The organism is Pseudomonas sp. PS01270 (assembly GCF_029959775.1).
Taxonomy (GTDB): domain Bacteria; phylum Pseudomonadota; class Gammaproteobacteria; order Pseudomonadales; family Pseudomonadaceae; genus Aquipseudomonas; species Aquipseudomonas atacamensis.
The window spans coordinates 57,071-171,971 of record NZ_JASCPT010000002.1 but is presented as its reverse complement, the minus strand read 5'-3'; the positions used below and the strand labels follow the sequence as shown (position 1 = coordinate 171,971).

Here is a 114,901-nt window from a genome sequence, read left to right as displayed (position 1 = left end):
CCACAGCCAGAACGCCTCCGCCGCCTGCTCGGCGAGCATGCCCAGACCATCCATCGCCAGCGCCGCGCCGTGCTCAGTGGCCCAGCGGCAAAACGCGGTCGGTTCCTTGCCGTACATCATGTCGTAGCACAGCGTCTGGCCTGGCTCGATCAGGCTTGGCGCAATCGGCGGCACGTCACCGGTCAGGCTGGCGGAGGTGGCGTTGATGATCACGTCCACCGGTTCGCGCAGCCAGTCGAAACCACTGGCCGACACCGGCCCGAGGTCGCAGAACAACTCGGCCAGCAGTTCAGCCTTGTCCACCGTGCGATTGGCGATGATCACCGAGGCCGGCTTCTCCGCCAGCAATGGCTCCAGCGCACCGCGCACCGCGCCGCCAGCGCCGAGCAAAAGGATGCGCTTACCGGTCAGGCTGAACCCGGCATTCACCGTCAGATCACGCACCAGGCCGGCGCCATCGGTGTTGTCGCCGAGCAGCGAACCATCTTCCAGTTTGCTCAAGGTGTTCACCGCACCGGCGCGCTGCGCGCGGGCGGTCAGGCTGTTGGCCAGACGGTAAGCGTCTTCCTTGAACGGCACCGTCACATTGGCGCCGCGCCCTTCGCGAAAGAACGCCTTGGCGCAGCCGGCAAAATCATCCAGCGGCGCCAGCAGCGTGCTGTAGTGGAGGCGCTGGCCGGTCTGTTCGGCGAACAACTGGTGAATCATCGGCGATTTGCTGTGGCCGATCGGATTACCGAAAACAACGTAACGATCCATCACCCGTCCTCAGGCCTCGGCCAGCCAGTCACGATCCTGCAGGAAATACTCGGTCAGAAGCGCTTCTGCGCTGCCCGGCTCGGCCTTCCAGTCATAGCCCCAACGCACTTGCGGTGGCAGCGACATCAGAATCGATTCGGTACGGCCACCCGACTGCAAGCCGAACAGCGTGCCACGGTCGTAAACCAGGTTGAATTCGACGTAGCGGCCACGACGGAATTCCTGGAATTCGCGCTGCTGAGCAGTGAAGGCGTCATTCTTGCGCCGCTGCACGATCGGCAGGTAGGCCTCGATATAAGCATCGCCGATGGCGCGCATGAAGGCGAAACTGGTGTCGAAATCCCACTCGTTCAGATCGTCGAAGAACAGACCGCCAATGCCACGTGGCTCATGACGATGCTTGATATGGAAATAGGTGTCGCACCAGGCCTTGTAACGCGGATAGACGTCCGCACCGAACGGCGCACAGGCTTGCTCGGCGACGCGGTGCCAATGAATGCAATCTTCCTCAACGCCGTAATACGGGGTCAGGTCGAAACCGCCGCCAAACCACCAGACCGGTTCTTCGCCTTCTTTTTCAGCAATGAAAAAACGCACGTTGGCGTGAGAGGTCGGCACATGCGGGTTGTGCGGGTGGATCACCAGCGACACGCCGAGCGCCTCGAAGCCACGCCCGGCCAGTTCCGGCCGATGGGCACTGGCCGAGGGCGGCAGGCCGCTGCCGAACACGTGGGAAAAGTTGACCCCGCCCTTTTCGATCAGCGTGCCGTTTTCCAGCACGCGGGTGCGCCCGCCACCGCCCGCCGGCCGGGTCCAGGCGTCTTCGACGAAGCATTTGCCGCCGTCTTCGGTTTCCAGTGCAGCGCAGATGCGGTCTTGCAGATCGAGCAGATAGGCCTTTACGGCGTCGGTGCGGGTCGTCATGGCTTCACCTTGAATCGGGCGGCGCCCCGGCAGGCGGGCGGCGCAAATGGGCGCGTAGCATACCATCGCAGGCCGGCGCGCCGCAGTTGACGAAGATCAAGCAGGGGAGTTGGATAGAGGGCTTAACATCGACCCAAGGAGAGCAGGCAGATGGCAAAGCGTATCCAGTTCCGCGCCCACGGCGGTCCAGAAGTGCTCGAATATGTTGACGACGAACCCGCTGCACCCGGGCCGAATCAGGTGCGCGTGGCCAATCAGGCGATCGGCCTGAACTTCATCGATACCTATTACCGCAGCGGCCTCTATGCGCCGCCCGCGTTGCCGTCCGGCCTGGGCTCAGAAGGCGCCGGCATCGTCGAAGCGGTGGGCAGCGACGTCACCCGTTTCAAGGTCGGCGATCGTGTGGCATACGGCAGCGGCCCGCTCGGCGCCTACAGCCAGCTGCATGTGCTGCCGCAGGACAATCTGGTGCACCTGCCCGATGAAATCAGTTTCGAAACTGCCGCCGGCGTCATGCTCAAGGGCCTGACCGTGCAATACCTGCTGCGCCAGACCTACCAACTGCAGGGCGGCGAAACCATTCTGTTCCACGCCGCAGCCGGTGGCGTCGGCTCGCTGGCCTGCCAATGGGCCAAAGCGCTGGGCGTGAAGCTGATCGGCACCGTCAGCTCGAAGGAGAAAGCCGAGCTGGCCAAAGCCAACGGCGCTTGGGCCACCATCGACTACAGCCATGAAAACGTTGCCGAGCGCGTGCTGGCGCTGACTGACGGCAAGAAAGTCCCGGTGGTGTATGACGGCGTCGGCAAGGACACTTGGCTCACATCCCTGGACAGCGTCGCACCTCGGGGCCTGGTCGTGAGTTTCGGCAATGCTTCGGGCGCAGTCGACGGCGTCAATCTGGGCATTCTTGCCGCGAAGGGCTCGTTGTACGTCACCCGGCCTACGCTGGCGACCTACGCCAACAACGCCGAGAACCTGCAGCGCATGGCCGACGAGCTGTTCGAGATGATCATCAGTGGCAAACTGAAGGTCGACATCAGCCAGCGCCATGCACTGGCTGATGCGGCGAAAGCACAAACTGAACTGTCGGCACGGCGCACGACCGGTTCCACGATTCTGCTGCCATAACGCTTCAAGTTGATACTCGGTGAACTCCTCCATGAGTTCGCCGAGCATCTTGCGGCTATATCAAGTACATCTTGCGGTGAAGTTTCTTCGCCGCTGGCCTACGACCGGCAAACTTCCTGCGCAATTTCTTCGATTCATATACGAGCCATTTCTCAGCCCATTCTTCAATCACTGGCGGATCAATACTGACGGTGATAGACATCACGATACTCCGGCTGATGCACGTTCATGTTCACAGGCTGATCCAGGGCCATGAGGATTTGTCGCCACTCGGCAGACATCAGCCAATAATCGCCCCGGGCGCGCTGCTCGATATGCATGGCGTGCGAAGCAATAGGTGTCAGGCCGAAACGCTGAAACAGTTGTCGCTGTGGCGATCTGCACAAGGCCGTCACCCCCTGATATCCGCGATCGATCGCCCATTCGGCGGCGGTGGCGAGCAGGCCATTGATCGACACCGGCCGGTGCTGCTGGGAATGGGTGATCAGACGGCTGAACTCGACGTGGCGCGCCAATGCCACAGTGGGAGACACATGATGCTGCGCCAGTGAAGCCCATTCGAAGGGCGCCGGGGTTGCCCGCAGCACCGCAATAAGCTGATCACGCTGATACAACAGAAAGTGGGTGCTGCGTGAGGTGATCGCCAGTCGGGTTTCCAGCGCCCGGGCTCTGGAGGTGAGCATGTAATGCTGCAATCGCAGGCGAAACTGTCGATTGATGAAGCGTTCAAATTCCCCGGCATCCGATCCTGCCTCAAGAATGGCTACACGATAGTCGGCCTGTTGATTCTTGAGTGTCTCCTGAAAGCCCTGCAGATAATCCTTGAGGTGTAAATCCGTAATATCCATTACTTCTCCGCAGCCATTAATATTTCGAAGTTGCTTCAAGCACATTGAAAGAATGGATGCTTTTGGAAATCTCGCCACTGCACGCGTTCTGATAATCACGTGGGAAAACTTACAGATATTTCAGACTCAAAGATTCGTCTGACGCATGCAAGAACAATGGCAACGGATAAGTTCTGAACGAATGCAGGAATAAACTGCGGGCATGCGCAGAACTCCTCGGCGACGCCGAGGAGTCCGCAAAAAAATAAAAAGAATGGCGTCAGTCAGGACGAACGACGTTACCGGTGGCGAGGTCGCGGATCACGCTGGGATTCTTGCGCCCGCCAAGGCTCCCGCCGAGCACCAGATCGACCTGCCCACGGAAATACTGCTCGATGCGCAAACGCGTGCGCGCCGGCGGTCGCCCCTGGGGGTTGGCCGATGTGGAAATCAATGGCCCGACCAGCGAGCACAGGTCGCGCACCTGCGGGTGATCGCTGACCCGCAGCGCCACGGTGTCATGCACGCCTGTGACCCATTCCGGCAACAGGTTCTGATGCGGCACCAGCCAGGTGTTCGGCCCCGGCCAGGTGCTGGCCATGCGGTCGATCCAGTCCTGCGGGAAGTCCTCGAAGAGGAAATCGAACTGGCGGATATTGTCGGCGACCAGGATCAGCCCTTTGCTCACCGAGCGATTCTTGATCGCCAGCAAACGGTCCACCGCGTCTTCGTTCCACGGGTCGCAACCCAGCCCCCAGACGGCTTCGGTTGGATAGGCAATCACCGCGCCGGCGCGAACTTCACGCGCGGCTTGTTGCACACGCCAACTGTTGACCATGAAAAAACTCTCCACAAACAGGTTTCGCGCAGTTTACCGATCTTCATCGTAAAACCTAGCTCGACCGCGCCAGCCAGCGACCGTTTTCGCATACCGCACGGCCTTCGATTTCCAGCTCGGTCAACGTTGCCAGCACTTTCGGCAACGCCCAGCCACAGCTCGCGGCCAGGGCCTCGCTGGTGTGCGGCGCCGCGTGCAACAGCGCCAGCAACGGGTGATCGGCCTGCGGCGCCGCCGTGGATAACAGTGGCTGCTGCCAGCCGCGCAGGGCTTCAAGGATGTGTTCGATAGTCTCCACCAACACCGCCCCGTCGCGAATCAACTGGTGACAACCGCGCGCGCCGGGGTGATGGATCGAGCCCGGAATGGCATAAACCTCGCGGCCCTGTTCGGCTGCCAGCCGCGCGGTGATCAACGAACCGCTGGCAACACTGGCCTCGACCACCAGTACGCCGAGGGACAACCCGCTGATGATGCGGTTGCGCCGGGGGAAGTTGCTCGGGCTCGGCCCGGCGTCCAGCGGAAACTCGGAAAGCACCGCGCTGCCCGAGGCAATCATCGCCTCGGCCAGGCGTTTATTGCGTTGTGGATAAAAATTTTCCAGCCCCGTGCCGAGCACACCCACGGTCAAGCCGCCAACATCCAGAGCAGCCTGGTGGGCAGCAGCATCGATGCCCAGCGCCAGACCACTGTTGATGACAAAACCGGCCCCGGCCAGACTGCGAGAAAACGCCGCCGCCGTATCCATGCCCGGGCGGGAAGCGCGGCGGCTGCCGACCATCGCCAGTTGCGGTTTTTCCAGAATCGACGGATCGCCGGCGACGAATAACAGCGGCGGCGGATCGGCAATTTGCGCCAGCAACGCTGGATAATCCGCTTGGTCCCACATCAATAAATGTTGGTCGGGGTGCTCTAGCCAGCGCATTGCGTGGCTGGCGCCGTCGCGCACCGTTGGACAACGCCGTGCTTCGGCGCAGGCCGCCGGCAACCCCAGTGAGCGCCAGGCACTGGCCGGCGCGCTGAGGGCTTTCGACGCCGAGCCGAAGGCTTCGAGCAATTTGGCAAAACGCTTGGGGCCGATATCCGGCATGCGGTGCAGGCGCAGACGCGCTTCCAGTTCCGCCGGGGAAATGGCCGTACTGACAGACAACATGAATGGATCATCCTTGATCGTTCTATGCTCCGAACCATTCGGAACAAGCTGTGGATAACTCTGTTGGTAACTTGTTAAGCAAGCTTACGGATTTCGCACCTTGTCGAGCACCGCCAGCGAGCGTGAAGCATTGAGGACCAGGCCGTAACTGAGTTTGTCGTAGGTGCGGAACACCATCAGCAGGCCGGCGCGTTCATCGGGAATTTTCAGCGGCTGGCCGGTGATCCGGTCGCGCACGGTTTCGCCGGTTTTCATCACCGCCAGAACATTGCCTTCGGCCAGACCGTCACGTTTGCCTTTGTTCAGGGTAACCACGTCCATTACACCGATCTGCGTTACGCCGCGTGGCACGTCAATGATCAGCCCGTCGATGGAACGCTTCGGCGCGCTGGGCATGAAAGTCGAATTGATCGAACGTTCTTCACCGCCGAACAAGCGGTCACCGAGGCGCACTTCCTGGGTGGTGCGTTGCAAGGCGAGGGTGGCGACGTCGCCTTCGGTGGCAATAATCTCGCCGCCGCCGATATCGTCGGCGTTGATGCCGAGAAACTCCTTGGTCTGCGGGTCGGTGTAGACCTTGCCCTGGCGGAAGATGCCGTACACCGGTTGCTCCGGATCGAAATGGCCACGGGCGAAGATGCGGTCACCGGTACCGCTGAGCACCCGTTCGGCATCGCCGGCGACGATGTACGGCGCCTTGTCGAAGTCTTCGGCCTTGTCGACGATACGGTTGCTCAGCAGAAAGCTGTTGATCGATTTCAGCGGAATGCTCGGAATCGCCTCGGCCACCGGGCTGGTGCGAATCCGTGGCGAGAGCTTGATGGTGCCGCGCGACTCGCCACGATGGACGGTCAGTTGCGGCTGGCCGTTGACGTAGCTGAGGGTCAGCGTGTCGCCGGGATAGATCAGGTTGGGGTTTTCGATCTGCGGGTTGGCCCGCCACAATTGTGGCCATTGCCAGGGCTCGCGCAGGTATTTGCCGGAAATGTCCCAGAGCGTGTCCCCGGAAACCACCGTGTATTGCTGTGGAAAACCATCCTTGAGTTGCACTTGCCCTTGCGCGGCGCCGGCCGAAGCCAGAAGCAGCAGGGCGAGTAGTGTTTTCCTCATGCAGTGAATCCCTTTATCATGTGCGTTCGCGTGAATCGTCAGAGCCCCCGTGGCTCGCTTCTGTATTTCAGAAGCTACGCTTCACAACGGTAGCCTGCATCTTCGGACCCGCCAGGCCATCGACCCGACTTTACTCAACGTGTGCAGCAATCGAAGCCTATGGCCATTTTAAACATCCTCGAATTTCCGGACCCGCGTCTGCGCACTATCGCCAAACCAGTGGCTGTAGTGGACGACGAAGTGCGTCAGTTGGTCGACGACATGTTTGAAACAATGTATGAAGCGCCGGGCATCGGCCTCGCCGCGACCCAGGTCAACGTGCACAAACGTATCGTCGTGATGGACCTGTCCGAAGACCGTACCGAGCCACGGGTGTTCATCAACCCCGAGTTCGAACCGCTGACCGACGAGATGGACCAGTACCAGGAAGGCTGCCTCTCGGTACCGGGCTTCTACGAAAACGTCGACCGCCCGCAGAAGGTCAAAATCAAAGCGCTGGACCGCGACGGCAAGCCCTATGAGCTGATCGCCGAAGGTCTGCTCGCGGTGTGCATCCAGCACGAATGCGACCACCTCAACGGCAAATTGTTCGTCGATTACCTGTCCACGCTCAAACGCGACCGGATCAAGAAGAAGCTGGAAAAGCTGCACCGCCAGAACGCTTGATGCCCCTCTTCAAAGGCTTGCTGCGGCAAGCCTTTTTCTTTTTATGAGACGCCCTTCATGACTGAGCCACTGCGCATTGTTTTTGCCGGTACCCCGGAATTCGCCGCCGAACACCTCAAGGCCCTGCTGAGCAGCCCATACGAGATCGTCGCGGTCTACACCCAGCCGGATCGCCCGGCCGGCCGTGGGCAAAAACTCATGCCGACCCCGGTCAAACAACTGGCCCTGGAAAATAATATCCAGGTGTTGCAGCCGCCGACCTTGCGCAATGCCGAGGCTCAGGCAGAGCTTGCCACGCTGAAGCCTGATCTGATGGTGGTGGTCGCCTACGGTTTGATCCTGCCGCAAGCGGTGCTGGATATTCCGCGTCTGGGTTGCATCAACAGCCATGCGTCGTTGCTGCCGCGCTGGCGCGGTGCGGCGCCGATCCAGCGCGCGGTCGAACACGGCGATGCCGAAAGCGGCGTGACCGTGATGCGCATGGAAGCCGGTCTCGACACCGGGCCGATGCTGCTCAAGGTCGTCACGCCGATCAGCGCGCAAGACACTGGCGGCACCCTGCATGATCGCCTCGCCGAGATGGGGCCGCCCGCTGTGGTGCAGGCGATTGCCGGTCTGGCTGCCGGCACCCTGCAAGGTGAGGTGCAGAACGACGAACTCGCAACCTACGCACACAAACTGAACAAAGACGAAGCACGCATCGACTGGAACCGTCCGGCGGTGGAGCTGGAACGTCTGGTCCGCGCCTTCAATCCATGGCCGATCACCCACAGCACGCTCAATGGCGAAGCATTGAAAGTGCTGGCCGCGACCGTGGCCGAAGGCACTGGCGCTCCGGGTGAAATCCTCAGCGCCAGCAAGGACGGCCTGATTGTCGCCTGCGGTGCACAAGCGCTGTGTCTGACCCGCCTGCAATTGCCCGGCGGCAAGGCGCTGAACTTCAGCGACCTGTTCAACAGCCGCCGCGAGAAATTCGCCGTTGGCAGCGTCCTCGGCGCAGCGGTGGACTCACAATGAATCCACGTCTGGCCGCCGCCAAGGCACTCGCTGCCGTACTCAGCGGCAAAGCCTCGCTGAACAGCTCCCTGCCGACGCAACTGGACAAGGTCGAGGATCGCGATCGCGGTTTCACTCAGGATCTGGCCTTCGGCACTGCACGCTGGCAGCCACGCCTGTCGGCACTGGCGGAAAAACTCCTGCAGAAACCATTCAAAACCGCCGACGCCGATGTCGAGGCGCTGCTGCTGGTTGGTCTGTATCAACTGCTCTACACCCGCGTGCCGGCGCACGCCGCCATCGGTGAAACCGTCGGGTGTGCCGACAAGCTGAAAAAGCCTTGGGCCAAAGGCCTGCTCAACGCCGTGCTGCGCAATGCCCAGCGCGAAAGCGAGACGATCTTCGCCGAACTTGAACGCGACCCGGTGGTGCGCACAGCTCACCCGCGCTGGCTGCAAAAATCCCTGAAGGCCTTCTGGCCCGAGCAGTGGGAAGCGATCTGCGCAGCGAATAACGCGCATCCGCCGATGATCCTGCGGGTCAACCGCCGTCATCACAGCCGTGATGCTTATCTCGCGCTGCTGGGCGACGCCGGGATCGCCGCGACGCCGTGCGTGTACAGCCGCGACGGCATCGTCCTTGAAACCGCCGCCGATGTGCGCAGCCTGCCGGGTTTCACCGAAGGCTGGATCAGCGTGCAGGACGAAGCCGCGCAACTGGCCGCCGACCTGCTTGATCTGGCGCCGGGGCAGCGGGTGCTCGACGCCTGCTGCGCCCCTGGCGGCAAGACCTGCCACATCCTTGAAGCCGAACCGGCGCTGGCCGGGGTGGTGGCGGTGGATCTGGAAGCCAAGCGTCTGGTGCGGGTGAAGGAAAACCTCGAGCGCCTCGGCCTCGACGCTGAACTGATCGCCGCCGACGGTCGCGAGATCGACAAATGGTGGGACGGCAAACCGTTCCAGCGCATCCTCCTCGACGCTCCATGCTCGGCCACCGGGGTGATCCGCCGTCATCCGGACATCAAGCTGACCCGCCAGCCCGACGACATCGTCGCCCTCGCGCAACTGCAAGGCGAACTGCTCGACGCCATGTGGAAAACCCTCGAGGTCGGCGGCATCCTGCTCTACGCCACGTGCTCGACGCTGCCGACCGAAAACACCGAAGTCATCGCTGCGTTTCTCGAGCGCACCCCCGGTGCCCGTGAACTGGACCTGGCCACAGCGGCTGGCATCAAACAGCCCCATGGTCGCCAGTTGCTGGCCCAAGAGGGCGGGCATGACGGGTTCTACTACGCCAAGCTGATCAAGATCGCCGCTGCGCGCGGCTAAACGGATTCATGGAGTGACTGGATGAAAATCATCATCCTCGGTGCGGGACAGGTCGGCGGTTCGCTGGCCGAACATTTGGCCAGCGAGGCCAACGACATCACTGTGGTCGACACCGATGGCGAGCGCCTGCGCGACCTCGGCGACCGCCTCGACATCCGCACCGTGCAGGGCCGGGGCTCGCTGCCCTCGGTGCTGCGTCAGGCCGGTGCCGACGACGCCGACATGCTGGTAGCGGTGACCAACAGCGACGAGACCAACATGGTCGCCTGCCAGGTCGCCCACACGCTGTTCCACACGCCGACCAAAATCGCCCGGGTGCGCGAAGCGTCGTACCTCAATCGCGAGGAACAGCTGTTCCAGAACGAAGCGATTCCGGTGGACGTGCTGATCAGCCCCGAGCAGGTCGTGACCAACTACATCAAGCGCCTGATCCAGCACCCCGGCGCCTTGCAGGTGATCGACTTCGCCGAAGGCGCGGCGCAACTGGTAGCGGTGCGCGCCTATTACGGCGGGCCGCTGGTCGGCCAGCAACTGCGCCAGTTGCGTGAGCACATGCCGAACGTCGAAACCCGCGTCGCGGCGATCTTCCGCCGTGACCGGCCGATCCTGCCCCAGGGCGACACAGTGATCGAAGCCGATGACGAGGTGTTCTTCATCGCTGCCCGTGAGGACATTCGCGCGGTGATGAGCGAAATGCGTCGCCTCGACGAAACCTACAAACGCATTGTCATCGCCGGGGGCGGGCAGATCGGCGAGCGCCTGGCCGAGGCCATCGAAAGCCGTTATCAGGTGAAGATCATCGAGATGAGCCCGGCGCGTTGCCGCTACCTCTCCGATACCCTCGACAGCACCGTGGTGTTGCAGGGCAGTGCCTCGGACCGCGATCTGCTGCTGGAAGAGAACATCGCCGACGCCGATATCTTCCTCGCACTGACCAACGATGACGAAGCCAACATCATGTCGTCGCTGCTGGCCAAACGGCTGGGGGCGAAGAAGGTCATGACGATCATCAACAACCCGGCCTACGTCGACCTGATCCAGGGCGGCGACATCGATATTGCCATCAGCCCGCAACTGGCGACCATCGGCACCTTGCTCGCCCACGTGCGCCGAGGCGATATCGTCAGCGTGCACTCACTACGGCGCGGCGCGGCGGAAGCGATCGAGGCGATTGCCCACGGTGATGCGAAATCGAGCAAGGTCATCGGCAAGCCGATCGAGAAGATCGGCCTGCCGCCCGGCACCACCATCGGCGCGGTGATCCGCAACGAGAAAGTGATCATCGCCCACGACGACACGGTGATCGAAGCGGGCGACCACGTGATTCTGTTCCTTGTGGATAAAAAGCATATTCGCGATGTGGAGAAGCTGTTCCATGTGGGGTTGAGCTTTTTCTGATCCCACCACTGATCGTTCCCACGCTCTGCGTGGGAACGCCTCAACGGACGCTCCGCGTTCGACTGTTGAAGGGACGCGGAGCGTCCCGGGCTGCATTCCCACGCGGAGCGTGGGAACGATCATGCGAGGTTGAATAAAATGCTCGAATCCCTGGAAAAAATGCTCGCCAAGGGTGTGGATAACGCGCTTCTGCGCTTCGGTCTGGGCAAGGGTTATCTGGACTTGGGTGAAAACGCCAAGGCTGCCGAGCATTTTCAGCGTTGTGTCGCTTTCGATCCGAAATACTCGGCAGCGTGGAAGCTGCTGGGCAAGGCGCAGCTGGCGCTAGGCGATCACGCCGCTGCGCGCCAGGCCTGGGAACAGGGCCTGGAAGCGGCCCGCGCCCACGGTGACAAACAGGCCGAGAAGGAGATGACGGTGTTCCTGAAGAAGCTCGAGCGGCAGGCGCCTTGAGCTACCGATAGCGCAAGGCGAGGCCTTCTGCACTGACCGTCATCCAAGCGAAGTTGCTCAGTACCAGCGCGCCTCGCCCGGCGGACGCTTCTTGAAGCGCTTCATGCTCCACATGTACTGGCTCGGATACGCCGCAACATAACGTTCCACTACCTTGCTCATCGCCGCGCAGGACTCTGCGGTATCGGTGCTGTACATGGCTTCGGGCGCGGCTTCGAGAATGACTTTGTAGCCCGAGCCGTCAGGCAGGCGCAGGGCATGCAGGAACACACCGACCGCTTTGCCGCCGGCCAGCATGTTCGGCACGAATTTGCTGGTCAGTGCCTGAGTGGCAAAGAACGGCACGAAAATCCCTGCGGATTCGGCCGGTTCCGGGTCGGCGGGGATGCCCACGGCACCACCCTTACGCACTTCCTTGATGACGCTGAGAATGCCTTCCTTGGTCGACGCCGCAACCTTGTTGCCCAACTGCACACGCTGTTTGCGCAGCAATTCATCCACTGCCTTGAGCTTCGGCGGACGGTAGAAAATGATCGGTTTGCACTGGCTGCAATAGAAGTGGTTGAGCACTTCCCAGTTGCCGAGGTGGCTGGTGATGCCGACCACGCCTTTGCCCGAGGCCAGCGCGTCTTTCAACACATCGAGGCCTTCGACTTCGCGGACCAGATCGATCGAGCGCTGCGCCGGCCAGATCCACGCGCAAGCGCTTTCGGTCAGCGACTTGCCGATGTCCTTCAGACTCTGCCCGACCAGGCGCTCACGTTCGGCCGCATCCATCTGTGGAAAACACTTGGCGAGGTTGATCCGCACCACGTCGCGGGAACGGTTGGGGGTTTTCCACATGATCCAGCCGATCGCCGAACCCACGGCCTGCACGGCTCGCCATGGCAGCAGGGCAAACAGCCGCAGAGCGCCTACCAGCAAGGCGCCTTTAAACTTTTCCACAGGTCACTCCTGATCTTTGTGCTGTGCGCGAGGCGGGCATTCTAACCGGCGTTGGCGAGCTGCGCGTAGCGGTCGCAATCCTGGGTGTGGTCCATGACCATGCCTGAGGCCTGCATCAGCGCGTAGCAAATGGTCGGACCGACGAAGGTGAACCCGGCTTTTTTCAGCGCTTTGCTCATTGCCAGCGCTTCGGGGGTGATCGCCGGGACTTCGCTGCGATCCTTGAAATGATTGATGATCGGTTGGTCGCCCACGAATGACCAGAGCAACGCCACCGGATCCTCCAGCGCCAGCCACGCCTGGGCATTGCGCCGGGCGGCGTTGAGTTTCAGGCGATTGCGGATGATGCCCGGGTCGAGCATGAGCTCGTCGATTTCGGCGTCACTCATCTGCGCCACGCGCTGCACGTCAAAGCCGAACAGCACCTCGCGATAGCGCTCACGTTTGCGCAACACAGTGATCCACGACAACCCGGCCTGGAACCCTTCGAGCAAAAGCAACTCGAACAAACCCTGCGCATCGCGCAGCGGCGTGCCCCACTCCTGGTCGTGATAAGCCATGTACAGCGGATCTTCGGTACACCAAAAGCAGCGTGGCATAAGGCTCCAGGGGGCGTGCGCAGCAACGAATCGGGTATACTCCCGCTCTTTAAATCGCAGCCCAAGAAACAGGTGAATTTCGTGAGCCAGCCTACGCCAGCCGTGCGTACCTTCCAAGACTTGATCCTCGCGCTCCAGCAATACTGGGCCGAGCAAGGTTGTGTGGTACTTCAGCCCTACGATATGGAAGTAGGCGCCGGCACTTTCCACACCGCGACCTTCCTGCGCGCCATCGGCCCGGAAACCTGGAACGCCGCGTACGTGCAGCCAAGCCGCCGTCCGACTGACGGCCGTTACGGCGAAAACCCGAACCGTCTGCAGCACTACTACCAGTTCCAGGTCGTGCTCAAGCCGAACCCGGACAATTTCCAGGAACTGTACCTGGGCTCGCTCAAGCATGTCGGCCTCGACCCGCTGGTGCACGACATCCGCTTCGTCGAAGACAACTGGGAATCGCCGACCCTCGGCGCCTGGGGTCTGGGCTGGGAAGTCTGGCTCAACGGCATGGAAGTCACCCAGTTCACCTACTTCCAGCAAGCGGGCGGCATCGAGTGCTACCCGGTGACCGGCGAGATCACCTACGGTCTCGAGCGGCTGGCGATGTATCTGCAAGGCGTCGATTCGGTCTACGACCTGGTCTGGGCTGACGGCCCGTTCGGCAAAGTCACCTACGGCGATGTGTTCCACCAGAACGAAGTGGAGCAGTCCACCTACAACTTCGAACACGCCAATGTCGACAAACTCTTCGAGCTGTTCGACTTCTATGAAAGCGAGGCCAAGCGCCTGATCGAACTCGACCAGCCGCTGCCGTTGCCGAGCTACGAAATGGTGCTGAAGGCGTCGCACACCTTCAACCTGCTGGATGCGCGCCGGGCGATCTCGGTGACTGCGCGTCAGCAATACATTCTGCGCGTGCGCACCCTGGCGCGTTCCGTTGCGCAAGCCTACCTGCTGGCACGCGCCAAGCTGGGCTTCCCGATGGCGACCCCGGACCTGCGTGACGAAGTACTGGCCAAGCTGGAGGCTGCACAATGAGTGCGCAAGATTTTCTGGTTGAACTGGGCACCGAAGAACTGCCACCCAAAGCCCTGAACACTTTGGCTGACGCGTTCCTCGCCGGTATCGACAAGGGCCTGCAAGCCGCCGGCCTGAGCTACGAAAGCAAAACCGTTTATGCCGCGCCACGTCGTCTGGCTGTGCTGATCACTGCGCTGGCCACTCAGCAGCCGGATCGCAGCATCAACCTCGATGGCCCGCCACGTCAGGCCGCGTTCGACGCTGACGGCAATCCGACTCAGGCCGCCCTCGGCTTCGCCAAGAAGTGCGGCGTCGAGCTGAGCGAAATCGACCAGAGCGGTCCGAAACTGCGCTACAGCCAGAACATCGCCGGCAAGCCGACTGCGAGCCTGCTGCCGACCATCGTCGAAGATTCGCTGAACGACCTGCCGATCCCGAAACGCATGCGTTGGGGTGCGCGCAAGGAAGAGTTCGTGCGTCCGACCCAGTGGCTGGTGATGCTGCTCGGTGATCAGGTCATCGATTGCACGATCCTCGCGCAGAAGGCTGGCCGTGAATCCCGTGGTCACCGTTTCCACCATCCGCAAGCCGTACGCATCGGTTCGCCGTCGAGCTACCTCGCCGACCTGCGTGCCGCTTACGTATTGGCCGATGCCAACGAGCGTCGCGAGATCATCAGCAAGCGCACCGAAGAGCTGGCCACCCGTCAGGAAGGCACGGCGATCGTGCCACCGGCGCTGCTTGACGAAGTGACCGCGCTGGTCGAATGGCCGGTGCCGCTGGTGTGCTCGTTCGAGGAACGCTTCCTCGACGTGCCGCAGGAAGCGCTGATCACCACCATGCAGGACAACCAGAAGTACTTCTGCCTGCTGGATGCCGACGGCAAGTTGCTGCCACGTTTCATTACCGTGGCCAACATCGAAAGCAAAGACCCGCAGCAGATCATCGCCGGTAACGAGAAAGTGGTTCGCCCACGCCTGACCGACGCCGAGTTCTTCTTCAAGCAAGACAAGAAGCAGAAGCTCGAAGACTTCAACCTGCGCCTGCAAAACGTGGTGTTCCAGGAAAAACTCGGCAGCGTCTACGACAAGGCCGAGCGCGTTTCCAAACTGGCCGCGTACATCGCCGCGCGCATCGGCGGCAACGCCTCGTGGGCTGCCCGAGCGGGCCTTCTGTCGAAGTGCGACCTGGCCACCGAAATGGTCGGCGAGTTCCCGGAGATGCAAGGTGTCGCCGGTTACTACTACGCCCTCAATGACGGCGAGCCACAGGACGTCGCGCTGGCGCTGAACGAGCAATACATGCCACGCGGTGCCGGGGCTGAATTGCCGGCGACTCTGACCGGTGCAGCCGTGGCGATCGCCGACAAGCTCGACACTCTGGTCGGCATCTTCGGTATCGGCATGCTGCCAACCGGCAGCAAAGACCCGTATGCCCTGCGCCGTGCGGCCTTGGGTGTGCTGCGTATCCTGATCGAAAAGAAACTCGATCTCGACCTGAACGACGCCGTGGCGTTCGCCGTGACTGCATTCGGCGGCAAGGTCAAGGCTGCCGGCCTCAACGAAGCCGTGCTGGAATTCATCTTCGACCGTCTGCGTGCGCGTTATGAAGATGAAGGCGTCGACGTCGCCACTTACCTGTCGGTACGTGCGCTCAAGCCAGGCTCGGCGCTGGACTTCGACCAGCGTGTGCAGGCGGTGCAGGCCTTCCGCAAACTGCCGCAAGCGGCAGCGCTGGCGGCGGTGAACAAGCGCGTATCGAACCTGTTGAGCAAAGTCGAAGGCTCGGTACCGACCGTGGTCGAAGCCAAGTATTTCGACAACGCCAACGAGTTCTCGCTGTATTCGGCAATCCAGCAAGCGGATCAAGCGGTGCAGCCAATGGCCGCGGCGCGTCAGTACAACGAATCGCTGGCACGCCTGGCGGCACTGCGCGAGCCGGTCGACGCGTTCTTCGACGCGGTGATGGTCAATGCCGACGATGCCAATGTGCGGGCCAACCGTTACGCGCTGCTGGCGCGCCTGCGTGGCCTGTTCCTCGGTGTTGCCGACATTTCGCTGCTGGGTTGAGGGATTGCTGTTGAAACTGCTGATTCTCGATCGTGACGGCGTGATCAATTACGACTCCGATGCCTACATCAAGTCGGTGGAGGAGTGGATTCCGCTGCCCGGCTCGATCGAAGCGATCGCGCAGTTGAGCAAGGCCGGCTGGACGGTGGCGGTGGCCACCAACCAGTCGGGCATTGCTCGCGGCTATTACGACCTCGCCACCCTCGAGGCCATGCACGCGCGCCTGCGCGAGCTGGTCGCGGCGCAGGGCGGCGAAGTCGGTCTGATCGTGTATTGCCCGCACGGCCCGGACGAAGGTTGCGATTGCCGCAAACCGAAACCGGGAATGCTGAAAGCCATTGCCGAGCATTACACGGTGCCGTTGACCAACGTCTGGTTCGTCGGCGACAGCCTTGGTGACCTGGAGGCCGCCAAAGCCGTCGATTCACAGCCAGTTTTGGTGAAGACCGGGAAAGGCGAAAAGACTCAGGGTAAAACCCTGCCGGTTGGCACCCTGATTTTTGACGATCTGGCGGCGATTGCCGCAGAACTTATCCACAACTAGAGTACTTCTGAATTTCCTGGCCAGGGATTGCTCGGGAGTGCGCTTGAACAGTCGGGGCATTGCCCCGTAACGGTAACCGTCGCCATGTCGATACTGCGGGCCTTCAGAATCTTTGTTTTCTATCTGCTGCTGGGCACAACAGCGTTGCTGTGGTGCAGCCTGAGCTTTTTCATCGCGCCGTTTCTGTCCTTCAAGGCGCGCTATCGTTTCATCAACGTGTACTGGTGCCGTTGCGCCCTGTGGCTGACCAAGGTGTTCCTTGGCATCCGCTACGAAATCAAAGGCGCGGAGAACGTGCCAGACCGGCCCTGCGTGATTCAATCGAACCACCAGAGCACATGGGAGACGTTCTTTCTCTCCGCTTATTTCTCGCCATTGAGCCAAGTGCTCAAGCGCGAATTGCTTTACGTGCCGTTCTTCGGCTGGGCCATGGCCATGCTGCGCCCGATCGCCATCGACCGCGACAACCCGAAGGCCGCGCTCAAACAAGTCGCGGCCAAAGGCGACGAGCTGCTCAAGGACAACGTCTGGGTGCTGATCTTTCCGGAAGGGACACGAGTCCCGTACGGAACCGTTGGGAAGTTCTCCCGCAGTGGCAGCGCGTTGGCGGTGAATGCGGCGCTTCCGGTGCTGCCGATTGCACACAATGCCGGCAAATTCTGGCCAAAAATCGGCTGGGGCAAACAGGCCGGAGTGATCACCGTGGTCATCGGCGAACCGATGTATGCCGAAGGCAGTGGGCCGCGCGCCATCGCTGATCTGAATGACCGTGTGCAGGCGTGGAACGAGAAAACCCAGCGCGATATGGGCTCGCTGCCACCGGCGCCACAGGCACCGGCCGCGAGTGATCAACTGGCTGTCTGAATTTTGTGGATAACCTGTGTACGCTTTTGCTTTAAAAGTCTGTGATCGTTTTCTAACTTATTGATTTTCATCGATATTTCTAAATCGATAAGTTGAACGAAATCCGTGCATAAGTTTTATTCGGATGTAAAAAAACCGGCCGTTATAGCCGGTTTTTTTGTGCCTCTTTTTCATTCAGAAATCAGCGGCAAATCGATGCGGAATGTGGTTCCCGCGTCGACCACGCTGCGACACTCGATTGTGCCGCCATGATGATCAATCACGGCTTTGACCATCGACAGACCCAGGCCTACGCCGTCGATGCCTTGGGCGGAGGAGAAACGCCGATACTGGCTGAACAGGTCAGGCAATTCATCGGCAGCAATCCCCTTGCCCTGATCGGACAATTCGCAGCGCAGCCACTGCCCATCACAGCTGACCGTCAGTTGCACCGTGCTGTCTGCCGGGCTGTACTTGATCGCGTTTTCCAGCAGGTTGAACAGGGCGCGCGTCAGTAATCCCTGATCGGCCAGAATCAGCCGCTCCTGACATTCCTCATCAACTTCGTTGAGAAGCTCGATGCGTTTCTGCTGAGCGATAGGCAGGGCCTGATCGAGGACGTCCAATACCAGCATCGCGAACAATGTCGGGCGGAACTGATAGGTCTCGGACTCAGCCCGCGCCAACAAGACAAAACCATCAGTCAGATCCAGCGCGCGGCGCACCTGACGCTCAATCTGCTCGAACAGCGGCGCATCAGCACCCGCTTGGTGACGATGCACATCCAGCAGGGCGAGGATCGCCGAATGCGGCGCCCGCAGGTCGTGGGAAAGAAAACGCAGCAGGACGCCGCGTTGCTCCTCGGCCGCACGCTCGGCACTCAAATCCGTCAGGCTGAGCAGCCAACCGATCGGCGTATCGCCGTCGACCGGCAGCAGCGCCGCTCTTTCCAGGCGCAGACTGCGTTCCTTGTGATCGCGAAATTCCAGCAGCGGCAGAGTGGCCAGCGGCGGTCGCGGCGCTGTGGATAATTCCGGATAGCCGAGCCGTGCGAGTTGCCCGAGTACGTCATCGCCCACCAGCGAATCTTCGAACAGTTCGCGCGCCTTGCGATTGCCCAGCAGGATCTTGCCCTGCGGATCACTGATCAGCGTCGCCACCGGCAGGTATTCCAGGCCGTCGGCGATGAACCGCCGGGTGTCGCGGGTGCGGCTCATGGCTTGTTCGAGCGCCATGATCTGGCCCTGCAAACGGTCGGCACCGGTGAAGCGGGTCCGGCGGCGTTCAGGGAAGACTTTCGGTTCGCTGTCCAGACGTGCCAGCTCCCAGCCGAAGTAGGTCAGCACCACGCTCAGGCGTCGCCAGTTCCAGATCAGGTAACCGAACAACATCCCCAGCGCTGCTGGCGTTGGCGACCACCAGTAGCGGACTTCGGCCAGGAGGGCGCTGGCTATCAGCGCACAGGCCATGCCGATCAAGGTGACCCACAGCGCCCAACGCGGCCGCCACAGCAATAATCCCAGCACACCGGCGACCATCGCCACGGACAACAGCGCGCCGGGCGCTGGCGACGGATTGTGCAGATTGATCTGGGCGCGATAAGACAACAAGGCAGTCAGCGGCAACAGCACTAGACTTATCCACAACCACTCGCGCACCAGCCGGCGGAACAGACGCTGGACCTGGCTCGGCTCACGACTTTCACGTCGGCGTTGAGTGTTATGCATGAGGCACAGGGCAGGGCAGTGGGAATGGTTTCATAGGTCTCAGGTCTGAGGCGTAGACCCGAAGAATCATAGCGGACGTCGACCAACGACGGGCTGCTTCTTTCATCGCAGCCGGGGAGTCGCTATTGTCGACATCCCAGCCCCAGCGACAAGGAACACCGCCGATGCGCGTTGCCATTCTGGACGACGAACCCGCCGAACTGCGCCGGGTCGAGCAAACCCTGGAGCAAATGGCCGAAGCTGGCGAACAGCCGTGGTCACTGCACAGCTTCGAGCGCGGCGAAGACTTGTTGCGCCAGTTGCGTCGGGAGACTTTTGACCTGCTGATCCTCGATTGGCAACTGCCGGACCTCACAGGCCTGGCACTGCTGCGCTGGACCCGCGAACACATGGAGGCGCCACCCGCTGCAATCATGCTCACCAGCCGCGACGGCGAGAGCGATATCGTTCAAGCCTTGAATGCCGGGGCCGACGATTATGTCAGCAAGCCGTTTCGCCCCAATGAGTTGAAGGCGAGGGTGGCAGCGGTATTGCGTCGGCATAGCCAACCGCGCAGCGCGGCGGGCGAAGTACAGACGTTCCACGATCTGACTTTCGACGATGCGGAACTGACCGTCACCCGTGAAGGCAAACCGATCCTCATGACCGAACGCGAATACCGCTTGGCGCGCTGCCTGTTCAGCAACCTGGGTCGACCATTGTCGCGGGATTATCTGTACGAGCGCTTCTGGCCGAACGAGGAGACAACTTCCTCGCGGCCGCTGGATACGCATATCTACCGATTGCGCAACAAGCTCGGGCTGACAGCGGATCGGGGTTGGCAGTTGCTGACAATTTATGGGTATGGGTATCGGTTGGAGAGTGTCGGCACTGGGAATGAGTGAGGCAAAAAAAACCCCGGCATTGGCCGGGGTTTTTCATGAGCGGGTAGCAATCAGGATCAGAAATCCAGGTTGGAAACCGCCAGTGCGTTGCTCTCGATGAAGTCTCGGCGAGGTTCGACCGCATCACCCATCAAGGTGTTGAAGATCTGGTCTGCACCGATGGCGTCTTCGATAGTGACCTTCAGCATGCGCCGCACGCTTGGGTCCATGGTGGTTTCCCACAGCTGATCCGGGTTCATTTCGCCCAGACCTTTGTAGCGCTGAATGGTGTGGCGCTTGGTGCTTTCGGCCATCAGCCAGTCGAGGGCTTCCTTGAACTCGGTAACGGCTTTCTTGCGTTCGCCACGCTGGATGTACGCGCCTTCGTCGAGCAGGGTGCTCAGTTGCGCGCCCAGGGTGACCACGGTTTTGTAGTCGTTGCTGCCGAAGAAGTCGCGGTTGAAGGTGACGTAGTTCGACAGGCCGTGGGAGATCAGTTCGACCTCTGGTAGCCAGACGCCACGTTCACGGTCTTCGCGCAGGCTGGCCTTGTAGACCAGGCCGGACTTCTCGTTGGTACGCAGGCGAACTTCGTACTGCGCCAGCCACTCTTGCATCGCTGCGTGGTCGCCAAGGGTTTCGAGGCTGACGGCCGGCAGGTAGATGAAGTGCTCGGTCAGTTCCTGCGGGTACAGGCGCGACAGACGCTTGAGCGTCTTCATCACCATGCGGAAGTCATTGACCAGACGTTCCAGCGCTTCACCGGAAATGCCCGGGGCTTCTTCGTTCAGGTGCAGGCTTGCATCTTCCAGGGCCGACTGCGTCATGTACTCTTCCATGGCGTCGTCGTCTTTGATGTATTGCTCTTGCTTGCCTTTCTTGACCTTGTACAGCGGTGGCTGGGCGATGTAGATGTAGCCACGCTCGATCAGCTCCGGCAGCTGACGGAAGAAGAAGGTCAGCAGCAGGGTGCGGATGTGCGAACCGTCGACGTCAGCATCGGTCATGATGATGATGTTGTGATAGCGCAACTTGTCGATGTTGTACTCTTCGCGACCGATGCCGCAGCCCAGCGCGGTGATCAGCGTGCCCACTTCCTGGGACGAGATCATCTTGTCGAAACGGGCTTTCTCGACGTTGAGGATCTTGCCCTTCAACGGCAGGATCGCCTGGGTCTTGCGGTTACGTCCCTGCTTGGCAGAACCGCCCGCGGAGTCACCCTCCACCAGGTACAGTTCGGACAGCGCCGGGTCTTTTTCCTGGCAGTCAGCGAGTTTGCCCGGCAGGCCGGCGATGTCCAGCGCACCTTTGCGGCGGGTCATCTCACGGGCCTTGCGCGCGGCTTCACGGGCGCGGGCGGCGTCGATCATTTTGCCGACCACCAACTTGGCTTCGTTCGGATTTTCCAGAAGGAAGTCGGAGAAGTATTTGCCCATCTCCTGCTCGACCGCAGTCTTCACTTCTGAAGACACCAGCTTGTCTTTGGTCTGCGAGCTGAATTTCGGATCCGGCACTTTCACCGAGATGATTGCGGTCAGGCCTTCACGGGCATCGTCACCGGTGGTGGCGACTTTGTGCTTCTTCGCCAGACCTTCCTGCTCGATGTAGTTGTTCAGGTTACGCGTCAGTGCCGAGCGGAAGCCCACCAGGTGGGTGCCGCCGTCGCGCTGCGGAATGTTGTTGGTGAAGCACAACAGGTTCTCGTTGAAGCTGTCGTTCCACTGCAGGGCGATTTCCACGCCGATCCCGTCTTCACGCTGGATGTTGAAGTGGAACACTTGGTTGACCGCAGTCTTGTTGGTGTTCAGGTATTCAACGAACGCACGCAGGCCGCCTTCGTACTTGAACAGCTCTTCCTTGCCGCTGCGCTCGTCCTTGAGGACGATGCCGACACCGGAGTTGAGGAAGGACAGTTCACGAATGCGCTTGGCGAGGATGTCCCAGCTGAAGTGAATGTTCTTGAAGGTTTCGCTGGAAGCCTTGAAGTGGATCTGGGTACCGGTGGTTTCGCTGTCGCCAACGATGGCCATCGGTGCCTGAGGCACACCGTGGACGTAGGTCTGTTCCCAGATCTTGCCACTGCGGCGAACGGTAAGGACCAGCTCTTCGGACAGTGCGTTCACTACCGACACACCTACACCGTGCAGACCGCCGGAAACCTTGTAGGAGTTGTCGTCGAACTTACCGCCAGCGTGGAGGACGGTCATGATGACCTCGGCGGCGGAAACGCCTTCCTCTTTATGCACGTCTACCGGGATGCCACGACCGTTGTCTTTAACGGTGATGGACTCGTCCGGGTGGATGATGATGCTGATGTCGTCGCAATGGCCGGCGAGGGCTTCGTCGATCGAGTTGTCGACCACCTCGAACACCATGTGGTGCAGACCGCTGCCATCGTCGGTGTCACCAATGTACATACCGGGACGTTTGCGTACGGCATCCAGGCCTTTCAGCACTTTAATGCTCGTTGAGTCGTACGTATTTTCTTCGCTCAATGCCTTCACTCCCGATGGTCGTGGGTCTGGGTGATACGGCCCTGTTCCACGTGGAACAAAGCGACTGGCGTTTCCGTCTGCCAGCCTTCCCTCAGTAATTCGTGATCTACACAGGTGATGAACACCTGGCAGCGTAAGTCTTCCAGCAAGCGGCACAGCGCGCGACGGTGGCTCTCGTCCAGCTCGGACGGCAAGTCATCCACCAGATAAATACACTGTCCGCGGCGGGCCTGGCTGACCAGGTGCCCTTGGGCAATCCGTAGTGCACAGACCACAAGCTTCTGCTGACCCCGGGACAGGATGTCCGCGGCATTGTGTGCGCCCAATCTGAGACGCAAATCAGCTCGTTGCGGTCCGGCCTGGGTGTGCCCAATCTGCTGGTCCCGTTGCACGGAACCGGCGAGTACGGCGCTCAATTCGCGGTCCTTGTCCCAGCCTCGGTAATAGCTGAGCGTCAAACCCTCGAGCTCAACCAGTTCGCTCAAGGTCTGTTCGAAGACCGGTTTCAAGGCTGTGATGTAAGCGCGGCGGTATTCATCGATTTCAGCGCTGGCCTGGCACAGTTCCCTGTCCCAAACCGCTTGCGAAACGGCGTCAAGTGTACCATGCCGCAGCCAGGAGTTTCTCTGGCGCAGCGCCTTCTGCAAACGCTGCCAAGTGGCCATGAAACGCGGTTCAACGTGGAACACACCCCAGTCGAGAAACTGCCGGCGAATCTTCGGCGCGCCTTCCAGCAGACGGAAGCTGTCGGGATTGATCAACTGCAACGGCAGGATCTCCGCCAGCTGCGCAGCGCTACGGGCGTTCTGGCCATCGATGCGAATCTGGAACTCGCCCTGACGGTCGCGAGAAATCCCCAGCGCACTGTGCCCGCCTTCAGCCAGCTCAACCTGACCAAATACAGTACAGGCGAGCTGTTCGTACTGAATGACCGGCAACAGCCGCGTGCTGCGAAACGAACGGGCAAGCCCCAGCAGATGAATGGCTTCCAGAACACTGGTTTTGCCGCTGCCGTTGGCGCCGTAAAGAATGTTGATGCGGGGGGAGGGGGAGAAGGTCACCGGGTGCAGATTGCGCACCGCGGTGACCGAAACACGACTTAACGACATTCAGGATCAGCTGATTACAGACGCATCGGCATGACAACGTAAGCCGAGTCGTCATTGTCGGACTCTTGCACCAGCGCACTGCTGTTGGAGTCGGACAGGATCAGGCGAACCTGCTCGGTGGTCATCACGCCCAGCACGTCGAGCAGATAGCTGACGTTGAAACCGATCTCCAGCGAGCCGCCGTTGTATTCAACGCCCACTTCTTCTTCCGCTTCTTCCTGCTCCGGGTTATTGGCCTGGATCTTCAACTGACCGCTGGCCAGTTGCAGACGGATACCGCGGTACTTCTCGTTGGAAAGAATCGCGGTACGGCTGAAGGCTTCACGCAATGCCTGACGATCGCCGAGTACCAGTTTGTCGCCACCTTTCGGCAGCACGCGCTCGTAATCCGGAAATTTACCGTCGACCAGTTTCGAGGTGAAAGTGAACTCGCCGGTGGTGGCGCGGATGTGATGCTGACCGAGGACGATGCTGACATTGCCGTCCGGCTCGGTGAGCAGACGCGCCAGTTCGAGAATACCTTTGCGCGGTACGATCACCTGATGACGATCCGGCTGACCGATATCGGCCTGCATCGAGCACATCGCCAAACGGTGACCGTCGGTGGCCACGGCGCGGATCACACCAGCGGAAACTTCCAGCAACATGCCGTTGAGGTAATAACGCACGTCCTGCTGGGCCATGGCGAAGCTGGTGCGTTCGATCAAGCGACGCAGTTTGCTCTGCTCCAGGCTGCAGGTCAGCGAGCCCGGGCCTTCTTCAACAGTCGGGAAATCGTTGGCCGGCAGGGTCGACAGGGTGAAGCGGCTGCGGCCGGCCTTCACCACCAGTTTCTGCTCGTCGACCTTGATATCGATCAGCGCGTCGTTGGGCAGGCTTTTGCAGATGTCCATCAGCTTGCGCGCCGGCACGGTGATGGAGCCCGTTTCGGCCGGCTCTTCGAGTTGCACACGACCGACCAGCTCGACTTCCAGGTCGGTACCGGTCAGCGACAGTTGCTGGCCTTCGACGACCAACAGCACGTTGGACAGTACCGGCAAGGTCTGTCGGCGCTCGACGACGCCTGCGACCAGTTGCAGGGGTTTCAACAGGGCTTCGCGTTGAATGGTGAAATGCATGGTCTAGTCCCTTGCCTTAATAAGCTGCGCTGGTGTTCATCAAGTGGTCAGTGTACGCAGCAGGTTCTTGTAGTCCTCGCGGATGTCCGCGTCGGATTCCTTAAGTTCGTTGATCTTGCGGCAGGCGTGCAACACGGTGGTGTGGTCGCGACCGCCAAACACATCGCCGATTTCCGGCAGGCTGTGGTTGGTCAGTTCCTTGGACAACGCCATGGCCACCTGACGCGGACGAGCCACCGAGCGCGAACGGCGCTTGGACAGCAAGTCGGAAATCTTGATCTTGTAATACTCGGCGACGGTGCGCTGAATGTTATCCACAGAGACCAGTTTGTCCTGCAACGCCAGCAAGTCTTTCAGAGATTCGCGGATCAGCTCGATGGTGATGTCGCGGCCCATGAAGTGCGAGTGGGCGATTACGCGTTTCAGCGCACCTTCCAGCTCACGGACGTTGGAGCGAATGCGCTGGGCAATGAAGAACGCGGCGTCATGCGGCAACTCGACTTTGGCCTGATCGGCCTTCTTCATCAGGATCGCCACGCGGGTTTCCAGTTCCGGCGGCTCGACCGCAACCGTCAGGCCCCAACCGAAGCGGGATTTGAGGCGTTCTTCAAGGCCTTCGATTTCTTTCGGGTAGCGGTCACTGGTGAGAATGACCTGCTGACCACCTTCAAGCAACGCGTTGAAGGTGTGGAAAAACTCTTCCTGGGAACGCTCCTTGCGAGCGAAGAACTGAATATCGTCGATCAGCAAGGCGTCCACCGAACGGTAGAAACGCTTGAATTCGTTGATGGCGTTCAGTTGCAACGCCTTGACCATGTCGGCCACGAAGCGCTCGGAATGCAGGTACACAACCTTGGCATTCGGATTCTTCTTTAATAGATGGTTGCCCACCGCGTGCATCAAGTGAGTTTTACCCAGACCGACGCCGCCATAAAGGAACAGCGGGTTGTAGCCGTGCTTGGGATTGTCCGCCACCTGCCAGGCCGCCGCACGGGCGAGCTGGTTGGATTTACCTTCGACGAAGTTTTCGAAGGTGAACGTGCGATTCAGGTAACTGGTGTGCTTGAGCGCACCTTCAACCTGCACGGTGCGCTGCTCCGCGCGAACCGGGGCCTGCTGCGAAGCGGCGCCGGCCATCGGGTCGAAGCTGTCGCGGGAAGGTTCTTCGCTGACTTCAGCGGCCTTCTGTGTGGAACGTTTGGCCGGAGCAGGGGCTGGCGTCGGTGCCGAATTGCTCGCTGGCACATTATTGGCCTGCGCCTGAGCAACCTGCGCGGCCGCCAATGGCGCATTGGGTGCGGCACGAGGTGCCGAGCTGCGTTTGCTGCCTATTAACAAGGACAGCGCCGGCGTCGAGCCATTGCCGTGCTCATCCAGCAATTCAAGGACGCGGCCCAGGTACTTTTCGTTGACCCAGTCCAGCACGAAACGATTCGGTGCGTAGACGCGCAACTCGTCGCCTTCGGCTTCGACCTGTAGTGGACGGATCCAGGTGTTGAATTGTTGGGCAGGCAGCTCTTCGCGCAAAAGCTCCACGCACTGCTGCCAAAGTTCCACTGACACGGATATCCCCTAAGTTGAAAGCCGGTGAGGCAAAAACAAGCGGCCATTGTAGCGGCGAGCGATTCACTTATCCACATGCAGGTAGGTTCGTCACCATCATTTATCAACGCGTTAACGCATTAAAAGGCGACCAACGGCATGTGAATAAGCCCTGTGGATAAACGCCTCTGAGGGCACTGGACAACTGGGGGCTAAACCCGGTGGATAACCAGCCTGTGGATAACAGGCCATTTCACGCACAGCTTATCCGATAGCGCAGCACAGGCTGAACACTGTTTTCCACTGTAGTTGTCATTCTCTGTACACCACACAAAATAAGGCCTGATAGCAGTTATCCACAGAAGATGGCGTGTCTAGCTTTTACAAGCTTTACAGAAAAGCTTTAAATAATTCCCTTCTTTATTTCTATATCTGGCTGACAGGCTTTCGAGCTTAAACCCTGCCCGGATCTATTTATAAGGAAACGCTGGTTGGAAATTGACCTGAAGGCTTGCTTTCTCTAGAATCCCCGGTCTCTTAAAACGGGGGCCATTCCGGCCCGTTGTGGACGAACCAGGTAACACGACATGAAACGTACTTTCCAACCAAGCACTATCAAACGCGCTCGTACCCACGGTTTCCGTGCTCGCATGGCTACCAAGAACGGCCGCGCAGTCCTGTCGCGTCGTCGCGCCAAAGGTCGTGCGCGTCTGGCAGTTTGATAATCCGGTACTGGAGGTGAGTCAGGACTTCAGTCGGGAAAAGCGTCTGCTTACCCCCCGGCATTTCAAGGCAGTCTTTGACTCCCCTACCGGCAAGGTTCCGGGGAAAAATCTCCTGCTCCTTGCACGCAACAACGATCTTGATCACCCCCGTCTCGGGCTGGTTATCGGGAAAAAGAGCGTAAAGCTCTCCGTTGAGCGCAATCGCCTCAAACGTCTGATGCGCGAATCGTTCCGTCTGCACCAGGATTCACTGGTCGGCTGGGACATCGTTATCGTCGCGCGCAAAGGTTTGGGTGATGTAGAAAACCCCGAATTGATTCAGCATTTCGGCAAACTCTGGAAGCGTCTGGCACGCAACAAGCCCGTTCCGGCAGTCAAAACCGAAACTGTAGGGGTAGACAGTACCGATGCGTAAACTGGCCCTCGTTCCGATCCAGTTTTATCGCTATGCCATTAGTCCTTTAATGGCCAGCCACTGTCGCTTCTACCCCAGTTGTTCCTGCTACGCGTATGAAGCCATTGAAAATCATGGCCTTCTGCGCGGTGGCTGGCTGACCTTTCGTCGTTTAGGTCGCTGTCATCCGTGGAATCCCGGTGGTTATGACCCGGTTCCACCTGTCCCTACCTCCCGTTCTTCTTCGATGGCCGAGTAATCATGGATATCAAACGCACGATCCTGATCGTCGCCCTGGCAATCGTGTCCTACGTCATGGTTCTTAAATGGAACCAGGATTATGGTCAGGCTGCCCTGCCGACTCAGAATGTTGCTTCCAGTACGACTACATCCGGTTTGCCGGACACCGCCACTGGCACAAATGCCGCCAGTGACGATATTCCGCGCGCCGCCAGCGATACCAGCGCACCTGCCGAAACGCCGGTCGCCGCCAGCAAGGATCTGATTCAGGTCAAGACCGATGTGCTCGATCTGGCGATCGATCCACAGGGTGGCGACGTTGCGCAACTGACTCTGCCTTTGTATCCACGTCGTCAGGATCGTCCTGACGTTCCGTTCCAGCTGTTCGATAACGGCGGCGAACGTGTATATCTGGCGCAAAGTGGTCTGATCGGTACTAACGGCCCGGATGCAAACCCGGCCGGTCGTCCGGTTTATTCCTCGGAGAAGAAGGTTTACCAACTGGCTGACGGTCAGGATCAACTCTTCGTTGACCTGAAATTCAGCAAGGACGGCGTCAACTACATCAAGCGTTTCACCATGAAACGTGGCCTGTACGACGTCGCTGTCTCCTACATTGTGGATAACCAGAGCGCTCAGCCCTGGAACGGCGCAATGTTTGCCCAGTTGAAGCGCGATGCCAGCGCTGATCCTTCGTCGACCACTGCTACTGGCACCGCGACTTACCTGGGCGCTGCCCTGTGGACAAGTTCCGAGCCGTACAAGAAAGTGTCGATGAAGGACATGGACAAGGCGCAGCTCAAGGAAACCGTCACCGGTGGTTGGGTAGCCTGGCTGCAGCACTACTTCGTGACTGCGTGGATTCCGGCCAAGGGCGAAAACAACATCGTCCAGACCCGTAAAGACAGCAAAGGCAACTACATCATCGGTTACACCGGTCCTACTCTGACCGCTGCTCCAGGTGCAAAAGTTGAAACCAGCGCTGTGCTGTACGCCGGTCCGAAAAGCCAGGCTGTGCTGAAAGAGTTGTCCCCAGGTCTGGAACTGACCGTCGACTACGGCATTCTGTGGTTCATTGCCCAGCCGATCTTCTGGCTGCTGCAACATATCCACGCCATTGTCGGTAACTGGGGCTGGTCGATCATCTTCCTGACCATGCTGATCAAAGGGATTTTCTTCCCGCTGTCGGCTGCCAGTTACAAATCGATGGCGCGCATGCGTGCCGTGGCTCCGAAACTGGCTGCGCTGAAAGAGCATCATGGCGATGACCGGCAGAAAATGTCGCAAGCCATGATGGAGCTGTACAAGAAAGAGAAGATCAATCCACTGGGCGGCTGCCTGCCGATCCTCGTGCAGATGCCGGTCTTCCTGTCGCTGTACTGGGTTCTGCTGGAAAGCGTGGAAATGCGCCAGGCGCCGTTCATGCTGTGGATCACTGACCTGTCGATCAAGGATCCGTTCTTCATTCTGCCGATCATCATGGGCGCAACCATGTTCATCCAGCAGCAGCTGAACCCGACGCCTCCGGATCCGATGCAGGCGAAGGTCATGAAAATGATGCCAATCATCTTCACCTTCTTCTTCCTGTGGTTCCCGGCGGGTCTGGTGCTGTACTGGGTTGTGAACAACTGCCTGTCGATTGCACAACAGTGGTACATCACGCGTAAGATCGAAGCGGCGACGAAAAAAGCCGAGGCGTAACTTGCACTGTGGATAACACCACTCAAAACGCCCCCTAGTGGGGCGTTTTGCTATCTGCCACTTTTGTCTGGATGCCGCTTTATGAGCACACCCCGTGAAACCATCGCTGCTGTCGCCACTGCTCAAGGGCGCGGCGGTGTGGGCATCGTCCGTATTTCCGGGCCGTTGGCCAGCGTGGCGGCAAAAGCCATCAGCGGCCGAGAGCTGAAACCGCGTTACGCCCATTACGGGCCGTTTTTCAGTGACGACCAGCAAGTGCTGGACGAAGGTCTGGCTTTGTATTTTCCGGGGCCGAACTCGTTCACAGGCGAAGACGTGCTGGAACTCCAAGGTCACGGCGGCCCGATCGTGCTGGACATGTTGCTCAAGCGCTGCCTGGAACTGGGTTGTCGTCTGGCCCGTCCTGGGGAATTCAGCGAGCGCGCCTTCCTCAATGACAAACTCGATCTGGCCCAGGCGGAGGCAATCGCCGATTTGATCGAAGCCAGTTCTGCACAGGCTGCGCGCAATGCGCTGCGTTCATTGCAGGGTGCGTTTTCCCAGCGTGTGCATAACCTGACCGAGCAACTGATCGGTTTGCGTATCTACGTTGAAGCCGCCATCGACTTCCCGGAAGAGGAAATCGACTTTCTCGCCGACGGCCATGTATTGAGCATGCTCGACAAAGTACGCGATGAGTTATCCACAGTATTGCGCGAAGCGGGGCAGGGCGCGTTATTGCGTGATGGCATGACCGTCGTCATCGCAGGGCGTCCGAATGCCGGTAAATCCAGCCTGTTGAATGCCTTGGCCGGTCGCGAGGCTGCCATCGTTACCGAGATTGCCGGCACCACGCGGGATATCCTGCGCGAGCATATCCACATCGACGGCATGCCGTTACACGTTGTCGATACCGCAGGCCTGCGGGACACGGACGATCATGTGGAAAAGATCGGTGTTGAACGGGCCTTGAAAGCCATTGGTGAAGCGGATCGGGTTTTACTAGTGATCGATGCGACCGCACCAGAGGCACTGGATCCTTTTGCCTTGTGGCCAGAATTTCTCGAGTCTCGACCGGACCCGGCGAAAGTCACCCTGATCCGGAACAAAGCCGATCTGACCGGTGAAGCGGTTTCTCTGGAGACCAGTGACGACGGCCACGTGACCATCAGTCTCAGCGCCAAGTCCGCCGAAGGCCTCGATCTGCTGCGGGACCACCTCAAGGCGTGCATGGGTTACGAGCAGACTTCGGAAAGCAGCTTCAGCGCACGTCGCCGGCATCTGGAAGCACTGCGTCACGCCAGCGCGGCACTGGAACATGGCCGCGCGCAACTGACGCTGGCGGGCGCTGGCGAGTTGCTCGCCGAGGATTTGCGCCAGGCTCAGCATTCCCTGGGTGAAATTACCGGGGCGTTCAGCTCTGATGATTTGCTCGGAAGGATTTTCTCCAGCTTCTGCATCGGCAAATAACCCTCCTGCTATTCACAGACAGGTCCGTTCGCGACCTGTCTGCTTCCCTCTTTTCTAAAATCCTTCAAGAGTGCCGGGCAGATTTTTTCTCCCTGAGCGGTTTTCGGCTTCCCGATACCTCTTCCTCCATCAAATTTTTGTGGATTAAGCCCTGTGAATAACTGCCACTGAGGGCAGTTGATAACAGGGCCTCAAAACTGGAGATAACCCACGCTGTGGATAACCACCCCTTTCATCCACAGGCTTAAACCGGTTATCCAATGGCCTCATTGCCACATGAGCACAGAGTTTTGAACCTCTGTACACGTTGAAAAATAAGGCTTGTAGCGATCTATCCACAGAAACGTGGTTCAGTAAGAATAAACATAAAAACAAAGGTTTTATAAATTTCTCTCTTTTTTATTTTTTTAACCTCGAGTTCTCCACAGCTGGTTAAATTTTGTGCAGAGGGTTCTTTAGAAAGGGCGAAGTCCCTATACTTGCCGACCAGGTCCAGAAACCTGGTTTCAATATTTCCTGAATGACCTACTTAAGCAGGCACGAGGTGCGTGGTGGATTTCCCTTCCCGTTTTGAAGTGATCGTCATCGGCGGCGGTCATGCCGGTACCGAGGCAGCACTGGCGTCAGCACGCATGGGGGCAAAAACCCTGTTGCTGACGCATAACGTGGAAACCCTCGGCGCCATGAGTTGCAACCCGGCCATCGGTGGCATCGGCAAAAGCCATCTGGTCAAGGAAATCGATGCCCTCGGCGGCGCGATGGCCATGGCTACCGACAAGGGCGGCATCCAGTTTCGCGTATTGAACAGCCGCAAAGGCCCGGCAGTACGGGCCACCCGTGCGCAAGCCGACCGAATTCTCTATAAGGCCGCTGTCCGCGAAATCCTGGAAAACCAGCCAAACCTGTGGATATTTCAACAGGCTGCTGACGACCTGATCGTCGAGCAGGAGCAAGTCCGTGGTGTGGTTACACAGATGGGGCTGCGTTTCTTCGCCGATTCCGTGGTGTTGACCACCGGTACCTTCCTCGGCGGACTTATCCACATCGGTTTGCAGAATTTCTCCGGCGGTCGCGCCGGTGATCCACCGTCGATTGCTCTGGCCCACCGTCTGCGTGAGTTGCCATTGCGTGTCGGACGCCTGAAAACCGGTACACCGCCGCGTATTGATGGCAAATCTGTGGATTTCTCGGTGATGACCGAGCAACCGGGCGATACGCCAATTCCGGTGATGTCGTTCATGGGCAACAAGGAACAGCATCCCCGTCAGGTCAGCTGCTGGATTACCCATACCAATGCCCGCACCCACGAAATCATTGCGGCGAATCTCGATCGGTCGCCGATGTATTCCGCTGCCGGGGAGATCGAAGGCGTCGGCCCGCGTTATTGCCCGTCGATCGAAGACAAGATTCATCGCTTTGCCGACAAGGAAAGCCATCAGGTGTTCATCGAACCGGAAGGTCTGACCACCCATGAGCTGTACCCGAACGGGATATCCACAAGCCTGCCGTTCGACGTGCAATTGCAGATCGTGCAATCGATCCGCGGTATGGAAAACGCGCACATTGTGCGTCCGGGTTATGCGATCGAGTACGACTACTTCGATCCGCGCGACCTGAAGTACAGCCTCGAAACCAAGGTCATCGGCGGTCTGTTTTTCGCCGGGCAGATCAACGGCACCACCGGTTACGAAGAAGCTGGCGCTCAAGGTCTGCTCGCCGGGGCCAACGCTGCGCTGCGTGCCAAGGGCAAAGAGGCCTGGTGTCCGCGCCGCGATGAAGCGTACATCGGCGTTCTGGTCGACGACCTGATCACCCTCGGCACCCAAGAGCCGTACCGCATGTTCACGTCTCGCGCCGAGTACCGCCTGATTCTGCGCGAAGACAACGCCGACCTGCGTCTGACCGAAAAAGGTCGCGAGCTCGGGCTGGTCGATGACGCGCGCTGGGCGGCCTTCTGCAAGAAACGCGAAAGCATCGAACTGGAAGAGCAGCGCCTGAAAAGCACTTGGGTTCGACCGAATACCCCGCAGGGCGATGCGATTGCCGAGAAATTCGGCACGCCGCTGACCCACGAATACAACTTGCTCAACCTGTTGAGCCGTCCGGAAATCGACTACGCCGGTCTGGTCGAAGTGACCGGGCGGGGCGCCGAAGATCCACAGGTCGCCGAGCAGGTCGAGATCAAGACCAAATACGCCGGTTACATCGACCGCCAACAGGACGAAATCGCCCGTCTGCGCGCCAGCGAAGACACGAAATTGCCTGTGGATATCGATTACACCAACATCTCCGGTCTGTCCAAGGAGATCCAGAGCAAGCTCGGCGCCACACGTCCTGAAACGCTGGGCCAGGCTTCGCGGATTCCTGGCGTAACCCCGGCAGCGATTTCGCTGTTGATGATTCATTTGAAAAAACGCGGCGCGGGCCGTCAGTTGGAGCAAAGCGCTTGAGTGCCAAGGTCACTTCGCAACACGCCGAAGAGTTATCCACAGGAGCCCGCGAGCTCGGTGTCAATCTCACAGAAACCCAGCACGAATTGCTGCTGGGTTATCTGGCCCTGTTGATCAAATGGAACCAGGCCTACAACCTGACCGCCGTGCGCGATCCTGATGAAATGGTTTCGCGGCACTTGCTCGATAGTCTCAGCGTGATGTCGTTCATCGAAAACGGTCGCTGGCTCGATGTCGGCAGTGGCGGTGGCATGCCTGGTATCCCGCTGGCGATCCTGTATCCGGACTCGCAGGTGACCTGTCTGGACAGCAACGGCAAGAAAACCCGCTTCCTGACTCAGGTCAAACTGGAGCTGAAGCTGGATAACCTGCAAGTTATCCACAGTCGCGTCGAAGCCTTCCAGCCTGCGCAGCCATTCAACGGGATCATTTCCCGTGCATTCAGCAGCATGGAAAACTTCACCAACTGGACTCGCCACTTGGGCGATGCCGATACACGCTGGCTGGCAATGAAGGGCGTTCATCCGGCCGATGAGCTGGTAGCATTGCCGGCAGATTTCAAACTCGATAGCGAACACGCCCTGGCCGTCCCCGGTTGCCAAGGCCAACGCCATCTGCTGATACTGCGCCGCACGGCATGATTGGGAACACAAGCAAGAATGGCTAAGGTATTCGCGATAGCGAACCAGAAGGGTGGTGTGGGCAAAACCACCACCTGCATCAACCTCGCAGCATCCCTGGTCGCGACCAAGCGCCGGGTGCTGTTGATCGATCTCGATCCACAGGGCAACGCCACCATGGGTAGCGGTGTGGATAAACATGGTCTGGAAAACTCGGTCTACGATCTGCTGATCGGTGAATGCGACCTGGGCCAGGCCATGCACTTCTCCGAGCACGGCGGTTATCAACTGCTGCCGGCCAACCGTGATCTGACCGCGGCCGAAGTGGTGCTGCTGGAAATGCAGATGAAGGAAAGCCGTCTGCGCAGTGCGCTGGCGCCAATCCGAGACAACTACGACTACATTCTGATCGACTGCCCACCGTCGCTGTCGATGCTCACGCTCAACGCACTGGTCGCCGCTGACGGGGTGATTATCCCCATGCAGTGCGAATACTTTGCGCTGGAAGGTTTGAGCGACCTTGTGGATAACATCAAGCGCATCGCTGAACTGCTCAATCCGAACCTGAAAGTCGAAGGCCTGCTGCGCACCATGTACGACCCGCGCCTGAGCCTGATGAATGATGTTTCGGCGCAGCTCAAGGAACACTTCGGCGATCAGCTGTACGACACGGTGATCCCGCGCAACATTCGCCTGGCCGAAGCACCGAGCTACGGCATGCCGGCGCTGGCTTACGACAAGCAATCGCGTGGCGCCCTGGCCTATCTGGCTCTGGCGGGCGAGATGGTTCGTCGTCAGCGCAAAAATTCACGCATTGCTGCTGCTCAGCCAACTTAAGGAATCCCCATGGCCGTCAAGAAACGAGGTCTCGGACGTGGACTGGATGCACTGCTGAGTGGTCCGACGGTCAGCGCGCTGGAAGAACAAGCCGCGCAGGCCGACACCCGCGAACTGCAACACCTGCCGCTGGACCTGCTGCAGCGCGGCAAATATCAGCCGCGCCGCGACATGGACCCGCAGGCCCTGGAAGAGCTGGCACAGTCGATCAAGTCCCAAGGCGTGATGCAGCCGATCGTGGTGCGCCCGATTGGCGGCGGTCGTTTTGAGATCATTGCCGGTGAACGCCGCTGGCGCGCCAGTCAGCAGGCCGGGCAGGAAACCATCCCGGCGATGGTTCGCGATGTGCCGGATGAAACCGCCATTGCGATTGCGCTGATCGAGAACATCCAGCGCGAAGATCTCAATCCGATCGAAGAAGCCGTCGCCTTGCAGCGCTTGCAGCAGGAATTCCAGCTGACTCAGCAGCAGGTTGCCGAGGCTGTGGGTAAGTCGCGGGTGACTGTGGCTAACCTGTTGCGACTTATTGCACTGCCTGAAGTGATCAAGACCATGCTGTCGCACGGTGACCTGGAAATGGGTCACGCGCGTGCCTTGCTCGGTCTGCCGGACAATCAGCAGGTCGAAGGGGCGCGACATGTTGTCGCACGAGGACTGACTGTGCGCCAAACCGAGGCACTGGTTCGTCAGTGGTTGAGTGGCAAACCGGAGCCTGTGGAAGCTGCAAAACCCGACCCGGACATCGCTCGCCTCGAGCAGCGCCTGGCCGAGCGCCTAGGCTCTGCGGTGCAGATTCGCCATGGCAAGAAGGGCAAAGGCCAATTGGTGATTGGTTATAACTCGCTCGACGAGCTTCAAGGTGTGCTCGCACACATCCGCTGAAACATTTCCTCATGTAGCGCGCAGTCGGAAATCACTACCTGACAGTTGAATAGGGGCAGAACCGCCCCTATACTCTGCGCGCATTTTGTCGGCACAAATTATGCCAAGTTATTGAATTTCGGCAGCCGACCATTGGAGAGCAACTGTGATGGAAACCCGCACGCCAAACCGCTTGCCTTTCCATCGCCTGGCGGTTTTTCCGGTGTTGATGGCTCAATTTGTCATTCTGCTCATTGCCGCTTTGGCGCTCTGGCAATGGCATGGAGTCGTTGCCGGATACTCGGGACTTTGCGGAGGCCTGATAGCCTTGCTGCCCAATGTTTATTTCGCTCACAGGGCATTTCGGTTTTCCGGCGCCCGAGCAGCCCAGTCCATCGTCCGGTCTTTTTATGCCGGCGAGGCAGGCAAACTTATTTTGACGGCAGTGCTGTTTGCACTGGTGTTCGCAGGTGTGAAGCCACTGGCGCCGATCGCAGTATTCGGCGTGTTCGTGCTGACGCAGTCGGTCAGCTGGTTCGCTCCCCTGCTGATGAGAACAAGACTTTCGAGACCTTAGGGCGTTTGAGGCAACCATGGCAGAGACAACCGCTTCGGGCTATATCCAGCACCACTTGCAGAACCTGACTTTCGGTCAGCTACCCAACGGCGGCTGGGGCTTTGCCCACACCGCAGCAGAGGCCAAGGAAATGGGCTTCTGGGCTTTCCACGTCGATACCCTCGGCTGGTCGGTCGCGCTGGGTCTGATCTTCGTTCTTCTTTTCCGCATGGCGGCGAAGAAAGCGACTTCGGGTCAGCCGGGTGCCTTGCAGAACTTCGTTGAAGTATTGGTCGAATTCGTCGATGGCAGCGTGAAAGACAGCTTCCATGGCCGTAGCCCGGTGATTGCACCGCTGGCGCTGACCATCTTCGTCTGGGTGTTCCTGATGAACGCCGTCGACCTGGTACCGGTCGACTGGATTCCTCAGCTGGCCATCCTGATCTCCGGCGATGCCCACATCCCGTTCCGCGCCGTGTCGACTACCGACCCGAACGCGACTCTGGGCATGGCGTTCTCGGTGTTCGCACTGATCATTTTCTACAGCATCAAGGTCAAGGGCATCGGCGGCTTCATCGGCGAACTGACCCTGCACCCGTTCGGCAGCAAGAACATCTTCGTTCAGGCCCTGCTGATCCCGGTGAACTTCCTGCTGGAATTCGTCACCCTGATTGCCAAGCCGATCTCTCTGGCTCTGCGTCTGTTCGGCAACATGTATGCCGGCGAGCTGGTGTTCATTCTGATCGCTGTGATGTTCGGCAGCGGCCTGCTCTGGCTCAGCGGCCTGGGCGTTGTTCTGCAGTGGGCGTGGGCTGTATTCCACATCCTGATCATCACCCTGCAGGCGTTCATCTTCATGATGCTGACCATCGTCTACCTGTCGATGGCGCACGAAGAAAACCATTAAGACCAGTCTCGACTAGTCTGATGTTCCTCCCGGTCAAACGGGAGGGAGCTCCTTGCGGGGCAGCTGAAACGATTTGTTTTACCGCTTTAATCTAAAAAACCTAAACCATACGACGTAAAAGTCGGGAGGAAAGATGGAAACTGTAGTTGGTCTAACCGCTATCGCTGTTGCACTGTTGATCGGCCTGGGCGCACTGGGTACCGCAATTGGTTTCGGCCTGCTGGGCGGCAAGTTCCTGGAAGGCGCAGCGCGTCAGCCAGAAATGGTTCCAATGCTGCAAGTGAAAATGTTCATCGTTGCCGGTCTGCTCGACGCCGTAACCATGATCGGTGTTGGTATCGCTCTGTTCTTCACCTTTGCGAACCCGTTCGTTGGTCAGATCGCTGGCTGATTACTCGGATCTTCCGGGTAATTTGGTGTGATGGACAACGTAACTGCGAGGTGTTGGCGTGAACATTAATGCGACCCTGATTGGCCAGTCCGTTGCGTTCCTGATTTTTGTACTGTTCTGCATGAAGTATGTATGGCCTCCGGTCATCGCTGCTCTGCACGAACGTCAAAAGAAGATCGCTGATGGTCTGGACGCTGCCAGCCGTGCAGCTCGCGACCTGGAGTTGGCCCAAGAGAAAGCGGGTCAGCAACTGCGCGAAGCGAAAGCTCAGGCAGCTGAAATCATCGAGCAAGCCAAGAAACGCGGTAACCAGATCGTCGAAGAGGCTGTTGAAAAAGCCCGTATCGACGCTGACCGTGTGAAGGTTCAGGCTCAAGCCGAGATCGAACAGGAACTGAACAGCGTCAAAGACAAGCTGCGTGCCCAAGTGGGCTTGCTGGCTGTTGGCGGCGCCGAGAAGATCCTGGGTGCCACAATCGATCAAAACGCGCACGCAGAGCTGGTTAACCAACTGGCTGCTGAAATCTAAGCGAGGGCGATCATGGCAGAACTGACCACGTTGGCCCGACCTTACGCTAAGGCGGCCTTCGAGCACGCTCAGGCCCACCAGCAACTGGCCAATTGGTCAGCCATGCTCGGCCTGGCAGCAGCGGTGTCGCAAGACGACACCCTGCAGCGCGTGCTCAAGGCCCCGCGACTGACGAGCGCAGAAAAGGCCGCCACGTTCATTGACGTGTGCGGCGACAAGTTTGATGAAAAGGCACGCAATTTCATCAACGTCGTTGCCGAGAACGACCGTCTCCTGCTTCTGCCGGAGATCGCCGCTCTGTTCGACCTGTACAAGGCCGAACAAGAGAAATCGGTAGACGTTGAAGTGACCAGTGCATTTGCATTGAACCAAGAACAGCAAGACAAACTCGCCAAGGTTCTCAGTGCACGACTCAACCGGGAAGTGCGCCTGCAAGTTGCGGAGGACGCTGCCTTGATTGGTGGTGTCGTGATCCGCGCCGGCGACCTGGTTATCGATGGCTCGATTCGCGGCAAAATCGCGAAACTTGCCGAAGCATTGAAATCTTGAGTTTGAAGGGGCAGCAGAGCAATGCAGCAACTCAATCCTTCCGAAATAAGTGAAATTATCAAGGGCCGCATCGACAAGCTCGATGTGACCTCCCAAGCCCGTAACGAAGGCACTGTCGTCAGCGTATCTGACGGCATCGTGCGGATTCACGGTCTGGCCGACGTCATGTACGGCGAGATGATCGAGTTTCCGGGCGGCGTCTACGGTATGGCCCTCAACCTGGAGCAGGACTCCGTAGGTGCCGTGGTATTGGGCTCCTACCAGTCGCTGGCTGAAGGCATGAGCGCCAAGTGCACCGGCCGCATCCTCGAAGTTCCTGTTGGTAAGGAATTGCTGGGCCGCGTAGTCGATGCTCTGGGTAACCCTGTTGACGGCAAAGGTCCACTGGGCAACACCGAGACCGACGCGGTCGAGAAAGTTGCTCCAGGCGTGATCTGGCGTAAGTCGGTAGACCAGCCTGTACAGACTGGCTACAAGGCTGTCGATGCCATGATCCCTGTCGGCCGTGGCCAGCGTGAGCTGATCATCGGTGACCGTCAGATCGGTAAAACCGCTCTGGCGATCGACGCGATCATCAACCAGAAAGACAGCGGCATTTTCTGCGTCTACGTAGCAATCGGTCAGAAGCAATCGACCATCGCCAACGTGGTTCGCAAGCTGGAAGAAAACGGCGCCCTGGCCAACACGATCATCGTGGCTGCCAGTGCTTCGGAATCTCCTGCGCTGCAATTCCTGGCACCGTACTCCGGTTGCACCATGGGTGAATTCTTCCGCGACCGCGGTGAAGACGCGCTGATCGTTTATGACGATCTGTCCAAGCAGGCAGTGGCTTACCGCCAGATTTCCCTGCTGCTGCGCCGTCCACCAGGCCGTGAAGCTTACCCAGGCGACGTGTTCTATCTCCACTCCCGTCTGCTGGAGCGCGCATCCCGCGTTTCGGAAGAATACGTAGAGAAGTTCACCAACGGCGCAGTGACCGGCAAAACCGGTTCCCTGACCGCACTGCCGATCATCGAAACCCAGGCTGGCGACGTTTCCGCGTTCGTTCCGACCAACGTGATTTCCATCACCGACGGTCAGATCTTCCTGGAATCGGCCATGTTCAACTCGGGCATCCGCCCTGCAGTGAACGCCGGTGTTTCGGTATCCCGTGTGGGTGGTGCCGCTCAGACCAAGATCATCAAGAAGCTCTCCGGTGGTATCCGTACCGCTCTGGCTCAGTACCGTGAACTGGCGGCATTCGCCCAGTTCGCTTCTGACCTGGACGAAGCGACCCGCAAGCAACTTGAGCATGGTCAGCGCGTTACCGAGCTGATGAAGCAGAAGCAATACGCACCAATGTCGATCGCTGACATGGCGCTGTCGCTGTATGCCGCTGAGCGTGGGTTCCTGACTGACATTGAAATCGCCAAGGTCGGCAGCTTCGAACAAGCGCTGATCGCTTTCTTCAACCGCGATCACGCCGATTTGATGGCCAAGATCAACGTTAAAGGTGACTTCAATGACGAAATCGACGCTGGCATGAAAGCCGGTATCGAGAAGTTCAAGGCCACCCAAACCTGGTAAGCCGCAGCGGGAGCCGCGAGGCTCCCGCTTGCTAACCTGATAGGTGTTACATGGCAGGCGCAAAAGAGATTCGCAGTAAGATTGCGAGCATCAAAAGCACGCAAAAGATTACCAGCGCCATGGAAAAAGTGGCGGTCAGCAAAATGCGCAAGGCACAAATGCGCATGGCTGCTAGCCGTCCTTATGCGGAGCGTATCCGCCAGGTAATTGGGCATCTGGCCAACGCCAACCCGGAATACCGCCACCCGTTCATGATCGACCGCGAAATCAAACGCGTCGGTTATGTCGTCGTGAGCAGTGACCGTGGTCTGTGCGGCGGCTTGAACACCAACCTGTTCAAGGCCCTGGTCAAGGACATGGCGGTAAACCGCGAAAACGGCGTCGAGATTGATCTGTGTGTAGTCGGTAGCAAGGGTGCGGCCTTTTTCCGCAACTTCGGCGGTAACGTCGTTGCAGCTATCAGCCACCTGGGTGAAGAGCCGTCGATCAATGATCTGATCGGCAGCGTCAAGGTGATGCTGGATGCCTACCTGGACGGCCGTATCGACCGCCTGTCCGTGGTGTCCAACAAGTTCATCAACACCATGACGCAGCAGCCTACCGTGGAGCAGTTGATTCCACTGGTGGCAACCCCGGATCAGGATCTCAAGCACCACTGGGACTATCTCTACGAACCGGACGCCAAAGAGCTGCTTGACGGCTTGATGGTCCGTTACGTCGAGTCGCAGGTCTACCAGGCGGTGGTCGAGAACAACGCGGCTGAACAGGCTGCGCGGATGATCGCGATGAAGAACGCTACCGACAACGCCGGTGATTTGATCAGCGATTTGCAGCTGATCTACAACAAGGCGCGTCAGGCTGCGATCACCCAAGAGATCTCGGAAATCGTCGGCGGCGCTGCCGCGGTTTAACGGTTCAAATATTCAGAGGATCCAGCTATGAGTAGCGGACGTATCGTTCAAATCATCGGCGCCGTTATCGACGTGGAATTTCCACGCGACAGCGTACCGAGCATCTACAACGCGCTGACTGTACAAAGCGCGGCCGCAACCACCCTGGAAGTTCAGCAGCAGCTGGGCGACGGCGTGGTGCGTACCATTGCGATGGGTTCCACCGAGGGCTTGAAGCGCGGTCTGGAAGTCACCGACTCTGGCGCAGCCATCTCCGTACCGGTCGGTAAAGCGACCCTGGGCCGGATCATGGACGTCCTCGGTAACCCGATCGACGAAGCTGGCCCGATCGACACCGAAGAGCGCTGGGGCATTCACCGCGCAGCACCTTCGTTCGCCGAGCAAGCAGGCGGCAACGACCTGCTGGAAACCGGCATCAAGGTTATCGACCTGGTCTGCCCGTTCGCCAAGGGCGGTAAAGTCGGTCTGTTCGGTGGTGCCGGTGTAGGCAAAACCGTAAACATGATGGAACTGATCCGTAACATCGCCATCGAGCACAGCGGTTATTCCGTGTTCGCCGGTGTGGGTGAGCGTACTCGTGAGGGTAACGACTTCTACCACGAGATGAAGGACTCCAACGTTCTGGACAAAGTGGCACTGGTTTACGGTCAGATGAACGAGCCGCCGGGAAACCGTCTGCGCGTAGCACTGACTGGCCTGACCATGGCCGAGAAGTTCCGTGACGAAGGTAACGACGTTCTGCTGTTCGTCGACAACATCTATCGTTACACCCTGGCCGGTACTGAAGTATCCGCACTGCTGGGCCGTATGCCTTCGGCAGTAGGTTACCAGCCGACCCTGGCTGAAGAGATGGGCGTTCTGCAAGAACGTATCACTTCGACCAAGGAAGGTTCGATCACCTCGATCCAAGCGGTATACGTACCTGCGGACGACTTGACCGACCCGTCGCCAGCGACCACTTTCGCCCACTTGGACGCCACCGTCGTTCTGTCCCGTGACATCGCTTCCCTGGGTATCTACCCGGCGGTAGATCCACTGGATTCGACTTCGCGCCAGCTGGACCCGAACGTGATCGGCCAGGACCACTACGACACCGCTCGCGGCGTTCAGTATGTTCTGCAGCGTTACAAAGAGCTGAAAGACATCATCGCGATCCTGGGTATGGACGAGCTGTCGGAAGCCGACAAGCAGTTGGTTAACCGTGCTCGTAAGATCCAGCGCTTCTTGTCGCAGCCGTTCTTCGTGGCTGAAGTCTTCACCGGTGCTTCGGGTAAATACGTTTCCCTGAAAGACACCATTGCTGGCTTCAAAGGCATCCTCAACGGTGACTACGACCACCTGCCAGAACAAGCGTTCTACATGGTTGGCGGCATCGAAGAAGCGATCGAGAAAGCCAAGAAACTGTAATCCCGGCGCCCGGCAACGGGCGCTAATTTAGGTTGAGGCAATCAGATGGCTATGACAGTCCATTGCGATATCGTCAGCGCGGAAGGGGAAATCTTTTCCGGCCTGGTCGAGATGGTGATTGCGCACGGTGCACTGGGTGATCTTGGTATCGCTCTGGGTCACGCGCCGCTGATCACTAATCTCAAGCCGGGTCCGATCCGCCTGATCAAGCAAGGCGGGGAAGCCGAGGTGTTCTACATCTCCGGTGGTTTCCTCGAGGTTCAGCCGAACATGGTCAAGGTACTTGCCGATACCGTGCAACGTGCTGCCGACCTGGATGAAGCTCAGGCTCAGGCAGCTCTCAAGGCTGCCGAGAATGCCCTGAACGAAAAAGGCGCGGACTTCGATTACGGCGCCGCTGCCACACGTCTGGCCGAGGCTGCAGCCCAGCTGCGCACCGTCCAGCAGATCCGCAAGAAGTTTGGCGGTTAATCCGTCAGCCGCTTATTGTGCGATTGATAAAAAAGGGTAGCCTCGGCTACCCTTTTTTCTTTTCCGAATTCCCACAAACCGGTCGCAGTTGCTGACCACCCAGGATTGGTAGCCAGTCATGTCTCTCGAAATCGTTATCCTCGCGGCCGGTCAAGGCACTCGCATGCGCTCCGCGCTGCCCAAGGTGCTGCACCCGATTGCCGGCAACTCCATGCTCGGCCATGTTATCCACAGCGCTCGGCAACTTGATCCACAACGCATTCACGTGGTGATCGGTCACGGTGCTGATGTGGTGCGTGAGCGTCTGGCAGCTGATGATCTGAATTTCGTGTTGCAGGACAAGCAATTGGGCACTGGCCATGCCACCGCCCAAGCGGTGCCGTTCATTGATGCCGACACTGTGCTGATTCTTTACGGCGATGTGCCGCTGATTGAAGTGGAAACCCTGCAACGTCTGCTCAAGCATGTCGTGCCGGGCCAGATGGGTTTGCTCACTGTCGAGCTGGATGACCCGACCGGTTACGGCCGCATCGTGCGTGATGCTGACGGCAAGGTCGCGGCAATCGTCGAGCACAAAGACGCCAGCGAAGCGCAACGTGCGATCACCGAAGGCAACACCGGCATCCTCGCTGTGCCGGCCAATCGCCTGGCAGACTGGATGAGTCGCCTGTCGAACAACAACGCGCAGGGCGAGTACTACCTCACCGACGTAATCGAAATGGCGGTCAGCGATGGTCTGGTGGTGGCTACCGAACAGCCGCACGACCCGATGGAAGTGCAGGGTGCCAATGATCGCAAGCAGCTCTCTGAACTGGAGCGTCATTACCAGTTGCGCGCCGGCCGTCGCCTGATGGCTCAAGGCGTGACCCTGCGTGACCCGGCGCGTTTCGATGTGCGTGGCGAAGTCAGCGTCGGCCGCGATGTGCTGATCGATATCAACGTGATCTTGGAAGGCAAGGTGATCATTGAAGACGACGTACAGATCGGCCCGAACTGCGTGATCAAGGACAGTACCCTGCGCAAAGGCGTGGTGATCAAGGCCAACAGTCATATCGAAGGGGCCATTCTCGGTGAAGGCAGCGACGCCGGTCCCTTCGCGCGTTTGCGCCCGGGCACTGTGCTCGAAGCGCGCGCCCATGTGGGTAACTTCGTTGAGCTCAAAAACGCCCACATGGGCGAGGGTGCCAAGGCTGGCCACCTGACCTACCTGGGCGATGCCGAGATCGGCGCGCGCACCAACATCGGCGCCGGCACCATCACCTGCAACTACGATGGCGCCAACAAGTGGAAAACCGTTTTGGGCGCTGATGTATTCATCGGTTCCAATAACTCGCTGGTTGCGCCTGTGGATATCTCCAACGGTGCAACTACCGCTGCCGGCTCGACCATCACGCAAAATGTGGATAACGCTCAACTGGCAGTTGGTCGAGCTCGTCAAAAGAACATTGACGGCTGGAAGCGGCCGGAAAAAATCAAGAAATCCTGATTTATCCACAACCTCCTGTGGGAGCGAGCCTGTTCGCGAATGCGGTTTGTCAGTCACGTCTTCAGTGGCTGAGACTCCCTTTTGCGAGCGGGCTCGCTCCCACAGTCATTTCAATCTTTCTGAATTTTTCTCCCCGCGTCTTGACGGCAACCTTTCGATAGAGTTTCATTGCTTGCGTTATCTTTCGAATCGAAACTTAAGCCACCATGTCCAAACGCAACACTCCTCAGCGTCGTCATAATATCCTCGCCTTGCTCAACGAGCAGGGCGAAGTCAGTGTCGATGAGCTGGCCAAGCGTTTCGAAACTTCCGAAGTTACGATTCGCAAGGATCTCGCTGCGCTGGAAACCCATGGTCTGTTGCTGCGTCGTTACGGCGGTGCGATCACCATGCCGCAAGAGCTGGTCGCAGAAACGGCGCAGAGTATTTCCAAGTACAAGCAGGCGATCGCCCGCGCGGCGGTCAAACGCATCCGCGAGCACGCGCGCATCATCATCGACAGTGGCAGCACTACCGCCGCGATGATTCCCGAACTGGGCCAGCAACCGGGTCTGGTGGTGATGACCAACTCGCTGCATGTCGCCAATGCCTTGAGCGAACTGGAACACGAGCCAGTGCTGCTGATGACCGGCGGCACTTGGGATCCGCACTCGGAATCCTTTCAGGGCCAGGTCGCCGAGCAGGTACTACGCTCTTACGACTTCGACCAACTGTTCATCGGCGCCGACGGCATCGATCTGGTGCGCGGTACCACCACCTTCAATGAACTGCTCGGCCTCAGCCGGGTGATGGCCGACGTTGCGCGAGAAGTGATCGTCATGGTCGAGGCCGACAAGATCGGTCGCAAGATTCCCAACCTGGAGCTGCCCTGGAGCAGCATCCATACCCTTATTACCGATGATCGCCTGCCCGTCGAGGCACGCGATCAGCTTCAGGCCCGTGGGATCACGTTGATCTGTGCGGCTGTCAGTCAGGAGAAATAACCATGTGTGGCATTGTCGGCGCAGTAGCTGAACGTAATATCACCGCCATCCTTCTTGAAGGCCTGAAGCGCCTCGAATACCGCGGCTATGACAGCGCCGGTGTGGCGGTTTATACCAACGACCAGACCCTGGAGCGCATGCGCCGTCCGGGCAAGGTCAGCGAACTGGAAACCGCACTGGCCGAACAGCCGCTGGCCGGCCGTCTCGGTATCGCCCACACCCGTTGGGCGACCCATGGAGCGCCGTGCGAGCGCAATGCTCACCCGCATTTTTCCGGTGACATTGCCGTGGTGCACAACGGCATCATCGAGAACCACGAAGCCCTGCGCGAACAGCTGAAAGCGCTGGGCTATGCGTTCAGCTCGGACACCGACACCGAAGTCATCGCGCACCTGCTGACCCACAAGCTCAAGGAACAACCGGACCTGACTGCCGCGCTCAAAGCGACCGTCAAGGAGCTGCATGGCGCCTACGGTCTGGCAGTGATCAACGCACAGCAACCGGATCGTCTGGTCGCCGCGCGCAGTGGCAGTCCATTGGTGATCGGCCTGGGCCTGGGCGAGAATTTCCTCGCTTCCGACCAGTTGGCTCTGCGTCAGGTCACTGACCGCTTCATGTATCTGGAAGAAGGCGATATCGCTGAAATCCGTCGCGACAGCGTGCAGATCTGGGACGTAAACGGCAACGCTGTCGAGCGCCAGACCGTGCAGTACACCGACGGTGCCGAAGCCGCCGACAAGGGCGAGTTCCGCCACTACATGCTCAAGGAAATCCACGAACAACCGGCCGTGGTCCAACGCACCCTCGAAGGTCGCCTGGGCAACAATCAAGTGCTGGTCGAGGCCTTCGGTCCACAAGCTGCCGAGCTGTTTGCCAAAGTGCGCAATGTGCAGATCGTCGCCTGCGGCACCAGTTACCACGCCGGCATGGTCGCGCGCTACTGGCTCGAGGAACTGGCCGGCATCCCGTGCCAGGTCGAAGTCGCCAGCGAATTCCGTTATCGCAAAGTGGTGGTGCAGCCGGACACGCTGTTCGTGACCATCTCGCAGTCTGGCGAAACCGCGGACACCCTCGCGGCGCTGCGCAATGCCAAGGAGCTGGGTTTCCTCGCCAGCCTGGCGATCTGCAACGTCGGCATCAGCTCGCTGGTGCGTGAATCCGATCTGACCCTGTTGACGCAGGCCGGTCGCGAAATCGGCGTGGCCTCGACCAAAGCCTTCACCACGCAACTGGTCGGCCTGTTGCTGCTGACTCTATCGCTGGGTCAGGTGCGCGGCACTCTGGCTAACGGCGTCGAAGCCACACTCGTCGAAGAACTGCGTCGCCTGCCGACCCGTCTCGGCGAAGCGCTGGCGATGGACAGCACCGTGGAAAAAATCGCCGAGCTGTTCGCCGAGAAAAACCACACCCTGTTCCTCGGCCGTGGTGCGCAATTCCCGGTCGCGATGGAAGGTGCCTTGAAGCTCAAGGAAATCTCCTACATCCATGCCGAAGCCTACCCGGCCGGCGAGCTCAAACACGGGCCGCTGGCACTTGTGGATAACGACATGCCAGTGGTGACCGTCGCGCCGAACAACGAACTGCTGGAGAAGCTCAAATCCAACCTGCAGGAAGTCCGCGCTCGCGGCGGCGAGTTGATCGTGTTCGCGGATGAGAAGGCTGCGATGACCAACGGCGAAGGTACCCACGTGGTGCAAATGCCGCACATCCACGACATTCTCTCGCCGATCCTTTATACGATCCCGCTGCAACTGCTGTCTTACTACGTGGCCGTGCTCAAGGGCACCGACGTCGATCAGCCGCGCAACCTGGCGAAATCGGTCACCGTGGAATAAGTTATCCACCGTTGATCTAAGCTCTTGGTTTTGAACAATAAGGATTGACACAAAACAATAAAGTTTGACACTTAAGAACATAGATTGACACAAGGCTCAAACCCCCGTATCTACGGGGGTTTTCCTGTCCAGGCTTTTCCTTTGGTCTGGATTCATCGCTTCAACTTTTACCGGGTGTAGTCTGGAAAATGTTTTGAATACGGCCGCTTTGGCAGTCGTGTCCTTCTACGACTTTTTCTCGACGCGAGGTGAAGCGGTCCGCATCGACTGAGGAGGCGTGGGTTGCGAGGTCGTAAATTTGCATCACAGCAGGACATTGAACGGCACATTGCAAATGGATTTGGCGAAGGCGCCGGGGCAAGCTACGTGCCTTGGCTGCGGGTACAAGATGTCCCGTCGATTGGTCGTTCGCACAAGATCCAAGGTGTGAGGATCGAGAGGATTCATCACCTCCTGTCAGATCTCGAGCGTTCTTACTTTCTTGTGTGTGAATTTTCTGAAGACGTCGTGGATATCCGGGAGCAATACCCGTTACTACCCACAGAGCGTGCGCAGGCGATAGCGTCGGCGATCGATGTACGTTATCCAAGATACCCTAGAACAACACTGCCTTATGTGATGACAACAGATTTCCTGTTAACTGTTAAGGACCCGAGCGGAAACTTCAAATCGGTAGCGAGGACGGTGAAGTATCGTTCCGATTTAGTTGGCAGCGGCAGTAAAAGAACGCTTGAAAAACTTGAGATTGAAAAGCGCTTTTGGGAAAGCCAAGGTGTTGATTGGAAAATCGTCACAGACGAATTTGTGACACGGGATTTGATCAAAAATCTTGGACTTATCAGAAAATACTCGAAGCTCTCTCGTGATTTAATGAAAGCCCCGTTGCATTCGAATTTTATCGAGTGCCTAGCAAACTCCCGGGAATATTCGTGGACCTTGGCCACCTGTCTAAGAAAAATAGCGTCCCTTCTTTCCATTTCCTACATAGACGCTCAAGCAATTTTCTTCCATCTGGTTTGGAACAAAATACTGAAAATAGATTTGGTTAACACTCCTCTCCACCTTACTGGTCTAGTCCCTGACTTCGAAGTTTCCCCGAGCCCTGTCCAAGTATCGTTGAAGGAGAAAATGTCATGACTGTTCTCGTTAATGACGTCTTCGAGCCTGTAACCGATCTGTCGGTCATCGCTACGATAGCCAGGCTCCTTTACCACGATGAAACGCAAGACTTAGCAGTTGTGATAGATCTAGCTGACCCACCCCGACAGCCGTACGCGGTTGGTCTGGAGGAGCTGCGTCGCTCGATAGCGTCTGGTCACACCAAACCAGCAGCCATTACCACGCCAGAGTTTATGCTTGTGCTTGAGGAACAGTTGGATGAGAGAGCCAAGCAAGGCCGGGACGAAAAGTGGGCCGTCATCGCCCCTCTGCTAGATCCTGAATACCCAGGACAAATATTTGTACGAGGTGAGTTAGGCCGACTTGTTAGCAAACGGGCGTCAGAGCTCGGAATCCAGCGGAAAACCATCTATCGGCTTCTTTACCGCTATTGGTCTTATGGTCAAGTTCGCAACTCATTGCTTAACAATTATACGGCAGTAGGTATTGCCGATAGAAAATATGATCCGAGCAGGCCACCAGGGCGAAAGCCTAAATTTCAAGGCGTTCTTACTTCGCCTTCCAAGATGCTCAGTGCCGTTGATAAACGATGCATCCGTGTTGGATATGCTCTTTATGTAAGAGATAAGAAATCTTCTATTTCGAGCGCATATGACGAAATGTTGAGACGATTCTACTCTGTTCGAGACATCTCCAAAAACAGTGAAGAAGAGCTTCGTTTGTTGCCTAGTTCAGAACTCCCCAGCTTGAGGCAGTTCCAATATTGGGGACAGATTTTTTTCGACGAGATTGCAACCGAGCGTGGCCGTAAAGGGTTGAGAAGGTGGTTAAAGGATTGCCGTCCGCTTTCAGGTACCGTTCGCGATTGGCTGCGTGGACCCTGTCATCAGTTCGAAATCGACGCAACGATTGCCGATATTTATTTGGTCAACAGCTACTCTAGACGGATGCTCATTGGTCGGCCCGTCGTTTATATCGTAGTGGATAGTTTCTCCGGAATGATTGCTGGTCTCTATGTAGGATTGGAGGGCCCTAGTTGGAATGGGGCGAGACAAGCGCTGTTCAACGCGTTTACCTCCAAAGTCGAGTTCTGCGCTCAGAACGGCGTTGAAATCAATGCAGATGATTGGAATTGTCACCACCTGCCCCACCAGATTTACGCCGACCGGGGAGAGATGCTGTCACTCGCAGCAGAGGGGTTATCCTCAGGATTGGGAATTGAGATGGGCACTGCTCCACCTTATCGGCCTGATTGGAAGCCTATGGTAGAAAGTCGGTTTGGCATTTTGAATGATTTGACGGGTATCAGATGGCTACCTGGCGGGGTGGCTGCGCGGGACAAAGAGCGCGGCGAGCGAGATTACCGGCTCGATGCCACGCTGAATCTCAAAGAGTTCACCCAAATCCTCATTAATTGCGTGCTCCACTATAACCGGCACCATCGACAGCCTGACCGACTGACTCAAGCGATGATGAATGACGGCGTTGAACCTACGCCCAACGGGATATGGAATTGGGCCTGCGACAACGACCTGATGGAATCCAACAAACGTCCCGACGAGCTGGTTTATCTCCACCTTTTACCCCGTGAGCGCGCGACCGTTCAAAAGGGCGGAGTGATGTTTCGCGGCATGCACTACGTGTGTGATATGGCCATAGAGAAAGATTGGTTTGCCAAGGCTCGCAAAGGGGGCGTTTGGTCAATAGAGTGTTGGTTCGATCCGAACTCTGCGGCACACATTTGGATTCAGGGAGAGGCCAAGCAGTTTATCCGTTGTGATCTTCGACGATCGGATGCCGGTTACGCGAATTACCGCTCGGACGAGATTTTTGATCTGCTCGAAGCCTATCGCCAAAAACCGCCTACTCGCCGGCGAGCCGAGCTGGAAAGCCGTGTGCAGCTTAGCGATCAGGTCCACCAGATCATCAGTCATGCACTCGCAGAACGAAAACTGGAACCTGCTCCGCCCACCAAGGCAGAGGCCACTGGAAACATCCGCGAGAACCGCGCAGAAGAACGTCTCCGTGAGCGTGAAAATGCGGTTGTTCCTGAAGGCGTCAGGGCGGAGCCAGCTTCACTTCAATCTGAATTGACACCGAAAGCGCATGATTCATATGCCGGCGAGCGCACTGCGCAGGTTATCGATTTGCTCAAAAGAATTCGGCCAGGACAGGCAAAATGAAAGGTGCACAGACGTTTGCCAATTACGTCAGACAGGACATTAGTGAGTATGCGGGTAACCCGCTTATCGAAGCTTTGCCTCCGATATTGTCAGAGGCGGCGGCTGTTGAGCTGATCTCGAATTTTCCTCAGCCGGTGGATCCGAAAGAGCTGACTCTCGAAGGAGCCACTCGAATTCACTGTATCGACCGGCTAAGAACCGTGGTACAGCCGTTCTTGCTACATCTGGAATTGGAGGCCCTGTTCTCACTGCTCATTCGTCGAGGGTATGTTGGGCGTAACCCGATGTCGCCCGCTACCGTCCGGCATTTGCATTCTTTATCTGGGGCTCAGCGTTACCACGATGCGTTCAAGTCCACTGCAGAAACGTTTACCGTCGTTGGCCTGAGCGGCATTGGCAAGTCAACGGCACTCCACGCCATTTTGAGCCTTTATCCACAGACAATCCGTCATGAGCGCTATGAGGGAAAGCAGTTTGTTCATACCCAAATCACATGGCTGAAGCTTGACTGCCCTCGGGATGGATCGCTGGCTGGATTTTGTCAGCAGTTTTTTTATGCGGTGGGTGACGCTCTAGGAGACAAGGACTACCACAAGCGCTACAGGCATCGAAACATCAATGATGCGCTGCAACAGATGGAGCAGGTGGCCAGCACATTTTTCATCGGCGCCTTATTGATCGACGAGCTGCAAAACCTCCACCTGGCGAAAACCGGTGGTAAGGAGAGCATGCTGAATTTTTTTCTGCATTTGGTAAACAACATTGGTATCCCGGTCGTTTTCAGTGGCACGAATTCGACGATTAGCTTGTTCTCTGAAGCCATGCGGACTGCCCGCCGAGTCTGTGGTGCCGGTACGCTCGAATTCAAACGCTTCGAAAAGGATGATGAGGAGTGGCGGTTGTTGGTCGAAAATCTTTGGAGCTATCAGTGGTGCAAACAGACTGCTGAGCTGACCGACGAGATTTTTGACATGCTGTATGAGCACACTCAAGGCGTCACAGATTTCCTGGTCAAGCTGCTGGTATTGAGTCAGCGTTATGCGGTCCAGAGTGGCTCGGAGTGTTTGACTGCTGAGATCCTGGTGAAGGTAAGCAACTCAAAAATGCAGATTCTAAAGCCAGCCCTTTCAGCTCTGCGTAGCCGAGATCCGAAGCGGATGCGGCAGTTCGACGATTTGCTGCCGATTGAGGATCAGCTGAGCGAAATGATGGTCTTCGATGGTTTGGCACGAGAGGATCGCCTTGCCTTGCTTCGAAGCGTTGTATCCCGTGAGAAGCCGGCAGACCCATCTCCAAGCATCCTTGCGAAAGACCACCCATCGCCGATTGCTACTGCTGTGGAAAGCTCAGAGGCTAAAGCGCTTAGCGAACATGACGCTCCCCTCGACGCTCTGCGCGCTGCGGGCTGGCTCAACGAGGACCTGTTTGAGTTCTCACCGATGTATCACAAATCGTGAGTCAGAGGGTGGTGAAGTGCACCTTAAACTCCATTTCTTCCCCGCCGCGTTTCCCGACGAGACGCTGCACAGCGTGATTTCTCGCTACACCCGTCTTTGTGGTGTTCGTAATTGCCAAGCAGCATTTGCCGGACTGAAATCGGCGGCAGCATTTTCACAAAATGTGGCATTCCCGAGCCATCTAGGGGATTTTGTCGACGCGCTACCCAGCGGTACCGAGCTATCGGTAGCCGAGGTCCTCATGCGCCACACATTATTACCCTACTATGCGCCGTTTTTGAGGATGAGCCAGGTTGAACACGCTCGGACGCTGATGACCGCTGATGGGAAAGGCTTGATGTTAAAGCTGGGCGTCAACGCGAGCCGTATTGGATTCGCCTCCCGAGTGCGGTTATGCCCAGAATGTATCGCCCAAGATCAGGCTCAACGGGGAGTCGCTTACTGGCACAGGGTCCACATGCTTCCAGGCGTGCTGGTATGTCCGCATCACGGCACGTCACTCAGGATCCTTGATCCTCGCTGGTCCAGCCGCAGCTCTCGACAACTCAATCTGCCCAATGATGGGAATGTGCAAGCACACACAGTACTCCTCGACACCCCGTTGCGGTGCATGCCGCCGCTTCACGAAATAGCTTTGCGCTCACTTCAGGTCCTTGAGTCTGAAGTCACTGCTTTGTCGGCGGAGGCGGTGCGCTGCACGCTTTTACACAGGGCAACGCAGCTCAACCTTGCTTCTGATAACCATCGCTTGCACCTGCACATGCTGGCGGAGCACATGACCGATTTTTTTGCCGCACTCCCGCAAGAATGGGAATTTTCTATACTCGGGGAAGTTCGTGCAGGTACACCCGCCTCATGGGTCACCAAGCTGCTTCGTACGCCTATAACCTCCCACCATCCGCTCAAATACATTTTATTGGCTGGTGCTCTGGGCATTGACATGGTGAGCTTGCTGCATGGCCAATGCCCTGTGAAACAGGCGGTGGCATGTGGCCCGGAAGCTCACATTAGACTTCCCACGCGTCCTTCTGCGGTGATGCCTGGTCAAGGCCTGGACTGTTCGTCAGCCGCTGTGTGGAGACATGCTCTTGAAGGAGCTGATGCCAAAAAGATCGCTGCGGTTCTAAGCGTTTCATTGGCGTATGTCTATCGTCACATCCGAAATGTACCTGGCGGGCAAGATGATTGGAGGGAGGCACGATTTCACATTGAGCTATGCGCAAGACGCGCGGCTTTCGAGGCTGATTATCGATTTTACAAAGCACATGCATGCAGGGGGTATGCGTGGCTGTATCGCCACGATAGGCAGTGGCTTTCGGAGTCTACTGCAAACCCAAGCCCACATCGTACGCCTCGTCTAAATAGCACCGAAATGTTCGCTGCCCTCGATGCGAGACTGGCCGGCGAAGTCCGTCAGTGTGCTGACGCGCTTTATGCTCTTGCGGGTAAGCCTGTCCGCATTTCGCGTACGAGGATTGGTCGTGAGCTTCATGTCCTATCCCGCTTCGAAAAACAGCTCTGCAAGCTTCCTCTCTGTGCAGCGATGCTCGACAAAGTATGTGAACCAATCGAAGGCTTTCACGATAGGCGTCTGCGATGGGCTAGATGCCAATTGCTCTCGGAGGGCAAGCCTGTATCACGTTCTTCGCTCTACCGGGTCGCGAGCATTCGACCCATGCTGTAATCCAGCTGGACATTCCCCCTCCATCTAAAAAAGTTCTAAATCAATTCACCATAAACCCGTTATTTTGCTGTTAATGAAAAAATTCACCTCCAGAAAAGGTCCGGCATACCATCACGATCAGCATGTAAACGTACTAACCCGCGATCAACCGAAATAGTTTTGCAACCGGCATGGGCTGACCTACGCGGGTTTATCGATACGTGTTTTGTATTCGAGGAATACGGGCGCGGCAGGATTTAGATGAATTCACTACGATTCAAAGTTGAGCGGCTGTGTCATTTTCAAATCCAGACCGGATACAGAATTTTAGGGGTTGCATATATACTGCCCCCGGATGCACATTCTCTTCGAGCCCTACCTTTAATCGGTAAATGATGTCTGATCTATTATTTTTCCCCGTTTCGATGCCGGATGAAATGCTTTACTCTCGTGTCACCCGATATCACTATCTGTCAGGTAACAGAACCGCGACGGAAACCTATCGCGATTTGTTCGCATCGAAACCCTTTTGCATCGGTGGCATCGTACCCAAGCAGATCGAGAGGCTCGCGCACAGGCTGCCGGGGCAATCGGAGAGCAATCTCGCAGAGTTGATCAGTAGCAATACTACTTTTCCTGCTTACCGGCCGTTTCTTGGCGTTAAGCAGGGGCCGGAGAACGACGTAGGGCCACTGGGTTATGACGGGGTGGTACGGGTGCCCCGCAGAGAAGAGTCCACCCATGGCAAGGCTAAGCTTTGTCCTACCTGCGTTCAGGAAGATCTGATTGAGCGGGGTTCTGCCTACTGGCATCGATCTCACCAGATACCCGGTGTTGCCGTCTGTTGGCGTCATGGCGACGCATTGATCCATGCCTGCCCCGAGTGCTCTCGCCCGTTCTACCGTAAATTGAAGCTGCTTCCCAATCTGACTGAGCCATGTGCATGCGGCTGGAGCCCGTTAAACAGCGCAGCAATACACAAGGGGTCAAAGATGGAACAGAAAGTCGCTCTGTTCGCACACGATATCCTGCAACGCAATATCCCTCCGATAGGCAGTACGGTATTGAGTTCGTGCTACGTCCGCCAATGCAAGAAGCGCGGATTCATTTTCGGAAAAAATGCGGGTATTGCAAAACTGTTCGACAGCATCCAAAGCGCTTACGGCGACGAGCTTTTGGCGCAAATTGATCCGGCCTATAACACCGGGAAGCATGAGCAATGGATCCGGCTCAAATCAGACAAAGGTCAGCTAAATATGCCGCTCGCGCGGCATTTGATCATTGCTCTTCACTTGTTTTCCAGTGCAGATGGCTTTGAAGAGGCTCTGAAAAATGAGTCTATCCTGCTGAGTGCCGCTGTTTCTCCGCGAGCGCCCAAAGTCGAAGAATCGCGTCTAAGCCAAAAAACTAGATATCGCCAAAAAATCGAGTTGCTTTTAGCGCTACGTACCGATGCCGATATCGAGTACCTCTGGAAGAAGGCGTACAAACCTACGCAATGGATTCTAGAAAATGATAACGCATGGTTAATGGCAAAACTCCATGCACCTAAAAAAGCTACAGTTAAGGTCGAAAAGTCCATCGACTCAAGAGACGACGCCTATGCAGCCCTTATCGAAGCGGGCGTAGATGAGCTGTATAAAGTTACGAAAGATCCGAAGAGAGTGAACATTCGGAATTTACAATCGCTGCTCCCAGGTTCGTTACCTCATGAGCTGGATCTACGCAAGCAGAGGTTCCCTCTTACTTATCAACAGATCAAGATTCATCAGGAGTCAGTATGGCATTTCCGTCTAAGAACTTTAGTGTGGACTGTCTCTGAACTCATCAGGATGAAGCTCCCCGTGAATTACTCGACGGTAAGATTGACCTCAGCGGTATCAAGCAAGGTTTTCCTGGCTTTTTGCAGTTTCTTCGAGTGGGATCTGGAAAGCCTGGCAAGAACCGGGGTCGACGCGGAGGTCCTGCTCAGGTCTACCGGCGTATCGAGGAATTGGGAGGGACCACCGGTTCAAATAAGCTTTTGAGGGCATCTTTGTTCCGTCACCGTCTGCCAACCTTGGGTGTTAACAAAAATCCTATCTGGCTTGAAAGCGTAAATGCGGGGGTAGCGTCCACCTTTCACATTAGTAACCTTCGCGGCAGCTTTCTGAAAGCTTTCACTTGTTACTCTTTAACTCAGTAAATTGAGCTTTAGGAGAAAATCATGAAAGCAATGACAGCAGTGAAAGCGTTTTGCGGCGCTTCGATTTTGACCTTATCTTCATTAGCCATGGCTGAAGGAGGCGGTGACCGCGTGTATGGTCGAATGATGCAAGAGAACCAACAAGCAATGGAGCAATATGCCTCAAGGAACGGCAAGACTCCTCCTGAAGTTGTTCATTATGAATATGGTATGAACCTCGATATCCAGAAGGTCGTCAGTGTCACGCAAGCCAATAAAACCTGTGGGGTTGCTCCTTCACGCATGACCTATGAAGACTCTACGGGCAAGCTTAACACCGTGGAATATAAGGTCATGGCCGACAACTGCCCCCATGGAAGCTAGACAATGAAAATTATTTAAGAACTGCATAATTTTCCTTTGTCCGAAACTAGCTTACTGCTCGCTGACGTAGAATTAATTTTCAGGAAAGCCTGAAGTTATCCACTTTATGAAATCATGTCCGTCAGTCGAGGGGTTTCTAACGTGCAGTAAACAATTGCTCGACCACCTGATACATCCCGCCTCCTTGTTTTTCCTTTGGTTTGGGAGGTGGCTTAGGCGCCCTAGTGGCGCCTTTTTTACGTTCGAAATGAGCTATGTCCTCTGCACGGCCATGACCTTCACCATGCAGGAGCGAGATTAGAAGATCAGTTTTCGGGGTATTCAGCGACGACGTGGTCTGTGCCTGCCTTTGACAAGCCGATTACCTTATACGCGTCATGTTTCCCGTCCACTTCCATTCCTGGGGAGCCGGCCGGCATGCCTGGAACGGCAATCCCGAGCAGGTCATCACGTTTGCTCATCGCAATGATTTGCTCGGCGGGCACGTGACCTTCAACAAACTTTCCGTTGATGGTTGCTGTGTGACAGGACGAGAGCTCAGGAGAAATTCCGAAACCGCGCTTGATCGCGCTCATGTTGGTTTCCACGTGATCAACGACGGTAAAGCCGCTGGCTTCAAGGTGCTGGACCCATTTCTTGCAGCACCCGCAATTAGCGTCGCGATGTACATCGATCGTCAATGGCTCTGCTGCGTGACTGGCTGAACTGATGAACAGAGCCACGAAAGCAGCGAGACGAAGTGCCCGTCTGCGACGAAGAGAATTATTTCGCATGGGTATGTTCCTTCCCATCAGTATGTGTATGTGATTTGGGCTGTACGGTTGGAGTCGGGGCCGCGTCATCTGAAGCTTCCCTACCCTTATGATCGGCGTGGTCAGCAGGCTCCTTTGCAGATGGCGCTGCGGAGGGGCCATGGGCATGTGCCGTGTTTTTCTCGTCATCATGAGCGCGGACTTCCGCCCTTTGGTCGGCAGCACCTGCGCCACTTTGCCCCTGGATCGTTCCATGCTGACCCTCATGGTTGTGCATCACGCTTTCGCCACCACCGTGTTGATGGCCACTGCTACTCGTGATCAGAGCTTTGTATTGCTCTGCATCCAGTGACGGAAGCTGCTGGAGAAATGCAACCATCCCCCATACGTAGGGATCGGCCATGCTTTTGCCCCACGCGGGCATGCCGGTGGATTTGATTCCGTGTTTGATGATCCAAAAAGCTGCAGCTGGGTGCCCGTCGACGCCCAGTTTCGAAAGATTCGGAGGTGCAGGGTAAAGGCTGTTACTCAGTTCGGTGCCTGCAAGCCCCGGAGCCAAATGGCAACCGACACACATCGAGTTGTAGTTGCCAGCACCTTCACGGATGAGAGCTTCTTGGCTCAGGTCGGGGACCTGAATGTCGCGCGAGCGCACGTGTATCGAGCGATCCCGAGCAATAGAAAGTAGCGCGTAGACGGGGGCAGAGTGGGGATCATCCGCCCCGACATTGATCACGCCGAAATACACCACGCCGGCAGCCGCTGCTACGGTGGCCAGACCAGCAGCTATTAGTGCCTTCAGTGTAATCTTCATGCCCGGTTCTCAGAACCACATCCGTATACCGGCGACAAAGCGTGCCTCGCTGGCATCTTCACCTTCCTCACGTGCAAAGTCTGCCGTATTGCCATAGGAACGGCTCCAACTCACCCCGATATAAGGGGCAAATTGGCGGACAATCTCATAACGCAATCGGAGCCCCACTTCGGTGTTGGCTAATCCGGACCCGATGCCGCGCTGAGGGTCATTCTTCCCATAAAAATTGACCTCGGCCGTCGGCTGCAAGATCAATCGATTCGTCAGCAGAATGTCGTAATCGCCTTCCAGTCGAGCAGCCGATTGACCGTTCTCACCGATGTAGGCAGTTGCTTCGGCCTCGAAGTTGTAGAGGGCCATGCCCTGAATGCCGAGTGCGGCCCAGGTTTGAGGGGACCCTGGTTTGAAATCCTGTCGTACACCGGTGACGACGTCCCACCACGGTCCGATGGAGTGCCCCCAGAGCGCGGATAATTCAGCGCTTTCCGTCACGCCATTGGTACGTTCGCCTTCCGAGCGCAACCACAGTCGATCAATGTCACCGCCGATCCATCCTTTCGCATCCCAGGCCAACGCACTACCGTTGTCAGCATCCTGGTATTCAAACTTATCCAGCAGCATGAAAGAGTTGATTGTTTTGTCGTGGACACCATGACCAGCGACATCTGGGAAGGCGGCTGCACGGTCAGCATCGGTAAGAACGGGGATAGGGGTTCGACTGGTTGTCGTCGTCCCTTCATCCATACTTTCCATGCCGGTCATTTGACCGTCGTCCATTTTCATCTTGCTGTGCTCCATAGCCCCCATGTTGCTATGGTCCATCGCTCCCATGGAGCCATGGTTCATCTTGGAGTGATCCATCTCTTCAGCGGCGTGAGCCACGGCAAAGAAGACAGGACTCGTAGAAACTGCCAATACCATCAACGTTGGGCGTAAAAAATTCCTGGTCATGATCTCAATCCGCCTTCTTGTTTTCTTGGTCATGATCCATCGACTCATGGCGCATCTTGGTATGAGGCATCGTCGCGTGATTCGGCGTTGCCTCGTTTGACGTGGTCGCAGTCTTGTTCGGCGCATCCGCAGAAGTAGCAGGTGAAGGATCACCACGTTCTTCGACTGCCAATGCTACGCAGGAGAATCCACCCATCAGGCCAAAGGCAAAGAGGCAACCGACCAGCGATTTACGATTTAGGTGTGTGCTCACAGATCGTCTCCTTTACTCATCAACCCGTACTTCACGGAACATGCCCATTTCCATATGGAAAAGCAGGTGGCAGTGATAGGCCCAGCGACCTAAAGCATCGGCGGTGACTCGATAGCTGCGCTTGGTACCCGGTGGCATGTCGATTGTGTGCTTACGTACCATGAACTTGCCGTTTTCATCTTCAAGGTCGCTCCACATTCCATGAAGGTGGATGGGGTGCGTCATCATGGTGTCGTTTACCAAGGTGATGCGAAGACGCTCCCCGTACTTGAGGCGAAGGGGCTCAGCATCAGAAAATTTGATGCCGTTGAAGGACCAGGAAAACTTTTCCATGTGACCGGTCAGATGCAGCTCAATGGTGCGATTGGGCTCTCGGCCATCAGGGTCCTGGAAAGTGCTCTTCAGATCTGAGTAAGTGAGCACGCGTCGACCGTTGTTCCGCAAACCGATACCTGGATCGTTCAGTTTTGGCGTTGGGTTCATGGCCTGCATGTCAACCAACGGGTTGTTGGTTTCGGACGCTGGGTGAGATTGCATCTCGCCTCCCATGCCCCCCATGCCTCCCATCTGGCTGTGATCCATGCCGGCCATGTTGGGCATGTCACCTTTGTCCATCCCCGCCATCTTGCTGTGGTCCATGCCAGCCATGTTGGACATGTCACCTTTGTCCATACCTGCCATCTTGCTATGGTCCATGCCGGCCATATTAGTCATGTCACCACTGTCCATGCCGGTCATCCCGGTCATGCCACCTTCGTCCATTCCCTGCATCTTGCTGTGATCCATGCCAGCCATACCTGACATGTCACCCGGTTTCATATCGCCGCCGCCCATGCCAGCCATGCTGCCATGGTCCATGCCAGCCATACCGCCCATGCCCATGTCATCCATGGTCAACAGCGGACGCGGATCGATCGCCGGTACCGGTGCTTTCAGTCCTTCACGAACTGCCAAGGTCCCCCGCGCATAGCCGGTTCTATCCATGGACTGGGCGAAGATTGTGTAAGCCTCCTCGGTGGCAGGCTCAACAATCACATCATAGGTTTCTGCCACGGCGATGCGGAATTCATCGACACTGACTGGTTGGACATATTGGCCGTCGGCCGCCACCACGGTCATTTTCAAACCAGGAATGCGAACATCGAAATAGCTCATCGCTGAGCCATTGATAAAGCGCAGGCGCAGCTTCTCGCCAGGCTTAAAAATACCGGTCCAGTTGCCGTTCGGCGCTTGGCCATTCATGAGGTAGGTGTAGGTATCCCCGCTGACGTCTGCCAGATCAGTGGGGTTCATTTTCATTTCGGCCCACATTTTCCGGTCGGCGACGGCAGCAGACCAACCTTGCTTGCTGACGTCGTCGATGAAGTCGCCCACGGTACGTTTGTGGTGGTTGTAGTAGTCCGATTGTTTCTTGAGTTTGGCCATGACGCGACCAGGATCCTCATCGGTCCAGTCAGTCAGCATCACCACATAGTCGCGATTGTATTGAAACGGCTCAGGCTCTTTCGAATCGATGACTATTGGCCCGTAAACACCGGCCTGCTCTTGCAACCCAGAATGGCTGTGGTACCAGTACGTGCCGTTTTGATGCACCTTGAACTTGTACTCGTACATGCCGTCGGGCGCGATGCCATGGAAGCTCAAACCCGGTACACCGTCCATGTTGGCAGGCAAAATGATGCCGTGCCAGTGAATGGAGGTATCTTGCTCCAGACGGTTTTTCACGCGCAGAGTGACCGTCTCGCCTTCGCGCCAACGCAGCAAAGGCCCCGGCAACGAGCCATTGATGGTCATGGCTGTGCGCGGCGAGCCAGTGATGTTTACCGGCGTTTCACCAATAAACAGATCAAATTCGTTGCCGGTGAGGACGCTCGGCAGGCCGGGACTGGTCACTGCCCATACAGGAGTGCGCCACAGACCAAGGCCACCAAGGATGCCGCCGGCGGCCAGGCCTTTAACGAATGTCCGTCTAGAGGTTTTGGAATGCATGCCGTTTATTTCCAATCAGTCAAAAGGGAGCCGTTCAAATCAACCCGTGAGTTGGCAAGATGAGCTTCGCGTACCGAAAAAAAGACGAATTTTTCATTGCAAGCGAGCTCAGAAATTGCCACATCTAAACCACCTTCGTGATTACATTTCTGTCAGCTTGGCCGCGTGCCTGATCGTTCAGCAGTTTTTATGGTCCATCGCTTTGGCTTTGCTTTCAGCGACAGGCGGTTGAGCGCTCTGCGTTTGAGCTACCTGGTACGATTCCATCGAATTCGTCCTGGCCACTTCCATACGTGCGAAAGTCCGGTCACCACCGCCTTCAGCCATGGCCAGAGTGGAAACAGTCAGCGCTGCGACGACGAACAAGGTTTTGATGGTGTTCATATGGGCTACCTCAGATGTGTGAAAATATCCCCTCTGAATCACATCATGGATTGGACTCTTTGGGGGTGAGCAAAAGACTCAGTTGGACTATAAGAGACACCCCCTGTCAGGAAGCTTAGGCCAATATTACAGTTGTGTCAGTTTGGAATATTTTTCTTGAAGTACACGCTATTTAATACGTATGGTCTCCATCTTTTCGCATTGCGCGACTTTTATTGAATATAAGATTGAAGTGTAATCATTGCTTTGGGTTCCATTAATTCTCACGGAGGCGATGTTCTAGGTCTCTGCATTAAAATTAATAGGAGACTTGAATGCTCTGCTGCAACAGCTGGGTGTTCAATGATCAAAGAAGATAGTAATGCCACCGAGGGTGATTGATTGTGAGTATTAATTTTGAGAAAGCATTAGGCTCCGCAGAAAGAGCGTTAGTTTATCGTGGCCAAAGAGCTGAGATCTTAAGTAACAATATCGCGAACGCTGACACTCCGAACTTCAAAGCCCAAGACTTGGATTTTTCTACTGTGCTCGCCAGCCAAACCAAAGAACCTGCTACCACTGCGTTTTCTTTGAAAACAACAAACGCAAAGCATTTTCTTAAGAAAGAATCGGCGGTGGCTATATACGGGCGCGACTTGCTTTACAGCACGCCGGCTCAGCCTGCCTTGGACCAAAATACTGTCGATCAGCAGGTCGAGGTCGCGAAATACACGGAAAACGCGATACGTTTCGATGCCGCTTTTACTCGGCTAAATGGAGCATTCAAGGGTTTGCTCAAAGCTCTGCGCGGTGACTAGCAGCATAGGCGCATGCGAGCCAACTTTGGCCGATACAGCGGCTCAGGTACTTTCGGATTCAAAGGTATTCACCATCAGACGACGCTCTACTCAGGAGCAGGCGTCTCCATTCAATGGCTGATCTTGGAAGGAAAACCAACAGCCTCCACAGCTTTACGAAGCTGTTCCGCGTTTTCGCTACTTTCAACACTCACCTTACCGGTTGATCGATCGACTGAGACCGTAGCGTTGCCGTCCAGTGCCTGGATCGCTCTGGTGATTTTGCCGACGCAGCTGCCGCAACCAATGCCTGATACATCTAAGACGACCATGTTAATTATCCTCGTGCTGAGCGGTGTCTTTTCCCCGCAGCTAAAGCATCGACGTTGACACCGTGGCAAGGTCAACAATTATCTAATCAAGGCCGTGAGCGTCATTTCGAGAAATTTCACAAACTTGACCACCCGGTTGTTAATCAGCTCACTACCGTTTGAACGGATTCGACCAGTGCGCCCTATGGCCCTGGTCGGTTGAGGTCGCCTAACGGCACATTGCGGCTCTCTTGCTTGATCCCTCGATTTTGTAAGCCTCTCGTTCCGTCAAAAAGCTTTGATCTGTCCTCCCGCGAACCTTGCATAGGTATAGGGGGTACGCCTATCATGCGAGCTAATATAGCCAGGGGGGTATCACGTGGGCCACATCGCATCACACAAAGACGATCTTCTTAAACGCGTAAAACGTATTGCCGGACAGATTCAAGCTGTTGAACGAGCATTGGAATCGGATCTCGACTGCGCCAAGACACTCCATCTTGTTGCGGCCACTCGGGGTGCCATCAACGGGCTGATGGAAGAGATCATCGAGGATCACGCACGAGAGCATGTCGCGAACCCTGCGCTCAGCGAAGAAGAGCGTAACAAGGGCGTCGAAGAGCTTCTTGAAGCTATCCGCCGGTACTCCAAGTGAATGCATCCAGGTAAACACGTATGAGCAGGACAGACATCGATTACACACACGACCACGTGTTTCTAGGCTCAGCGCACGACGAGAATGCCAAGCGTACGCTTTGGGTTGTAGCACTCACGGTGGTAATGATGATCGGGGAGATCACCGCCGGCTATATCACGGGTTCGATGGCGTTACTGGCCGATGGCTTCCACATGGCAACCCATGCCGGCGCATTGGGCATCGCGGCGGCCGCTTACGGATACGCAAAACGCCACGCTACCAGCCAGCGCTACAGTTTCGGTACAGGAAAGGTTGGAGACTTGGGCGGGTTCGCCTCGGCGCTGATTCTCGGCATTGTTGCGTTGGGCATTGGCGTTGAATCGGTCATGCGTTTGTTGCAGCCAACACCGGTTCAATTTGGCACCGCGACCCTCATCGCCGTTGTCGGTTTGCTCGTCAACATTGTCAGTGCCCTGCTGCTGGGGCATGGGCACGACCACGACCACGACCACGACCACGATCACCCTCATGCCCACAACGGAAACGACAACAACTTGAGGTCGGCCTATGTCCATGTCATTGCAGACGCGTTGACGTCGATTCTGGCCATCGCTGCATTGCTTGCCGGTCGGTATCTGGGCTGGGTGTGGCTCGACCCGGTCATGGGTATCGTCGGCGCTTTCGTTATCGCGCGTTGGGCCTGGACCTTGATGGGGGTAACTGCGGGCGTGTTGCTCGATCAGACCGACGCCCACGTTGCCGAGGAAATCCGCGAACTCGTTGAGAAACCGGGTGGCGCTACCATTACAGACTTGCACGTTTGGAGGGTGGGTCCTCAAGCGCGCGCGGCGATCGTCAGCGTTCTAGGTGAAGCCACTGTGAACGCCGACAGCATTCGTGAACGTCTCAAACCGGTTCACGAAGTCAGCCACCTGACCGTCGAGTTCCGACAAACATGACTCAGCGCCTGTCCAGCACAGCCTCTATAGGAAACACCGATGCCGCCCGGTAAACGTGAGCTGGCTCGAATCGAGCGCCAGTTGATCGTCACGCTCACCGACGCGTGCGAAACAGCAAAGGACGAGATAAAGGGCTTTATTTGGCTCACTCACACCGCTGACCTAAGTGCGTTGGCTGAAACCCTAAAGGTCATCTGGGTGTTCGAAACCCTGGCTGACAGGAAGCGGGCCGAGATTGATGCGAAGGCCCGCATCTTTGAGTTGACGGCGATCGCCTTGAAAGAGGCCAATCTTGACCTGCCTGTTTCAGACCGCAATGTCCGCTTTGACTCGGAGCAAGAGTGCCAACGCACGCACATAGGCGACTGGAAACGTCGCATGGCTCAACTACATAAAGCTAAGGGGGACTGACCATGGCAAAAGAAATCGAGAATCCTTGTATCTCGGTTTGCCAACTCAGTGGTGATCTGTGTGTGAGCTGCGGGCGAAGCAAGGAAGACATCAGAAAGTGGAAGCGCATGAAGCGGCCTGAAAAAATGGCCGCTGTGCAACGGGCGAATGCGCGCTTAAAGGGACTGAAGAAAGCACATGGATAGCCATTCCCCCGAGTTAAAACCGCTGCAATTTTGAAGGTCAGTCAACTCGGGTATTCCTCAGCCTCAATGCATTGAAAACTACAGATGCAGAACTGACGCTCATGGCTATGGCAGCGATCATTGGCGACAGGAGGTGCCCCGTCAATGGATAGAGCAAACCAGCGGCAAGAGGTATACCCATTGAGTTGTAGAGAAAAGCAAAGCCCAAATTCTGGCGCATGTTTTTAACTGTGGCGACCGAAAGAGCTCGTGCTCGTAAGATCCCCATCAGGTCACCTTTGACCAGCGTGAGTTGCGCGCTATTCATCGCCACGTCAGTCCCCGTTCCCATGGCTATCCCCACATCTGCTCGCGCCAGGGCCGGAGCATCGTTGATACCGTCACCTGCCATGGCCACTTTTCGCCCGTGTTGCTGTAGGTCTGCCACCAGACGTTCCTTGTCTTGGGGTTTGACTTCACCGTGGACCTCTTCAATCCCCATCTCCCTGGCGACAGCCCGAGCGGTAGTAAGCCCGTCCCCAGTAGCCATGATGATTTTCACGTTGTGAGCCTTAAGCTTGGTGACGGCCTCTTTTGAGGTCGGCTTGATCGGATCTGATACGGCCAACAAACCTGCCAATGCGCCGTCGACGGCGAGGTAGATAATACTGATGCCGTCAAGTCGCAACACCTCAGCGCGCTCTTGTAGGGAGTTGGTGCTCACGCCTGCGGCTTCCATCAACGCTGTGTTCCCCAGCTGGAGCTTCTTGCCATCGACAACGCCACTGACGCCGATACCCGAATCCGACTCAAAGGATTCGGGCTTGGTGAGCTTTATGTTCTCGGCTCGGGCGTGATCGACGATCGCATGTGCTAAAGGATGCTCGCTGCCCTGATCAAGGCTGGCAGCCAGGTGAAGGACGTCGTCGGGATTGAAGGTGGGAGTGGCCTCCACGCTGTGAAACACGGGCCGTCCCTCTGTCAGGGTGCCTGTCTTGTCGACAATCAGCGTGTCGATTCTGCAAAGGCTTTCAATTGCACTGGCATCTCTGAACAAAACACCCATGCTGGCTGCTTTACCTGTCGACACCATGATCGACATAGGCGTAGCAAGTCCCAACGCACAGGGACAAGCGATGATCAGCACGGCGACAGCGTTGATTAGACCAAACACCCAACTGGGCTCAGGGCCGAAAAGCCCCCAACCGATAAATGTCATTATCGCAATCGCGATAACACCCATCACGAAGTAGCCGGCAATCGAGTCGGCCATTCGTTGCATCGGCGCCTTGGAACGCTGAGCTCTCGCGACCATCTGTACGATCTGGGACAGCATGGTTTCGGCACCGACCTTCTGGGCCTCCATCACCAGGCTCCCATGCGTATTCAGCGTGGCGCCGATCAGGCTATCTCCAGCTTTCTTCATTACCGGGACTGGCTCGCCAGTGAGCATCGACTCATCCACCGCACTTTCACCCTCAAGTAACGAACCATCAACTGGCACCTTTTCACCCGGTCTGACCCGTAAGTGGTCTCCCAGGTGCACATGTGTGAGAGGAATGTCTTCCTCCTGGCCATCGGCATTGATCCGGCGTGCAGTTTTGGGCGAAAGGCCGAGAAGAGACTTAATGGCGGCGGAAGTTTGTGATCGGGCTTTGAGCTCAAGGATCTGGCCAAGCAACGTGAGCGAGATGATGACCGCTGCCGCTTCGAAGTAAACGCCGATACGTCCATCTTGCATGAAATTGGAGGGAAAACTTTGGGGGAAGAGCGTTGCTATGACGCTGTACAGATAAGCTGCGGCGGTGCCCAACCCAATCAGAGTCCACATGTTGGGACTGCGATTTTTAACCGAGGCCAGTCCCCTTACAAAAAAAGGCCATCCTGCCCATAAGGTCACGGGTGTCGCCAGAGCGAACTCGATCCAGTTTTGAGCCGAACCATGAAGAAGTTGTAACGAGTGACCCGCCATCGCGAGCACGGTTACGACCACGGTTAAGGGCAGCGACCACCAGAAGCGGCGATTGAAATCCCGGAGTTCAGGATTTTCTTCTTCATCAAGCGCCGGCATGACAGGCTCTAGTGCCATGCCACATTTAGGACAGTTACCGGGGCCGGTCTGCCGTATTTCAGGATGCATCGGGCACGTAAATTCAGTGCCCGTTTGTACCGCAGACTCCGGCGTTGTGCTGCCTGACTCGTTGCGCACCACGTGGCCACTGTAGCGCTCAGGGTCCGCTCGAAACTTCTCCTGACATTTCAGGCTACAGAACCGATACGTCTGTCCCTGGTAAGTCTCAGCAAATTTACTCGACGAAGTGACTGCCATTCCACACACCGGGTCATGTAGATCAGCATCATCCCGGGAAGCAGCATGGGTGTGATTATGGTCGTGATGGCCAGAGGTGGTAGGCATGTCTATTCCCCTTGTAAGGTGCTACTAGAAATGAGCATATTCAGTACAACGCTGATTTGCGGCTCCACAGTGGTGCGGTGATGTTTCCGCACGGACCCCGGCTGAGAAGCGTTGCTATGTTACTTGCGACTTAGCGTAGCCAACTCTTGCGTCGGGCCGGCAGAAACAGCCGACTCCGGTTTATTTCAGATCAAATTCGCCGACCATTCCCGATTGGTAATGCCCCGGCACGTTGCAGGCAAACTGAAGCCCTGCACTGTCGTTGAAGGTCCAGATCAGCTCTTGGGTTGAGCCAGGCTCAATCAGGACACTGTTAGGGTCGTCATGCTCCATTGCGACCATCTTCATTCCGCCCATGCCGTGGCTCATGCCGCTCATCTTCCCGGTACCGGTAGGGCTTAATGTTCCGTTCTTGAACATGCTTGCCATTTCTTTCTGGTGTGCTGCATGAGCAGCGGCTTTGCCGATGTTGAACTCATGCAGCAGCGAACCCTCGTTGCGAAGGACAAAGCGGATTGTTTCACCAGGTTTTACGTCAATGCTTTTAGGCTTGAAAAAAATGTCGCCCATCTCGACCTCTACAGTGCGGGTAACGTCAGAGGCCACACCAGGCTGGCCTATGTCGTCTTGTCCATGCCCAGCATTAGCCATAGCCGTAGCAGCGAAAAAAAGGGTCATTGCTGCGATGAACGGGGTAGCGAGCGTAGTTTTCATGGTGACCTCAGGAATACGTGGGAACATTGGCTATGCTAATGATGCTCAGCTGCCAGCTAACTGACTTGGGCATTACTTCTTTGTCAGTTTTCTAAATAGATACGGCGTCCAATTGACGCCGCAACAAGATGCTGACAAGTACTTATCCTGGGGGCGTTTATTGATGGTTTTCTGAAAGCATCAATTTGTGCTCGCGCTGCATCTGGCGCAAAACGTCGTCAACAATTTTGTCGTGCTTCTCCATCCAGGCTAGATGCTGTTGGGGTGACATTGAGGCATCTGGGTGATCGTTGTGGAGCTGGCTCATGATGTCGCCAAGCATCTTCATGTGTTCTGCCATGTGGACGTGACGCTCTCCTTCAGGGGCTTGTTCAGCTTTCATCAACGTGGCCTCGGCCTTGTCGCGCAAACCTTCCATACGCTCAATCACACGATCTCCGCCGCTTTCAGCCCACACAGAAGCCGAGACCAGTATCGAGCTTACAAAAAACAGCATTTTCAGGTGGTTCATCGGGGTAGCTCCTCATGAGGGAATCCGACTTCCATACGATTCATCGCTCAGAGGTCGGTCGAGCACCAATGAAGTGCTCATGTCTGAACCCTAGCCAGCACTCGCTGACATCTACCTGAAGCCAAGATTACTTTTCTGTCAGTTGCTGGTTGGCTGCCAGTTTTCGTTGCAGACTCCGCTTAACCTTTATCTGAGAACGACCTCATGAGACTTCTTGTCGCTGAAGACGAACCAAAAATAGGTATCTATTTGCAGCAAGGGCTCAACGAGGCCGGGTTCAATGTCGACCGTTTCACGAATGGAAAAGAGGCGCTTCAGCACGCTTTGAGCGAAGCCTATGATCTGCTGATTCTCGACGTCATGATGCCGGGTTTGGATGGCTGGGAAGTCCTGCAGAAGGTGCGCGCTTCCGGGAAAGACGTCCCGGTGCTTTTTCTCACCGCCAGAGACCGCGTTGAAGACCGAGTGAAGGGACTTGAACTCGGTGCGGATGACTATCTGATCAAACCCTTCGCGTTTTCTGAATTGCTTGCTCGAGTCAGAACGCTGCTGCGTCGCGGTAGCAGCGCACCTTCGCAAACCTTTATGAAACTGGCTGACCTTGAAGTGGACCTGCTCAAGCGTCGAGCCATCCGAGGAGGCAAACGCATAGACCTTACGGCCAAAGAGTTCGCGTTGCTTGAGCTTCTGCTGCGTCGTCGAGGGGAGGTGCTGCCAAAGTCTCTTATCGCCTCCCAGGTTTGGGATATGAACTTCGACAGCGATACCAACGTTATCGAGGTTGCAGTGAGACGGCTCAGGGCCAAGATAGACGACGATTTTGAGGTCAAGTTGATTCATACCTCAAGGGGAATGGGTTACATGCTCGATGCACCAGATTCGGAGTCGTGATGAACCGGATGTCCCTGACGACTCGTATGAGTCTGATGTTTATGCTCGCGGTAACGGCCGTGCTCACGGTCGCCGGACTCAGTTTCAATAACCTCAGCCGGCATCATTTCAAGATGCTGGATCAGCAGGCATTGTACGAAAAACTCCACTCGACCCAGCGGATCTTGTCCGGGCTGAGCAACATCGATCAATTCAGCGAGGCTAAACCGGAGTTAGAAGCGCTGCTGGGCGCACACCGTGATTTGACTGCGCTTATCATCGATGGCGACGGCAAGGTGCTGTTTGCGGATCCCGGCCCGGTCGACGTTCCGAAGGCGTTTCGAACAACCACAAACACAACCGTCTGGGAATGGCGGGAGCAAGAGCAGATGTTCCGTGGTGTGACTGCGCAATCCGTAGTGACGGGACAAGAAAGGCCATTAACTGTCATGTTGATTTTTGACGTTACGCAGCATATGTCCTTTTTCGAGACGCTCGAACGATGGTTTTGGATAGGGTTGGTGATCAGCGCATTGGTCAGTGCTGCACTCGGCTGGATGGTAGCTAGCAGTGGCATGCGGCCTATCCGCCAGGTCACACGGGTTGCTGCCTCCATGTCAGCAAAATCACTCAAGGAGCGTATTCCCCTGGCACCCGTTCCGAAAGAGCTTCAACAGATGGTGTTGTCGTTCAACGCCATGTTATCCAGGCTCGACGATGCATTTGTCCGGTTATCCAACTTTTCGGCAGACATTGCCCACGAACTACGGACCCCCGTGAGCAACTTGATGACCCACACTGAAGTGGTGCTTTCGAGAAAAAGAAACATCGAGGACTACGAAGACAATTTGTACTCCAATCTTGATGACTTGAAGCGCATGAGCCGGATGATTGATGACATGCTTTTTCTGGCGAAATCTGACAATGGTCTAATTACGCACGAGAGCAAGCCAATAGACCTGGTGGCTGTCGTGGAAAAATTGCTTGAGTACTACCGCCTGTTGGCTGATGAACGAGGGATCGAGCTCAAGGTTTCAGGACGGGGGAGCGTGCGAGGTGATGTTCTTATGCTCCACCGAGCGATTTCCAATCTGCTCTCAAATGCGCTGCGCTACACCTATGAAGGGACGTCAATCAGTGTCGATATTCAGCACAAGGATGCGTCGGTAACGGTTGTCGTGGAAAACCATGGTGAGCCCATTGCCCCCGAACACCTTGAAAAGCTGTTTGATCGTTTTTATCGCGTGGACCCAGCGCGGCGAGAAGGAAGTCCAAGCAACGCAGGGCTAGGTCTGTCGATTACCCGATCAATTGTCGAAGCGCACGATGGCAAGATCTGGTGTACGTCAGGCGACGGGAAAACGGCTTTTCATCTTGAGTTTCCGGCCGTCGATTCGACGGTTAGCTGAGCGACAAAACATTTGGGACCAACGGCGTCTTGGCGTTGTGCGTTTAGCTACGCCTCTGCGGATTTTTCAGAGTGATTGAGCTCCCCGGTCCTGCGGTACGCCGTCTCTTTTCAGGCCTTGCTACGCTCAACGATTAGATGCCAAACATCGGATCAAGCTGACTGAAATGTAATCGAACAGTTTGTGATCGTGTGGCATCGTGTTCTCGCACTGTGACGTTAGGGCTAGCGAGTTTCTCCTGTTCAACCTGGCGAAGAGGACGGGGGCTCCGAGTTAATCAACAGTGGTTTTTAAAGAAATTAAAAACTAGTTCCTCCCAAAAAACCTCGAATCAACAGCGCTTGCTGTGAGGAGTCTTGCATGTCATTCCTTAAAACTACGTCCGTGGCCGTTGCAATCACTGCTGGTTTGCTTCTGAGTGCAGTGGCCCAGGCACATCCAAAACTTCTTTCTTCCACTCCGGCAGAAGGCTCGGATGCGGCGGCTCCGTCGAAAATCGAACTGCATTTTTCTGAGAATCTCACCACTCAGTTTTCCGGTGCAAAGCTGATCATGACCGACATGCCTGGCATGCCTAACTCCCCCATGGGTGTAAAGGCCGCTGTCGCTGCTGGTGGTGATCCGAAAACGATGGTGATTACGCCGGCTGCACCGCTGACCACCGGTACCTACAAAGTTGAATGGCGTGCAGTGTCTTCGGACACCCACCCGATCACCGGCAACTTTTCATTCAAAGTGAAATGATCCATGAGCGACTCATTAAATATCGTGGTTCGCTTTGCTCTCTATTTTGACCTGATGTTGTTATTTGGACTGGCCATATTCGGCTTGTACAGTCTCAGGGGAAAGGAAAGGGTATCGGGCACGGTCTTGAACTTTGAGTCGCTTCTTTACGGTACTTCTATTGCAGGTGTAGCTCTGTCCCTTGCTGCGATGTTGTTGCTTGCAAAAGCAATGAGCGGTGTATCGGAGCTTATGGAGCTACATCACCACATTTTTGAAATGGTCATCATGGGCACCGATGTTGGGTTGACCTGGATGGTTCGGATAGCCGCCTTGGTGGGGGCAATTCTGGGCGTCGCGTTGAATAAACGATATCCGACACCCAGCCTCTGGATCGTCACCGCCTGTGGAGCAATCGCGTTGGCCACGCTAGCCTGGACAGGGCATGGTGCCATGGACGAAGGCAGCCGCCGCTACTGGCATTTTCTCAGCGACATTTTCCATTTATTAGCGGCAGGTGGCTGGTTGGGTGCTCTAGCGGCCTTCGCTCTACTGCTGCGGTTGAAATCGCTGAAGGGTGAGGAGGAAGCACGTATTCTTGCCCGCGTGCTGACTGGCTTTGAGTCGGCCGGCGGTGTGATTGTTGCGATCATAAGCGTTACGGGAGTAGTAAATTACCTTTTCATCGTCGGTCCCAACCTTGATGAGGTCATGCTCAGTACCTATGGCCAGTTGCTGTTTTTGAAGATCCTGCTCTTTGCCGGGATGATCGTTTTAGCGACGCTGAACCGCTTTCACTTAAGCCCGCTATTGGAGCGCTCGGTTCGCAATGGTCAATACTCTGTAGCGGTCAATGCCTTGCGCCGCAGCATGAAATTCGAATTCCTGATGGCAATCCTCATCATCTGTCTTGTCGCATGGTTAGGCACGCTAAGTCCTGAAATGGAAATGAGCGCGCAATAGAGGTTTCTGGCAGCTAACCAAGAAGCCTAGAACGTGATTGTTAGCACCATTTCTACTGGCTACACTTCAGCCCATGACACGCTATCTACGGCTTTGCCTGATTTTCCTGATTAGCCTGGCGCTTCCCTTCAGCGGGATGGCGGGTGTTCAGGCGCCGACAGAGCCGTGCCCGATGCCAACCATGGGCATGGCGATGATGGACGGCATGGGCCAAGACTGCTGCCATGACATGAAAAGCCCAACCGAGCACGGTAAACCCTGTAAGCCGGGCCAGGAGTGCAAGACCGGCGGCATGCTGCAAGTCTCCATCATCAAGCCTCCGGTGACCCTGTCGAGCCCCCTCGCAGCGTCCATCTCCATAGATTCCCATCCTGTCCAAACTCCATCAGGGGTATGGCGACCTCCCCGCATTTGATTCCTGTACCACACTGAGCCTCATTCCGCGTCAGGCGGTATGGGATATCTGCGTGCATCTCTCATGAAGCACGCAGTGGATCATCACAGGAATCGTGAACATGAAATCCAAGTGCTATTGCACAGGGCGGCCCCTCGTGGCCATCTTGGCGGCAAGCGTATTGGCCACGCCGAGTTTCGCTGCTGCGTTGACACTCGATGATGCTTTGCAGCTGGCTGAAACCAATGCGCCGTCGCTGACTGCACAAGATGCAAAAATTCGTGCCGCCACTAGTGCAGCCATCCCAGCCGGGGAACTACCCGATCCCAAGTTGCTGGTAGGTATACAGAACTATCCCATTGGGGGGCCGGATCGCTGGAGCATCGATCAGGACTTCATGACCATGCAAATGGTCGGTGTCAGTCAGGAAATGCCGAACAGCGCCAAACGAAAAGCCCGAATCGAGGTTGCTGATGCAGCCATTGACCGCGCTGCCGCTGAGCGTCTGGTCGAACGTCTAAAGGTTCGTCAGGCCACGGCGCTGGCCTGGATCAGCAGCTATTCCGTTGAGCGTAAAGACGCGCTGTTCCAGGACTTCTATAGGGAAAACCGCCTGCTGGCCGATACCGTCCGCGCGCAGATTGCCGGTGGCCGCGCTCAACCTGCTGATGCCGTCACGCCCAAACAGGAGGCGGCACAACTGGAAGAGCAGCAGGACGATCTGATTCGCCAGAGATCGCAAGCCCGAGCAGCTTTGAAGAGCTGGATTGGACCAGCCGCAAACGATAAACCTGTGGGCAGCTTGCCTGAATGGCCTGTAGAAGCCTCTGGGTACTCTCACAACGTTCAACATCACCCAGAATTGGCAGCGTTTGCCCCAATGACCCGCGAAGCGCAGGCCAAGGTGCGCGAGGCCGAAGCGGAAAAGCGGTCTGATTGGAGCTGGGAAGTCGACTATCAGCATCGCGGCCGAGAGTTCGGCGACATGGTCAGCGTGCAGTTTTCATGGGATCTACCACTGTTTCCTGACTCGCGACAAAACCCAAAAATCGCAGCCAAGCATGCGGAACTCAATCAGCTTGAGGCTGAGCGTGAGGTCCTTTCACGCGAGCACACCCAGCAATTGGAGGATGACTTAGCGGACTATGAGCGCCTGAACCGCGCCGTTCATCGAGCCCAGACCAGCCTGCTCCCTTTGGCTAAGGAAAAGGTCGAGCTCACTATGGCCAGCTATCGCGCCGGCAAAGGCGATCTGAACTCCGTCGTGGCCGCTCGGCGCGAGCTTATCGAAGCCCGTCTCAAGCAGATTGATGTTGAAGAGCAGCGTGCTCTCACCAGCGCTCGCCTGTATTTCGCCTATGGGGAGTCCGCTCAATGATCTCTCGAACATGGAAAGGGGTTTTTGTTGTCAGCATCTCAATTGCTTTGGGAGTCGCCGGTGGTTACTGGTTGGCTCAACCGAGGGTGAGCGCAGTACCGGATGCAGCATCGGAGCCGAAGCCGGAGTCCTCAGTCGATCGCAAGGTTCTGTATTGGTACGACCCCATGTACCCACAACAGAAATTCGATAAGCCGGGTAAGTCGCCCTTCATGGACATGGAGATGGTCCCTCAGTACGCGGATAGCAAGGGGGACAGCGCCACTGTTCGCATTGATCCAAGCCTGACCCAGAATCTTGGTGTGCGACTGGCTACGGTCAATCGAGGTGTGTTTGCTTCGAGTCTGGACGTTGTAGGTGTATTGACCTTCAACGAGCGTGACGTCGCCGTCATCCAGGCCCGTACGGCGGGTTTCGTCGAGCGCGTGTATGCCCATGCTCCTGGCGATGTGATCAAAGCCAACGCCGCCTTGGCGGATATTCTTGTCCCGGAGTGGTCTGCGGCTCAGGAGGAGTTTCTCGCACTTAAGCGTAGCGGCGATGCGGGCTTGCTGGCAGCGGCTCGCCAGCGTTTGCGGCTTACCGGGATGCCGGCGGCATCGATTACTCAAGTAGAGCGCAGTGGCAAAGTCCAACCGAACCTGACCCTCACCAGCCCTATCAGTGGGGTGTTGCAAGAACTCGATGTGCGCGAAGGTATGACAGTGGCTGCCGGCCAAACACTGGCACGCGTGAATGGGTTGAGTAACGTCTGGCTGGCTCTGGCGGTCCCGGAGACTGAATTCGGGTCGATACAGCTGGGACAAGTGGCTGAGGCGCGTTTGCCCGCGTTCCCAGGCGTCGTGCTCAACGGCGTGGTAAGCGCGATTCTTCCAGAAACCAATCCCGATAGTCGCACCCTTCGCGTGCGCGTCGAATTGCCTAACCCGCAAGGCCGTCTCAGGCCGGGTATGACCGCACGCGTGAGCCTTAATCGCGCGACGGAGCAAAGTGTGCTGTGGGTGCCGAGCGAGGCGGTCATTCGCACCGGTCTACGTGCCCTGGTGATGCTCGCTGAAGACGCCGGTCGCTATCGTCCCGTGGAGGTGCAACTTGGGCAGGAAAGCGATGGCAAGACGGCGATATTGAAAGGGTTGGAAGAGGGCCAAAAAGTGGTTAGCTCTGGCCAGTTCCTGCTCGACTCAGAGGCCAGTCTTAAAGGCATCGTTGCCAAATCAGAGGAACCTTCACCCACCAGTGCAGCCGCCGCCGGTTTGCATGAAGCGGATGGGCAAATCGTTGAGATCAACGATAAAGAAGTCACTCTCGCTCACGGCCCTTTTAAGACGCTGGGCATGCCTGGCATGACGATGACGTTCCCGCTCGCCAATCCCGCTCTGATGCAGGGTCTTAAAACGGGCGACAAGGTCCGGATAGGTGTGAATCAGACCGACGACGGCTTGCGTGTTGAGCGTCTGGACAAATCAGGGGGCCAGCCATGATTGCAGCCCTGATTCGTTGGTCCGTAACCAACCGATTCCTGGTGCTACTGGCGACGCTGTTTATCACGGCGTGGGGCATTTGGTCGGTGCAGAGCACGCCCATTGATGCGCTACCAGACTTGTCCGATGTGCAGGTGATCATCCGCACCCCGTATCCTGGACAAGCACCCCAGATTGTCGAGAACCAGGTCACCTATCCGTTGGCCACCACCATGCTCTCAGTACCAGGTGCCAAGACGGTGCGTGGTTATTCCTTTTTCGGTGACAGCTTTGTCTATGTGCTGTTCGAAGACGGCACTGACTTGTACTGGGCTCGCTCGCGGGTGTTGGAGTACTTGAGCCAAGTACAAAGCCGCTTGCCGGCCAGCGCCAAGCCAGCGTTGGGGCCAGATGCGACAGGCGTAGGATGGATCTTCCAGTACGCGCTGGTGGATCGCACTGGCGGGCATGATCTGGCGCAGCTACGCGCACTTCAGGACTGGTTCCTCAAGTTTGAACTCAAGACCCTGCCCAATGTGGCGGAAGTGGCCACTGTGGGCGGCATGGTCAAGCAGTACCAAGTGCAGCTTGATCCGCTCAAACTGGCCAGTCTTGGTATTACGCAGGCCGAGGTGACCGAAGCGATCGGCAAGGCCAATCAGGAAACGGGTGGCGCGGTGCTGGAGATGGCAGAGACCGAGTTCATCGTGCGTGCATCCGGCTACCTGAAGACGCTCAATGATTTTCGGGCGATCCCCCTCAAGCTGGGATCGGGCGGTGTGCCGGTGAACTTGGGCGATGTCGCCACGATCCAGTTGGGGCCGGAGATGCGCCGTGGCATCACCGAACTCGACGGCGAAGGCGAGACGGTTGGCGGCGTGGTGATTTTGCGCAGCGGTAAGAATGCTCGCGAGACCATTGCGGCGGTCAAGACCAAACTCGACGAGTTGAAAAGCAGCCTTCCGGCCGGAGTGGAAATTGTCACCACCTACGACCGTGGGAAACTGATTGACCGCGCTGTTGAAAACCTCAGCCACAAGCTCATCGAAGAGTTCATCGTTGTCGCATTGGTTTGCGGGATCTTTCTTTGGCACCTGCGCTCCTCTCTGGTGGCTATTATTTCCCTGCCGGTCGGTGTACTGATGGCCTTTATTGTCATGCGCTACCAAGGGCTCAACGCCAACATCATGTCCCTGGGTGGGATAGCCATCGCCATCGGCGCCATGGTCGATGCTGCTGTGGTGATGATCGAAAACGCACACAAGAAAGTTGAGGCATGGCACGTGGCCAATCCAGGTGAGGAACTGAATGGTGAACGTCATTGGCAGGTAATGACCGAAGCGGCGACTGAAGTTGGACCAGCCCTATTCTTCTGTTTGTTGATCATCACTCTTTCGTTCATTCCGGTGTTCACCCTGCAAGCGCAAGAGGGTCGGCTGTTCGGCCCGCTGGCTTTCACCAAGACCTACGCCATGGCTGCAGCAGCGGGATTGTCAGTGACCTTGGTGCCGGTTTTGATGGGCTACTGGATTCGGGGACGGATTCCTAATGAAAAAAACAACCCGCTGAGCCGCTGGCTCATCCGGATCTACCAGCCGGCTCTGGATGCAGTGCTGCGGCGACCGAGGATCACGCTGCTTGTGGCGGCGTTGGTGTTTTTTAGTGCGCTATGGCCAATGTCGCGCTTGGGGGGCGAGTTTCTTCCGCCTTTGAATGAGGGCGACCTGCTCTATATGCCTTCGGCGCTGCCCGGATTGTCCGCACAGAAAGCGGCGCAACTGCTGCAACAGACCGACCGCCTGATCAAGACCGTGCCAGAGGTCGAACATGTCTTCGGTAAAGCGGGACGTGCCGAAACTGCCACCGACCCGGCGCCGCTGGAGATGTTCGAAACCACCATCCAGTTCAAGCCACAGGAGCAATGGCGACCAGGCATGACTCCGGAAAAACTGGTGGAGGAGCTGGACCGAGTGGTGCGAGTTCCTGGGCTGACGAATATCTGGATACCACCGATTCGCAACCGAATAGACATGCTGGCTACGGGGATCAAAAGTCCTATTGGTGTAAAGATTGCCGGCACCAACCTGACGGAAATCGATTCGGCGACTCAGGCGGTCGAGCGAGTGGCCAAGGGCGTAGCCGGTGTCAGTTCGGCTCTGGCCGAGCGATTAACCGGTGGACGTTACATCGACGTGGATATCGACCGACAAGCCGCCGCCCGATACGGACTGAATATCGCCGATGTGCAGTCGATCGTGGCCGGCGCTATCGGCGGGGAAAATGTCGGTGAAACCATTGAAGGGCTTGCACGCTTCCCAATCAACGTCCGTTACCCTCGGGAGTGGCGGGATTCGCTTAGCGCTTTGGAGCAGTTGCCAATCTACACCCCGCTAGGCAGCCAGATCACCCTTGGCACAGTGGCGAAGATCAAGGTCAACGACGGGCCGCCGATGCTCAAAAGTGAAAACGCACGGCCTTCAGGCTGGGTGTACATCGACGTGCGTGGCCGGGACATTGCATCGGTAGTCGCCGATCTACGTCGGCTCGTCAGCGAGCAGGTCAAGTTGCAGCCCGGCATGAGCCTGAGCTACTCAGGTCAGTTCGAGTTTCTTGAGAGGGCAAATGCACGACTAAAACTGGTGGTCCCCGCCACGCTGCTGATCATCTTCGTCCTGCTTTACCTGACATTTGCACGCTTTGATGAGGCTTTGCTGATTATGGCCACGCTGCCATTCGCTCTCACGGGCGGAGCATGGTTTCTCTATCTGTTGGGATTCAACCTGTCGGTTGCCACCGGGGTCGGCTTTATCGCCCTGGCTGGAGTTTCTGCCGAATTTGGCGTGATCATGCTGCTCTACCTGAAAAATGCCTGGGCCGAGCGTCAAGAGCTCGGTGACAACACAGAACGCGGGTTGATGGCCGCGATTCGTGAAGGCGCTGTGCAGCGCGTTCGCCCCAAGGCCATGACCGTTGCGGTGGTTATCGCTGGTTTGTTACCAATACTTTTAGGAGGTGGTGCCGGCAGCGAGGTGATGAGCCGCATTGCCGCCCCGATGATTGGCGGTATGGTCACGGCGCCGTTGCTGTCGCTGTTCGTCATTCCGGCGGCCTATCACCTCATGCGCCGTCGACGCCTATCCGCTGAGCCTGGCAGGCACTAACGCGGAAAAAATGTGCAAAAGGGGCTGCGCTTGCAGCCTCGTTTGAGTTGCACATCTCGTTGTCATCAGTTCTACGCGCGGTATGTATCGAAATTAGCGAGTTTATGTATTTTGCATAAACTCGCTAATTTCGATACATACGCTGTGGTCAGTGCCATTCCCCACCAGCACTTGCTAGAAAAACGCCCGCTTCCATCACTGCGTTTCGATGAGCCAAAAAAAGCACCCTGCTCAAAGCCGACTTAGCATTCGTCACCCTGATATCTCTCTTGAAATTGAGGCAAATGACCTTAATATGATCTTATCTTGCCGTCATCGTTTTCGATCATGGATGTTTCTCGGGGGGTAGGTCGGAATGGCAGAACAAGAAGACGCAAAGCCTGCGAGTGGGCGCTTTAATACGAATGATGAGACGAAGCGGATCGTATGGACACAGACCGCTGGTCATTGTGAACTGTGCGGCGCAGATCTAACGTTCGACTATCGTGCCGGCAAGCCAATGAAATGGGGCGAAGTGGCGCATATCCTACCCGCCAGTCCCAAGGGGCCTCGGGGACGTGCGGATCATGATGCTGAGGCGCACACAAACGATACTGCCAACCTGATGCTCCTCTGCCCAGGCTGTCATGACAGAATTGATCGTGACGCAGATGGTTACCCTGAAAATAGTTGGAGCCCAAGCTGAAAGAGATTTTGCATAGGGCAATTCTTGAGGGCTTCGACGAAGCTCGGGTGGCGATTCTGTCCCGAGATTATGGGCGCGCTTACTATTGGCTTGAACGTACCCACATCCTCTCACAACGCCGCACTTTGCTACGTGCAAAGTCACACGTCTTGATGCTGTACGTGGGCGTCAAGACACATGATCCTCGGGAGATCCTGGGACAAATAACACGAGTTATCGCTGCACTGCTATTTTCTAAAGTATGAGTGCCTTCGGGGAATGCTGGTCGTGCCCGGGTCAGTGCCTTTCAGGTGATGCCACTTTCTCAAGAGCTGGAAACTCTTCTTAATGAAGATTGATCCACACGTGCGGTCTAAGTCGTTGTCGCATCCGCTAACACACCTATGGAGAGGCATATGAGCGCTGGTCATAGTCACGGTCAAGCACGTGCAGGACATGAGAAAAAACTGTGGATCGCTCTCGCGTTAACGACGAGTTTTATGATCTCAGAGGTCATTGGGGCTTTCATTACCGGCAGCTTGGCGTTGTTATCGGACGCAGCTCATATGCTGACCGATTGCACTGCATTAGCTATTTCATTGGTCGCTATTCAGATCGCCAAGCGCGCAGCGGATAAAAAAAGGACATTTGGATATGCACGATTTGAGATTCTCGCAGCCGCTTTCAACGCGATTCTGTTGTTCATGGTGGCGGTCTACATCCTGTACGAGGCCTATCAGCGTTTTAAAACTCCGACAGAAATAGAATCAACAGGCATGCTGATCGTGGCAGTGATCGGGCTAGTTGTGAACCTTGTCTCAATGCGCTTGCTGATGTCTGCCAGTGACGAAAGTCTTAACGTCAAAGGCGCTTATCTGGAGGTTTGGAGTGACATGCTAGGCTCCATAGGCGTGATAGGAGCCGCACTGATCATTCGCTTTACCGGATGGACTTGGGTGGACGCGATCGTTGCCGCAGCTATTGGGTTATGGGTCCTTCCCAGAACTTGGATCCTGCTTAAAGAAAGCATGAATATCCTGTTGCAAGGCGTTCCGGAGGGCATTGATATCGCTGAAGTGGAGCTAAGAATAAGAGCGGTTGAAGGCGTTGAGGATATTCATGATTTGCATATCTGGGCTTTGACCAGCGGCAGGAATGTCATGAGTGCACACCTTGTCGTCCAACGTTTCTCACGCACCGAGCAGGAAATACTGGCTGAAGTGACACACCTCATGAGCGAAGTGTTCCATATAAGCCATACGACGCTTCAATTAGAGAATTCGCAGTTTCATGAAGGGCTCGAAGAAAACGAAGGTTTGCAGCACTAGAAAGATACGTCGCGTACAGCCCTGTCAGTGGTAGGGCACGTAAGGGGAGGCCCCCTACACCACCAGAGCATTTCTAGAGGTATGGGGGGATATGAGTGCGGATTTTGCAAGCTTGATATTGAAACTCACCCCTGAACCCGTCTTGCCTGCTGCCAGGAAGTTTGTCCTTCGAGGTTTGGAAAATTCAACCTGAAAACGGTAATGCTACCAGGCATGCTCTGAACCTCCGCTGTTCCCTGATGAAGACTCATGATCGATCTGACAATCGCCAAGCCAAGACCAGTCCCACCTTCCGCACGGGAGCGACTGGTGTCGACTCTATAAAAACGGTCGAACAAGTGCGTCAGATGCTGAGGTTCGATCCCTGCGCCTGGATTGCCTACAAGTAGCGAGACTCGTTCGGCATGGCTTTCGATAACAATTGAAATAGATTGGCCGGCCGGGCAGTGGCGTATAGCGTTCGACAGCAGATTCGATATTGCTCGCTGAATCATCAGCCTGTCGCCAATGGTCTTGCCATTTCCGGCGACGCTTAGGCTGATCCGCTTTTCTTCCGCCGACAGTGAAAACAGATCGACGACCTTCAATGCTTCATCTTCTAAGGTAATTGTCTCGAACGGGACGAGCGCCGCTGGATGACTGACTTGAGCGAGGAAGAGCATATCCGAGACGATCCGGGTGACTCGGCCCAACTCTTCGGTGCAAGACTCCAACACCGCTTTGTACTCTTCTGCAGGTCGCTCCCGAGATAGTGTCACTTGTGCCTTTCCCATCAAATTGGTGATTGGGGAACGTAATTCATGGGCCAAGTCATCGGAAAACTGCGACAGCTGCTGAATACCACTGTCGAGCCTGTGGAGCATGAAATTGATACCATGGGCCAGTTCACTCAGTTCCTGAGGCATTTTTACCACTGAAAGACGATGACTGAGATCTTGGGCAGAGATCATGGCGGCGACCTTTCGAAATTCTCTCAGGGGAGAGAGCCCTCGTTGCACCACGGCCCAAGCGCTAATTCCAATGAGTATCAGTAAAAGCGGTAGAGCAATAATCGTCGATCGAAGATACGCGCTGAGCAATGCTTCATCGTTCGCACTATCCATGGACAGCAATACGGCGACATTTTTACCATTCTTCAATCGGATGAGTTTGGATGCGGTGAGGAAGTGTCGACCTTCGCTGTCGGAATTTGAGGAATATGAAAGATTGTCGATGGCGGCATTAGCAGCTTTCAATTCGATTCGTGGATCCGACAAACCAGTTCCGAATTTTAGTACTGGGGTCCTGAGGTTTGTCAGGTCATAGATGGACAAATTTAGATTATCGTGCCCCATGACTTGATCCAGCAAGGAGTGCGGTTTCGAGTTCACCTCCGCCATATCCTCGTAAAATGAGAGGCTGTGTTCCACCTGCTCCATTTTCTTTTCCAGACTATGTTTCGCCAATTTATCCAGCTCATGTGTTAGCGCGAAAAAGGCCAATATAGCCAGAAACACCACTAACAACGCCCCCAAGATACTCACCGTCAAACCAAGTCGCATTGACAGGCTCGCCGGCTTCATTCGCGTGCCTCCAATACGTAACCAACCCCGCGAAGGGTGTGGATCAATTTGTTATCAAAGGGATCGTCAATTTTGGCCCTCAATCTACGGATTGAAACCTCTACAACGTTGGTGTCGCAGTCAAAATTCATATCCCACACTAAGGAGATGATTTGGGTTCGTGAGAGTACCTCTCCAGTCTGACGCATCAGTAGATGCAGAAGCGCGAACTCCTTGGTCGTCAAATCTATACGCTGCGCGCCACGAAAGGCACGGTGGCGCCCTTGATCGAGCTCCAGATCGGCTACTTTGAGTACCTGCGGTACAGGAATGTGTTCACTTCGACGCATAAGGGTTCGTACTCGGGCAAGCAGCTCTGGGAACTCAAACGGTTTAACCAGATAGTCATCAGCACCCAGATCGAGCCCGCGAATTTTGTCCGCAAGCCGTCCCCGGGCCGTCAACATCATCACCCTGGTATTGCTGCTTTGGCGCAGATGTTCAAGAACACCCCAGCCATCAAGTTCTGGAAGATTAACGTCGAGTATCACCAAATCATAGACATGTTGACGTGCAAGATGAAGTCCATCTGCTCCGGTTACCGCACGGTCGACTATATAGCCACTTTCTGTCAGCCCTTGATGCAAGTATTCGGCAGTTTTAGGCTCGTCCTCAATTACAAGGATTCGCATGATATTTCGCCCTCTTCAATAGGAAGTCAGTTGGGTCAGAAGTGTTATTGTTTTATTTTCTGAGAAGAATTATATAATTCGAAACCATTTAATTTTTTGCGCTTACCGATATCCGGCATTAGATATTAAATAATGATCTTAAAGCCTGTAGCCGCTACAGGGTCAAGCTTAAACCCCCGGTCTTGAGCCATCACAGCGACTCCTTGCGACAACGTGTCGCACTTTGACCGTTGAATCGAACACTGGGCAAGCGCCACACATGGTTAACCAAAATCGACAAGTGCTGTTCGGCAGATACCAGGTTGGTATTTGTTTCGGCATATTGCTGCCCCCACGTTCGAATCTTTCATTCCTCCTATGCTAGTGCAAAAAAAATAGCTGCATCGTTGGATAACGTATTTGTAATTTTTCAGTCACCTTGCTGATAAGTGCAAAACTTTACATTTACGTATAGAGAATAGGCGTTGAAGGAACTATGAAATTGCGTCCGCATAGAAAGTTAACTGCACCCTTGAACATACAAAAGTCCTTACTAGTTGTAGGCTTGAGTTGTATGTTCTTAATGGCAGACACCAGTTTTGCCGCAGTTTCGTCTTCTCAGACGCTGACCATGGATCAGGCACTGGAATCGGCCTTTGCTAACAATCCCGATTTGGCGGCAGCACAATGGGAAATTGGTATCAGCCAAGGAGATCGAAAACAAGCGGGTTTGATTCCCAACCCCGAGCTTTCTTGGGAAGCTGAAGATACCCGACGGAGCTCGCGCACTACGACGGTAATGATCAACCAACCGATTGAGCTTGGCGGCAAGCGCGGAGCTAGGATAGACGTTGCCAGTCGAGCCCAAGACGCGGCTAGTATTGAATTGGAGCGTAAACGCAATATTCTACGTGCAGAAGTCATCCAGGCCTTTTCTAGCGCCTCGACGGCCCAGCAGAGATTGCTCTTATCGCGTCAATCCCTTGTGCTTGCCGAGCGCGGTGTTCGTGTTGCTCAAGGACGGATTAATAGTGGTAAATCATCCCCCATCGAAGGTACACGAGCAGAGGTACAGTTATCTGAAGTGCGCCTAGAACTGCGGCGTGCTGAGCGCGACGAAGCAAATGCCTATCAGCAGCTTGCGCGCGTAATGGGCGCACCGTTGCCTTCGTTTAAATCCGTCGGTGAGTCAGACCGGCCAATGCCCAACGTTCCGGAACCGTCACTGCTGCTCAACCGCATCGGTGAAACTGCCGAATTACGATTGGCAAAACTACAAATTGATCAGCGTGAAGCTTCTCTTGATCTGGAGAAGTCTCAGCGTGTTCCAGATCTCACCGTAAGTGTGGGCAGTCAATACGATGAACGAGAACGCGAGCGTGTGAACGTTGTGGGGCTGTCGATGCCCATTCCGTTGTTCAATCGTAATCAAGGCAATGTACTGGCAGCAGCCCGCCGAGCCGATCAGGCCCGCGACCTTCGCAATTCAAGCGAGTTACGCCTGCGTACAGAAATTCAGATCGCTCTGGATCAGTGGATGACGGCGAACACCGAAGTTACCTCTTTCAATCAAACCATCCTGCCTGCCGCCCAAAATGCCGTCGACACCGCGACCCGAGGTTTCGAAATGGGCAAGTTCAACTTCCTGGATGTGCTCGATGCACAGCGCACGTTGATCAGCGCACGTAACCAATACATCCAGGCCATTGCAGAGGCAACAGACGCCTGGGTGCGCATTGAGCGAGTTTTCGGTGATGTCACTCAGTTAACTCGTTCCCAGTGAATTTCATATAACGCTTTTGTACCGCTGCTCAGCACTGCATTTGTCACGCTAATTCGTGACTGCCCGATTGAGCTGCGTAGGGAGTTTCCATGGATAAAAAACAAATTTTTGTTATCGCGCTGACCCTGACGGTGGGCATGGGAATCGGCTCATTCTGGGTTGGTAACACGTCTGCACCGTCCGCCGAAGCTCAGCCTCATGAGGAGCATGGCCACGATGATGACGCCAACAAGGATGCTGGTGGGTCAACAGCTGTAGGCGAACATGCCGAGGGCGAAGAGGAAGAAGGTCACCTGACACTTAGCGAGGAGCAGATTAGCGCGGCTGGCATACAGTTGGCCGAAGCAAAGGCACAAAGCATCAGCCTGTCATTGCCCTTCCCCGGAGAAGTCCGGTTCGATGACGACCGGACTTCCCATGTCGTGCCCCGAGTGCCTGGCGTCGTCGAGTCGGTACATGTCAATCTTGGCCAGCCGGTGAAAAAAGGCCAGCTACTAGCCGTTATCGCCAGCCAGCAAATTTCTGATCAGCGTAGTGAGCAAGCCGCAGCGCAACGTCGTCTGGAGTTGGCGCGTACCACCTACGAGCGTGAGCGACAGTTATGGCAAGACAAAATCTCTGCCGAACAAGATTTCCTTCAAGCCCGTCAGGCTCTGCAAGAAGCTGAAATCGCCCTCAGCAATGCCCGTCAAAAAATCAGCGTACTTAGTGGAAGCTCGGTAGCCAGCGGCGGCAACCGGTATGAGCTGCGTGCGCCGTTCGATGGCGTCGTGGTTGAGAAACACTTGGGCCTTGGTGAGGTTGTCAGCGAAACCACCAATGCCTTCACTCTTTCGGACTTGTCCCGTGTGTGGGTAACTTTTGGCGTCTCCCCCAAGGATTTGAACAAGGTGCTGGTGGGCAAGTCCGTTACCGTCAATGCCCCAGAGTTGAGTGCCGAAGTTACGGGCACCGTGGCCTACGTAGGAAGTTTGTTGGGCGAGCAGACCCGTACCGCCACGGTCCGCGTGACCCTACCCAATCCGAAAGGCGCCTGGCGTCCCGGACTGTTCGTTACCGTGCTGGTAGATACCGATACCCGGCAGACGAAAGTCGCGGTGCCAGAAGTGGCGATCCAGACGGTCGAGGATAAACCTACAGTTTTCGTTCGAACTGATGACGGATTTAAGGCGCAGCCGGTGGAAATAGGCAGTCGTGCGGCGGGTCTGGTTGAGATCACAGAGGGCCTGGAGCCCGGTGTTCAAGTCGCTGCTGCCGGCAGCTTCATTCTGAAGTCAGAGCTGGGTAAAGCCTCGGCTGAACACTCCCACTGATCCGCCATTTCCACGAGAAGGTTCTTATGTTCGAACGCCTGATCCAATTTGCAATCGAGCAACGCATCATCGTGCTGCTCGCGGTTCTTCTCATGGCTGGCCTCGGCATCGCCAGCTATCAGAAACTTCCGATCGACGCAGTACCCGACATTACAAACGTCCAGGTGCAGATCAACACGGGTGCCGCAGGTTTCTCGCCACTGGAGACAGAACAGCGAATCACTTTCCCCATCGAAACCGCCATGGCCGGCTTGCCAGCTCTTGAGCAAACGCGTTCGCTCTCACGCTCAGGTCTGTCGCAAGTCACCGTGATATTCAAGGAAGGCACCGACCTGTTCTTCGCCCGGCAATTGGTCAATGAGCGACTGCAGGTTGCCAAGGAGCAATTACCCGAGGGCGTGGAAGCGGTCATGGGGCCGATCTCTACCGGCCTGGGTGAAATTTTCCTATGGACAGTTGAGGCAAAAGAAGGCGCCGTTAAAGAGGATGGCAGCCCTTACACCCCGACCGACTTGAGGGTGATCCAGGATTGGATTATTAAACCTCAGTTGCGCAACGTTCCCGGCGTCGCCGAAATCAACACCATTGGTGGTTTCGCCAAAGAATATCAAATTGCTCCCGATCCAAAACGCCTGGCGGCATACAAGCTGACTCTGACTGATCTTGTGACGGCGCTGGAACGGAATAATGCCAACGTCGGTGCCGGATACATCGAACGCAGTGGTGAACAACTCCTCATTCGTGCCCCCGGGCAGGTGGCAACCACCGACGACGTTGCCAACATCGTGATGGCTAATGTCGATGGCACGCCAATCCGCATCAAGAATGTGGCAACAGTTGATATCGGCCGTGAGCTGCGCACGGGTGCGGCTACCGAAAACGGTCGTGAAGTCGTGCTTGGCACTGTGTTCATGTTGATCGGTGAAAATAGCCGAACCGTCTCTCAGGCCGTTGCCGCCAAACTGGAGCAAGTCAATCGGTCACTACCTGAGGGGGTGGTGGCGGTCACGGTATACGACCGTACCAATCTCGTGGACAAGGCGATTGCCACGGTCAAAAAGAACCTGATTGAAGGTGCGATCCTGGTCATCGCAATTCTGTTCCTGTTCTTGGGCAACATTCGCGCCGCATTGATCACTGCCATGGTTATTCCTTTGGCCATGCTGTTCACATTCACCGGTATGTTCACCAACAAAGTCAGCGCCAACCTGATGAGTCTCGGCGCGTTGGACTTCGGCATCATTGTTGACGGAGCGGTGGTGATTGTCGAAAACGCGATCCGGCGCTTGGCTCATGCACAACAGCACCATGGACGTATCCTCACACGTTCCGAACGGATGCATGAAGTGTTTGCAGCGGCAAAGGAAGCGCGCCGCCCACTGATTTTCGGTCAGTTGATCATCATGGTCGTGTATCTCCCGATTTTTGCCCTGACCGGTGTTGAAGGGAAAATGTTCCACCCCATGGCGTTTACAGTCGTAATCGCCCTGCTGGGCGCCATGCTGCTGTCCGTTACCTTTGTTCCTGCGGCGATTGCCATGTTCGTAACTGGCAAGGTCAAGGAAGAAGAGAACGTGATCATGCGTGGCGCGCGTCGGATGTATGCACCTGCGCTGGATTGGGTCATGAAGCACCGATCAGTGGCCTTTGCCATGGCACTAGGCCTCATTGCAGTGTGCGGGGTTGTCGCCAGTCGAATGGGAAGTGAGTTTGTACCGAGCCTCAGCGAAGGGGATTTTGCCCTGCAAGCACTACGCGTGCCGGGCACCAGTCTGACGCAATCGGTAGAAATGCAGCAGCGTTTGGAAAAGCTAGTGCTGGCAAAAGTGCCTGAAGTCGAACGAGTTTTTGCTCGTACCGGTACCGCAGAGATTGCCTCCGATCCAATGCCGCCGAATATCTCTGACAGCTATGTGATGCTTAAGCCTAAGGATCAATGGCCTGATCCGAACAAATCCCGGGATGAGTTAGTCGCGGATATTCAAAAGGCTACGGCCGCGATGCCCGGCAGCAACTATGAGCTTTCGCAGCCTATTCAATTGCGTTTCAACGAGCTTATATCAGGCGTGCGCAGTGACGTAGCCGTTAAGGTCTTCGGTGATGACATGGCAGTGCTTAACAGCACAGCTGCGAAAATCGCTGCCTCTATGCAGAAGGTCGAAGGAGCTTCAGAGGTCAAAGTCGAGCAGACCACAGGGCTACCAGTACTTACCATTAACATCGACCGTGACAAGGCCGCGCGTTATGGCCTGAATGTTGGCGATGTACAGGACACCATAGCGGTAGCGGTTGGTGGTCGCCAAGCGGGTACGATGTATGAAGGAGACCGTCGTTTCGATATGGTTGTGCGTTTATCCGATGCCATGCGCAAGGACATTGAAGGGTTGTCTACGTTGCTGATTCCAGTACCGGCGCTGGTCAATGGCAATGCAGAACAGATTGGTTTTATTGCCCTCTCAGAAGTGGCAACTCTCGATCTGGTGCTTGGGCCGAACCAGGTCAGTCGCGAAAATGGTAAGCGTCTGGTAATCGTAAGCGCTAACGTGCGAGGTCGGGATATAGGCTCTTTTGTTCAAGAGGCCAGCAGCGCTATTGATCGAGAGGTACAGGTGCCGGCTGGTTATTGGACTAACTGGGGTGGGCAATTTGAGCAACTCCAGTCGGCTGCGAAACGTCTCCAAATCGTTGTCCCGGTGGCCCTGCTCCTTGTATTTGCCCTGCTTTTCATGATGTTCAACAATCTCAAGGACGGCCTCCTGGTATTCACCGGTATTCCATTCGCGTTGACTGGAGGGGTCATGGCTTTGTGGCTACGTGACATCCCGCTATCGATCTCGGCGGGTGTTGGTTTCATTGCTTTGTCGGGGGTTGCGGTGCTGAACGGTTTGGTGATGATAGCGTTCATTCGCAATCTTCGAGAGCGGGGGTATTCGTTAAATTCTGCTATCAATGAAGGAGCCCTCACGCGGCTTCGTCCGGTATTGATGACAGCTTTGGTGGCTTCCCTCGGCTTTATACCTATGGCTCTGGCCACTGGCACCGGGGCAGAGGTTCAACGACCACTGGCCACCGTTGTGATTGGGGGCATCCTGTCCTCGACTGCATTAACGCTGTTAATACTGCCTGCGCTCTATCAATGGGTGCACCGCCACGATGAAGATGAACCCGCAGAAGGGAGAATAACAACCCAATAGTTCTTTTGGTTTTGAGCCCGCTGCGGTTGTTCATCAGCGGGTTTTTTATACCAGGAACGATTACGAATATGTAATCTGAGCGCCACCGTGATGATAGGTTCGCATTGATACCCTAATAGCGTTATCTATATGAGGTGTCAGAATGAAACTTACTAAAATCTTTGCTGTTGCGGGCGCTTTGGCCCTTTCTTCATTCGCTATGGCGGAAGGCGGTGGAGACAGAACATTCGAGAAGATGATGGCGGCAAAAGATCTGGCAATGGAGAAGTATGTGGCGAAACAAGGAAAAAATGCCTCAGTGGTGTCAAGTGACGAAAAGAATGAGAAGGCTAAGTAAGCGTAGCCATGCAGTTTGGAATCAGCCCGCCCCTAGGCTCCTAGTGGCGGGTTTTTTTTGCCGGTTTGATTACATACTTGTAATTTTAGCGCCACCCGGTCGCAATCATTAGCCTGATATTATCTTGACTGTATTAGTTGAGGTGCTGAATATGAAATCTATCAACATTTTAGCTTTGTTCGGAGTTTTAGCTGTCTCGTCAAGCGTGTTTGCAGAGGGGGGAGGAGATAAGGCTTTCGAAAAAATGATGGCTGCCAACACCAAAGCTATGGAGAAGTACGCAGTCAGCCAAGGAAAAAGCGCGCCGGTACCGAAGCGATATGAATATGGAATGAAGGTGGATGTGGTAAAGGTGATCAGTGTGGTGCGGCCTGCGAAAATCTGCGCAGTAGTGCCGGCCGCAATGACTTATGAAGACTCCGTAGGGCAACTAAACACGATCACTTACACTGTAGCTGGAGACTGCCGTAGGCGAGGCGGTTAATACCTGCGCTGTCATATGACAATTAAACGCGCGACCCGCTTCGTTAGTCAAAGGTGTCGGGCGTTTTTGTTTGTTCGAGTTCTGAAAGGCAAAAAAAGACGCCCCGAAGGGCGTCTCAAAATTCACCTTACCAAAGGAGCAAAGGAGCTTCCAAAGGTGAATGGATATGACAACTGAACAGCATTGAGTTTGGATTTTCACAATCTAGCTACTCATCCATAGAACCCCAGCCAGATGCGCTAGCTAAGATTCTATCAACTCACGATAAGTATAAAAAACATAACCTAACGTGAAGATGATTGAAAAATGACATTTCTGTAACTTTTCGAAGGACGGGACGCTCGCACAGCGAGTCATCCCGTTCGATGTCACATGACAGCTAATGGATACTCAACAATCACACGTACTTCATCAAGGTCAGATTCAAACGCTGTAGCACGAGTGTTTGCTTGGCGCAGGCGGAAAGACATGTCCTTCAAAGATCCGGTCTGAACGACATATTTCACCTCAATATCGCGTTCCCAGCGTTTCTGATCGGTCAGCGGATTTCCCTCTGCATCCCGTCGCATGTAGGTTCCATTAGCGTTGGAGTAATCGGCATCGGTGCCACGGGCGTAACGTGTCATAAACGACAGTCCTGGCACGCCATATGTCGTCATATCCAAGTCGTATCGGACCATCCATGAACGCTCTTTAGGCGAGTTGAAATCGCTGTATTGGATTGAGTTGTCGAGAAAAATGGAATCCGATTGGCGGAGGTAGTCGAAGTCGTCGTTACCATTGTTTCGTTGGTGAGACAATGCGACAGAGTGTGCGCCATACTTCACGCCGACTTTAGCACTCCAAATATTATTGTTGAATTCACCTAGCAATTTTTTGCCTTCGTCGACGGCTTTGTAGTAGTTCAAGCCGCCGAATACGGAGAGTTCATCCGAAAGCGAATAGTTTAATCCCGTGCCGGCATAATATTGATTCCAGGCGTCTTTAAGGCGGCTGGAGTAGAGGCTAACGATCACATTCTTGTTCAGATTGTAGTCACCGCCAAAGTAGCCGACCCACGGTGAATTAACAGGTCCGGCATAAAATGTCGCGAAATTGTCGCGCATATTGCTGGAAGTTGGCTGGCTCATAGCGTGAAGGCGGCCCGCCTGAACAGTCAATCCGTCAAAGCTGGTGTTTGTCGCCGTTACGCCTGTGAAACTTTCTGGTAGAAGTCTGGAGTCACCAGCGGCAACGACTGGGTTAGATGGGAATACGTCGCCGACCTTTACTACCGTGTCAAAGGCGCGAATTTTTGCTGCACCTCCAATTTTAGTATATTCGTCTCTAGCCTGCCCATCACTATTGACCGGTAGTACATCGAACGAACTACGGCCACCATTACGCCCGTCACCTGTGTCGAGTTTCAATCCGATCATGGCGAACGCGTCAACACCGACACCCACAGTGCCCTGAGTAAACCCGGACTCGAATTTACTAATGATGGCATGTGCCCAGGCCTCGGAGTAACCGTTGCCCGTTGCACTCGATTGGCCGTTGCGATGATCACGATTGAAGTAATAGTTTCGGTTGAGAACAGTAAGGCTGCTGCCTTCCACAAATCCTTCGGCCTTTTCTTCCGCAAATACCGTGGAAGGGCCAGAACTGACAACGATCGCCAACGCGGCCATCGAAAATTTCGTGTTGTTATTCATACATCACTCCTTAGGTTCGGCAGAACTAGAAAGCTCTTCGGCTGGAATTATTGTTTACAGAAAGCAGGATGTGCCTCCCGCATCGTCGCCGAGTTGTATCGTTGCAATCTGGAGATAACGTGGACATGATCAGAAAATTACAATTTTGTAATGTATCTCTGCTTTTTAGATTGGCTTTATTTGGGGCGTGTCAGCTGATGTGCAGATCTTGTTTGCTACGTTACAGTTCATGAGAGCCTTATGATCCGCAGCTCAAGCGGGGTATTCACACGCGATCTGCGCTCAGATCGTATCCGTCCAACGAAACGCTTTTTTTGACACAACTGCGGAGCTAATAGTGTCCACCGAGCCAATACGTGGGTAGCTGTATTCGCGGTGAGGGGGAGGCTGTTGGTAATTCAGAATGGCTTACGCTTACTGCGTAGATGAGAGTGACACGAATCATGGCTTGCCAGCGGCTATCGACGAATACTGTCCGAGTGACATTTATCTACTAGAAACGAAATGGTCTAAGGTTATCCATGGCTGGGAACGGCTCAAAAACCTTACTCAGCCCGTGCCTAAGCTCCATTCTTACAGCTATGGCTGATAATTTGGACGGCCGGGAGAGAGCGACTGATGCGTTGGTCAAGTGGCGTGTAATACGGCTGCTTTGCTTTTCTCGAATCGTGGGGGAAAAATCGGACGAGCACGAGTCGACGCCATACAAACGGTGCGAGTAGCGGACGAAATGAAGGTTTTATTACGGGGCAGTCAATGATCACGTGCATTACGACCACGCGGGCTTCCAGACCTGGGCTTTGGTGGGGAATCGCAGCTGCATTGGCGTTGCTCGATCAGGGGCTCAAGTTCACTATCGAGCACCTCTATGACCTGGGCTCCTCGGTCGCCGTAAGCTCATTCTTCAACATAGTGCATGCCCGTAATACTGGCGCCGCGTTCAGCTTCTTGGCTGACGCCGGAGGCTGGCAGCGTTCCTTTTTTGTTGTTATTGCGCTGACCGTAGCATTGACGCTCATCGCGGTACTTCGACGAGAACGTCCCTGGAGCGAAGCCTTGGGCTATTGTCTCGTCTTGGGTGGCGCCGTGGGAAATCTCATCGACCGGTCTGTCCGAGGCTTTGTCGTGGACTATCTGGATTTTCACTATCAAGGCTGGCACTGGCCAGCGTTCAATGTCGCGGATATCGCCATCGTTGGCGGGGTATCGCTTTTATTGATCTCGAGCGTGAAAAGCCCAGCGCCCTCAAGTAAGCGCTGACGATGGAGCGCCACCTTCCAATTGATTCCGTCAGGTGGTCTGGTCGCGCGTGGCTAACGACTGGGCTGGCGGTCTTCGCTGGCCGTGCTGGTCATCAGGATTGGCATCACCATCAGGCTCATCAGATAACGATAGGTCTGGACGCGCCCATAACAGTTGAGTGCCTGCAAAGTCAGCACACCGAGTTTGCAGTGTTTATTCCTGCCGGAGTTCGGCATCGAATCAGCGGAGCCTTCATTGTTTCAATCTACTTGGATGTTTTGGCAGAAGAGGCCCAAGCTCTGCCGAAAAGCATGTGGCCGACTTTAATCGAGATCGCTCCGGCTGAAGCCGCAGAAATTGCGAACTCCCTGACGGGAGGCACGGGAGACACTCGGTCCGCAGTGCGAAAAGCTCTACAGATAGGTGATGTACTTCCAGTCGAAGATCAGCGCCTGGCAGTAGTCAGTACGGCCATTTACCAGGGCAAGGTGCGACGCGAAGAGTTGGCCGCGTTGGTCCACCTGTCCCCAACTCGATTCTCGCATTGGTTCGTGGAGCAGACGGGTTTGCCGCTGCGTAGCTATGCGAAGTGGCTAAGGCTGACCCAGGCAGTTCGGTATCTGGCGTGCGGGCAACCTATTACCGCTGCCGCTCACGAGTCAGGATTCTCCGACTCTGCCCACTTCTCCAGAACCTTTCGCTCGCTGTTGGGTATAGATCCTTCATCGGCGCTCGCCGAGGTGAACCTGCGCGAAGCGAGTGTCGCGCCAGCTTTGCGGCCTTAGCTACAGGCCGCTTGCCGATTCGAATAGTTAAGCTTTCAGCGCCAGGATTCGACGTGCGCCGTTCAGCACGATCAGACCAACGACCGTACCAATCACGAAGTCTGGGTACGAAGACCCTGTCCACGCGACCAATGCCCCCGCAGCGATTACGCCTACGTTCGCAATCACATCGTTGGCTGAGAAAATCCAACTCGCTTTCATGTGGGCGCCACCTTCGCGGTGGCGATAGATCAGCCACAGGCAAGTAACGTTCGCCACCAGCGCGGCGGCGCCTATCCCCATCATCAACATTGACTCAGGTTCGCTGCCATAGAGAAAGCGTCGAGCAACTTCAAAAAGCACACCCAAGGCTAAAATGATCTGAAACATACCCGCCAAATGCGCCGCACGTACCTGCATCCCGGCGCTGCGACCGACTGCATAGAGAGCCAGCCCGTAGACGGCCGCATCAGCAAACATGTCCAGCGAGTCGGCAATCAGCCCAGTCGATTGAGCAATGAGGCCAGCACCCATTTCTGCGACAAACATCGCGCCGTTGATGCCTAGCAAGATTTTTAGAGTGCCGGCTTCCTTTGAAGCATTCAGCTCTTCACTGGCACTGTTAGCCGATATGGACTCAGGGCTGACTGGCTGCGTACCCAGGAGCGTTGCTCCCAAGCCAAGTGACTCCAACTTGATAGCAATCTGATCTACAGGCCCTTCGTGAAATACACTTACCTGTCTACCGGATAGATCAAAAGATAATGAAGCAATCTCGTGCAAGCCCTTCAGTGCGAGTCTGATCATCCTTTCTTCGGAAGGACAGTCCATTTTTGGCACCGAAAACTTACTGATCCAAGTTCTTTCATTCAATGGTTTTGCTGCTGCTTCTGGGCCTGTCGAAGCCGGGCCGCAGCCACAGGATTTGTCACAAGAACTCATGGACCGCTCCTCCTAATGCCTTCAGTCCTTTCGATTACAAACCTTCTAGCCGCTATAAGGTCAAGCGGGAATGCTGATTCCTCGATTGTAGCTCTTTCATTCAATTCAAACGCCGGCCTCTAACATATCGTCTTCGCTTCCTACAGGAGGTGAGAGATGATTGTTATTTTCCGATACGCCATACGCTGGATGAGCTATCCGCTCATATTTGGTGGCAGCGCTGCCTTCATGATCTGGGCGCTATACACCGGCATTCCGCCATGGCCGACTACACTCATCATCGCCATGGTGAGCGTGTTCGCGATCGCCGGATTGGAAAAATTCCAACCTTTTCGTAGGTCTTGGCTCGAAGATCATCAAGACACCACCACCGACGCATTGCATATGCTGGTCAACCTCTCCGTCATTCAGTTCACTGCTGAAGTCCTGGCCAAGCTTGGCGATGCGGTGCCGGCATCAGTTCGTCTTTTTCCCAGCGAGAGTCCCCTCTGGTTACAGCTGGTTCTGGTCGCAACCGTCCTCGATTTAAGCCTGTATGTCATGCATCGCATCAGCCATCGGGTGCATTGGCTGTGGCGTATGCACATGATTCATCACAGCGCAGATAGACTGTATTGGATGAATGGGGAGCGCAGACATCCTCTACATGCGGCGCTAATGGCCGGACCGGGATTAGTAATTCTGCTCGCATCAGGCGCGCCGTCGGCGGTTGTCGCAACTTGGTTCAGCATCTTGACCGTTCACTTGGCCTTCCAGCATTCAAACCTCGATTACTCGCTGGGTTGGCTACGCAACGTGATGGCAGTCGCGGAGACACATCGCTGGCACCATAAGCGGGAGTTCGAGGATGCCCAGGTAAACTTTGGGGAGTTCTTCCTTTTATGGGATCAGCTATTTGGAACCTTCTATGAGGGAGCGGACAAGCTCGGTGATGCCCAAGTAGGTCTCCAAGAGCGGGACTATCCGACTGGGTATCGAGCGCAACTGATCGCACCGTTTCGGCGCTAGCTTTGGAAACGTACGACTATAGTGATCAATCAGCTAATTCTTTTGTTAGCGGCCCTTCGTGAGCGGCTGTAGAGTCGCCTTGAAATCGAATTCATGTGGTTTTGAACAGATATGTAACGAAATTAGCGAGTTTATGTCTTTTGCATAAATTCGCTAATTTCGATACATACGCTGCGGCCAGCACTCTTACCCAATCGCGTTTGCCAGAAAACGACGCCGCCATTATTCCCTTTCTGTTGCTCAAATCGACCTCGGTGCTTAAACCGATTCAGCATCCGCCACGCTCAGATCTTTCTTGTAATTGGAGTGAATGACCTTAAGATGATTTTATCTGGCCATCATCGTTTTTTATCATGGATGTTTCTCGGGGGTAGGTCGAAATGGCAGAGCAAGAAGACGTTAAAGGCGCGAGCGGGCGCTTTAACACGAATGATGAGACGAAGCGGATCGTATGGATACAGGCCGCTGGTCATTGTGAACTGTGTGGTACAGATCTAACGTTCGACTATCGTGCCGGCAAACCGATGAAATGGGGCGAAGTGGCGCATATCCTACCCGCCAGTCCGAAGGGGCCTCGGGGTCGCGCAGATCATGACGCTGAGGCGCATACCAACGATACCGCTAACCTGATGCTCCTGTGCCCAGGCTGTCATGACAAAATTGATCGTGACGCAGATGGTTACCCTGAAAATGATTTGAGTGGTTTACACCAAGCGTACCTGGAACGCATCCGGCTCGCCGCAACGACCCCCGATGGTGGCAGAGCCATTCCTCTCATCGTCCAGAGTCAGCATTTCCAGACGATCACCGATATTCCCGTTCGCGATCTGTTGACTGCGATGTCTGCTGAGGGATTAACCGCCTTCGATCAAGGCATCAAAATCACCTTCGCTGCGCCCGGACCACGCGGCAGGGACACCACTTATTGGCAAAACGTCAAAGACAGTGTGCAGTATGAGCTTGAGCAGCAACTCAAGCGTCGCGGCGGCACCTATGGCGACTCGCCCGCGCTAGCAGTGGTAGGCTTGGCCGACATTCCGGCTTTGATGATGTTGGGCCAGAGTATCGGCGACCGCTCCAAGCGCTTGATCTTCGCCTTTCACCGCGAGCATCTTTTGCGCTGGCCCGATCAGTCCGCGGAGCCGCCCGTTTTTTTGTTTACACCTCCCTCCGACGGCGATGGGCCGCTGGCGCTTGTGCTCTCCATTTCTGCGCAAGTTCCAGTTCGCGACGTGCTCGACGCTCTGCCCGGTGCACGTATAGCAGAGCTGTCGATCCCAGAGCCAAGCTATGCGATGGTACAAAACCGTCGGGTGATTCATGCCTTTCGTGACGCACTTCAAATACGACTGAGCCAGCTTGAAGCTCTGACTCCTACCCCTATCCACGTCTTCGCTGCTATTCCTGCGGCATTGGCCATCGAGTTTGGCGCGTTGCTTACAACGCAGCACCAACATACGTACCTGATCTTCGATCGGGACAAAGAAAACCAAGATCGGTTTACGCAAACACTGCAATTGGGCTCGGTGGCCCAGGAGGCTAGGTAAATGCTATTGAGCAACGAACAGACCAAGCGCAGCAGTTGGGAATATTTTCTGCTTCGCGCCGCGCGGGAAATCTCGCTGTCGGAAGCGCAGTACGAAAAAATAAATGACCGCTACTCCCAACTGGAAAAAATCCTCTCGGCCTCCGACAACCCGCTGCTCGCTGAGGCACATATTTTTGTTCAAGGCTCGATGCGGCTGAAAACGACCATCAAGCCAATCCTCGGTGCGCCTGCGGATCTGGACACCATTGATGCGGACGCGATTATCTGGCTCCCTAACGCTCAAGGCGCTAGTGCGAACGAAGTTCTAGAAGCGATTGAGCAGCGTTTTAGGGAAGGCTCTCGCGTTCAGGAAGAAGTTAAGCAATTACGTCGTGGCATCCGGATCATTTATGCCGACGAAAATCCGGGTTTCCACATCGATGTCACGCCTGCCCGCGCGATCAATGGAAATGGCGAAGCAAACGGCGAGGGTAAGCTGGAGGTCCCGGATCGGGTCACAGGGTGGAAACCAAGCAGCCCTATCCCTTACTCGAATTGGTTACAGGTTGCTTCTGCCCAGGAAATCTCCTTGGAGAGCTTGGTGATTGCCAAAAGCCAGCGAATGCTTGATGCCGCGACACAAGATCCTTTGCCGCATTATCAGGACTACATCGATCAAGATCCCCTGCGTGCGACCATAAAGCTGCTTAAGCGGCATCGCGATGAATGGGCCATCAAAACTAGGAGCGCTGATACTCGGCCCATATCTGCAGTTATCACCACTCTGGCCACTCACGCGTACCTGGATGTCGTGAAGGAGTCCCAGTCGAAGCCTCTGGCACCGCTCGATGCAATTCTGGAAATCGTTCGCAGAATGCCGCAGCACATCGCGCAAAGAGGTAGCGATTGCTTTGTCTGCAACCCTGCCGATAACGGCGAAAACTTTGCAGAGAAGTGGAATCGACCGGGCGAGGGGCAAGGCTATCGCAAAGCGTTTGCCAAGTGGCATGCGGACGCCAGTGCATCCGTGTCCTTGGGTCTGGAAAATTTTGAGTCCAATGATTCTTTTGCCGAGGCAGTGAAAAAGAATTTCGGTATCGCGCCGGCATTCATTACGGCGGTAAACAATGAGATCCCTGCGAATTGGACGATGCCCGGCCGACCGGATGGCACTACTCGAAACTCTGCTTCGATGGGTTCCCTCTTCGGAGGGGCCAGCGGTGGCGGAACCTCTCAGTCGAGCGTAAAGCCAGTTGGACGCCTTGGCTGATCCTCTTAAGACGCCATTGCAGCGCGGAATCGCCGCACTGCGAAATACCCTAGGTCAGGATGCAGCCGATGCATTGCTCCAGCCCGCACCCATGCGGGCTGACGAAGCGGCGTGCTTTCACTTCCCCTTGCCCATCGATTACACGGGGCAGGAGCGGCGACTGCGTATTGGTTTTCCCTCCAACTTTCCCCGTGGGCTCTTGCGGCTAAACGTCGAACCTTCTCCATGGCTGGTTTGGCCGCATGCCACTAAGTCGGGGCTTTGCCTTCATGGCTTTCAGGAACGCCCCATTATGGGCTCCCCGGAGGTCGTGGTAGAGGACAGCCTTGCTCGCTTGGCCCAGATCGTTTCGTTGTCCAAGATGGGATCAAGTCAGGCAACGCGCGATATCGAATTTCAGAATGAGATCACTACCTACTGGTCTTTTCAGCACGGTCAGTCATTCCAGAACCTCTTACTTTTGGATCGGCCTCAGGCCGCCTCGCAGTTGTTTGCTCTCAGCGATCCGCGCCGGGCTGTGCCATCCGGACAGGAAACGGTTTGGCTAGGATCGAACGTAGCTGCACTCAAAGGGCATTACCGACGGGTTGTCGGGCGCTCCGCTGTCATTCGCGCGGCCGAAACTCCTGGTTTTTACGTCAAGCTTCAGACTTATCCGGATATCCGCACTCCGGATCCAGAAGATTTATTGCTCTGGCTCACGCCACACCTTCAACCAGACGATGCCGAGCAATTGCTGGCATGGTTTGAGCTGCACGGAACGTTGGCGAGTCGATGGATTGTCCTGGAGCTTCCTGGGGGGACGGATGCTCCAACTTATTGCCTCAATGTGCGCTCGCTTGGCGTACAGCAAGAGCGGGGGGCAAAGTTTGGCTTGCGCACAGCGCGCCGCCGGCCAGCCATCGCAAATGCACATCCTCCGGCACTTGTTCGCGCAACTGCCCTAGACGTGCTTGATCGTGCGTCCATTCTGTCCCGCGATATAAGCGGCACTGCAAAACACCTTGAAAATGCTCGGGTCGTTTGTGTTGGCGTTGGCTCGTTAGGCAGTGCGGTGGCAATACAATTGGCACGCTCCGGTGTCGGCCACCTTGCCCTCATCGATCCTGACACTCTGGTGTCAGCCAATCTGGGTAGGCACGTTCTGGGAGCGGATAGCCTAGGGAGGCTGAAAGCCTCAGCGTTGAGGGACAAGATTCTGTTAGATCTTCCGACTACAGAATGCACCGCTTATTCGACTTTCGCCGAAGTAGTTATGAGCAGCAAACCAGAAGTGTTCGATAACGCAGATCTTGTGGTGATTACGACAGCGGACTGGCAGTCGGAGGTCACTGTATGGCGAGCCAAATCCAGCGGCGTTTCTTGGGGACTTTTACAAGCCTGGAGCGAACCGTATACCCAGGTAGGCCACGCGCTATTCGCACCAGCCGGTACCTTTGATGGCCGTCATTTATTCACGGACATCGGCGATTTTCTTCATAAGTTTACAGAGTGGCCGGGAGGAGGTGTGGTTCCACTGCCCGCTTGTGGGGAGAGCTTTATTCCAGGCGGATCGCTGGGGATGACCAATATCGCCTCTATGGTGTCGCACACGGCTTTACGTGCATTGACCGGCAACATCACCACTGCATCTTGGGTCAGCAGTATCTACAGGCCTGAAGATGTGCCGAGCCTAGGAGGCCAATACCATGGGCCCAAACTTCAAGAGGGGGCGCAGCAACTCCTACTCGAGCGCGGATGGCCGGAACATAAGGATGACATGGTATGACGGATATCGCTTGGCGCTGGAGATGGGCGGAGGTGGATTCCGAGCTATTGGTGTCGCAAGCTGTCGCGGACATCTTGGATAGTCATCGGCAGGGCCTCTTTGGCGTGGAGCGAGGGGGACAGTTATTCGTCAACCCGGTTAATCCGAAAGGGTTGCTGCTGGCCTTGGCCACGTTGCCTCATCGCGCCGATCGGTCAGGCTGGTCTTGGCTAGAGTTGGATGCGGAGCGGTGCTGCCAGGAGATCCAAGCTGCTAACGAACAAGGGTTACGTCTGGTGGGCTATTGGCATACGCATCCCCAATCTGTTCCGGTGATTTCTCCGGCAGACATAGGAAGTTTCTCCAGATTTGCTGCGCGTTACACGCAGGATCTGCCGCACCCAATAGCCGTTATCGTTGGCAAGTCCGAAAAACCAGAAGGCATCAAGGCGTGGTCGTTCAGGGGCGGCAGATATGTTGAGGCAACCTGGCTTAGATAAGCTTCAAGTCGGTGCCATGGAAGGCATGTCAGCGGTTACCTTTACCCGCCAGCATTAGTGCGAAGAGCTCTGCCTGAAAGCGAGCATCATCCAATGCGTTATGGTTCGGTTCGCTGAGCGGCTTCAGCGCAGCGGTCATCTTGGATGATTTTGTTTCCTGCCAGCTGCAACCTACAGCTCCCATGAAGTAGGCCTTCATGTCGATAGCGGTAAAACCAAAGGGGTTGGTTTCCAAGTATTTATGGAAGTAGTAGTTGACGAATGACCAGTCAAACGGTGCATTGAGTCCTACGAAAATGACCTTCTTCCCCGTTTGGCAGGATGATTTCAGCCATTCACCAAATGTCAGCATCGCCTGTTGCGGAGTGAGTCCTTCGCGCTCCAACTTCTCCAGACTCAGCCCCGATACTGCGAGTGCTTCTGGGTCGTGTTTTGGACTGTCAGGTCGTAGTTCAAGATAGATGGACGTGGCAGGTTGATCTACAAGGCAAGCTCCAATGGAAAGCAAACTGTATTCGCCTGGTATAGGTCCAGAAGTCTCGACGTCGACGGAAACATAAAGCTCATCAGGGTTCATGTCATATCCTTTTCGTGTAGTTGCCAGATCACGCTCAAGCTCGTAACCATGTGACGGTGGTAAGGCGGCGAAGCCATTGACCGATTTTTTGCTGTTTTACTCGCTATCCGGCGTTCGAGCAGCGGCAGTGCATGTCTACTGGAGGAGTGCACGTTCCTTTGGTCAGCTCTGCGCCCGAGCATAATGATGTGTGTCATTCTCTAATCGCGGATGAGGGCCGGACAATCATGAGCGAGCGTTGGATAGTCAAGTGCCAGAATACTGAGGACGGTACTGGCGACATCATCATTGACCTACCTCCAGAGTTGCTTGACCAAATGGGGTTAGGTGTTGGGGACGACCTGGAGCTAACGGTAGCGAATGGCACATTAGTGCTGATGCCCCTGGACAACGCAACATCAGTGCGGCCAATGTTTGCTGGCGTCCTGCGTCATGATGTCTATCATGCTTACCGCACGCGTCTGGACGCGCTTCTTCATATCTCGGTCAATGCTTCGGATCTGGACATTCACGACGTGATTGTAGCTGGCTTCTCGGCCAGCCTGATCAAGGTGCTCTGTGATGATGGAACCCTAAGCGACGAAGAGCGCGACAGAATCATTCAACCCAAAACGCTCAAAAAAAAATTGGCAGCCAATCAGCTCTTAACGTTGCATGAGAGCGACCGCCTGTTCCGGTTTGGACACATTACTGCCATGGCCGAGGTGATCTTTGGTGACAAAGGGAAGGCCAAACGATGGCTTTCAAAACCCAAAGCCCGTTTTGAGGGAGAGAGCCCATCGGCGATGCTCACTACAACCATTGGCACACATCTAGTCGAAGAAATGCTGATTCAGGTGGCTGAGGGCATGTCATCGTAATCCAGCCGCAGCCTATTCGTGAGAATCGCTTTTCCCTGGAGATAGGGCGTCTTGCGTCAAAACAAAATAATGCAGGCTTAATGCTGATGGGCTTATATCGCGCGTTATCAAGAGGCTTGCATGCGATAGCTGAAAGCCAGTGTCTAATTAATTGTTCGCGTCGATTCTGACGGCTACACTCCAACCCCATGAAACGCTACCTGCGGTTTTGCCTTATTTTTGTCATCAGCCTGGCGCTTCCCCTCAGCGGGATGGCGGGGGTGCAGGCACCGACAGTACCGTGCCCGATGAAAGCCATGGGCATGGCGATGATGGACGACATGGGCATGGATTGTTGCAATGACATGAAGAGCCCGACCGAGCATGGGAAACCCTGCAAACCGGGTCAGGAGTGCAAGACGGGCGGGATGCTGCAAGTCTCGATCGTCAAGCCGCCCGTGACACTGTTCAGCCCCGTCGTGCTGGTCTTTTCCAGTGATTCCGTTTCTGTGTCCACCCCGTCCGGGGTATGGCGACCGCCCCGCGTCTGATTCCTATCCGTTATTGAACCTCATCCTGTTTTAACGGGATGGCATGGCTGTGCGCAGATCTTTTGACGCGCGCAGCGGATCATCACAGGAATCGCAAACATGAACCCCAAGTGCTTTTGCACAGGTTGGTCCCTAGTGGCCGGCCTGGCGGCAAGCGTACTGGCCTTGCCGAGCTTCGCTACCTCGCTGACGCTCGACGAAGCCTTGCGGCTGGCCGAAAACACCGCGCCGTCGCTGTCTGCACAGGATGCAAAGATTCAGGCTGCCAGCAGTGCGGCCATTCCAGCGGGTGAGCTACCTGATCCGAAGTTGCTGGCTGGTCTGCAGAACTATCCCATCGGCGGCCCAGATCGCTGGAGCGTCAATGATGACTTCATGACTATGCAAATGGTCGGGGTCAGGCAAGACATGCCCAATATTGACAAGCGGAGGGCGCGGATCGAGGTGGCGAACGCAGGGGTTGAGCGTGCCGCTGCTGAGCGTCAGGTTGAACGCCTGAACGTGCGCCAAGCCACGGCGCTGGCTTGGATAAGCAGCTATTCAATCGAGCGCAAAGACGCGCTGTTCCAGGACTTCTACAAGGAGAACCGCCTGCTGAGCGACACCGTCCGCGCGCAAATTGCCGGCGGTCGCGCACAACCGGCCGATGCCGTGACACCGAAGCAGGAAGCGGCGCAACTGGCCGAGCAGCAGGACGATCTGATACGCCAGCGTGCTCAAGCGCGCGCGGCGCTGAAACGCTGGATTGGTCCGGCCGCCAACGCAACGCCGGCGGGAAGTCTTCCGCAGTGGCCGATCGATACGTCAGGCTTGCCCCATAAACTGCAACATCATCCCGAGCTGGCCGCGTACGGGCCGATGACCCGTGAAGCGCAAGCCAAGGTGCGCGAGGCGCAGGCGGAGAAAAAGTCCGACTGGAGTTGGGAGGTGGATTATCAACACCGTGATCGGCAGTTCGGCGACATGGTAAGCGTGCAACTTTCTTGGGATCTGCCGTTGTTTCCGCAGACTCGGCAGAACCCCAAAATTGCCGCCCGAGAAGCCGAAGTCAACCAACTCGAATCCGAGCGCGAAGCCTTGTCACGCGAGCATATCGAGCAACTGGAAAGTGAACTGGCTGACTATGAACGGCTCAATCGTGCGGTCCAGCGCAATGCGCAAAGTCTGCTGCCGCTGGCCAAAGAAAAAGTCGAACTCAGCATGGCCAGCTATCGCGCCGGTAAAGGCGATTTGAATGCGGTTGTCGCCGCCAGACGTGAACTCATCGAGGCTCGCCTCAAACAAGTCGAAGTGGAGGAACAGCGAGCACTGACCAATGCACGACTGTATTTTGCGTACGGAGAGGCCAGCCAATGACCCTTAAAAAGAGTGGGGTGTTGTTGGCAGGCTTTGCAATGGCAATGGGCGTCGCCGGTGGTTACTGGCTGGCGCTTCAACGCGTCAGCGAAGTGCCGAGCGCTTCGCCTGAGCAAAATCTCAACGCGCCAAATGAACGCAAAGCCCTGTATTGGTATGACCCGATGTTCCCCCAACAGAAGTTCGACAAACCGGGTAAATCGCCGTTCATGGACATGCAGTTGGTCCCGCAATACGCCAGTGGCGGCAACGATCAAGCGACGGTCAGCATCGACCCGAGCGTGGCGCAGAATCTCGGTCTGCGCTCGGCGATGGTCAGCCGTGGAGTGTTTGCGTCCAGCCTTGATGTGAGCGGCATCCTCGCCTTTAACGAACGGGATGTTGCGATTATCCAGGCTCGTACTCCTGGCTTTGTCGAGCGGGTCTACGCGCATGCTCCCGGTGATCAGCTGAAAGCCAACGCGGCGCTGGCGGATATTCTGGTGCCCGAGTGGGCGGCGGCGCAGACTGAGTTCCTGGCCCTGAAAAACAACGGTGATCGCGACTTGCTCGCCGCTGCGCGGCAGCGCTTACGGCTCAGTGGAATGCCGTCGGGAATGATTGCCCAGGTCGAACGTAGCGGTAAGATCCAACCTTATCTGACGCTGACCAGCCCGATTGGCGGGGTGCTGCAAGAGCTCAACCTGCGCATAGGCATGACCGTCGCGGCGGGCGAGACGCTGGCGCGAGTCAATGGTCTGAGCAGTGTCTGGCTGGCGGTGTCCGTTCCTGAATCCGACGCGGGCACCATCGCCGAGGGGCAAAAGGTCGAGGCGCAGTTGCCGGCTTTCCCTGGGACCAAGGTCAATGGCACTGTCAGCACAATTCTGCCGGACACCAATGCGGACAGCCGCACCCTGCGCGTACGGGTCGAACTACCCAATCCAGACGGCCGCCTAAGGCCCGGTTTGACGGCGCAAGTGCGCTTGAGCAGCTCAACTGAGCAGAGTGTGTTGTGGGTTCCGAGCGAGGCCGTCATTCGCACGGGTCGGCGTGCCTTGGTGATGCTAGCCGAAGATGCTGGCCGCTATCGCCCCGTTGAAGTGCAGCTCGGGCAGGAAAGCAGTGGCAAGACAGTAATCGTTAAAGGTCTGGATGAAGGTCAGAAGGTAGTTACCTCGGGGCAATTTCTGCTCGACTCGGAGGCCAGTCTCAAGGGTATCGTGGCCAGTTCAGCAGGCGAACCACCCCGTATCGCAGCAGCCTCAGGTTTGCATGAGGCAGACGGGCAGATCGTCGAAATCGACGATAAAGAAGTCACACTCGCCCACGGCCCCTTCAAGACACTGGGCATGCCGGGCATGACGATGACGTTTCCACTTGCCAATCCGACCCTGATTCAGGGTCTGAAAACGGGCGACAAGGTTCGGGTCGCGGTGAGCCAAACCGACGATGGATTGCGTGTCGAGCGTCTAGATAAAACGGGAGGTCAGCCATGATCGCTGCGCTCATCCGGTGGTCAGTCGCCAACCGCTTTTTGGTGCTGTTGGCGACACTTTTCGTCACAGCTTGGGGCGTCTGGTCAGTTCAGAGCACACCCATCGATGCACTACCGGATCTCTCCGATGTACAGGTGATCATCCGTACCCCTTATCCGGGACAAGCACCGCAGATTGTCGAGAATCAGGTCACCTATCCGCTGGCCACCACCATGCTTTCAGTACCTGGAGCCAAGACCGTGCGCGGGTACTCCTTCTTCGGCGACAGCTTTGTTTACGTGCTGTTCGAAGACGGTACGGACTTGTACTGGGCTCGCTCTCGGGTGCTGGAGTATTTGAGTCAAATACAAAGCCGGTTGCCAGCCAGCGCAAAGCCCGCATTGGGGCCGGATGCAACGGGAGTGGGCTGGATTTATCAGTACGCACTGGTGGATCGCACTGGTGGGCACGATCTCGCGCAACTTCGTGCGCTTCAAGATTGGTTCCTGAAGTTTGAACTCAAGACGCTGCCCAATGTTGCGGAAGTGGCCACCGTGGGCGGCATGGTCAAGCAATACCAAGTACAGCTCGATCCGCTCAAGATGGCCAATCTCGGGATCACTCAGGCACAGGTGACTGAAGCCATCGGCAAGGCTAATCAGGAAACCGGTGGTGCCGTGCTGGAAATGGCCGAAACCGAGTTTATCGTGCGAGCTTCGGGTTATCTAAAGACGCTCAACGATTTTCGGACGATCCCGCTGAAGTTGGAATCAGGCGGTGTGCCTGTAAGCCTTGGCGATGTCGCCACGATTCAGCTTGGGCCGGAAATGAGACGAGGCATCACTGATCTTGACGGGGAAGGCGAGACCGTCGGTGGGGTGGTGATTTTGCGCAGCGGTAAGAATGCTCGCGAGACCATTACGGCGGTGAAGAGCAAACTGGATGAGCTGAAAAGCAGTCTCCCAGCAGGCGTAGAAATCGTAACAACCTACGATCGCAGCAAGCTGATCGACCGCGCAGTAGACAACCTCAGTTACAAGCTGCTGGAAGAGTTCATCGTCGTTGCCCTGGTGTGCGGGATCTTCCTCTGGCACCTGCGCTCATCCTTGGTGGCAATCATTTCGCTACCTGTGGGGGTGTTGATTGCATTCATTGTCATGCGATACCAGGGCATCAACGCCAACATCATGTCCTTGGGTGGGATCGCTATCGCTATCGGTGCCATGGTCGATGCCGCAGTGGTGATGATTGAAAACGCACACAAAAAAATAGAATCCTGGCACACCTCTCATCCTGGGCAGGAGTTGAAGGGTGAGCAGCATTGGCATGTGATGACCGATGCAGCGGCCGAAGTCGGCCCCGCGCTTTTCTTTTGTCTGTTGATCATCACTCTGTCGTTCATTCCGGTGTTCACGTTGGAGGCTCAGGAAGGAAGATTGTTTGGCCCACTGGCGTTTACCAAGACCTACGCCATGGCGGCAGCGGCGGGATTGTCGGTCACGTTGGTGCCGGTGTTGATGGGTTACTGGATTCGGGGACGAATTCCGAGTGAGCAGCAGAACCCTTTAAACCGCTGGTTGATACGGATCTACCAACCCGCGTTGGACGCAGTTCTGCGTCGTCCGAAAACCACTCTGCTGGTGGCGCTGTTGGTATTTGTCAGTGCGCTATGGCCAATGTTTCGCTTGGGTGGGGAGTTCCTTCCACCACTGGACGAAGGGGATCTGCTCTACATGCCTTCAGCCCTGCCGGGGTTGTCGGCACAGAAGGCTGCACAACTGCTGCAACAGACCGATCGCCTAATCAAAACAGTCCCTGAAGTTGAACACGTTTTCGGCAAGGCCGGTCGTGCTGAGACCGCTACCGATCCAGCGCCGTTGGAAATGTTTGAAACCACGATTCAGTTCAAACCGCATGAGCAATGGCGCCCAGGCATGACCCAGGAAAAATTGGTAGAGGAGCTGGACCGCGTGGTACGCGTGCCTGGCCTGACCAATATTTGGATACCCCCGATTCGCAACCGCATCGACATGCTGGCCACAGGGATCAAAAGTCCCATCGGGGTGAAAGTTGCCGGCACTAACCTGACGGAAATCGATTCGGTCACCCAGGCGGTTGAAAAGGCAGCCAAAAATGTGCCCGGTGTCAGCTCCGCGTTGGCCGAGCGCCTGACCGGTGGCCGCTACATCGATGTGGATATCGATCGTAATGCAGCCGCCCGCTACGGCATGAATATCGCCGATGTGCAATCCATCGTGGCCGGTGCTATCGGAGGCGAAAATATCGGGGAGACCGTTGAGGGGCTCGCACGTTTTCCGATCAGCGTCCGTTACCCGCGAGAGTGGCGTGACTCACCGAGAGCCTTGGAACAATTGCCCATCTACACATCGTCAGGCATCCAGATCACCCTCGGTACTGTGGCAAAAATCAAGATCACTGACGGTCCACAAATGCTCAAGAGCGAGAACGCGCGGCCTTCGGGCTGGGTGTACATCGATGTACGTGGTCGTGACATTGCCTCCGTGGTCGCCGATCTTCGTCAGGTCGTCAATCAACAGGTCAAGTTGCAGCCTGGTATGAGCTTGAGCTACTCGGGGCAGTTCGAGTTTCTCGAAAGAGCTAACGCACGACTCAAGCTGGTCGTACCGGCCACGCTATTGATCATCTTCGTGCTGCTTTACCTGACATTCGCTCGATTCGATGAGGCCTTGTTGATCATGGCCACACTCCCTTTTGCTCTCACTGGAGGGGCATGGTTCCTCTATTTGCTCGGTTTCAATCTGTCGGTGGCAACGGGGGTCGGCTTCATCGCACTAGCCGGGGTTTCTGCGGAGTTCGGCGTGATCATGCTGCTCTACCTGAAGAATGCTTGGGTCGAACGTGTAGACCTTGGCGATAACTCTGAACGTGCACTAGTGGCGTCGATTCGTGAAGGCGCTGTGCAGCGGGTGCGTCCCAAAGCTATGACTGTGGCTGTCATCATCGCGGGCCTGTTGCCCATACTGTTGGGCAGTGGTACCGGCAGCGAAGTGATGAGCCGAATTGCCGCGCCAATGGTCGGCGGCATGGTAACCGCGCCCTTGCTTTCCCTGTTTGTCATCCCCGCGGCCTATCGCTTAATGCGTCGTCGAAATCTACCTAGCAAACCCGTAATTCTGAAAGGAAATGTCGTATGAAACTGACCCTTATTACAGTTGCCAGCACTGCGGTTGTGCTCTCTTTCGCTGCCCATGCAAAAGACACGTCAGCAATGAAAATGGACGGTATGGAAGGCATGGAAATGAAGCAGGAATCAAAGCAGGAATCAAAGCAGATGGCTGTCGCCGATGCCGAGGGCACGATCAAGGCCATTGATCCTGCGAAACATACCGTGACACTCGCTCACGGTGCCGTCCCAGCTGTTCAATGGCCGCCGATGACCATGGCCTTTTCCGTATCGGATGATCAATTGGCAGGGTTGAAGGTAGGAGATCGTGTGTCATTCACCTTTCGGGTCGAGGGAGGTAAAGGAACGATCGTCTCCATAAAGAAATGAGTTACTAATGCTGTCGGTTACCGGCAAGCATCGTGGTGCCGGTCACCGACCATCATTTCATCAACGTAACCCTGAGTGTTTATTTGATAGATGTTTAAATGGAGCGCTGATTTACCCGTTTCGACAGCTCTTCAGCCGACTCTTTGCGTTCCGAGTAACGGTCTACCAAGTACTCCTGACGGTCACGCAATAGCAGGGTGAACTTCATCAGCTCCTCCATCACGTCGACCAGGCGATCGTAGTAAGACGAAGGCTTCATACGTCCATTCTCGTCAAACTCGGTAAACGCTTTGGGCACCGAAGACTGGTTGGGGATCGTCACCATGCGCATCCAGCGACCCAGTACCCGCAACTGATTCACCACGTTGAAAGACTGAGAGCCGCCGCAAACCTGCATGACTGCCAAGGTTTTACCTTGGGTCGGACGTACCGCGCCCATCGCCAATGGCACCCAGTCGATCTGAGCTTTAAAGACGGCGCTCATCGATCCATGACGCTCTGGGGAACACCACACCTGTCCTTCAGACCACTGCATTAGCTCGCGGAGTTCCGCGACTTTTTGGTGGGTATCCGGAGCATCATCAGGCAGTGGTAATCCTGATGGGTTGAAGATTCGTGTTTCCGCACCGAAGTGCTCCAACAACCGCGCGGCTTCTTGGGTTACCAATCGGCTGAACGAACGCTCGCGGGTCGACCCATAGATCAGAAGGATGCGCGGTTTATGCGTGGACGGCTCACGAGGAGTGAGTCGCTCCATGCTTGGGACGTCGATGAGATCTGCTTCAATGTTTGGAAAATGGTCTTTCATAGTGACTCCTGGCACCAGCGGGACATGGTCTACAACGTGCCGATGCGGGCTAGCTCAGTTTTAAGCTCTTCTGAGCTCAAAGTAGCGATAGGCAACGAAATGAAGGCGTTTACCCGCTCTTGGATTTTGCTCAGGGTTTGCTGGAATGCCGCCTCGATTTGCACTTCAGATCCCGTAGCTTCAGAAGGATCTGCCAGCCCCCAATGAGCCTTGAGCGCCGGGCCGAAGAAGATCGGGCAGGCTTCGCCGGCTGCCCGATCGCAGACCGTGATCACGATGTCTGGTGGCGACCCTTCAAAGGCATCGGATGCTTTACTGCTAAGGCCGCCAGTAGGGATCCCTGCAGCTTCGAGCGTTTGAATCGCTCGCGTATTTACCCGGCCACTTGGGAAGCTTCCGGAACTGACGGCTTCCATTCCTTCAGGAGCAAGGTGATTGAACACCGCCTCGGACAAGATGCTCCGGCAGCTGTTGTGGGTGCACATGAATAGGACTTTCATCGTGATCTCCTGGAATCAAAAGCTGAGGCGCAAAGCCAAGGCGCTCAGGGTGGCAATGAGGATTGGAAGCGTGAGCACCACACCGGTCTTGAAGTAGTAACCCCAACTGATGGTGATGTCCTTTTTAGCCAGCACGTGTAGCCAGAGCAGTGTGGCTAGGCTGCCGATTGGAGTGATTTTCGGACCAAGATCGCAGCCAATGATGTTCGCGTAGACCATGGCTTGATGAACTACACCAGTCGCTTCCGTTGCATGGATCGAGAGCGCGCCGATGAGCACAGTTGGCATGTTATTCATGATCGAAGAAAGCACGGCGGTCAGAAGTCCTGTACCCAGCGACGCCCCCCAAATGCCATATCCAGCGAATACGTTGAGCAATTGAGCAATGTGGTCAGTCAGTCCGGCGTTCTTCAAGCCATACACCACCAGGTACATGCCCAGCGAGAAGATCACGACTTGCCACGGCGCGCCCTTGAGCACCTTGCTGGTGTTGATGGCGTGACCTTTGGCTGCGATGACATAGAGCACCAATGCGCAGGCGGCGGCGATGCCACTGATGGGGATACCCATTGGCTCGACAACGAAGAAGCCGACCAGTAACGCGAGCAGCACCCACCATCCTGCCACGAAGGTTGCGCGATCGCGTATCGCATCCTCTGGGGCATGGAGCTGTGTCAGGTCATAAGTCTTGGGTAAGTCTTTTCGGAAAAACCACAGGAGCATTCCCAGCGTTGCAGCGATGCTGACCAAGTTGACCGGCACCATGATTGCCGCGTACTCGCTGAATCCAATGTTGAAGTAATCGGCCGAAACGATATTCACCAGGTTGGAAACCACCAACGGCAAACTCGCTGTATCAGCAATGAATCCTGCGGCCATCACAAACGCCAGAGTCGCTGCGGGGGAAAAGCGCAGGGCCAGCAACATGGCGATCACGATAGGAGTAAGGATCAGCGCCGCGCCGTCATTGGCGAACAGTGCTGACACAGCTGCTCCCAACAAGATGATGAAGGCAAACAACTTGCGGCTGCTGCCACCTCCCCACCGAGCGACATGCAGGGCTGCCCACTCGAAGAAACCAGCCTCGTCGAGCAGCAGACTGATGATGATCACGGCGATGAACGTCGCCGTGGCGTTCCAAACGATATTCCATACCACCGGGATATCGCCAAGGCTGACCACGCCGCTCAACAACGCAAGCGCGGCACCCAATGAGGCACTCCAGCCGACACCCAGCCCTTTGGGCTGCCAGATGACCAGGACGATGGTGAAAATAAAAATGAGTAGAGCGATTAGCATGCGGGCGACTCGTTTCGAAGGTTGGATCAGTCGCACACGGCCTGATTGACTGGACGATCATTCATTTCACAGAGCCGCTTTGTTTCTGTGTTCAACCAATGCTGGTTGGCATCGACGACACCTTTGAGCACTTCGACGACCCAGGTCGGCAACTCGGGATGGAGCCGGTAGTAAACCCATTGGCCCTGTCGGCGGTCCGCTAGTAACCCCGAGGATCTCAGCAACGCCAGGTGCCGAGATATTTTGGGTTGGCTCTGGTCCAGAGCGGCGGTCAGTTCGCATACACAGAGTTCTCCCTCGCGGGCGATGAGTAGCGTTATTTTGGTTCGAGTGTCATCTGCCAAGCTTTTGAACAAAACGGTAGGAGTGATCGGCTCGTTCATGAGGCCTCCAGGTGTTTGGTTTTCACCAATACAAATAATTTGATGCGTTCGTGGATATCGTGAAGGGCGTGTTTGAAGGCGTCCGGGTGGGAGCTGCTCACTGGATCCTCAAAGTCCCAGGCAAGCACGTCACCTGCCTTGGGCATCGCCAGACATTCACGCGCAGACTTGTCGCAGGGGGTGATCACGTAGTCGAAGTGCTCGTCACGAAACTCTTCGATGGACTTACTGCGTAGCGCCTTTGCATCAACGCCGACGTGTTCCAATGCCGCGATAGTCTGTGAATCAACCTCAGTGGGTTCGGTACCAGCGCTGAACGCTTGAAAACGCGGTCGCTGTTTCTCAGCAATGCTTCAGCCAGCTGGGATCGAGCTGAATTGGCGACGCAGACAAAAAGCACTTTGATGGGGGGCTTATGATCACTTCTTCCGCATACGGAAAATCGAATATACGATAATTCGAATATACGGTAAAGCGAATGTGTCTAGGAGAGCGTGCCTAACCCTTTCCACTAGGTTAGCGAGACGCCGCCCGCACACGTCTTAGAGAAAGGCATCTGCAAAGTGGGCCTGCTGGCCCACTTCATGCTGGCTAAATTTGCCGACGCAATGCGCGATTAAGATTATCAAGTCGTTGCCGCACAGGAGGATGACCGTTTGATCATGCAGAGTATCTTGGGCTAATGCTTACCTAGCCATTTAGATTTTGCGCCAGACAAAAGCAGGAATTGCCCGGATGTAAATTAATTCGCTCACTAGCTCAATCAGCGTTTGGGTGATGACTGCCGCCGCCGCTAGCCCTCTGATTTCCTCCGGTAGAGCAAGTGCCAAGGGCAGAACCACCAACGAGTTCCGTGTCGAGCTACTGAACGCTACTGATCTTGCAGTGATGGCCGGCAATTTGAATGCTCGCGCAACCAGCGCACCAACCAATGGTGCCAAGAGCATGAAACCGATGTAGACAGGAATGACGGGCAGCAGCTTGTCCATGTCTCTGACCACCGCTGAAATCTGAGAGCCGATCACTACGACCAATACAGCCGCCATAGCCGGCACAGGCATCCAAGCCCAAGCATTGTTCCAACCCTCAACGACGCGTGACCTTTTTGCACCGGCAGCTGTTGCTACCGCCAAGACCAAGGGCAAAGCGATCAGCACTACGAAGGCCTCAACAAATGGGCCGACAGATATAACCACAGCCGAGTCATTTCCCAGCATGAAGGCCAGATACAGGGGCAGTAGAACAAGCTGTAGCAAGAGTAGTAATGGCGTTGCCGCCAGAGTCAGCTTGGAGTCGCCCTTACCGATATGGGTAAACACCACCACATAGTCGATACAAGGCGTCAGCAAGACCAACAGTGCACCCACCAAAATCGCTGGGTGATCCGTTAGGCCCATGGTCAACGCCCAAACCAACAGGGGGATGGCGACGAAGTTGGCTGTCAGCAGCGCCGTCATGAACCGTTTGTTTGCAAGCCCTTCACGGAGATCCAGGAAAGGGATCTGTAAAAACATGGCGTACATCAGCACAGCGATGGTTGGTGTCACCAACGCACCTAACGCTTGAGAAGCATTAGGTGCGAGCAGACCTCCGATAGCCGCGATAATGACCGCGACGAAGTAGACCGGAATCTGGTTCTTCTCTAGCTGTTCTCTGTCCACGAAATGCCCTTAAAACGCGTGAAATCAATTTTCGATTGAGCAGGGTAATATCTGTAGCTACTACAGGTTCAAGAAAATGCTTGGGGAATCCGCATGTCAGGAATCGGGGCGTTGTCTAAATCAACGGGTTGCCACATTGAGACGATTCGCTACTACGAGAAAATAGGCCTTTTACCGCCGGCCCTGCGGTCGACCGGCAGGCACCGAATCTACACAGAGAAGCATCGTTCAAGACTCGTGTTCATCCGTCAGAATCGTGAGTTAGGCTTTCCTCTCGACGATATACGGGAACTCATCGCGCTCGCAGCGGATGCTGATCGTCCGTGTGCTGACGCACTGTCAGTGGTCAAGAAGCACTTGGCAGAAGTAGAGTCGAAGGTAGCTAAACTCCAGCAGATCCGGATAGAGCTGCTCTCGATGGCAGGCACGTGTGAGTCAGCATGCTTAGGATCGAACACCCCAGATTGCACGATTGTTGATTCAATGTTCGAACCCGCTGCTGGGGCTCGCTCTGGTTGCTGCTCTTAGCCCAGTCGGAAACCATAGTAGAAGCCAGCTGCCATCTAAATTGAAGAACACGAAAATCTCACCGAGCTGTGCGTCCGCTCAAGGTGATTTTGCTTCGAAACGTCTTCAACGGACCATCGGAGAAACTTGAGCAAGAGGTGCAGTAGCGTACTAATTCAGCAGCATTTTCTTAGCAGATAACGGTGCTGTTTTGGCGAAGGTGCATGGTAGTAAAGACGTCGTCGTGGATATCCCGCAGCCTGATCTCCACGAGCAGAAGCTCCCCTTCCGTGATGAAGGCTGCTCTCTGCGGTTCGTGGATCCGGTGAGGGCTTGATGAGAGCACGCGGACTGATGCGACCTTCTGAAGGGCTGAGTCATAAGTGCCACAGCCGTTCAAATTATACTTTTACGGGGACAGCAAGGAAGGACATGAATTACAGAGTGAGGGTTGCAACACCCGCTGATGCCTCTGACATCCAGGCTATCTATGCGCCAATGGTTTTGGACACGGTCATCTCGTTTGAGCTGACGCCTCCGACTGTCGATGAGATGGCTGCACGAATAATCGCAACACTGCCGACGTATCCCTATCTGGTAGCCGAGTTGGAAAGCAAGGTCGTTGGATACGCTTATGCAAGCCCGCATCGAGCGAGAGAGGCCTATCGTTGGTCGGTGGATGTTACCGTGTATGTGGCCGCGGTAGTGCAACGAAAAGGGGTTGGCCGC

General features: G+C 56.0%; 106 protein-coding genes and 2 pseudogenes (2 of these 108 cut by a window edge). 73 read left to right on the top strand and 35 right to left on the bottom strand.

Features of this window, described 5'->3' with window-relative positions:
• Together aroE and hemF are read right to left on the bottom strand one after the other, a co-directional pair.
• On the bottom strand, nt 1-759 hold the 5' portion of the coding sequence (gene aroE, locus QMX86_RS01550; protein ID WP_282381780.1) for a shikimate dehydrogenase. The gene continues 63 nt to the left of window position 1, outside the view; only the first 759 of its 822 coding nucleotides appear in the window; its start codon is at nt 757-759; the stop codon falls past the left edge of the window.
• A 9-nt stretch (nt 760-768) separates the two neighbouring features.
• Complete coding sequence (hemF, locus tag QMX86_RS01545; RefSeq protein WP_151552068.1) at nt 769-1,683, bottom strand: oxygen-dependent coproporphyrinogen oxidase; 915 nt, start codon at nt 1,681-1,683, stop codon at nt 769-771.
• 150 nt (nt 1,684-1,833) lie between these two features.
• Here hemF and QMX86_RS01540 point away from each other — a divergent pair, with 150 nt between their 5' ends.
• The gene (locus tag QMX86_RS01540) at nt 1,834-2,811 is read left to right on the top strand and encodes a quinone oxidoreductase (RefSeq protein ID WP_282381767.1); all 978 of its coding nucleotides are present in this window, start codon (nt 1,834-1,836) and stop codon (nt 2,809-2,811) included.
• Between the two features lie 179 nt (nt 2,812-2,990).
• On the opposite strand, the gene QMX86_RS01535 is transcribed toward QMX86_RS01540, so the two are convergent.
• From QMX86_RS01535 to QMX86_RS01520, 4 genes are all read right to left on the bottom strand, one after another.
• On the bottom strand, nt 2,991-3,758 hold the full coding sequence (locus tag QMX86_RS01535; protein ID WP_282381764.1) for a hypothetical protein: 768 nt from the start codon (nt 3,756-3,758) through the stop codon (nt 2,991-2,993).
• 160 nt (nt 3,759-3,918) lie between these two features.
• On the bottom strand, nt 3,919-4,476 hold the full coding sequence (locus QMX86_RS01530) for an L-threonylcarbamoyladenylate synthase (protein ID WP_039757175.1): 558 nt from the start codon (nt 4,474-4,476) through the stop codon (nt 3,919-3,921).
• Between the two features lie 55 nt (nt 4,477-4,531).
• Complete coding sequence (gene dprA / locus QMX86_RS01525; protein ID WP_282381761.1) at nt 4,532-5,629, bottom strand: DNA-processing protein DprA; 1,098 nt, start codon at nt 5,627-5,629, stop codon at nt 4,532-4,534.
• Nucleotides 5,630-5,713: 84 nt separating this feature from the next.
• Nucleotides 5,714-6,739, bottom strand: coding sequence for a LysM domain-containing protein (locus tag QMX86_RS01520; RefSeq protein ID WP_073470807.1), 1,026 nt, complete (start codon nt 6,737-6,739; stop codon nt 5,714-5,716).
• Nucleotides 6,740-6,898: 159 nt separating this feature from the next.
• Between QMX86_RS01520 and def the strand changes: the two genes are divergently transcribed.
• The 5 genes from def (at nt 6,899) to QMX86_RS01495 (ending at nt 11,580) form a co-directional block, all read left to right on the top strand.
• Nucleotides 6,899-7,405: a peptide deformylase gene (gene def / locus QMX86_RS01515; RefSeq protein WP_016772378.1), complete on the top strand. Its 507-nt coding sequence runs from the start codon at nt 6,899-6,901 to the stop codon at nt 7,403-7,405.
• Between the two features lie 57 nt (nt 7,406-7,462).
• Complete coding sequence (fmt, locus tag QMX86_RS01510) at nt 7,463-8,422, top strand: methionyl-tRNA formyltransferase (RefSeq protein ID WP_282381757.1); 960 nt, start codon at nt 7,463-7,465, stop codon at nt 8,420-8,422.
• Nucleotides 8,419-9,729, top strand: coding sequence for a 16S rRNA (cytosine(967)-C(5))-methyltransferase RsmB (rsmB, locus tag QMX86_RS01505; protein ID WP_282381754.1), 1,311 nt, complete (start codon nt 8,419-8,421; stop codon nt 9,727-9,729). Before fmt ends, rsmB begins: the two co-directional genes overlap by 4 nt.
• A 21-nt stretch (nt 9,730-9,750) precedes the next feature.
• A complete protein-coding gene (gene trkA, locus QMX86_RS01500) occupies nt 9,751-11,127 on the top strand; it encodes a Trk system potassium transporter TrkA (RefSeq protein WP_016772381.1) in 1,377 nt (458 codons plus the stop codon).
• Nucleotides 11,128-11,265: 138 nt separating this feature from the next.
• Nucleotides 11,266-11,580: a tetratricopeptide repeat protein gene (locus tag QMX86_RS01495; RefSeq protein WP_041476513.1), complete on the top strand. Its 315-nt coding sequence runs from the start codon at nt 11,266-11,268 to the stop codon at nt 11,578-11,580.
• A gap of 57 nt (nt 11,581-11,637) precedes the next feature.
• Here QMX86_RS01495 and QMX86_RS01490 read toward each other — a convergent pair whose 3' ends face one another.
• Both QMX86_RS01490 and QMX86_RS01485 read right to left on the bottom strand, forming a co-directional pair.
• Nucleotides 11,638-12,525, bottom strand: coding sequence for a lysophospholipid acyltransferase (locus QMX86_RS01490; RefSeq protein WP_024014955.1), 888 nt, complete (start codon nt 12,523-12,525; stop codon nt 11,638-11,640).
• Between the two features lie 41 nt (nt 12,526-12,566).
• Nucleotides 12,567-13,124, bottom strand: a complete 558-nt coding sequence (locus QMX86_RS01485) for a DNA-3-methyladenine glycosylase I (protein WP_024014954.1) — start codon at nt 13,122-13,124, stop codon at nt 12,567-12,569.
• Nucleotides 13,125-13,205: 81 nt separating this feature from the next.
• Here QMX86_RS01485 and glyQ point away from each other — a divergent pair, with 81 nt between their 5' ends.
• The 4 genes from glyQ (at nt 13,206) to QMX86_RS01465 (ending at nt 17,618) form a co-directional block, all read left to right on the top strand.
• Nucleotides 13,206-14,159 carry a glycine--tRNA ligase subunit alpha gene (gene glyQ, locus QMX86_RS01480; protein ID WP_003187265.1) on the top strand — a complete coding sequence of 318 codons (954 nt, stop codon included), beginning with the start codon at nt 13,206-13,208 and terminating at the stop codon, nt 14,157-14,159.
• Nucleotides 14,156-16,210 carry a glycine--tRNA ligase subunit beta gene (gene glyS, locus QMX86_RS01475; protein ID WP_282381748.1) on the top strand — a complete coding sequence of 685 codons (2,055 nt, stop codon included), beginning with the start codon at nt 14,156-14,158 and terminating at the stop codon, nt 16,208-16,210. Before glyQ ends, glyS begins: the two co-directional genes overlap by 4 nt.
• A gap of 4 nt (nt 16,211-16,214) precedes the next feature.
• Complete coding sequence (gene gmhB, locus QMX86_RS01470; protein WP_172834008.1) at nt 16,215-16,754, top strand: D-glycero-beta-D-manno-heptose 1,7-bisphosphate 7-phosphatase; 540 nt, start codon at nt 16,215-16,217, stop codon at nt 16,752-16,754.
• Between the two features lie 84 nt (nt 16,755-16,838).
• Nucleotides 16,839-17,618 carry a lysophospholipid acyltransferase family protein gene (locus QMX86_RS01465; RefSeq protein ID WP_024014951.1) on the top strand — a complete coding sequence of 260 codons (780 nt, stop codon included), beginning with the start codon at nt 16,839-16,841 and terminating at the stop codon, nt 17,616-17,618.
• A gap of 170 nt (nt 17,619-17,788) precedes the next feature.
• On the opposite strand, the gene QMX86_RS01460 is transcribed toward QMX86_RS01465, so the two are convergent.
• Nucleotides 17,789-19,324 carry an ATP-binding protein gene (locus tag QMX86_RS01460; protein WP_282381728.1) on the bottom strand — a complete coding sequence of 512 codons (1,536 nt, stop codon included), beginning with the start codon at nt 19,322-19,324 and terminating at the stop codon, nt 17,789-17,791.
• 164 nt (nt 19,325-19,488) lie between these two features.
• Here QMX86_RS01460 and QMX86_RS01455 point away from each other — a divergent pair, with 164 nt between their 5' ends.
• Nucleotides 19,489-20,208: a response regulator transcription factor gene (locus QMX86_RS01455; RefSeq protein WP_110644624.1), complete on the top strand. Its 720-nt coding sequence runs from the start codon at nt 19,489-19,491 to the stop codon at nt 20,206-20,208.
• A 56-nt stretch (nt 20,209-20,264) separates the two neighbouring features.
• Here the strand turns inward: QMX86_RS01455 and gyrB are convergent, their stop codons facing one another.
• Genes gyrB through dnaA form a run of 4 tightly spaced genes read right to left on the bottom strand, consistent with a single transcriptional unit; the run spans nt 20,265 to nt 26,472 of the window.
• Nucleotides 20,265-22,682 carry a DNA topoisomerase (ATP-hydrolyzing) subunit B gene (gene gyrB, locus QMX86_RS01450; protein WP_024014948.1) on the bottom strand — a complete coding sequence of 806 codons (2,418 nt, stop codon included), beginning with the start codon at nt 22,680-22,682 and terminating at the stop codon, nt 20,265-20,267.
• Nucleotides 22,683-22,687: 5 nt separating this feature from the next.
• Entirely contained in the window at nt 22,688-23,791 is a 1,104-nt protein-coding gene (gene recF / locus QMX86_RS01445; protein WP_282381723.1) for a DNA replication/repair protein RecF, read from the bottom strand.
• 14 nt (nt 23,792-23,805) lie between these two features.
• Entirely contained in the window at nt 23,806-24,909 is a 1,104-nt protein-coding gene (gene dnaN, locus QMX86_RS01440) for a DNA polymerase III subunit beta (RefSeq protein WP_016772390.1), read from the bottom strand.
• A gap of 39 nt (nt 24,910-24,948) precedes the next feature.
• Nucleotides 24,949-26,472 (bottom strand): chromosomal replication initiator protein DnaA, encoded by a 1,524-nt coding sequence (gene dnaA, locus QMX86_RS01435; protein WP_273528840.1) that lies wholly within the window; start codon nt 26,470-26,472, stop codon nt 24,949-24,951.
• A gap of 566 nt (nt 26,473-27,038) precedes the next feature.
• Here dnaA and rpmH point away from each other — a divergent pair.
• The 27 genes from rpmH (at nt 27,039) to QMX86_RS01300 (ending at nt 56,289) form a co-directional block, all read left to right on the top strand.
• Nucleotides 27,039-27,173, top strand: coding sequence for a 50S ribosomal protein L34 (rpmH, locus tag QMX86_RS01430; RefSeq protein WP_003213577.1), 135 nt, complete (start codon nt 27,039-27,041; stop codon nt 27,171-27,173).
• Nucleotides 27,174-27,189: 16 nt separating this feature from the next.
• Complete coding sequence (rnpA, locus tag QMX86_RS01425; RefSeq protein WP_024014946.1) at nt 27,190-27,591, top strand: ribonuclease P protein component; 402 nt, start codon at nt 27,190-27,192, stop codon at nt 27,589-27,591.
• Nucleotides 27,584-27,829, top strand: a complete 246-nt coding sequence (yidD, locus tag QMX86_RS01420; protein WP_027901580.1) for a membrane protein insertion efficiency factor YidD — start codon at nt 27,584-27,586, stop codon at nt 27,827-27,829. The genes rnpA and yidD overlap by 8 nt, the downstream gene beginning before the upstream one ends.
• Before the next feature lie 2 nt (nt 27,830-27,831).
• Nucleotides 27,832-29,511, top strand: a complete 1,680-nt coding sequence (yidC, locus tag QMX86_RS01415) for a membrane protein insertase YidC (RefSeq protein WP_273528841.1) — start codon at nt 27,832-27,834, stop codon at nt 29,509-29,511.
• Between the two features lie 81 nt (nt 29,512-29,592).
• The gene (gene mnmE, locus QMX86_RS01410; protein ID WP_282381715.1) at nt 29,593-30,960 is read left to right on the top strand and encodes a tRNA uridine-5-carboxymethylaminomethyl(34) synthesis GTPase MnmE; all 1,368 of its coding nucleotides are present in this window, start codon (nt 29,593-29,595) and stop codon (nt 30,958-30,960) included.
• Between the two features lie 551 nt (nt 30,961-31,511).
• Entirely contained in the window at nt 31,512-33,410 is a 1,899-nt protein-coding gene (mnmG, locus tag QMX86_RS01405) for a tRNA uridine-5-carboxymethylaminomethyl(34) synthesis enzyme MnmG (protein WP_282381714.1), read from the top strand.
• Nucleotides 33,407-34,051: a 16S rRNA (guanine(527)-N(7))-methyltransferase RsmG gene (rsmG, locus tag QMX86_RS01400; protein ID WP_016772399.1), complete on the top strand. Its 645-nt coding sequence runs from the start codon at nt 33,407-33,409 to the stop codon at nt 34,049-34,051. Before mnmG ends, rsmG begins: the two co-directional genes overlap by 4 nt.
• Nucleotides 34,052-34,069: 18 nt before the next feature.
• Entirely contained in the window at nt 34,070-34,867 is a 798-nt protein-coding gene (locus tag QMX86_RS01395) for a ParA family protein (RefSeq protein WP_016772400.1), read from the top strand.
• Nucleotides 34,868-34,876: 9 nt separating this feature from the next.
• Complete coding sequence (locus QMX86_RS01390; protein ID WP_003229785.1) at nt 34,877-35,749, top strand: ParB/RepB/Spo0J family partition protein; 873 nt, start codon at nt 34,877-34,879, stop codon at nt 35,747-35,749.
• A 148-nt stretch (nt 35,750-35,897) separates the two neighbouring features.
• Nucleotides 35,898-36,305: a F0F1 ATP synthase subunit I gene (locus QMX86_RS01385; protein WP_016772401.1), complete on the top strand. Its 408-nt coding sequence runs from the start codon at nt 35,898-35,900 to the stop codon at nt 36,303-36,305.
• A 16-nt stretch (nt 36,306-36,321) separates the two neighbouring features.
• Nucleotides 36,322-37,191 carry a F0F1 ATP synthase subunit A gene (gene atpB, locus QMX86_RS01380; RefSeq protein WP_016772402.1) on the top strand — a complete coding sequence of 290 codons (870 nt, stop codon included), beginning with the start codon at nt 36,322-36,324 and terminating at the stop codon, nt 37,189-37,191.
• 133 nt (nt 37,192-37,324) lie between these two features.
• Complete coding sequence (gene atpE, locus QMX86_RS01375) at nt 37,325-37,582, top strand: F0F1 ATP synthase subunit C (protein ID WP_003097235.1); 258 nt, start codon at nt 37,325-37,327, stop codon at nt 37,580-37,582.
• 58 nt (nt 37,583-37,640) lie between these two features.
• Entirely contained in the window at nt 37,641-38,111 is a 471-nt protein-coding gene (locus QMX86_RS01370; RefSeq protein ID WP_016772403.1) for a F0F1 ATP synthase subunit B, read from the top strand.
• Nucleotides 38,112-38,123: 12 nt separating this feature from the next.
• The gene (locus QMX86_RS01365; RefSeq protein WP_016772404.1) at nt 38,124-38,660 is read left to right on the top strand and encodes a F0F1 ATP synthase subunit delta; all 537 of its coding nucleotides are present in this window, start codon (nt 38,124-38,126) and stop codon (nt 38,658-38,660) included.
• Nucleotides 38,661-38,681: 21 nt separating this feature from the next.
• Entirely contained in the window at nt 38,682-40,226 is a 1,545-nt protein-coding gene (atpA, locus tag QMX86_RS01360) for a F0F1 ATP synthase subunit alpha (RefSeq protein ID WP_016772405.1), read from the top strand.
• Nucleotides 40,227-40,276: 50 nt separating this feature from the next.
• Nucleotides 40,277-41,137, top strand: coding sequence for a F0F1 ATP synthase subunit gamma (gene atpG, locus QMX86_RS01355; RefSeq protein ID WP_007911960.1), 861 nt, complete (start codon nt 40,277-40,279; stop codon nt 41,135-41,137).
• A gap of 27 nt (nt 41,138-41,164) precedes the next feature.
• The gene (atpD, locus tag QMX86_RS01350; RefSeq protein ID WP_016772406.1) at nt 41,165-42,544 is read left to right on the top strand and encodes a F0F1 ATP synthase subunit beta; all 1,380 of its coding nucleotides are present in this window, start codon (nt 41,165-41,167) and stop codon (nt 42,542-42,544) included.
• A gap of 45 nt (nt 42,545-42,589) precedes the next feature.
• Nucleotides 42,590-43,015: a F0F1 ATP synthase subunit epsilon gene (locus QMX86_RS01345; protein WP_016772407.1), complete on the top strand. Its 426-nt coding sequence runs from the start codon at nt 42,590-42,592 to the stop codon at nt 43,013-43,015.
• 118 nt (nt 43,016-43,133) lie between these two features.
• Nucleotides 43,134-44,501 (top strand): bifunctional UDP-N-acetylglucosamine diphosphorylase/glucosamine-1-phosphate N-acetyltransferase GlmU, encoded by a 1,368-nt coding sequence (gene glmU, locus QMX86_RS01340; RefSeq protein WP_130928339.1) that lies wholly within the window; start codon nt 43,134-43,136, stop codon nt 44,499-44,501.
• A 206-nt stretch (nt 44,502-44,707) separates the two neighbouring features.
• Nucleotides 44,708-45,484 carry a DeoR family transcriptional regulator gene (locus tag QMX86_RS01335; protein ID WP_041476528.1) on the top strand — a complete coding sequence of 259 codons (777 nt, stop codon included), beginning with the start codon at nt 44,708-44,710 and terminating at the stop codon, nt 45,482-45,484.
• 2 nt (nt 45,485-45,486) lie between these two features.
• Complete coding sequence (gene glmS / locus QMX86_RS01330; RefSeq protein ID WP_264364298.1) at nt 45,487-47,319, top strand: glutamine--fructose-6-phosphate transaminase (isomerizing); 1,833 nt, start codon at nt 45,487-45,489, stop codon at nt 47,317-47,319.
• A 282-nt stretch (nt 47,320-47,601) separates the two neighbouring features.
• Complete coding sequence (locus QMX86_RS01325) at nt 47,602-48,456, top strand: TnsA endonuclease N-terminal domain-containing protein (RefSeq protein ID WP_039593186.1); 855 nt, start codon at nt 47,602-47,604, stop codon at nt 48,454-48,456.
• Entirely contained in the window at nt 48,453-50,621 is a 2,169-nt protein-coding gene (locus QMX86_RS01320) for a Mu transposase C-terminal domain-containing protein (protein ID WP_039593187.1), read from the top strand. The genes QMX86_RS01325 and QMX86_RS01320 overlap by 4 nt, the downstream gene beginning before the upstream one ends.
• Complete coding sequence (locus QMX86_RS01315; protein ID WP_151550774.1) at nt 50,618-52,078, top strand: ATP-binding protein; 1,461 nt, start codon at nt 50,618-50,620, stop codon at nt 52,076-52,078. Before QMX86_RS01320 ends, QMX86_RS01315 begins: the two co-directional genes overlap by 4 nt.
• 16 nt (nt 52,079-52,094) lie before the next feature.
• Nucleotides 52,095-53,762: a TnsD family Tn7-like transposition protein gene (locus QMX86_RS01310; RefSeq protein ID WP_073470823.1), complete on the top strand. Its 1,668-nt coding sequence runs from the start codon at nt 52,095-52,097 to the stop codon at nt 53,760-53,762.
• Between the two features lie 374 nt (nt 53,763-54,136).
• Nucleotides 54,137-55,768, top strand: coding sequence for a TniQ family protein (locus tag QMX86_RS01305; RefSeq protein WP_230082024.1), 1,632 nt, complete (start codon nt 54,137-54,139; stop codon nt 55,766-55,768).
• 188 nt (nt 55,769-55,956) lie between these two features.
• The gene (locus QMX86_RS01300; protein ID WP_282381808.1) at nt 55,957-56,289 is read left to right on the top strand and encodes a DUF2790 domain-containing protein; all 333 of its coding nucleotides are present in this window, start codon (nt 55,957-55,959) and stop codon (nt 56,287-56,289) included.
• Between the two features lie 305 nt (nt 56,290-56,594).
• Here the strand turns inward: QMX86_RS01300 and QMX86_RS01295 are convergent, their stop codons facing one another.
• From QMX86_RS01295 to QMX86_RS01270, 6 genes are all read right to left on the bottom strand, one after another.
• Nucleotides 56,595-57,062: a DUF411 domain-containing protein gene (locus tag QMX86_RS01295; protein WP_039593193.1), complete on the bottom strand. Its 468-nt coding sequence runs from the start codon at nt 57,060-57,062 to the stop codon at nt 56,595-56,597.
• Nucleotides 57,052-57,855, bottom strand: coding sequence for a cytochrome c (locus QMX86_RS01290; RefSeq protein WP_039593194.1), 804 nt, complete (start codon nt 57,853-57,855; stop codon nt 57,052-57,054). The genes QMX86_RS01295 and QMX86_RS01290 overlap by 11 nt, the downstream gene beginning before the upstream one ends.
• A 9-nt stretch (nt 57,856-57,864) precedes the next feature.
• A complete protein-coding gene (locus tag QMX86_RS01285; RefSeq protein WP_039593195.1) occupies nt 57,865-58,839 on the bottom strand; it encodes a copper resistance protein B in 975 nt (324 codons plus the stop codon).
• Nucleotides 58,811-59,059: a hypothetical protein gene (locus QMX86_RS01280; protein ID WP_143170045.1), complete on the bottom strand. Its 249-nt coding sequence runs from the start codon at nt 59,057-59,059 to the stop codon at nt 58,811-58,813. The genes QMX86_RS01285 and QMX86_RS01280 overlap by 29 nt, the downstream gene beginning before the upstream one ends.
• 12 nt (nt 59,060-59,071) lie before the next feature.
• Complete coding sequence (locus tag QMX86_RS01275; RefSeq protein WP_024014918.1) at nt 59,072-61,048, bottom strand: copper resistance system multicopper oxidase; 1,977 nt, start codon at nt 61,046-61,048, stop codon at nt 59,072-59,074.
• A gap of 177 nt (nt 61,049-61,225) precedes the next feature.
• The gene (locus QMX86_RS01270) at nt 61,226-61,432 is read right to left on the bottom strand and encodes a co-regulatory protein PtrA N-terminal domain-containing protein (protein WP_019816895.1); all 207 of its coding nucleotides are present in this window, start codon (nt 61,430-61,432) and stop codon (nt 61,226-61,228) included.
• A 383-nt stretch (nt 61,433-61,815) separates the two neighbouring features.
• On the opposite strand from QMX86_RS01270, the gene flgB reads away from it, so the two are divergent.
• Nucleotides 61,816-62,229: a flagellar basal body rod protein FlgB gene (flgB, locus tag QMX86_RS01265; RefSeq protein ID WP_019816894.1), complete on the top strand. Its 414-nt coding sequence runs from the start codon at nt 61,816-61,818 to the stop codon at nt 62,227-62,229.
• 110 nt (nt 62,230-62,339) lie between these two features.
• Here flgB and QMX86_RS01260 read toward each other — a convergent pair whose 3' ends face one another.
• Nucleotides 62,340-62,540, bottom strand: coding sequence for a heavy-metal-associated domain-containing protein (locus QMX86_RS01260; RefSeq protein WP_047292961.1), 201 nt, complete (start codon nt 62,538-62,540; stop codon nt 62,340-62,342).
• Between the two features lie 358 nt (nt 62,541-62,898).
• On the opposite strand from QMX86_RS01260, the gene QMX86_RS01255 reads away from it, so the two are divergent.
• From QMX86_RS01255 to QMX86_RS01240, 4 genes are read left to right on the top strand one after another with little or no spacing between them, the layout of a single operon-like run.
• Entirely contained in the window at nt 62,899-63,174 is a 276-nt protein-coding gene (locus QMX86_RS01255) for a metal/formaldehyde-sensitive transcriptional repressor (protein WP_073470825.1), read from the top strand.
• 20 nt (nt 63,175-63,194) lie between these two features.
• The gene (gene dmeF, locus QMX86_RS01250; RefSeq protein ID WP_024014915.1) at nt 63,195-64,115 is read left to right on the top strand and encodes a CDF family Co(II)/Ni(II) efflux transporter DmeF; all 921 of its coding nucleotides are present in this window, start codon (nt 63,195-63,197) and stop codon (nt 64,113-64,115) included.
• A gap of 39 nt (nt 64,116-64,154) precedes the next feature.
• Nucleotides 64,155-64,526, top strand: a complete 372-nt coding sequence (locus QMX86_RS01245) for a hypothetical protein (RefSeq protein WP_024014914.1) — start codon at nt 64,155-64,157, stop codon at nt 64,524-64,526.
• 2 nt (nt 64,527-64,528) lie between these two features.
• A complete protein-coding gene (locus QMX86_RS01240) occupies nt 64,529-64,711 on the top strand; it encodes a DUF1289 domain-containing protein (protein ID WP_024616838.1) in 183 nt (60 codons plus the stop codon).
• 37 nt (nt 64,712-64,748) lie between these two features.
• On the opposite strand, the gene QMX86_RS01235 is transcribed toward QMX86_RS01240, so the two are convergent.
• From QMX86_RS01235 to QMX86_RS01225, 3 genes are all read right to left on the bottom strand, one after another.
• Nucleotides 64,749-67,106 (bottom strand): heavy metal translocating P-type ATPase, encoded by a 2,358-nt coding sequence (locus tag QMX86_RS01235; protein WP_116826528.1) that lies wholly within the window; start codon nt 67,104-67,106, stop codon nt 64,749-64,751.
• Nucleotides 67,107-67,286: 180 nt separating this feature from the next.
• Nucleotides 67,287-67,820 carry a plastocyanin/azurin family copper-binding protein gene (locus tag QMX86_RS01230; protein WP_019816982.1) on the bottom strand — a complete coding sequence of 178 codons (534 nt, stop codon included), beginning with the start codon at nt 67,818-67,820 and terminating at the stop codon, nt 67,287-67,289.
• Between the two features lie 157 nt (nt 67,821-67,977).
• Entirely contained in the window at nt 67,978-68,331 is a 354-nt protein-coding gene (locus QMX86_RS01225; RefSeq protein ID WP_024014911.1) for a co-regulatory protein PtrA N-terminal domain-containing protein, read from the bottom strand.
• Between the two features lie 204 nt (nt 68,332-68,535).
• Between QMX86_RS01225 and QMX86_RS01220 the strand changes: the two genes are divergently transcribed.
• The 11 genes and pseudogenes from QMX86_RS01220 to QMX86_RS01170 all read left to right on the top strand — a co-directional run bounded on the left by QMX86_RS01220 (nt 68,536) and on the right by QMX86_RS01170 (nt 80,681).
• Nucleotides 68,536-69,222, top strand: coding sequence for a heavy metal response regulator transcription factor (locus QMX86_RS01220; RefSeq protein ID WP_019816984.1), 687 nt, complete (start codon nt 68,536-68,538; stop codon nt 69,220-69,222).
• On the top strand, nt 69,222-70,610 hold the full coding sequence (locus QMX86_RS01215; RefSeq protein WP_024014910.1) for a heavy metal sensor histidine kinase: 1,389 nt from the start codon (nt 69,222-69,224) through the stop codon (nt 70,608-70,610). Before QMX86_RS01220 ends, QMX86_RS01215 begins: the two co-directional genes overlap by 1 nt.
• A 360-nt stretch (nt 70,611-70,970) precedes the next feature.
• On the top strand, nt 70,971-71,354 hold the full coding sequence (gene copC / locus QMX86_RS01210; RefSeq protein ID WP_024014909.1) for a copper homeostasis periplasmic binding protein CopC: 384 nt from the start codon (nt 70,971-70,973) through the stop codon (nt 71,352-71,354).
• Nucleotides 71,355-71,357: 3 nt separating this feature from the next.
• Complete coding sequence (gene copD, locus QMX86_RS01205; protein WP_024014908.1) at nt 71,358-72,296, top strand: copper homeostasis membrane protein CopD; 939 nt, start codon at nt 71,358-71,360, stop codon at nt 72,294-72,296.
• Nucleotides 72,297-72,369: 73 nt separating this feature from the next.
• Nucleotides 72,370-72,711 (top strand): hypothetical protein, encoded by a 342-nt coding sequence (locus tag QMX86_RS01200; RefSeq protein WP_282381612.1) that lies wholly within the window; start codon nt 72,370-72,372, stop codon nt 72,709-72,711.
• Nucleotides 72,712-72,811: 100 nt separating this feature from the next.
• Nucleotides 72,812-74,068: a TolC family protein gene (locus QMX86_RS01195; RefSeq protein WP_024014906.1), complete on the top strand. Its 1,257-nt coding sequence runs from the start codon at nt 72,812-72,814 to the stop codon at nt 74,066-74,068.
• Entirely contained in the window at nt 74,065-75,549 is a 1,485-nt protein-coding gene (locus QMX86_RS01190; protein ID WP_039593196.1) for an efflux RND transporter periplasmic adaptor subunit, read from the top strand. Before QMX86_RS01195 ends, QMX86_RS01190 begins: the two co-directional genes overlap by 4 nt.
• Nucleotides 75,546-78,689, top strand: a complete 3,144-nt coding sequence (locus tag QMX86_RS01185; protein WP_024014904.1) for an efflux RND transporter permease subunit — start codon at nt 75,546-75,548, stop codon at nt 78,687-78,689. Before QMX86_RS01190 ends, QMX86_RS01185 begins: the two co-directional genes overlap by 4 nt.
• 355 nt (nt 78,690-79,044) lie before the next feature.
• Nucleotides 79,045-79,374 (top strand): HNH endonuclease signature motif containing protein, encoded by a 330-nt coding sequence (locus QMX86_RS01180; protein ID WP_073470827.1) that lies wholly within the window; start codon nt 79,045-79,047, stop codon nt 79,372-79,374.
• 47 nt (nt 79,375-79,421) lie between these two features.
• Nucleotides 79,422-79,712, top strand: a pseudogene (locus QMX86_RS01175) (DUF3703 domain-containing protein).
• 57 nt (nt 79,713-79,769) lie between these two features.
• Nucleotides 79,770-80,681: a cation diffusion facilitator family transporter gene (locus QMX86_RS01170; RefSeq protein WP_151550775.1), complete on the top strand. Its 912-nt coding sequence runs from the start codon at nt 79,770-79,772 to the stop codon at nt 80,679-80,681.
• Nucleotides 80,682-80,806: 125 nt separating this feature from the next.
• Here the strand turns inward: QMX86_RS01170 and QMX86_RS01165 are convergent, their stop codons facing one another.
• Nucleotides 80,807-82,243, bottom strand: coding sequence for a heavy metal sensor histidine kinase (locus QMX86_RS01165; RefSeq protein ID WP_151550776.1), 1,437 nt, complete (start codon nt 82,241-82,243; stop codon nt 80,807-80,809).
• The gene (locus tag QMX86_RS01160) at nt 82,240-82,914 is read right to left on the bottom strand and encodes a heavy metal response regulator transcription factor (protein ID WP_039593197.1); all 675 of its coding nucleotides are present in this window, start codon (nt 82,912-82,914) and stop codon (nt 82,240-82,242) included. The genes QMX86_RS01165 and QMX86_RS01160 overlap by 4 nt, the downstream gene beginning before the upstream one ends.
• A 553-nt stretch (nt 82,915-83,467) precedes the next feature.
• Between QMX86_RS01160 and QMX86_RS01155 the strand changes: the two genes are divergently transcribed.
• The 5 genes from QMX86_RS01155 to QMX86_RS01135 all read left to right on the top strand — a co-directional run bounded on the left by QMX86_RS01155 (nt 83,468) and on the right by QMX86_RS01135 (nt 90,004).
• On the top strand, nt 83,468-84,676 hold the full coding sequence (locus QMX86_RS01155; protein WP_024014899.1) for a TolC family protein: 1,209 nt from the start codon (nt 83,468-83,470) through the stop codon (nt 84,674-84,676).
• A gap of 89 nt (nt 84,677-84,765) precedes the next feature.
• Entirely contained in the window at nt 84,766-85,989 is a 1,224-nt protein-coding gene (locus QMX86_RS01150) for an efflux RND transporter periplasmic adaptor subunit (RefSeq protein ID WP_151552794.1), read from the top strand.
• A gap of 26 nt (nt 85,990-86,015) precedes the next feature.
• Nucleotides 86,016-89,183 carry a CusA/CzcA family heavy metal efflux RND transporter gene (locus tag QMX86_RS01145; protein ID WP_151552795.1) on the top strand — a complete coding sequence of 1,056 codons (3,168 nt, stop codon included), beginning with the start codon at nt 86,016-86,018 and terminating at the stop codon, nt 89,181-89,183.
• 142 nt (nt 89,184-89,325) lie between these two features.
• Nucleotides 89,326-89,520: a co-regulatory protein PtrA N-terminal domain-containing protein gene (locus QMX86_RS01140; RefSeq protein ID WP_024014896.1), complete on the top strand. Its 195-nt coding sequence runs from the start codon at nt 89,326-89,328 to the stop codon at nt 89,518-89,520.
• A gap of 151 nt (nt 89,521-89,671) precedes the next feature.
• Nucleotides 89,672-90,004, top strand: coding sequence for a DUF2790 domain-containing protein (locus QMX86_RS01135; protein WP_024014895.1), 333 nt, complete (start codon nt 89,672-89,674; stop codon nt 90,002-90,004).
• 368 nt (nt 90,005-90,372) lie between these two features.
• Here QMX86_RS01135 and QMX86_RS01130 read toward each other — a convergent pair whose 3' ends face one another.
• Nucleotides 90,373-91,698: an OprD family porin gene (locus tag QMX86_RS01130; RefSeq protein WP_024014894.1), complete on the bottom strand. Its 1,326-nt coding sequence runs from the start codon at nt 91,696-91,698 to the stop codon at nt 90,373-90,375.
• Nucleotides 91,699-92,454: 756 nt separating this feature from the next.
• Here QMX86_RS01130 and lspA point away from each other — a divergent pair.
• Nucleotides 92,455-92,958, top strand: coding sequence for a signal peptidase II (gene lspA / locus QMX86_RS01125; RefSeq protein ID WP_151550844.1), 504 nt, complete (start codon nt 92,455-92,457; stop codon nt 92,956-92,958).
• Between the two features lie 53 nt (nt 92,959-93,011).
• On the opposite strand, the gene QMX86_RS01120 is transcribed toward lspA, so the two are convergent.
• Complete coding sequence (locus tag QMX86_RS01120; RefSeq protein ID WP_256675392.1) at nt 93,012-93,176, bottom strand: hypothetical protein; 165 nt, start codon at nt 93,174-93,176, stop codon at nt 93,012-93,014.
• A 252-nt stretch (nt 93,177-93,428) separates the two neighbouring features.
• On the opposite strand from QMX86_RS01120, the gene QMX86_RS01115 reads away from it, so the two are divergent.
• Nucleotides 93,429-93,725, top strand: a complete 297-nt coding sequence (locus QMX86_RS01115) for a helix-turn-helix transcriptional regulator (protein WP_282381799.1) — start codon at nt 93,429-93,431, stop codon at nt 93,723-93,725.
• Between the two features lie 27 nt (nt 93,726-93,752).
• Here the strand turns inward: QMX86_RS01115 and QMX86_RS01110 are convergent, their stop codons facing one another.
• Nucleotides 93,753-94,646: a cation transporter gene (locus tag QMX86_RS01110; RefSeq protein WP_178116898.1), complete on the bottom strand. Its 894-nt coding sequence runs from the start codon at nt 94,644-94,646 to the stop codon at nt 93,753-93,755.
• A gap of 156 nt (nt 94,647-94,802) precedes the next feature.
• Here QMX86_RS01110 and QMX86_RS01105 point away from each other — a divergent pair, with 156 nt between their 5' ends.
• The 5 genes from QMX86_RS01105 (at nt 94,803) to QMX86_RS01085 (ending at nt 100,699) form a co-directional block, all read left to right on the top strand.
• Nucleotides 94,803-95,654: a sterol desaturase family protein gene (locus QMX86_RS01105; protein WP_151550846.1), complete on the top strand. Its 852-nt coding sequence runs from the start codon at nt 94,803-94,805 to the stop codon at nt 95,652-95,654.
• Between the two features lie 380 nt (nt 95,655-96,034).
• Nucleotides 96,035-97,201: an SAVED domain-containing protein gene (locus QMX86_RS01100; protein WP_151550847.1), complete on the top strand. Its 1,167-nt coding sequence runs from the start codon at nt 96,035-96,037 to the stop codon at nt 97,199-97,201.
• Entirely contained in the window at nt 97,202-98,452 is a 1,251-nt protein-coding gene (locus QMX86_RS01095) for a nucleotidyltransferase (protein WP_151550848.1), read from the top strand.
• Nucleotides 98,436-100,220, top strand: coding sequence for a ThiF family adenylyltransferase (locus tag QMX86_RS01090; protein ID WP_151550849.1), 1,785 nt, complete (start codon nt 98,436-98,438; stop codon nt 100,218-100,220). The genes QMX86_RS01095 and QMX86_RS01090 overlap by 17 nt, the downstream gene beginning before the upstream one ends.
• Complete coding sequence (locus QMX86_RS01085; protein ID WP_151550850.1) at nt 100,217-100,699, top strand: Mov34/MPN/PAD-1 family protein; 483 nt, start codon at nt 100,217-100,219, stop codon at nt 100,697-100,699. The genes QMX86_RS01090 and QMX86_RS01085 overlap by 4 nt, the downstream gene beginning before the upstream one ends.
• Nucleotides 100,700-100,727: 28 nt before the next feature.
• Here QMX86_RS01085 and QMX86_RS01080 read toward each other — a convergent pair whose 3' ends face one another.
• Nucleotides 100,728-101,276, bottom strand: coding sequence for a 3'-5' exonuclease (locus QMX86_RS01080; RefSeq protein WP_151550851.1), 549 nt, complete (start codon nt 101,274-101,276; stop codon nt 100,728-100,730).
• Nucleotides 101,277-101,503: 227 nt separating this feature from the next.
• Between QMX86_RS01080 and QMX86_RS01075 the strand changes: the two genes are divergently transcribed.
• From QMX86_RS01075 to QMX86_RS01050, 6 genes are all read left to right on the top strand, one after another.
• Nucleotides 101,504-102,136 carry an antitoxin Xre/MbcA/ParS toxin-binding domain-containing protein gene (locus tag QMX86_RS01075; protein WP_256675390.1) on the top strand — a complete coding sequence of 211 codons (633 nt, stop codon included), beginning with the start codon at nt 101,504-101,506 and terminating at the stop codon, nt 102,134-102,136.
• 188 nt (nt 102,137-102,324) lie between these two features.
• Entirely contained in the window at nt 102,325-102,666 is a 342-nt protein-coding gene (locus tag QMX86_RS01070; RefSeq protein ID WP_151550852.1) for a hypothetical protein, read from the top strand.
• Nucleotides 102,667-102,765: 99 nt separating this feature from the next.
• Nucleotides 102,766-104,022 carry a TolC family protein gene (locus QMX86_RS01065; RefSeq protein ID WP_151550853.1) on the top strand — a complete coding sequence of 419 codons (1,257 nt, stop codon included), beginning with the start codon at nt 102,766-102,768 and terminating at the stop codon, nt 104,020-104,022.
• Nucleotides 104,019-105,500, top strand: coding sequence for an efflux RND transporter periplasmic adaptor subunit (locus tag QMX86_RS01060; RefSeq protein ID WP_151550854.1), 1,482 nt, complete (start codon nt 104,019-104,021; stop codon nt 105,498-105,500). Before QMX86_RS01065 ends, QMX86_RS01060 begins: the two co-directional genes overlap by 4 nt.
• Nucleotides 105,497-108,655, top strand: a complete 3,159-nt coding sequence (locus QMX86_RS01055; protein ID WP_151550855.1) for an efflux RND transporter permease subunit — start codon at nt 105,497-105,499, stop codon at nt 108,653-108,655. The genes QMX86_RS01060 and QMX86_RS01055 overlap by 4 nt, the downstream gene beginning before the upstream one ends.
• Nucleotides 108,652-109,014 (top strand): copper-binding protein, encoded by a 363-nt coding sequence (locus QMX86_RS01050; RefSeq protein WP_151550856.1) that lies wholly within the window; start codon nt 108,652-108,654, stop codon nt 109,012-109,014. The genes QMX86_RS01055 and QMX86_RS01050 overlap by 4 nt, the downstream gene beginning before the upstream one ends.
• A 94-nt stretch (nt 109,015-109,108) precedes the next feature.
• On the opposite strand, the gene arsH is transcribed toward QMX86_RS01050, so the two are convergent.
• From arsH to QMX86_RS01020, 6 genes and pseudogenes are all read right to left on the bottom strand, one after another.
• Nucleotides 109,109-109,822, bottom strand: coding sequence for an arsenical resistance protein ArsH (gene arsH, locus QMX86_RS01045; RefSeq protein ID WP_151550857.1), 714 nt, complete (start codon nt 109,820-109,822; stop codon nt 109,109-109,111).
• Between the two features lie 29 nt (nt 109,823-109,851).
• On the bottom strand, nt 109,852-110,322 hold the full coding sequence (locus tag QMX86_RS01040) for an arsenate reductase ArsC (protein WP_151550858.1): 471 nt from the start codon (nt 110,320-110,322) through the stop codon (nt 109,852-109,854).
• Nucleotides 110,323-110,337: 15 nt separating this feature from the next.
• The gene (locus QMX86_RS01035; RefSeq protein ID WP_151550859.1) at nt 110,338-111,621 is read right to left on the bottom strand and encodes an arsenic transporter; all 1,284 of its coding nucleotides are present in this window, start codon (nt 111,619-111,621) and stop codon (nt 110,338-110,340) included.
• A 26-nt stretch (nt 111,622-111,647) separates the two neighbouring features.
• Nucleotides 111,648-112,004 carry a metalloregulator ArsR/SmtB family transcription factor gene (locus QMX86_RS01030; protein WP_151550860.1) on the bottom strand — a complete coding sequence of 119 codons (357 nt, stop codon included), beginning with the start codon at nt 112,002-112,004 and terminating at the stop codon, nt 111,648-111,650.
• Nucleotides 112,001-112,410: pseudogene (locus QMX86_RS01025) on the bottom strand (arsenate reductase ArsC). The gene QMX86_RS01030 and the pseudogene QMX86_RS01025 overlap by 4 nt, the downstream one beginning before the upstream one ends.
• A gap of 292 nt (nt 112,411-112,702) precedes the next feature.
• Complete coding sequence (locus QMX86_RS01020) at nt 112,703-113,665, bottom strand: arsenic resistance protein (protein WP_151550861.1); 963 nt, start codon at nt 113,663-113,665, stop codon at nt 112,703-112,705.
• A gap of 939 nt (nt 113,666-114,604) precedes the next feature.
• Here QMX86_RS01020 and QMX86_RS01010 point away from each other — a divergent pair.
• Nucleotides 114,605-114,901: the 5' portion of an arsinothricin resistance N-acetyltransferase ArsN1 family B gene (locus tag QMX86_RS01010; RefSeq protein ID WP_151550863.1), read on the top strand. 264 nt of this gene lie beyond the right edge of the window; the window shows 297 of its 561 coding nt (coding positions 1-297); it begins with the start codon at nt 114,605-114,607; its stop codon lies beyond the right edge, outside the window.

What these genes read in the sequence shown, in the direction of transcription:
- hemF (WP_151552068.1), bottom strand. Translation starts at nt 1,683, where the DNA reads ATGACGACCCGCACCGACGCCGTAAAGGCCTATCTGCTCGATCTGCAA.
- QMX86_RS01540 (WP_282381767.1), top strand. Translation starts at nt 1,834, where the DNA reads ATGGCAAAGCGTATCCAGTTCCGCGCCCACGGCGGTCCAGAAGTGCTC.
- QMX86_RS01530 (WP_039757175.1), bottom strand. Translation starts at nt 4,476, where the DNA reads ATGGTCAACAGTTGGCGTGTGCAACAAGCCGCGCGTGAAGTTCGCGCC.
- dprA (WP_282381761.1), bottom strand. Translation starts at nt 5,629, where the DNA reads ATGTTGTCTGTCAGTACGGCCATTTCCCCGGCGGAACTGGAAGCGCGT.
- QMX86_RS01520 (WP_073470807.1), bottom strand. Translation starts at nt 6,739, where the DNA reads ATGAGGAAAACACTACTCGCCCTGCTGCTTCTGGCTTCGGCCGGCGCC.
- def (WP_016772378.1), top strand. Translation starts at nt 6,899, where the DNA reads ATGGCCATTTTAAACATCCTCGAATTTCCGGACCCGCGTCTGCGCACT.
- fmt (WP_282381757.1), top strand. Translation starts at nt 7,463, where the DNA reads ATGACTGAGCCACTGCGCATTGTTTTTGCCGGTACCCCGGAATTCGCC.
- rsmB (WP_282381754.1), top strand. Translation starts at nt 8,419, where the DNA reads ATGAATCCACGTCTGGCCGCCGCCAAGGCACTCGCTGCCGTACTCAGC.
- trkA (WP_016772381.1), top strand. Translation starts at nt 9,751, where the DNA reads ATGAAAATCATCATCCTCGGTGCGGGACAGGTCGGCGGTTCGCTGGCC.
- QMX86_RS01495 (WP_041476513.1), top strand. Translation starts at nt 11,266, where the DNA reads ATGCTCGAATCCCTGGAAAAAATGCTCGCCAAGGGTGTGGATAACGCG.
- QMX86_RS01485 (WP_024014954.1), bottom strand. Translation starts at nt 13,124, where the DNA reads ATGCCACGCTGCTTTTGGTGTACCGAAGATCCGCTGTACATGGCTTAT.
- glyS (WP_282381748.1), top strand. Translation starts at nt 14,156, where the DNA reads ATGAGTGCGCAAGATTTTCTGGTTGAACTGGGCACCGAAGAACTGCCA.
- QMX86_RS01465 (WP_024014951.1), top strand. Translation starts at nt 16,839, where the DNA reads ATGTCGATACTGCGGGCCTTCAGAATCTTTGTTTTCTATCTGCTGCTG.
- QMX86_RS01460 (WP_282381728.1), bottom strand. Translation starts at nt 19,324, where the DNA reads ATGCATAACACTCAACGCCGACGTGAAAGTCGTGAGCCGAGCCAGGTC.
- QMX86_RS01455 (WP_110644624.1), top strand. Translation starts at nt 19,489, where the DNA reads ATGCGCGTTGCCATTCTGGACGACGAACCCGCCGAACTGCGCCGGGTC.
- recF (WP_282381723.1), bottom strand. Translation starts at nt 23,791, where the DNA reads ATGTCGTTAAGTCGTGTTTCGGTCACCGCGGTGCGCAATCTGCACCCG.
- dnaN (WP_016772390.1), bottom strand. Translation starts at nt 24,909, where the DNA reads ATGCATTTCACCATTCAACGCGAAGCCCTGTTGAAACCCCTGCAACTG.
- rpmH (WP_003213577.1), top strand. Translation starts at nt 27,039, where the DNA reads ATGAAACGTACTTTCCAACCAAGCACTATCAAACGCGCTCGTACCCAC.
- yidD (WP_027901580.1), top strand. Translation starts at nt 27,584, where the DNA reads ATGCGTAAACTGGCCCTCGTTCCGATCCAGTTTTATCGCTATGCCATT.
- yidC (WP_273528841.1), top strand. Translation starts at nt 27,832, where the DNA reads ATGGATATCAAACGCACGATCCTGATCGTCGCCCTGGCAATCGTGTCC.
- mnmE (WP_282381715.1), top strand. Translation starts at nt 29,593, where the DNA reads ATGAGCACACCCCGTGAAACCATCGCTGCTGTCGCCACTGCTCAAGGG.
- QMX86_RS01395 (WP_016772400.1), top strand. Translation starts at nt 34,070, where the DNA reads ATGGCTAAGGTATTCGCGATAGCGAACCAGAAGGGTGGTGTGGGCAAA.
- QMX86_RS01390 (WP_003229785.1), top strand. Translation starts at nt 34,877, where the DNA reads ATGGCCGTCAAGAAACGAGGTCTCGGACGTGGACTGGATGCACTGCTG.
- QMX86_RS01385 (WP_016772401.1), top strand. Translation starts at nt 35,898, where the DNA reads ATGGAAACCCGCACGCCAAACCGCTTGCCTTTCCATCGCCTGGCGGTT.
- atpB (WP_016772402.1), top strand. Translation starts at nt 36,322, where the DNA reads ATGGCAGAGACAACCGCTTCGGGCTATATCCAGCACCACTTGCAGAAC.
- atpE (WP_003097235.1), top strand. Translation starts at nt 37,325, where the DNA reads ATGGAAACTGTAGTTGGTCTAACCGCTATCGCTGTTGCACTGTTGATC.
- QMX86_RS01365 (WP_016772404.1), top strand. Translation starts at nt 38,124, where the DNA reads ATGGCAGAACTGACCACGTTGGCCCGACCTTACGCTAAGGCGGCCTTC.
- atpA (WP_016772405.1), top strand. Translation starts at nt 38,682, where the DNA reads ATGCAGCAACTCAATCCTTCCGAAATAAGTGAAATTATCAAGGGCCGC.
- atpG (WP_007911960.1), top strand. Translation starts at nt 40,277, where the DNA reads ATGGCAGGCGCAAAAGAGATTCGCAGTAAGATTGCGAGCATCAAAAGC.
- atpD (WP_016772406.1), top strand. Translation starts at nt 41,165, where the DNA reads ATGAGTAGCGGACGTATCGTTCAAATCATCGGCGCCGTTATCGACGTG.
- QMX86_RS01345 (WP_016772407.1), top strand. Translation starts at nt 42,590, where the DNA reads ATGGCTATGACAGTCCATTGCGATATCGTCAGCGCGGAAGGGGAAATC.
- glmU (WP_130928339.1), top strand. Translation starts at nt 43,134, where the DNA reads ATGTCTCTCGAAATCGTTATCCTCGCGGCCGGTCAAGGCACTCGCATG.
- QMX86_RS01335 (WP_041476528.1), top strand. Translation starts at nt 44,708, where the DNA reads ATGTCCAAACGCAACACTCCTCAGCGTCGTCATAATATCCTCGCCTTG.
- glmS (WP_264364298.1), top strand. Translation starts at nt 45,487, where the DNA reads ATGTGTGGCATTGTCGGCGCAGTAGCTGAACGTAATATCACCGCCATC.
- QMX86_RS01320 (WP_039593187.1), top strand. Translation starts at nt 48,453, where the DNA reads ATGACTGTTCTCGTTAATGACGTCTTCGAGCCTGTAACCGATCTGTCG.
- QMX86_RS01315 (WP_151550774.1), top strand. Translation starts at nt 50,618, where the DNA reads ATGAAAGGTGCACAGACGTTTGCCAATTACGTCAGACAGGACATTAGT.
- QMX86_RS01305 (WP_230082024.1), top strand. Translation starts at nt 54,137, where the DNA reads ATGTCTGATCTATTATTTTTCCCCGTTTCGATGCCGGATGAAATGCTT.
- QMX86_RS01300 (WP_282381808.1), top strand. Translation starts at nt 55,957, where the DNA reads ATGACAGCAGTGAAAGCGTTTTGCGGCGCTTCGATTTTGACCTTATCT.
- QMX86_RS01295 (WP_039593193.1), bottom strand. Translation starts at nt 57,062, where the DNA reads ATGCGAAATAATTCTCTTCGTCGCAGACGGGCACTTCGTCTCGCTGCT.
- QMX86_RS01290 (WP_039593194.1), bottom strand. Translation starts at nt 57,855, where the DNA reads ATGAAGATTACACTGAAGGCACTAATAGCTGCTGGTCTGGCCACCGTA.
- QMX86_RS01285 (WP_039593195.1), bottom strand. Translation starts at nt 58,839, where the DNA reads ATGACCAAGAAAACAAGAAGGCGGATTGAGATCATGACCAGGAATTTT.
- QMX86_RS01275 (WP_024014918.1), bottom strand. Translation starts at nt 61,048, where the DNA reads ATGCATTCCAAAACCTCTAGACGGACATTCGTTAAAGGCCTGGCCGCC.
- QMX86_RS01270 (WP_019816895.1), bottom strand. Translation starts at nt 61,432, where the DNA reads ATGAACACCATCAAAACCTTGTTCGTCGTCGCAGCGCTGACTGTTTCC.
- QMX86_RS01260 (WP_047292961.1), bottom strand. Translation starts at nt 62,540, where the DNA reads ATGGTCGTCTTAGATGTATCAGGCATTGGTTGCGGCAGCTGCGTCGGC.
- dmeF (WP_024014915.1), top strand. Translation starts at nt 63,195, where the DNA reads ATGAGCAGGACAGACATCGATTACACACACGACCACGTGTTTCTAGGC.
- QMX86_RS01245 (WP_024014914.1), top strand. Translation starts at nt 64,155, where the DNA reads ATGCCGCCCGGTAAACGTGAGCTGGCTCGAATCGAGCGCCAGTTGATC.
- QMX86_RS01240 (WP_024616838.1), top strand. Translation starts at nt 64,529, where the DNA reads ATGGCAAAAGAAATCGAGAATCCTTGTATCTCGGTTTGCCAACTCAGT.
- QMX86_RS01235 (WP_116826528.1), bottom strand. Translation starts at nt 67,106, where the DNA reads ATGCCTACCACCTCTGGCCATCACGACCATAATCACACCCATGCTGCT.
- QMX86_RS01230 (WP_019816982.1), bottom strand. Translation starts at nt 67,820, where the DNA reads ATGAAAACTACGCTCGCTACCCCGTTCATCGCAGCAATGACCCTTTTT.
- QMX86_RS01225 (WP_024014911.1), bottom strand. Translation starts at nt 68,331, where the DNA reads ATGAACCACCTGAAAATGCTGTTTTTTGTAAGCTCGATACTGGTCTCG.
- QMX86_RS01220 (WP_019816984.1), top strand. Translation starts at nt 68,536, where the DNA reads ATGAGACTTCTTGTCGCTGAAGACGAACCAAAAATAGGTATCTATTTG.
- QMX86_RS01215 (WP_024014910.1), top strand. Translation starts at nt 69,222, where the DNA reads ATGAACCGGATGTCCCTGACGACTCGTATGAGTCTGATGTTTATGCTC.
- copC (WP_024014909.1), top strand. Translation starts at nt 70,971, where the DNA reads ATGTCATTCCTTAAAACTACGTCCGTGGCCGTTGCAATCACTGCTGGT.
- copD (WP_024014908.1), top strand. Translation starts at nt 71,358, where the DNA reads ATGAGCGACTCATTAAATATCGTGGTTCGCTTTGCTCTCTATTTTGAC.
- QMX86_RS01200 (WP_282381612.1), top strand. Translation starts at nt 72,370, where the DNA reads ATGACACGCTATCTACGGCTTTGCCTGATTTTCCTGATTAGCCTGGCG.
- QMX86_RS01195 (WP_024014906.1), top strand. Translation starts at nt 72,812, where the DNA reads ATGAAATCCAAGTGCTATTGCACAGGGCGGCCCCTCGTGGCCATCTTG.
- QMX86_RS01190 (WP_039593196.1), top strand. Translation starts at nt 74,065, where the DNA reads ATGATCTCTCGAACATGGAAAGGGGTTTTTGTTGTCAGCATCTCAATT.
- QMX86_RS01185 (WP_024014904.1), top strand. Translation starts at nt 75,546, where the DNA reads ATGATTGCAGCCCTGATTCGTTGGTCCGTAACCAACCGATTCCTGGTG.
- QMX86_RS01180 (WP_073470827.1), top strand. Translation starts at nt 79,045, where the DNA reads ATGGCAGAACAAGAAGACGCAAAGCCTGCGAGTGGGCGCTTTAATACG.
- QMX86_RS01170 (WP_151550775.1), top strand. Translation starts at nt 79,770, where the DNA reads ATGAGCGCTGGTCATAGTCACGGTCAAGCACGTGCAGGACATGAGAAA.
- QMX86_RS01165 (WP_151550776.1), bottom strand. Translation starts at nt 82,243, where the DNA reads ATGAAGCCGGCGAGCCTGTCAATGCGACTTGGTTTGACGGTGAGTATC.
- QMX86_RS01160 (WP_039593197.1), bottom strand. Translation starts at nt 82,914, where the DNA reads ATGCGAATCCTTGTAATTGAGGACGAGCCTAAAACTGCCGAATACTTG.
- QMX86_RS01155 (WP_024014899.1), top strand. Translation starts at nt 83,468, where the DNA reads ATGTTCTTAATGGCAGACACCAGTTTTGCCGCAGTTTCGTCTTCTCAG.
- QMX86_RS01150 (WP_151552794.1), top strand. Translation starts at nt 84,766, where the DNA reads ATGGATAAAAAACAAATTTTTGTTATCGCGCTGACCCTGACGGTGGGC.
- QMX86_RS01145 (WP_151552795.1), top strand. Translation starts at nt 86,016, where the DNA reads ATGTTCGAACGCCTGATCCAATTTGCAATCGAGCAACGCATCATCGTG.
- QMX86_RS01140 (WP_024014896.1), top strand. Translation starts at nt 89,326, where the DNA reads ATGAAACTTACTAAAATCTTTGCTGTTGCGGGCGCTTTGGCCCTTTCT.
- QMX86_RS01135 (WP_024014895.1), top strand. Translation starts at nt 89,672, where the DNA reads ATGAAATCTATCAACATTTTAGCTTTGTTCGGAGTTTTAGCTGTCTCG.
- QMX86_RS01130 (WP_024014894.1), bottom strand. Translation starts at nt 91,698, where the DNA reads ATGAATAACAACACGAAATTTTCGATGGCCGCGTTGGCGATCGTTGTC.
- lspA (WP_151550844.1), top strand. Translation starts at nt 92,455, where the DNA reads ATGATCACGTGCATTACGACCACGCGGGCTTCCAGACCTGGGCTTTGG.
- QMX86_RS01120 (WP_256675392.1), bottom strand. Translation starts at nt 93,176, where the DNA reads ATGCCGAACTCCGGCAGGAATAAACACTGCAAACTCGGTGTGCTGACT.
- QMX86_RS01110 (WP_178116898.1), bottom strand. Translation starts at nt 94,646, where the DNA reads ATGAGTTCTTGTGACAAATCCTGTGGCTGCGGCCCGGCTTCGACAGGC.
- QMX86_RS01105 (WP_151550846.1), top strand. Translation starts at nt 94,803, where the DNA reads ATGATTGTTATTTTCCGATACGCCATACGCTGGATGAGCTATCCGCTC.
- QMX86_RS01100 (WP_151550847.1), top strand. Translation starts at nt 96,035, where the DNA reads ATGGCAGAGCAAGAAGACGTTAAAGGCGCGAGCGGGCGCTTTAACACG.
- QMX86_RS01095 (WP_151550848.1), top strand. Translation starts at nt 97,202, where the DNA reads ATGCTATTGAGCAACGAACAGACCAAGCGCAGCAGTTGGGAATATTTT.
- QMX86_RS01085 (WP_151550850.1), top strand. Translation starts at nt 100,217, where the DNA reads ATGACGGATATCGCTTGGCGCTGGAGATGGGCGGAGGTGGATTCCGAG.
- QMX86_RS01080 (WP_151550851.1), bottom strand. Translation starts at nt 101,276, where the DNA reads ATGAACCCTGATGAGCTTTATGTTTCCGTCGACGTCGAGACTTCTGGA.
- QMX86_RS01075 (WP_256675390.1), top strand. Translation starts at nt 101,504, where the DNA reads ATGAGCGAGCGTTGGATAGTCAAGTGCCAGAATACTGAGGACGGTACT.
- QMX86_RS01070 (WP_151550852.1), top strand. Translation starts at nt 102,325, where the DNA reads ATGAAACGCTACCTGCGGTTTTGCCTTATTTTTGTCATCAGCCTGGCG.
- QMX86_RS01065 (WP_151550853.1), top strand. Translation starts at nt 102,766, where the DNA reads ATGAACCCCAAGTGCTTTTGCACAGGTTGGTCCCTAGTGGCCGGCCTG.
- QMX86_RS01060 (WP_151550854.1), top strand. Translation starts at nt 104,019, where the DNA reads ATGACCCTTAAAAAGAGTGGGGTGTTGTTGGCAGGCTTTGCAATGGCA.
- QMX86_RS01055 (WP_151550855.1), top strand. Translation starts at nt 105,497, where the DNA reads ATGATCGCTGCGCTCATCCGGTGGTCAGTCGCCAACCGCTTTTTGGTG.
- QMX86_RS01050 (WP_151550856.1), top strand. Translation starts at nt 108,652, where the DNA reads ATGAAACTGACCCTTATTACAGTTGCCAGCACTGCGGTTGTGCTCTCT.
- arsH (WP_151550857.1), bottom strand. Translation starts at nt 109,822, where the DNA reads ATGAAAGACCATTTTCCAAACATTGAAGCAGATCTCATCGACGTCCCA.
- QMX86_RS01040 (WP_151550858.1), bottom strand. Translation starts at nt 110,322, where the DNA reads ATGAAAGTCCTATTCATGTGCACCCACAACAGCTGCCGGAGCATCTTG.
- QMX86_RS01035 (WP_151550859.1), bottom strand. Translation starts at nt 111,621, where the DNA reads ATGCTAATCGCTCTACTCATTTTTATTTTCACCATCGTCCTGGTCATC.
- QMX86_RS01030 (WP_151550860.1), bottom strand. Translation starts at nt 112,004, where the DNA reads ATGAACGAGCCGATCACTCCTACCGTTTTGTTCAAAAGCTTGGCAGAT.